The organism is Brevibacillus sp. HB1.2, assembly GCF_013332495.1.
In the GTDB taxonomy this organism is placed as follows: domain Bacteria; phylum Bacillota; class Bacilli; order Brevibacillales; family Brevibacillaceae; genus Brevibacillus; species Brevibacillus porteri.
In genome coordinates this window covers 344,315-459,657 of record NZ_JABMIU010000004.1, presented here as the reverse complement: position 1 = coordinate 459,657, position 115,343 = coordinate 344,315, and the positions used below count along the sequence as shown (strand labels likewise).

General features: G+C 47.2%; 100 protein-coding genes and 1 riboswitch (2 of these 101 running past the window's edge). Of the genes, 61 read left to right on the top strand and 39 right to left on the bottom strand.

Annotation, left to right across the window (positions count from 1 at the left end):
- Positions 1-37: the 5' portion of a hypothetical protein gene (locus tag HPY28_RS13610; protein WP_017249696.1), read on the bottom strand. It extends 524 nt beyond the left edge of the window; the window shows 37 of its 561 coding nt (coding positions 1-37); its start codon is at positions 35-37; the stop codon falls past the left edge of the window.
- A gap of 205 nt (positions 38-242) precedes the next feature.
- Between HPY28_RS13610 and HPY28_RS13605 the strand changes: the two genes are divergently transcribed.
- On the top strand, positions 243-1,019 hold the full coding sequence (locus tag HPY28_RS13605; RefSeq protein ID WP_017249697.1) for a DUF169 domain-containing protein: 777 nt from the start codon (positions 243-245) through the stop codon (positions 1,017-1,019).
- Here the strand turns inward: HPY28_RS13605 and HPY28_RS13600 are convergent.
- Both HPY28_RS13600 and HPY28_RS13595 read right to left on the bottom strand, forming a co-directional pair.
- A complete protein-coding gene (locus HPY28_RS13600; protein WP_173622571.1) occupies positions 1,016-1,537 on the bottom strand; it encodes a DinB family protein in 522 nt (173 codons plus the stop codon). The genes HPY28_RS13605 and HPY28_RS13600 overlap by 4 nt on opposite strands.
- 65 nt (positions 1,538-1,602) lie before the next feature.
- Positions 1,603-2,550 carry a helix-turn-helix transcriptional regulator gene (locus tag HPY28_RS13595; RefSeq protein ID WP_173622572.1) on the bottom strand — a complete coding sequence of 316 codons (948 nt, stop codon included), beginning with the start codon at positions 2,548-2,550 and terminating at the stop codon, positions 1,603-1,605.
- 136 nt (positions 2,551-2,686) lie between these two features.
- Here HPY28_RS13595 and HPY28_RS13590 point away from each other — a divergent pair, with 136 nt between their 5' ends.
- The 6 genes from HPY28_RS13590 (at position 2,687) to HPY28_RS13565 (ending at position 9,617) form a co-directional block, all read left to right on the top strand.
- The gene (locus HPY28_RS13590; protein ID WP_017249700.1) at positions 2,687-3,565 is read left to right on the top strand and encodes a D-Ala-D-Ala carboxypeptidase VanY; all 879 of its coding nucleotides are present in this window, start codon (positions 2,687-2,689) and stop codon (positions 3,563-3,565) included.
- 2 nt (positions 3,566-3,567) lie between these two features.
- The gene (vanG, locus tag HPY28_RS13585) at positions 3,568-4,620 is read left to right on the top strand and encodes a D-alanine--D-serine ligase VanG (RefSeq protein WP_173622573.1); all 1,053 of its coding nucleotides are present in this window, start codon (positions 3,568-3,570) and stop codon (positions 4,618-4,620) included.
- Positions 4,621-4,623: 3 nt separating this feature from the next.
- Entirely contained in the window at positions 4,624-5,421 is a 798-nt protein-coding gene (locus HPY28_RS13580) for a M15 family metallopeptidase (protein ID WP_173622574.1), read from the top strand.
- On the top strand, positions 5,408-7,561 hold the full coding sequence (gene vanT / locus HPY28_RS13575; protein ID WP_173622575.1) for a serine racemase VanT catalytic subunit: 2,154 nt from the start codon (positions 5,408-5,410) through the stop codon (positions 7,559-7,561). Before HPY28_RS13580 ends, vanT begins: the two co-directional genes overlap by 14 nt.
- 42 nt (positions 7,562-7,603) lie before the next feature.
- The gene (locus HPY28_RS13570; protein ID WP_173622576.1) at positions 7,604-8,695 is read left to right on the top strand and encodes a sensor histidine kinase; all 1,092 of its coding nucleotides are present in this window, start codon (positions 7,604-7,606) and stop codon (positions 8,693-8,695) included.
- Positions 8,696-8,969: 274 nt separating this feature from the next.
- Complete coding sequence (locus tag HPY28_RS13565) at positions 8,970-9,617, top strand: hypothetical protein (protein ID WP_173622577.1); 648 nt, start codon at positions 8,970-8,972, stop codon at positions 9,615-9,617.
- Between the two features lie 135 nt (positions 9,618-9,752).
- On the opposite strand, the gene HPY28_RS13560 is transcribed toward HPY28_RS13565, so the two are convergent.
- Complete coding sequence (locus HPY28_RS13560; protein ID WP_106834475.1) at positions 9,753-10,868, bottom strand: aminopeptidase; 1,116 nt, start codon at positions 10,866-10,868, stop codon at positions 9,753-9,755.
- A 96-nt stretch (positions 10,869-10,964) separates the two neighbouring features.
- The gene (locus tag HPY28_RS13555; RefSeq protein ID WP_174230742.1) at positions 10,965-12,164 is read right to left on the bottom strand and encodes an iron-containing alcohol dehydrogenase; all 1,200 of its coding nucleotides are present in this window, start codon (positions 12,162-12,164) and stop codon (positions 10,965-10,967) included.
- A gap of 291 nt (positions 12,165-12,455) precedes the next feature.
- On the opposite strand from HPY28_RS13555, the gene purC reads away from it, so the two are divergent.
- The 7 genes from purC to purN are packed head-to-tail and all read left to right on the top strand — an operon-like array spanning position 12,456 to position 19,413.
- Complete coding sequence (gene purC / locus HPY28_RS13550; RefSeq protein ID WP_173622579.1) at positions 12,456-13,175, top strand: phosphoribosylaminoimidazolesuccinocarboxamide synthase; 720 nt, start codon at positions 12,456-12,458, stop codon at positions 13,173-13,175.
- Positions 13,168-13,416, top strand: coding sequence for a phosphoribosylformylglycinamidine synthase subunit PurS (purS, locus tag HPY28_RS13545; protein ID WP_007717324.1), 249 nt, complete (start codon positions 13,168-13,170; stop codon positions 13,414-13,416). Before purC ends, purS begins: the two co-directional genes overlap by 8 nt.
- A 4-nt stretch (positions 13,417-13,420) precedes the next feature.
- Positions 13,421-14,113 carry a phosphoribosylformylglycinamidine synthase subunit PurQ gene (purQ, locus tag HPY28_RS13540; protein WP_017249709.1) on the top strand — a complete coding sequence of 231 codons (693 nt, stop codon included), beginning with the start codon at positions 13,421-13,423 and terminating at the stop codon, positions 14,111-14,113.
- Positions 14,094-16,337, top strand: a complete 2,244-nt coding sequence (purL, locus tag HPY28_RS13535) for a phosphoribosylformylglycinamidine synthase subunit PurL (RefSeq protein WP_174230741.1) — start codon at positions 14,094-14,096, stop codon at positions 16,335-16,337. Before purQ ends, purL begins: the two co-directional genes overlap by 20 nt.
- Positions 16,322-17,740: an amidophosphoribosyltransferase gene (gene purF, locus HPY28_RS13530; protein ID WP_017249711.1), complete on the top strand. Its 1,419-nt coding sequence runs from the start codon at positions 16,322-16,324 to the stop codon at positions 17,738-17,740. Before purL ends, purF begins: the two co-directional genes overlap by 16 nt.
- A 30-nt stretch (positions 17,741-17,770) precedes the next feature.
- Complete coding sequence (gene purM, locus HPY28_RS13525) at positions 17,771-18,811, top strand: phosphoribosylformylglycinamidine cyclo-ligase (protein WP_017249712.1); 1,041 nt, start codon at positions 17,771-17,773, stop codon at positions 18,809-18,811.
- Positions 18,805-19,413, top strand: a complete 609-nt coding sequence (gene purN / locus HPY28_RS13520; RefSeq protein ID WP_017249713.1) for a phosphoribosylglycinamide formyltransferase — start codon at positions 18,805-18,807, stop codon at positions 19,411-19,413. The genes purM and purN overlap by 7 nt, the downstream gene beginning before the upstream one ends.
- Before the next feature lie 60 nt (positions 19,414-19,473).
- Here the strand turns inward: purN and HPY28_RS13515 are convergent, their stop codons facing one another.
- A complete protein-coding gene (locus HPY28_RS13515) occupies positions 19,474-20,409 on the bottom strand; it encodes a magnesium transporter CorA family protein (protein ID WP_017249714.1) in 936 nt (311 codons plus the stop codon).
- Between the two features lie 293 nt (positions 20,410-20,702).
- Positions 20,703-20,871: riboswitch (M-box (ykoK) riboswitch) on the bottom strand.
- 119 nt (positions 20,872-20,990) lie between these two features.
- Positions 20,991-23,105: an EAL domain-containing protein gene (locus HPY28_RS13510; RefSeq protein WP_174230740.1), complete on the bottom strand. Its 2,115-nt coding sequence runs from the start codon at positions 23,103-23,105 to the stop codon at positions 20,991-20,993.
- A gap of 170 nt (positions 23,106-23,275) precedes the next feature.
- Between HPY28_RS13510 and HPY28_RS13505 the strand changes: the two genes are divergently transcribed.
- From HPY28_RS13505 to HPY28_RS13485, 5 genes are all read left to right on the top strand, one after another.
- Entirely contained in the window at positions 23,276-23,653 is a 378-nt protein-coding gene (locus tag HPY28_RS13505; RefSeq protein ID WP_174230739.1) for a hypothetical protein, read from the top strand.
- 181 nt (positions 23,654-23,834) lie between these two features.
- Positions 23,835-25,385 (top strand): bifunctional phosphoribosylaminoimidazolecarboxamide formyltransferase/IMP cyclohydrolase, encoded by a 1,551-nt coding sequence (purH, locus tag HPY28_RS13500; protein WP_017249717.1) that lies wholly within the window; start codon positions 23,835-23,837, stop codon positions 25,383-25,385.
- Positions 25,386-25,464: 79 nt separating this feature from the next.
- Complete coding sequence (purD, locus tag HPY28_RS13495) at positions 25,465-26,742, top strand: phosphoribosylamine--glycine ligase (RefSeq protein WP_017249718.1); 1,278 nt, start codon at positions 25,465-25,467, stop codon at positions 26,740-26,742.
- A gap of 297 nt (positions 26,743-27,039) precedes the next feature.
- Positions 27,040-28,023, top strand: a complete 984-nt coding sequence (locus HPY28_RS13490) for a hypothetical protein (protein ID WP_100169720.1) — start codon at positions 27,040-27,042, stop codon at positions 28,021-28,023.
- Positions 28,024-28,106: 83 nt separating this feature from the next.
- Complete coding sequence (locus tag HPY28_RS13485; protein WP_173622584.1) at positions 28,107-28,952, top strand: hypothetical protein; 846 nt, start codon at positions 28,107-28,109, stop codon at positions 28,950-28,952.
- An 83-nt stretch (positions 28,953-29,035) separates the two neighbouring features.
- Here HPY28_RS13485 and HPY28_RS13480 read toward each other — a convergent pair whose 3' ends face one another.
- The 4 genes from HPY28_RS13480 to HPY28_RS13470 all read right to left on the bottom strand — a co-directional run bounded on the left by HPY28_RS13480 (position 29,036) and on the right by HPY28_RS13470 (position 31,503).
- The gene (locus HPY28_RS13480) at positions 29,036-30,244 is read right to left on the bottom strand and encodes an MFS transporter (RefSeq protein ID WP_174230738.1); all 1,209 of its coding nucleotides are present in this window, start codon (positions 30,242-30,244) and stop codon (positions 29,036-29,038) included.
- 11 nt (positions 30,245-30,255) lie between these two features.
- Positions 30,256-30,639, bottom strand: coding sequence for a MarR family winged helix-turn-helix transcriptional regulator (locus HPY28_RS13475; protein WP_017249722.1), 384 nt, complete (start codon positions 30,637-30,639; stop codon positions 30,256-30,258).
- A gap of 171 nt (positions 30,640-30,810) precedes the next feature.
- The gene (locus HPY28_RS30720) at positions 30,811-30,945 is read right to left on the bottom strand and encodes an EYxxD motif small membrane protein (RefSeq protein ID WP_017249723.1); all 135 of its coding nucleotides are present in this window, start codon (positions 30,943-30,945) and stop codon (positions 30,811-30,813) included.
- Between the two features lie 18 nt (positions 30,946-30,963).
- Positions 30,964-31,503, bottom strand: a complete 540-nt coding sequence (locus HPY28_RS13470) for a YgaP family membrane protein (protein ID WP_173622586.1) — start codon at positions 31,501-31,503, stop codon at positions 30,964-30,966.
- 193 nt (positions 31,504-31,696) lie between these two features.
- Between HPY28_RS13470 and HPY28_RS13465 the strand changes: the two genes are divergently transcribed.
- The 7 genes from HPY28_RS13465 to pdxR all read left to right on the top strand — a co-directional run bounded on the left by HPY28_RS13465 (position 31,697) and on the right by pdxR (position 40,374).
- Positions 31,697-33,454 (top strand): adenine deaminase C-terminal domain-containing protein, encoded by a 1,758-nt coding sequence (locus HPY28_RS13465; RefSeq protein WP_174230769.1) that lies wholly within the window; start codon positions 31,697-31,699, stop codon positions 33,452-33,454.
- Positions 33,455-33,677: 223 nt separating this feature from the next.
- Entirely contained in the window at positions 33,678-34,913 is a 1,236-nt protein-coding gene (locus tag HPY28_RS13460; protein WP_017249726.1) for a branched-chain amino acid ABC transporter substrate-binding protein, read from the top strand.
- 61 nt (positions 34,914-34,974) lie between these two features.
- Complete coding sequence (locus HPY28_RS13455; RefSeq protein ID WP_017249727.1) at positions 34,975-36,021, top strand: branched-chain amino acid ABC transporter permease; 1,047 nt, start codon at positions 34,975-34,977, stop codon at positions 36,019-36,021.
- Between the two features lie 9 nt (positions 36,022-36,030).
- Positions 36,031-37,314 carry a branched-chain amino acid ABC transporter permease gene (locus HPY28_RS13450; RefSeq protein ID WP_106834489.1) on the top strand — a complete coding sequence of 428 codons (1,284 nt, stop codon included), beginning with the start codon at positions 36,031-36,033 and terminating at the stop codon, positions 37,312-37,314.
- 21 nt (positions 37,315-37,335) lie between these two features.
- Positions 37,336-38,112 (top strand): ABC transporter ATP-binding protein, encoded by a 777-nt coding sequence (locus HPY28_RS13445; protein WP_144617864.1) that lies wholly within the window; start codon positions 37,336-37,338, stop codon positions 38,110-38,112.
- Between the two features lie 14 nt (positions 38,113-38,126).
- Positions 38,127-38,834: an ABC transporter ATP-binding protein gene (locus HPY28_RS13440; RefSeq protein WP_069847329.1), complete on the top strand. Its 708-nt coding sequence runs from the start codon at positions 38,127-38,129 to the stop codon at positions 38,832-38,834.
- Positions 38,835-38,916: 82 nt separating this feature from the next.
- Entirely contained in the window at positions 38,917-40,374 is a 1,458-nt protein-coding gene (gene pdxR / locus HPY28_RS13435; RefSeq protein WP_174230737.1) for a MocR-like pyridoxine biosynthesis transcription factor PdxR, read from the top strand.
- Positions 40,375-40,492: 118 nt separating this feature from the next.
- Here pdxR and HPY28_RS13430 read toward each other — a convergent pair whose 3' ends face one another.
- Positions 40,493-41,029, bottom strand: a complete 537-nt coding sequence (locus tag HPY28_RS13430; protein WP_174230736.1) for a hypothetical protein — start codon at positions 41,027-41,029, stop codon at positions 40,493-40,495.
- 226 nt (positions 41,030-41,255) lie between these two features.
- Positions 41,256-42,017, bottom strand: coding sequence for an IclR family transcriptional regulator (locus HPY28_RS13425; protein WP_017249733.1), 762 nt, complete (start codon positions 42,015-42,017; stop codon positions 41,256-41,258).
- 201 nt (positions 42,018-42,218) lie between these two features.
- Here HPY28_RS13425 and HPY28_RS13420 point away from each other — a divergent pair, with 201 nt between their 5' ends.
- The 5 genes from HPY28_RS13420 to HPY28_RS13400 are packed head-to-tail and all read left to right on the top strand — an operon-like array spanning position 42,219 to position 47,232.
- Entirely contained in the window at positions 42,219-43,337 is a 1,119-nt protein-coding gene (locus HPY28_RS13420; RefSeq protein WP_017249734.1) for an ABC transporter substrate-binding protein, read from the top strand.
- Between the two features lie 8 nt (positions 43,338-43,345).
- A complete protein-coding gene (locus HPY28_RS13415) occupies positions 43,346-44,440 on the top strand; it encodes an ABC transporter ATP-binding protein (RefSeq protein ID WP_017249735.1) in 1,095 nt (364 codons plus the stop codon).
- Between the two features lie 3 nt (positions 44,441-44,443).
- Positions 44,444-45,286, top strand: a complete 843-nt coding sequence (locus tag HPY28_RS13410; RefSeq protein WP_069847320.1) for an ABC transporter permease — start codon at positions 44,444-44,446, stop codon at positions 45,284-45,286.
- Positions 45,283-46,083 carry an ABC transporter permease gene (locus HPY28_RS13405; protein WP_048031089.1) on the top strand — a complete coding sequence of 267 codons (801 nt, stop codon included), beginning with the start codon at positions 45,283-45,285 and terminating at the stop codon, positions 46,081-46,083. The genes HPY28_RS13410 and HPY28_RS13405 overlap by 4 nt, the downstream gene beginning before the upstream one ends.
- 12 nt (positions 46,084-46,095) lie before the next feature.
- Positions 46,096-47,232 carry a M20 family metallopeptidase gene (locus HPY28_RS13400; RefSeq protein ID WP_017249738.1) on the top strand — a complete coding sequence of 379 codons (1,137 nt, stop codon included), beginning with the start codon at positions 46,096-46,098 and terminating at the stop codon, positions 47,230-47,232.
- A gap of 85 nt (positions 47,233-47,317) precedes the next feature.
- On the opposite strand, the gene HPY28_RS13395 is transcribed toward HPY28_RS13400, so the two are convergent.
- From HPY28_RS13395 to HPY28_RS13360, 8 genes are all read right to left on the bottom strand, one after another.
- Positions 47,318-47,605: a hypothetical protein gene (locus tag HPY28_RS13395; RefSeq protein WP_174225125.1), complete on the bottom strand. Its 288-nt coding sequence runs from the start codon at positions 47,603-47,605 to the stop codon at positions 47,318-47,320.
- Positions 47,606-47,785: 180 nt separating this feature from the next.
- The gene (locus HPY28_RS13390; protein WP_017249740.1) at positions 47,786-48,139 is read right to left on the bottom strand and encodes a hypothetical protein; all 354 of its coding nucleotides are present in this window, start codon (positions 48,137-48,139) and stop codon (positions 47,786-47,788) included.
- Positions 48,140-48,225: 86 nt separating this feature from the next.
- Positions 48,226-50,718, bottom strand: coding sequence for a hyaluronate lyase N-terminal domain-containing protein (locus HPY28_RS13385; protein WP_174230735.1), 2,493 nt, complete (start codon positions 50,716-50,718; stop codon positions 48,226-48,228).
- A complete protein-coding gene (locus HPY28_RS13380; RefSeq protein ID WP_254613116.1) occupies positions 50,718-54,548 on the bottom strand; it encodes a discoidin domain-containing protein in 3,831 nt (1,276 codons plus the stop codon). The genes HPY28_RS13385 and HPY28_RS13380 overlap by 1 nt, the downstream gene beginning before the upstream one ends.
- Positions 54,549-54,551: 3 nt before the next feature.
- The gene (locus HPY28_RS13375; RefSeq protein WP_174230734.1) at positions 54,552-55,259 is read right to left on the bottom strand and encodes a hypothetical protein; all 708 of its coding nucleotides are present in this window, start codon (positions 55,257-55,259) and stop codon (positions 54,552-54,554) included.
- 197 nt (positions 55,260-55,456) lie between these two features.
- Positions 55,457-58,267 carry a discoidin domain-containing protein gene (locus tag HPY28_RS13370; protein ID WP_174230733.1) on the bottom strand — a complete coding sequence of 937 codons (2,811 nt, stop codon included), beginning with the start codon at positions 58,265-58,267 and terminating at the stop codon, positions 55,457-55,459.
- A 20-nt stretch (positions 58,268-58,287) separates the two neighbouring features.
- Positions 58,288-59,436 (bottom strand): beta-xylosidase family glycoside hydrolase, encoded by a 1,149-nt coding sequence (locus tag HPY28_RS13365; RefSeq protein ID WP_174230732.1) that lies wholly within the window; start codon positions 59,434-59,436, stop codon positions 58,288-58,290.
- Positions 59,437-59,448: 12 nt separating this feature from the next.
- Positions 59,449-63,387, bottom strand: coding sequence for a hypothetical protein (locus HPY28_RS13360; RefSeq protein ID WP_254613115.1), 3,939 nt, complete (start codon positions 63,385-63,387; stop codon positions 59,449-59,451).
- Between the two features lie 39 nt (positions 63,388-63,426).
- Here HPY28_RS13360 and HPY28_RS30475 point away from each other — a divergent pair, with 39 nt between their 5' ends.
- Positions 63,427-63,900: a hypothetical protein gene (locus HPY28_RS30475; RefSeq protein ID WP_254613114.1), complete on the top strand. Its 474-nt coding sequence runs from the start codon at positions 63,427-63,429 to the stop codon at positions 63,898-63,900.
- Between the two features lie 179 nt (positions 63,901-64,079).
- Here the strand turns inward: HPY28_RS30475 and HPY28_RS13355 are convergent, their stop codons facing one another.
- From HPY28_RS13355 to HPY28_RS13300, 12 genes are all read right to left on the bottom strand, one after another.
- A complete protein-coding gene (locus HPY28_RS13355; protein ID WP_371813471.1) occupies positions 64,080-67,337 on the bottom strand; it encodes a 3-keto-alpha-glucoside-1,2-lyase-like domain-containing protein in 3,258 nt (1,085 codons plus the stop codon).
- An 81-nt stretch (positions 67,338-67,418) separates the two neighbouring features.
- Positions 67,419-68,507 (bottom strand): hypothetical protein, encoded by a 1,089-nt coding sequence (locus HPY28_RS13350; RefSeq protein WP_174230729.1) that lies wholly within the window; start codon positions 68,505-68,507, stop codon positions 67,419-67,421.
- Between the two features lie 14 nt (positions 68,508-68,521).
- Positions 68,522-70,330, bottom strand: coding sequence for a hypothetical protein (locus HPY28_RS13345; protein WP_174230728.1), 1,809 nt, complete (start codon positions 70,328-70,330; stop codon positions 68,522-68,524).
- Between the two features lie 13 nt (positions 70,331-70,343).
- Entirely contained in the window at positions 70,344-70,763 is a 420-nt protein-coding gene (locus tag HPY28_RS13340) for a hypothetical protein (RefSeq protein WP_017249750.1), read from the bottom strand.
- 6 nt (positions 70,764-70,769) lie between these two features.
- A complete protein-coding gene (locus tag HPY28_RS13335; protein ID WP_017249751.1) occupies positions 70,770-71,189 on the bottom strand; it encodes a hypothetical protein in 420 nt (139 codons plus the stop codon).
- Entirely contained in the window at positions 71,189-74,224 is a 3,036-nt protein-coding gene (locus tag HPY28_RS13330) for a M23 family metallopeptidase (RefSeq protein ID WP_017249752.1), read from the bottom strand. Before HPY28_RS13330 ends, HPY28_RS13335 begins: the two co-directional genes overlap by 1 nt.
- A gap of 11 nt (positions 74,225-74,235) precedes the next feature.
- Positions 74,236-75,651 (bottom strand): hypothetical protein, encoded by a 1,416-nt coding sequence (locus tag HPY28_RS13325; protein WP_174230727.1) that lies wholly within the window; start codon positions 75,649-75,651, stop codon positions 74,236-74,238.
- Positions 75,652-75,700: 49 nt separating this feature from the next.
- Positions 75,701-76,312, bottom strand: coding sequence for an S-layer homology domain-containing protein (locus HPY28_RS13320; protein ID WP_017249754.1), 612 nt, complete (start codon positions 76,310-76,312; stop codon positions 75,701-75,703).
- 12 nt (positions 76,313-76,324) lie between these two features.
- Positions 76,325-79,582 carry a hypothetical protein gene (locus HPY28_RS13315; protein ID WP_174230726.1) on the bottom strand — a complete coding sequence of 1,086 codons (3,258 nt, stop codon included), beginning with the start codon at positions 79,580-79,582 and terminating at the stop codon, positions 76,325-76,327.
- Positions 79,583-79,970: 388 nt separating this feature from the next.
- Positions 79,971-80,375, bottom strand: a complete 405-nt coding sequence (locus tag HPY28_RS13310) for a hypothetical protein (protein ID WP_174230725.1) — start codon at positions 80,373-80,375, stop codon at positions 79,971-79,973.
- Positions 80,376-80,543: 168 nt separating this feature from the next.
- Positions 80,544-81,395, bottom strand: coding sequence for a hypothetical protein (locus HPY28_RS13305; RefSeq protein WP_017249758.1), 852 nt, complete (start codon positions 81,393-81,395; stop codon positions 80,544-80,546).
- A gap of 104 nt (positions 81,396-81,499) precedes the next feature.
- Positions 81,500-81,931, bottom strand: coding sequence for a hypothetical protein (locus HPY28_RS13300; protein WP_174224941.1), 432 nt, complete (start codon positions 81,929-81,931; stop codon positions 81,500-81,502).
- Between the two features lie 135 nt (positions 81,932-82,066).
- Here HPY28_RS13300 and HPY28_RS13295 point away from each other — a divergent pair, with 135 nt between their 5' ends.
- The 14 genes from HPY28_RS13295 (at position 82,067) to HPY28_RS13230 (ending at position 91,619) form a co-directional block, all read left to right on the top strand.
- Positions 82,067-82,321 (top strand): hypothetical protein, encoded by a 255-nt coding sequence (locus HPY28_RS13295; protein ID WP_173622602.1) that lies wholly within the window; start codon positions 82,067-82,069, stop codon positions 82,319-82,321.
- Between the two features lie 95 nt (positions 82,322-82,416).
- On the top strand, positions 82,417-82,677 hold the full coding sequence (locus HPY28_RS13290; RefSeq protein ID WP_017249761.1) for a hypothetical protein: 261 nt from the start codon (positions 82,417-82,419) through the stop codon (positions 82,675-82,677).
- Between the two features lie 91 nt (positions 82,678-82,768).
- The gene (locus HPY28_RS13285; RefSeq protein WP_017249762.1) at positions 82,769-82,936 is read left to right on the top strand and encodes a hypothetical protein; all 168 of its coding nucleotides are present in this window, start codon (positions 82,769-82,771) and stop codon (positions 82,934-82,936) included.
- Position 82,937: 1 nt separating this feature from the next.
- Positions 82,938-83,186 (top strand): hypothetical protein, encoded by a 249-nt coding sequence (locus HPY28_RS13280; RefSeq protein ID WP_017249763.1) that lies wholly within the window; start codon positions 82,938-82,940, stop codon positions 83,184-83,186.
- Between the two features lie 65 nt (positions 83,187-83,251).
- Positions 83,252-83,806 (top strand): sigma-70 family RNA polymerase sigma factor, encoded by a 555-nt coding sequence (locus HPY28_RS13275; RefSeq protein ID WP_017249764.1) that lies wholly within the window; start codon positions 83,252-83,254, stop codon positions 83,804-83,806.
- Positions 83,807-83,843: 37 nt separating this feature from the next.
- A complete protein-coding gene (locus HPY28_RS13270) occupies positions 83,844-84,263 on the top strand; it encodes a hypothetical protein (protein WP_174230724.1) in 420 nt (139 codons plus the stop codon).
- A 4-nt stretch (positions 84,264-84,267) separates the two neighbouring features.
- Entirely contained in the window at positions 84,268-84,843 is a 576-nt protein-coding gene (locus HPY28_RS13265) for a dTMP kinase (protein ID WP_174224944.1), read from the top strand.
- Entirely contained in the window at positions 84,837-85,418 is a 582-nt protein-coding gene (locus HPY28_RS30470) for a lytic transglycosylase domain-containing protein (RefSeq protein WP_174230723.1), read from the top strand. Before HPY28_RS13265 ends, HPY28_RS30470 begins: the two co-directional genes overlap by 7 nt.
- Before the next feature lie 22 nt (positions 85,419-85,440).
- Positions 85,441-86,247, top strand: coding sequence for a sigma-70 family RNA polymerase sigma factor (locus tag HPY28_RS13255; RefSeq protein ID WP_017249768.1), 807 nt, complete (start codon positions 85,441-85,443; stop codon positions 86,245-86,247).
- Positions 86,248-86,322: 75 nt separating this feature from the next.
- Positions 86,323-87,297 (top strand): aldo/keto reductase, encoded by a 975-nt coding sequence (locus tag HPY28_RS13250; protein WP_017249769.1) that lies wholly within the window; start codon positions 86,323-86,325, stop codon positions 87,295-87,297.
- Between the two features lie 135 nt (positions 87,298-87,432).
- Positions 87,433-88,932, top strand: a complete 1,500-nt coding sequence (locus tag HPY28_RS13245; protein ID WP_174230722.1) for a spore germination protein — start codon at positions 87,433-87,435, stop codon at positions 88,930-88,932.
- A 52-nt stretch (positions 88,933-88,984) separates the two neighbouring features.
- A complete protein-coding gene (locus tag HPY28_RS13240) occupies positions 88,985-90,187 on the top strand; it encodes a Ger(x)C family spore germination protein (protein ID WP_174230721.1) in 1,203 nt (400 codons plus the stop codon).
- A 69-nt stretch (positions 90,188-90,256) separates the two neighbouring features.
- A complete protein-coding gene (locus HPY28_RS13235; RefSeq protein WP_017249772.1) occupies positions 90,257-90,490 on the top strand; it encodes a hypothetical protein in 234 nt (77 codons plus the stop codon).
- 37 nt (positions 90,491-90,527) lie between these two features.
- Entirely contained in the window at positions 90,528-91,619 is a 1,092-nt protein-coding gene (locus tag HPY28_RS13230; RefSeq protein WP_174230720.1) for a GerAB/ArcD/ProY family transporter, read from the top strand.
- 46 nt (positions 91,620-91,665) lie between these two features.
- Here HPY28_RS13230 and HPY28_RS13225 read toward each other — a convergent pair whose 3' ends face one another.
- Positions 91,666-93,165 carry an IMP dehydrogenase gene (locus HPY28_RS13225; RefSeq protein ID WP_017249774.1) on the bottom strand — a complete coding sequence of 500 codons (1,500 nt, stop codon included), beginning with the start codon at positions 93,163-93,165 and terminating at the stop codon, positions 91,666-91,668.
- 117 nt (positions 93,166-93,282) lie between these two features.
- On the opposite strand from HPY28_RS13225, the gene HPY28_RS13220 reads away from it, so the two are divergent.
- The gene (locus HPY28_RS13220; protein ID WP_371813477.1) at positions 93,283-94,077 is read left to right on the top strand and encodes a GNAT family N-acetyltransferase; all 795 of its coding nucleotides are present in this window, start codon (positions 93,283-93,285) and stop codon (positions 94,075-94,077) included.
- A 33-nt stretch (positions 94,078-94,110) separates the two neighbouring features.
- On the opposite strand, the gene HPY28_RS13215 is transcribed toward HPY28_RS13220, so the two are convergent.
- On the bottom strand, positions 94,111-95,520 hold the full coding sequence (locus HPY28_RS13215) for a sensor histidine kinase (protein ID WP_017249776.1): 1,410 nt from the start codon (positions 95,518-95,520) through the stop codon (positions 94,111-94,113).
- Positions 95,517-96,218 (bottom strand): response regulator transcription factor, encoded by a 702-nt coding sequence (locus tag HPY28_RS13210; RefSeq protein ID WP_017249777.1) that lies wholly within the window; start codon positions 96,216-96,218, stop codon positions 95,517-95,519. Before HPY28_RS13210 ends, HPY28_RS13215 begins: the two co-directional genes overlap by 4 nt.
- A 176-nt stretch (positions 96,219-96,394) precedes the next feature.
- On the opposite strand from HPY28_RS13210, the gene HPY28_RS13205 reads away from it, so the two are divergent.
- From HPY28_RS13205 to pcrB, 3 genes are all read left to right on the top strand, one after another.
- Positions 96,395-97,450: a DUF3048 domain-containing protein gene (locus HPY28_RS13205; RefSeq protein ID WP_026043183.1), complete on the top strand. Its 1,056-nt coding sequence runs from the start codon at positions 96,395-96,397 to the stop codon at positions 97,448-97,450.
- Between the two features lie 119 nt (positions 97,451-97,569).
- A complete protein-coding gene (locus tag HPY28_RS13200; RefSeq protein ID WP_007717484.1) occupies positions 97,570-97,860 on the top strand; it encodes a YerC/YecD family TrpR-related protein in 291 nt (96 codons plus the stop codon).
- A gap of 17 nt (positions 97,861-97,877) precedes the next feature.
- The gene (gene pcrB / locus HPY28_RS13195; protein ID WP_017249779.1) at positions 97,878-98,573 is read left to right on the top strand and encodes a heptaprenylglyceryl phosphate synthase; all 696 of its coding nucleotides are present in this window, start codon (positions 97,878-97,880) and stop codon (positions 98,571-98,573) included.
- Between the two features lie 51 nt (positions 98,574-98,624).
- Here the strand turns inward: pcrB and HPY28_RS13190 are convergent, their stop codons facing one another.
- Both HPY28_RS13190 and HPY28_RS13185 read right to left on the bottom strand, forming a co-directional pair.
- Positions 98,625-100,325 carry a DUF4179 domain-containing protein gene (locus HPY28_RS13190; RefSeq protein ID WP_174224950.1) on the bottom strand — a complete coding sequence of 567 codons (1,701 nt, stop codon included), beginning with the start codon at positions 100,323-100,325 and terminating at the stop codon, positions 98,625-98,627.
- Complete coding sequence (locus HPY28_RS13185) at positions 100,322-100,879, bottom strand: RNA polymerase sigma factor (RefSeq protein ID WP_174224951.1); 558 nt, start codon at positions 100,877-100,879, stop codon at positions 100,322-100,324. Before HPY28_RS13185 ends, HPY28_RS13190 begins: the two co-directional genes overlap by 4 nt.
- A 500-nt stretch (positions 100,880-101,379) precedes the next feature.
- Here HPY28_RS13185 and HPY28_RS13180 point away from each other — a divergent pair, with 500 nt between their 5' ends.
- The 9 genes from HPY28_RS13180 (at position 101,380) to mglC (ending at position 112,607) form a co-directional block, all read left to right on the top strand.
- On the top strand, positions 101,380-102,534 hold the full coding sequence (locus HPY28_RS13180) for a HesA/MoeB/ThiF family protein (protein WP_017249782.1): 1,155 nt from the start codon (positions 101,380-101,382) through the stop codon (positions 102,532-102,534).
- Positions 102,535-102,570: 36 nt separating this feature from the next.
- Positions 102,571-103,809, top strand: a complete 1,239-nt coding sequence (locus tag HPY28_RS13175; protein WP_173622613.1) for a PqqD family protein — start codon at positions 102,571-102,573, stop codon at positions 103,807-103,809.
- Positions 103,810-103,884: 75 nt separating this feature from the next.
- On the top strand, positions 103,885-104,370 hold the full coding sequence (locus HPY28_RS13170; RefSeq protein WP_173622614.1) for a tetratricopeptide repeat protein: 486 nt from the start codon (positions 103,885-103,887) through the stop codon (positions 104,368-104,370).
- Between the two features lie 69 nt (positions 104,371-104,439).
- Positions 104,440-106,044 (top strand): response regulator, encoded by a 1,605-nt coding sequence (locus HPY28_RS13165; protein WP_174230718.1) that lies wholly within the window; start codon positions 104,440-104,442, stop codon positions 106,042-106,044.
- A 3-nt stretch (positions 106,045-106,047) separates the two neighbouring features.
- Positions 106,048-107,811: a cache domain-containing sensor histidine kinase gene (locus HPY28_RS13160; protein ID WP_174224953.1), complete on the top strand. Its 1,764-nt coding sequence runs from the start codon at positions 106,048-106,050 to the stop codon at positions 107,809-107,811.
- A complete protein-coding gene (locus tag HPY28_RS13155) occupies positions 107,808-108,794 on the top strand; it encodes a substrate-binding domain-containing protein (protein ID WP_174224954.1) in 987 nt (328 codons plus the stop codon). Before HPY28_RS13160 ends, HPY28_RS13155 begins: the two co-directional genes overlap by 4 nt.
- Positions 108,795-108,919: 125 nt before the next feature.
- Positions 108,920-109,966 (top strand): galactose ABC transporter substrate-binding protein, encoded by a 1,047-nt coding sequence (locus HPY28_RS13150; protein ID WP_174230717.1) that lies wholly within the window; start codon positions 108,920-108,922, stop codon positions 109,964-109,966.
- An 85-nt stretch (positions 109,967-110,051) separates the two neighbouring features.
- Positions 110,052-111,569, top strand: a complete 1,518-nt coding sequence (locus HPY28_RS13145) for a sugar ABC transporter ATP-binding protein (RefSeq protein WP_174224955.1) — start codon at positions 110,052-110,054, stop codon at positions 111,567-111,569.
- An 18-nt stretch (positions 111,570-111,587) separates the two neighbouring features.
- Positions 111,588-112,607 carry a galactose/methyl galactoside ABC transporter permease MglC gene (gene mglC / locus HPY28_RS13140; RefSeq protein ID WP_017249790.1) on the top strand — a complete coding sequence of 340 codons (1,020 nt, stop codon included), beginning with the start codon at positions 111,588-111,590 and terminating at the stop codon, positions 112,605-112,607.
- 52 nt (positions 112,608-112,659) lie between these two features.
- On the opposite strand, the gene HPY28_RS13135 is transcribed toward mglC, so the two are convergent.
- Complete coding sequence (locus HPY28_RS13135) at positions 112,660-113,709, bottom strand: DUF418 domain-containing protein (protein WP_174230716.1); 1,050 nt, start codon at positions 113,707-113,709, stop codon at positions 112,660-112,662.
- Between the two features lie 195 nt (positions 113,710-113,904).
- Between HPY28_RS13135 and HPY28_RS13130 the strand changes: the two genes are divergently transcribed.
- Together HPY28_RS13130 and pcrA are read left to right on the top strand one after the other, a co-directional pair.
- A complete protein-coding gene (locus HPY28_RS13130; RefSeq protein WP_174224957.1) occupies positions 113,905-114,705 on the top strand; it encodes a VanW family protein in 801 nt (266 codons plus the stop codon).
- Positions 114,706-114,806: 101 nt separating this feature from the next.
- Positions 114,807-115,343: the 5' end (the start) of a DNA helicase PcrA gene (gene pcrA / locus HPY28_RS13125; RefSeq protein ID WP_174230715.1), read on the top strand. Its footprint extends 1,809 nt past the window's final position; only the first 537 of its 2,346 coding nucleotides appear in the window; the start codon lies at positions 114,807-114,809; the stop codon falls past the right edge of the window.

Sequence of the window (115,343 nt, the reverse complement as noted above, 5' to 3'; positions counted from 1 at the left end):
CGAGAAGCGCCGTGCCCAGCCATGTGAACTTTTTCATTGTGAACCCTCCAGCCATCCCAAGTCATACGTGTAATCTTTTTTATCCTAACAGGGATTGTTTCGACTCCCTATCGATTAACCTTTCCATTACCTTACGATGTTGTAAGTTTTGAGAAAAATGTAGGGAATGACAGGACTTTGGGCAAAAAAGACGAAAAATTCGGAGTATGAGTGGTGTAAGTGAATACGAGGGGGCAAATGGAATGAACGCCATCGAGCTAAATCAAGCGCTTCAAATGTATGTGAGGACCGAGACCTTTCCTGTAGGAGTTAGCATCCGAAAAGAAGAAGCCGCTCTGCCGTCAAAGGCAAAGCGACCTGTTCGTGATCTGGGTTATCCGATTACCATTTGCCAAGCTGTCGGTTTTTCACGGCGTTATGGCTGGAGTATCGCGATGAATGGAGCCGATCTGTCCTGTCCGATCGCGCAGGTGGCTTTTGGCTATGAAGAGCAGCCTGCGTTTTATACAGAGGGGCATCTCGCCTGTGGGATGTATACAGATTCATTGGAAAATGGGGCGAAAAGCGAGCTGGATGTCCCGAAATTTTCAGCAGAAGAAAGCGGCTACTACGTATCATTTCCGCTGGAGCGGGCAGAGATCGAGCCAGATGTCGTCGTGATTTACGGCAATGCAGCACAAGTCATGCGATTGGTGGCGGGGATGCTGTACAAGCGTGGTGGATCGATTCCTTCCACCTTTTCCAGTCGGGCTGACTGTGCAGACATCGCAATCAAGCCGATCCAGACGGGACAGCCGCAAGTGATCGTACCGTGTTATGGAGACAGATTGTTTGCCCAGACACAGGATCACGAGATGGCCTTCAGCTTTCATTTTCGCGATGCCGCCGAGCTGGTGGAGGGATTAGTGGGAACGCAAAAAGGCGGAATCCGCTACCCGATCCCGTCCTTTTTGCGCTATCAGGCAGAGTTTCCGCCGACTTATCAGAAGCTTGCGGGGATGTTTGGAGAAAAAAATTAACCCTTCAGTCGGTTGAGCTGGAGTAGGTGATGGCGATAGTGCATTTCTACGACGGCAAACCATTCCTTTGCCGTCAGCGGACCGAAGGCTGGGTGAGCCACCGTGTGATGCGCAGGAATTTCGTCCAGAATCGGTTCCAGCTCTTTCATTTGTGTGAGTACGCTGATGAGTCCATCAATCAATTGCTCCTTGCTCTCTGGCTGTGCAGGTGTGTACTCCGGGGAGGCAGGGACTTTCACGCGAATAGGCGGCAAGGAGCCTTGAGCAAATATCGTCTGCCCGATCTCGGATTTTTCGGTACCTGCTTCTGTGACAGCAGGACCTCCTTGTCTACACTTCTCGATACTTCCCAGTTGAAAATACCGGGCAGATTGGATCAAGTGAAGGTACATTTGACCGATCGACCATTCCTCTTCACTTGGTTTTTGCAAGAGTTGTTCCATGGTGAAGCCTTCTAATTCATGCAGGTAGTGGTTTGTCACGTCTTCAAATTTGTTCACGATTTCCTTTGTATTCATGGGCGAATCAGCTCCTCTTGGTTTTCTTGTTTTTATCATAGTAGAAAGCTACTGACAGCAGTATGTCAGTAGCGTTCGAATAATTTTTTGGCTTCTTCTCGCATTCGGCTACGCAAGGATTCAGGCGTAAGAACAACCGCATCTGCCCCCAACCCAAGTACCCAAGACAATATTTCTTCGATTTTTCTGACGCGCAATCTGAGGAGAAAGCCGTCCGGATGCTCCGTAATCTCTTCTATATAAAAATAGCCCGATTCTTTTACCCGATCAGCGATAATTGCACTGATAACGATCTGCACCTCCAGGGACCGATCGTCGAGAGGCGTGTAATCATCAAAATGGAAATGGTCAGGGAGGATAAAGCGGTCTTCCAATACGATCAGGCCGCTCATGCGTGACAGGCGGAATCGACGAATATCCTGTCGCAGATCGCAATGAGCGAGAAGTATCCAAGAACCACGAACCAGCACCAGACCATATGGAGCAACGTCACGCACTGTCTCACGATCGTCATCATGCCCAGGTGTGCCCCTCCGATAGTGGAACCGTACCTTCCGCTCATTGATGATCGCATCGTGGAGGAGTTGTGCATGCGCCTTTTCCTGCTCGCGCAGATTGTTTGCTCTGGGGCTTATGAGGCGAAAGGTTGAACGGATACGTCTTGCTTGTTCACCTACATCCGTTGACAGGATTGCTTCTACTTTGCGCTGTACAGCTCTTGCACTATTGCCAAAGTTTTGGTCAAATACTTGCTCAACCATGTCTGCACCGATCAAGAGTGCAACGGCTTCTTCTACCGAAAAGCTGACGGGCGGCAGAAAATACCCTTCCATTAACGAATAGCCCTGCCCTGGTGCCCCAACGATGGGGACGCCTGCTTCGCTCAATGCCTGCATATCACGATAAATCGTCCGAACGCTCGTCTCGAAGGTCGCGGCCAAATCTTCTGCGCGCAACGTACCTTTGCGCTGCAGCTCCAGAACAATTGCCAACAAACGGTCTGTTTTGTTCATGCTCTGACCCCCTCTCTATCCAGCTAGCATCTTTATAAAAATGAATGGCCAACTTTAAAATTATTTTATATTTACCCTACTTTTTATTTTAACAGTTTTCCCTATCCTACATGTGTAAGTGAAGGAGGAACTGTAAATGAAAAAGAGGGTTTTTTGGCTTGTGATGCTTTTGCTGTTTGGATATATCGTGATTCAAAAAATAGCAGATGGACCACCTAATGTTGGGGGACACACTGAAACGTTGGGAGAGGCTACCGAGGTGGAGCACCAATCGATACAAATAACAAAAGATCAAATTTATCAAGGAGACCTTCTCTTGGTCAATAAAGAGTATCCGGTTCATGAGGCAGGGGTAAAAAACGATGTGGTTCGATTGTCTGAGAATGAAGAACTGTTACAAGGCTATCGTTTGCAAGATCAAAGAATCGAAGTGTCAGAGAGTGTAGCCAAAGAATTTTTGGAGATGATCAAAGCTGCGCAGCAAGATAACGTGAGCCACTTTATCCTGAACAGCGGTTATCGAGGCAAGGAAGAACAAGATCAGCTATATGCAGAAATGGGGCCAGCGTATGCGATGCCGAGCGGTTATAGCGAACATAATGTAGGCTCCGCGCTTGATATTGGATCGACGCAAATGAAAATGGAGCGCGCTCCTGAAGGCAAGTGGTTGGAAGATTATTCATGGAAATACGGTTTTATTTTGCGCTACCCAAAGGACAAGGTAGCCATTACAGGAACGGAATTCGAGCCTTGGCATTTCCGATATGTTGGCTTGCCGCATAGCGCGATCATGAAGCAGAATAACTTTTCGCTCGAGGAATACCTGGATTACCTAAAAGACGAAAGAAGCATCTCCGTGACAAACGATGGGAAGATCTATGAAATTAACTACTACCCTGTCGATCAAGAGATGACGCTCAAAGTACCGATTGCTCGCAACTATGAGATTTCGGGTGACAATATGGGCGGCGTGATTGTAACAAGCTACGTGAACAAAGAAAGAAGGAGTGAATGAGTATGAAGAAATTGACTGTAGCGATATTGTTTGGGGGATGTTCTTCGGAGTATGAAGTATCTCTTAAATCTACGAGTTCGGTGCTGGAGAGTTTGTGTCTGGAAAAGTATGAGGTGATTTTGCTAGGAATTACGAGGGAAGGGCAATGGCTGCGATATACCGGCAACATCGAAAGCATTCGGAATGACAGTTGGCATCAAAGTGAGAAGTGCGTGCCTGCCTTTCTCTCTCCTTGCAGACAGATGCGGGGAATTGTTACACAGGAGAACGGTGCCATGATGATCACGCAGGTTGATGTGGCGTTCCCAATTTTGCATGGCAAAAACGGAGAGGATGGAACGGTGCAAGGGCTGTTGGAGCTCGCCGGAATTCCGTTTGTCGGTTGTCAGACACTATCCTCTGCGATTTGTATGGACAAGGATATCGCTCACACGCTGGCGGCAAGCTCCGGTGTAAAAACACCAAGATCCGTTACCGTTTATCCAAATACTGATCTTGCCACTGTTCAATCTGCCACTGAAGCACTGGAATTCCCTTTGTATGTCAAACCTGCAAAGGCAGGGTCCTCCATTGGGATTACAAAGGCATACAACACGCAAGAATTGGTTTTCGGTATAGAAAACGCCCTTCTGCATGATGACAAAGTAGTCATCGAGGAAAACATCGTGGGATTTGAGGTCGGCTGTGCGGTACTAGGAAATCGTGAGATCCTTGTGGGAGAAGTGGATGAAATCGAGTTGCTCCAAGGCTTTTTCAATTATACGGAAAAGTACTCATTGGAGACTGCCCACATCCACGTCCCAGCAAGAATTGACGAAGAACTCGCTGCAAAAATCAAGCAAACAGCCACCCATCTCTATCAGGTTTTAGGTTGTCGTGGTTTTGCTCGCGTAGATATGTTTGTCACGCCAGACGGAGACATTGTGTTTAACGAAGTGAATACAATCCCCGGCTTTACCTCGAAAAGCAGATATCCAAGCATGCTGCGTGCAGCGGGAATTTCCTATAAAGAGCTTCTTGATACGTTGATTATGCTAGCGTTGGAGGAGGACTAATCGATGACACAACTTCACGTCTCTACGATTTCTTTGAACAGCGAAAATCTGCATCACGGCCATCTGATTCTGGTGAATCGCCAGTACCCGATCCGCTGGCAAACAGACGACAGTATTCTACTAAACCGCATGCGGCTGATTGATGGAACACACAACCATATTATGCTGGAAAACACGGCTGCGAAGATGCTTGCCAAGCTGCTGAAAGCCTGCAACGCACAGCAGACAATCGTGCCAGTCAGTGGCTTTCGCAGCAAGGCCGAACAAACGGATATCTATGATCAATCCTTGCTCGAAAATGGACAGGTGTTTACCAGTAAATTTGTAGCACGTCCGAATGAAAGTGAACATCAGACCGGGCTTGCGATTGATGTAGGGGAAAAGAAGGAAGAGATCGATTTTATTTGCCCTTCTTTTCCCGATCATGGCGTATGCCGAATGTTTCGCCAACGTGCCAGTCAATATGGGTTTATCAAACGCTACGACAAAGACAAGGAACAGCTGACAGGCATTTCGGATGAGCCGTGGCATTTTCGATATGTGGGCTATCCGCATGCCGTTTTAATGGAAAAGCTTCAGCTCTGTCTGGAAGAGTATATCGAGTATGTGAAAAACTACGAATTCCATCAGGAGCATTTGCTAGTGGATGAAGAGAGCATTGAAATCTACTATGTAAAAGCTACCGATACTGTTACGCACATCCCGGTTGTGGATGGTGAGAGATACGAAATATCGGGCAACAATGTGGATGGATTTATCATTACGGTGTTTCATCAGGAGGCACGTAATGAACGTGGGTAGTGAAAAGCAGTATGGTGGGCTGGATCAATTCCGAATCATCGCAGCGATCCTTGTCATCGCAATCCATACTTCTCCTCTGCTGTCCATAAGCGAATGGGCTGACTTTACACTGACACGAACAATAGCCAGGGTGGCGGTTCCGTTTTTCTTTATGTGCACAGGATTTTTCTTCTTGCAAAAGCTTGGCACAGATCGCAACAGAAATGCGTACTTGCTGAAGCCGTTTTTATGGAAAGTAGGAAAGCTATATTTGCTTTCGATTCTTCTCTATCTTCCAGTGAATGTGTACGCAGGCTATTTTACGGATCAATTGACCGTGTTTTCGGTGGTAAAAGACCTCCTTTTTAACGGGACCCTGTATCATCTGTGGTATTTCCCAGGCATCATGCTGGGGGTGTGTATCAGTACCTTTTTGTATACAAGACTATCCGCATGGAAAACGTTTTGGGTGACCATGCTGCTGTATGGCATCGGGCTGTTGGGAGACAGTTACTTTGGATTTGCCCAGATGAATCCGTATGTGGATAGTTTCTATCAAACGATGTTTACCCTGTTTGATTACACGCGGAACGGTATTTTTTTTGCCCCGGTTTTTGTAGTCATGGGAGGGATGATTGCCAATACTCGCAGACGGAAAAAGAAAAAGGTTGCACCGTATGCCATCGGGTTTGTTTTGTTCGGAAGCATGTTAGTTATAGAAGGCTTGCTTTTACACGCTTTTCAGCTGCAACGCCATGACAGTATGTATATTTTTTTGATACCGTGCATGTATTTTCTTTTTCAACTTCTGTTGTTCTGGAAAGGCAGAAATCGCCCAGCCTTACGAAAGCTGAGTCTGTATGTTTATGTCATTCATCCGCTATGTATTGTGCTCATTCGCGCGGCGGCCAAAGTAACGGGACTGACATGGCTACTTGTTGAAAACAGCTTGGTTCATTTTACGCTAGTCACGGTGCTGTCGTTTGTTTTTTCTGTGATGGCGATGAAGGTGATCCAGCGCTTTCGAGGTGAGAAATCGGATCAAACAGGACGGGCATGGGCGGATATCCATCTTCCTCATCTCCAACATAATGTCAGGGAAATCCAGCGGGTTCTCCCGAAGGATTGTGCGGTGATGGCAGTCGTGAAGGCGCAGGCATATGGTCACGGCGGGTGGCAAGTCGCGAGGTATTTAAACAAGCTCGGGATTGATCACTTTGCTGTTGCCACAATCGATGAAGGAATCGAGCTAAGAAAGAAGGGCGTAAAAGGGGAGATCCTGGTGCTTGGCTATACTGATGAGCAACGGATACACCAAATCGCCCGTTTCAGACTGACGCAAACCGTAGTAGATGACGAATATGCCCAAAAACTGAATAGCTACAACGTGAAAATCCCTGTTCATATCAAGATCGACACGGGAATGGGGAGACTCGGAGAATCTTGGGAACACACGGAAAAAATTGCGGCTATGTATCGCTATAAAAATTTGCAGGTATGCGGTACCTTTACGCATCTGAGTGTGGCTGACAGTTTGGAAGCTTCGGATATCGCATACACGAAAAATCAAATTGCTCGTTTCCAGAAAGTGATCGAGCAGTTGAAAGAAAAGGGAATCGATCCACAGAAGCTACACGTCCAAAGCAGTTACGGCGTGCTCAATTATGGGGAGCTGCAATACGATTATGCTCGGATTGGGATTGCTCTCTACGGAATGTTGAGCAAGCAGGGAGACACGGTAAAAACAAGCGTCGACCTACGTCCTGTGTTATCACTAAAAGCAAGAGTTGTGCAGGTGAAACAGTTGGAAAAAGGAGCCTCCGTGGGCTATGGCCGAGCTTACACAGCACAGCAAGACAGTAAGGTTGCCATCGTATCTATCGGGTATGCTGACGGGGTTCCACGTATGCTGTCTCAAGCGGGCGCTACCTGCTTGATCAGAGGAAAAAGGCGACCGATTATTGGCTTTGTCTGCATGGATCAACTCATTGTAGATATTACAGATATGGAAGAGGTGCAAAAAGGGGATGTGGTGACCTTTATCGGCAGAGATCAAGAAGAGGGGATCACTGCCGAGGAAATGGCCCTTCCATGTAAAACCATTACGAACGAGCTGGTTAGCCGTTTGGGAGAACGTGTCAAAAGAGTCTATCATGATTGAGCACTGGACGGAAGCGAGTAGAGGGAGTGGTTCATTTTTTCCATGATGAAGAGGAGATATAGCTTTCGTTCCAAAATGATTGAGCTTCTTGGGTTTGGCATGCTTTTGGCCGGTCTCGTAACCTATCTGCTCTATAAAGTGCTCCAGTTTTACTATCGGGCGGAGGTCAAGTACGAAGATCCGCTTGCCCTGGTTCGCCGTTACATCAAGGAAATGGGAGATATCAATTTCTTTTTGCTTGTTTTTGCTCCCATTGCGATCTTGTTGTTCTATCTCCTAACCAAACGGTATGTTGGCTATTTTCAGGAGATTTCCAAAGGCATTCATTATCTGGCAAATGGAGATTTTACGCACAATGTGCATATTTCTTCCCATGATGAGTTCGCAGATATCGCCAAGGATATCAATCTGGCAAGTGAAATGCTGCAAAAGGCGGTAGAAAGAGGAGACTTCGCGGAAAGCAGCAAGGATCAGCTTGTTTTGAATCTGGCACACGATTTACGCACACCACTGACATCCGTGCTGGGTTATTTAGATTTAGTTTTACGAGACGAGCAGATGCCACAAGAACAGATGCGGCATTATGCGACGATTGCTTTTACCAAGTCGCAACGATTGGAAAAGTTGATTGATGAGCTGTTCGAAATTACGAGAATGAATTACGGCATGGTCAACATCGAGCAAAAGGTCATTGATTTGAGTGAATTGCTGGTTCAGTTAAATGAAGAGATGTATCCTTCCTTTGAGAAAAATGAGCTGGTCGCACGGTGTACGATTGCTGCTCAATTAGTGATCGTGGGAGATGGAGAGCTGCTGGCGCGCGTATTTGAGAATATCCTGACCAATGCGATACGCTACGGGGGCGATGGCCATTTTATCGATTTGAACGCTTACCGGGAGGGTGATGAAGTAGTTGTTCAAATCATGAATTACGGTGACCAGATACCTGAAGAGGCGCTGCCGCATATTTTTGAAATGTTTTTTACGGGCGACAAAGCGCGAGCTCATCAAGGGGGAGGCACTGGACTCGGCTTGTTTATTGTAAAAAATATCGTTGAGAAGCATCGGGGAACGATTTCTGTTCAAAGTGATGTGATTCGAACGTGTTTTGAGGTGCGGTTGCCGTATGGATGAAATATGCCAAAGAACAACTCTCGTACCGAATTCTATTTCAAGCAATAGGTATATAAACTTCCAGCATAAATAAAAAATGGAGACGCTTCAAAGTCTCCATTTTTTTATTGCAGATATTATCTATCAACGACAAATGGAATTCCTCATTCATGGAGATCTAAATTCCGATTGGCGTGCGCAACTATTTACCGTATTTTGGTAGAATGTTCCTATAACTATACCGTGGGTTGACTCATTGTATGTCTTCGAAACAAATTAACTTTGGGGGTTAGTTATGAATAAATACACATGGACATTGATAGGTGCGGTAATTGTTGCTGGAATATCATTGGCTACTTGGGCTGGGGCCATTAACCAAGGGGATAAGGAAGCACTACATGCATATAAAAAGATGGAACAGGCACGTAACCAAGAGAACCAACCCTTAAGCAAATCGAGTAGTAATGTAACCCTGTCAGACTTTTCGATTCAGGGAGCTGTTTTACCAGAAGCGGATAAAATACGTAAATACAACGATACGAATATGCAAGGACTACTATCTTCAACGGATGAAAAACTTTCGTTCATTATGGAAGAGGATGAAGTAAAAGGTATCGTTATAGCAACAGATAAAGAGCCAATCATGGCTGGTGGTGAAAAAAGTGGCCCTGAATTGTTTGACCTTTACGAGAACATTAAAAATACACTCGAGAAAGATGTAAACATTACGTACGTTAGTTATTCAGGTGGGTTTATTTTCGTTGCAACTGATAGTGAAGGTGAGGAAAGCTTGTGGCTCGATCAACGTGCGTCTACATTCTTAGATCTTCCTTCGCACAAGCAACTCAAATCTGAAGAAGTTGTAGAAAAAATTCGAGAAGGTGCCGAATCGGTGAATGAAGAAAAGACAAACCAACTAGAAATGGGAAGTAAATCTGAATAAATGAAATGCATTTTACTTTGGAACAGCAATAGTGGCTGTTCCTTTTTGCGTATAAAACTAGCTGTCGGTTTTTCACAGAGATAGAAAATGGGCTAGGGAACCTCATTCCCTAACCCATTTTTTAATTCATTTCAATTAAATCAAATTCTCCGGGTTCAAGCCTTCCAGCTCTGGCAACACAAAGCGCCCGTCTTTTCTGATCAGCACATCGTCAAACCAGATTTCGCCGCCGCCGTATTCAGGGCGTTGGATTTGGACCAAGTCCCAGTGAATGGAGGAGCGGTTGCCGTTGTCTGCTACTGTGTAAGCATTTCCTGGCGTGAAGTGGAAGCTGCCCGCGATTTTCTCGTCAAACAGGATGTCCAGCATCGGGTGGAGGATGTGCGGGTTGAAGCCGATCGCGAATTCTCCGATATAGCGTGCGCCCTCGTCAGTGTCGAGGATGTCGTTCAATGCTTTTGTATTGGAGCTGGTCGCTTCCACGATTTTGCCTTCTTTGAAAGTGAACTGAACATCATTGAAGGTAATGCCGTTGTAGATCGATGCCGCGTTGTAGAAAATCGTTCCTTCAACGGAATCGCGCACAGGAGCGGTGTATACTTCGCCATCCGGGATATTGCGCTTGCCGTCACATTTGATGGCATTGATTCCTTTAATGGAGAAGCGCAGGTCTGTTTTTGGACCGACGATGCGTACACGATCGGTGCGCTCCATCAGCTCTTTCAACGGAGTCATGGCAGCGGACATTTTCGCGTAGTCCAGATTGCAGACGGAGAAGTAGAAGTCCTCAAAGCCCTCGAGACTCATTTTGGACAGCTGCGCCATCGACTTGTTCGGGTAGCGCAGTACAACCCAGCGTTTGTTCGGAACGCGCTCGTTCGTATGTACAGGTTGATACAGGACGCGAGCGTAAATGCCCATTTTGTCTTCCGGTACGTCGGCATACTCGTTGATGTTGTCGTAAGCGCGGATGGCGATGTAAGCGTCCATGTCTTTCATCCGGTCATACTCGTATTTTGCCATTAGGGCCATGTGTTCTTCGCTCGTGCCTTGATAGAGTGCACGCATGACTTCTTGATCTTTCAAGGTGACCAAAGGCAGAGCCCCAACTGCAAATGATTCACGCACAAGTGCACGAACGAGTTCAGGTTGCAGGCCTGTATTTTCGATCAGAACTTTTTCGCCTTTTTGCAAATGGAGCGAGTAACGGACGAGACGGCTTGCCAGTTCATTAATGCGTGGATCTGCCATAGGTGGTAACCTCCGTAGTAAAATAATTTTGATTAATGATTAATTTGTATTATTACACAACTAAACGAGGGCTCGCCAGTGTGTTTGATGCTTCGATTACAGGCAAGCCTCGTAGATCGCGATTACATCAGATTCATTCAATTTTCGTGAGCTAGGCAGATACCCGATTCCGCGTCCGCCGATGCGAACTGCTTCTTCAGCCATTTGTGCCAACGATTGTTGGGTCACGCCGAAGTCAGACAGACGTTCTGTGATTCCCATGCGCTCATACCAACGGCGAACGGCTTCAATCGTTGCTCGTGCTGCTTCGCCGTCGTCCTCCACGGTAACGCCAAAGCAATAACGTCCCATACGGGCTAGTCTCTCGGGACGGTCTTGCAAAATCACCTGTTCAAAATAAGGAAGGGACAGGATCGCCAGTCCCCGACCGTGAGCCATATCGTAGATTCCGCTCAGCGGATGTTCAACACCGTGCAACGGCATACCAGCACCACGACCACCAGCGGCGAATGGACTGATGCCCAGCGTGCTCGCCCACAAAAGGGTGGATCGTGCTTCTGCATGGTCTGGTTGCTGAATCGCTGTGATGGAGTGCTCGACGACGAGACGAATGAGTGTTTCGGAAATACCGTCCTGAACGTGGGTTCCTTCTGCGCTGATCAAATAGTTCTCAAACAGATGCGAAAAGATATCGGCGCAAGATTCCGCTGTGACACGAGCAGGAACGGTAAAGGTGATGGACGGGTCAAGAATGGCAATCTTCGGGTAAAGTGCTGGACCGTTGATCGAAGATTTTTCATGCGTGTCCCAATGAGTCAGGACGCTGATATGGTTTGCTTCCGAACCTGTAGCGGCTACTGTCGGGACGGTCATGATCGGCAGTGCTTCCTGAACGGGTACCAGCAATTGACCAGAGCCGCTCGGATTTCCTCGCATGTAATCGTAAATCGGGCGTCCGGAAACCGCTGCCGCCGCAATCGCTTTGGAGGCATCCATCACGGAGCCGCCACCGATAGCCAGGATGAAGTCACACAGATGCTCACGAGCAAGAGCAGCTCCAGCGTCAACCGTTGCCGTACGTGGATTCGGTTCGATTTTGTCAAAAACAAGATACGCCACCTGAGCTTCCTGCAATAGAGCCTTGGCGCGGTCCAAAAGTCCTGTACGTTTGGCCGCATTGCCGCCTGTGACGAGCAATGCTTTTTGGCCCATCGATTTTGCTTCTTGGCCCAAACGTTCCAGTTCGCCCATGCCAAAGTAAATTTTGGTAGGAAAAGACACTTCAAATGGAAACATCTGAAATTCCTTCTTTCACGTATTGGTTGTACCAACGACAAGTTTACCATAAACAAAAGAGAAGAGTCTGCTCCGTGGGCGGGCTCTATGTGCATATGAGGTAGTTTGAATAATGAGTTTGCGAATGTTAGTGAGGTTGAGAAGAAAAATATAGTGTAAATCCCGAACGTTTGTCGAAGTGTATTCCATCATTTTTCGTTGATAAATGCGTATGTTTGTGTTTTAATGTAGTTGAAACGTTCGTGAATTAACCGAAACTCAACCTTTTTGACTGGGAAGGTGACTCCTACGGTGGAAAAACAGGAACAACTCTACGAAGGTAAGGCAAAACGTATTTATCGGACATCTTTGCCTGATCAGTACTGGGTAGAGTACAAAGACGACGCAACAGCATTTAATGGAGAGAAACGGGCGCAAATCACTGGAAAAGGTGAGCTGAACAACCGCATTACGGCAATCTTTTTCACCATGCTGAAGGAGCGGGGCATCGACAACCATTTTGTCCGTCTGCTGTCCGCCACAGAGCAAGTTGTTCGCAAAGTGGAGATTATCCCTTTGGAGGTAGTCGTTCGCAATATCGCAGCAGGCTCATTGGCCAAGCGTCTTGGCATGGAAGAAGGAACTGTGCTTCCGCAGCCCGTTGTCGAGTTTTACTACAAGGATGACGCACTGGGAGATCCATTGGTGAATGCCTCCCATATCAAAGTGTTGGGGATTGCGAGTGAGAGTGACCAAGCGACATTGGAGCGCATGGGTCTTGCTGTAAACGAGGTCCTCGTGCCTTACCTGCGCGAGCGCAACATTACTTTGGTCGATTTCAAACTGGAATTCGGAAAAACAACGGACGGGGAGATTCTCCTCGCCGATGAAATATCCCCGGATACATGCCGTTTCTGGGATTCGGTAACAAATGAAAAGCTCGACAAAGACCGCTTCCGCCGCGATTTAGGCAATGTGGAGGAAGCTTACAAAGAAATGCTTACGAGACTAGGAGGAGACGTACATGTTTAAAGCTGTTGTTTATGTAACATTGCGCGAGAGTGTTTTGGACCCGCAAGGACACGCTGTAAAAGGTGCTCTGCACACCTTGGGTTTTGATGAAGTAAACAATGCGCGCATCGGGAAGTACATGGAGCTGGAATTGAACACTTCTGACCGTGCGCAAGCAGAAGAACGTGTACGTGAAATGTGCGAAAAGCTGCTGGCCAATACGGTGGTAGAAGACTATCGCTTTGATATCGTGGAGGGCTAAGGACATGCGAGTAGCCGTTATCGTCTTTCCAGGCTCGAACGCCGACATTGATTTGTTTAACGCAGTTGAAGATGTAATGGGAGTGCCAGTGGATTACGTATGGCATTCCGATACGGATCTTTCTAAATATGATGCGATTCTCTTGCCAGGCGGATTCTCTTATGGAGATTATCTGCGCTGTGGTGCAGTTGCTCGTTTTTCACCCGTCATGGAGCAAGTGGTGAAGGCAGCAGAAGAAGGCAAGCTGATCATGGGAATCTGCAACGGCTTCCAGATCCTGACCGAGGTCGGGCTGTTGCCAGGAGCACTCTTGCGCAACCGTTCACTGAAATTCCGTTGCAAGCTGTCCGAATTGCGTGTGGAAAACAACGATACCTCCTTTACCCGTGATTTCGCGGCAGGGGAAGTCATCCAAATTCCGATCGCACACGGCGAAGGAAACTACTATTGTGATGAAGAAACGCTGGCGAAGCTAAAAGCGAACAAGCAGATCGTTTTCCGCTATCATGGCGAGAATCCGAATGGCTCACTGGAAGATATCGCAGGCATTTGCAACGAACGTGGAAACGTACTTGGCATGATGCCTCACCCGGAGCGTGCCGTCCACTCATGGATGACTTCCGATGACGGACGCCGCATGTTTACTTCGATCCTGAAGACTTGGAGGGAGCAGAACAGTGTCACAACTCACGCATAAAGAACCGACAGCCGAACAAATTGCCGATCAAAAACTATACAAAGAAATCGGTCTGACTGACGAAGAATATCAGCGTGTCGTAGAAATTCTCGGCCGCAAGCCGAACTGGACCGAGACTGGTCTCTACAGTGTCATGTGGTCGGAGCACTGCTCCTACAAAAACTCCAAGCCTGTCCTGCGTCGTTTCCCGACAAAAGGACCTCGCGTTTTGCAAGGACCAGGGGAAGGTGCGGGTATTGTCGACATCGGTGACAATCAGGCGGTTGTTTTCAAAATCGAAAGCCATAACCACCCATCTGCGATCGAGCCGTACCAAGGGGCTGCGACTGGCGTGGGCGGTATTATCCGTGACGTATTCTCGATGGGCGCGCGTCCGATTGCGCTGCTCAACTCGCTTCGATTCGGGGAGCTCAAGTCTCCTCGTGTCAAATATTTGTTCGAAAACGTCGTTGCTGGTATCGCAGGCTACGGGAACTGCATCGGGATTCCGACTGTGGGTGGCGAAGTGAATTTCGACCCTACGTATGAAGGCAATCCGCTTGTCAACGCTATGTGCGTCGGCTTGATCGACCACGAAAAGATTCAAAAAGGGGTAGCGTCCGGTATCGGCAACCCTGTTATCTACGTTGGTTCCAGCACAGGGCGCGACGGTATTCACGGGGCGACTTTTGCGTCTGAGGAGCTCACGGAAGAGTCGGAGAAAAAACGCCCGGCGGTACAAGTCGGCGATCCATTCATGGAAAAGCTCCTGCTGGAAGCGTGCCTGGAGTTGATCGACACGGGTATCGTTGTCGGCATTCAGGACATGGGAGCGGCTGGTTTGACCAGCTCCAGCTCCGAGATGGCGTCCAAGGCGGGCAATGGTATCGAAATGAATCTGGACCTGGTGCCACAGCGTGAAGCTGGCATGTCTGCATACGAAATGATGCTGTCTGAATCGCAGGAGCGTATGCTCGTCGTTGTGGAAAAAGGCAAAGAGGCAGAAGCGATCGCGATTTTTGACAAATGGGGTCTGGCGTCCGCGGTAGTTGGAAAAGTAACGGCAGACAGCAAGCTGCGCCTATTGCATCAAGGTGAAGTAGTAGCCGAAGTGCCAGTAGACAGCTTGGCAGATGATGCGCCTGTTTACCATCGTCCAGCTGCGGTGCCAGCTTACTACGAAGCAAACGCGAATGTAGATGCAGTGGCTGCAATCAGTGAACCGAAAGATCTGAATGTTACGCTGAAAAGCTTGCTGGCTCAGCCAACAGTGGCGAATAAAGCGTGGGTATATGAGCAATATGATCACATCGTGCGTGCAAACACAGCTGTAAAGCCTGGTTCTGACGCTGCTGTTGTCATGGTGCGCGGTACTCGCAAGGCTCTTGCCATGAGTACGGATTGCAACGGTCGCTATGTATACCTCGATCCAAAAGTAGGCGGTGCCATTGCGGTTGCAGAATCTGCGCGCAACGTCGTCTGCTCCGGTGCAGAACCGCTGGCGATTACGGACTGCTTGAACTTCGGAAGCCCGGAAAAGCCTGAGGTGTTCTGGCAATTTGAAAAATCGTGCGAGGGCATGAGCGAAGCGTGCGTAGCACTCGATGCTCCGGTCATCGGCGGAAACGTATCCTTTTACAATGAGCGCAGCGGTGACGCGATCTATCCAACCCCAACGGTGGGAATGGTCGGCTTGATCACTGATGTTGACCATATTACGACGCAGGATTTCAAAAATGAAGGCGACGCGATCATCCTGTTGGGTGAGACCTTCGCTGAGTTGGGCGGTAGTGAGTATCAAAAGATGGCTACCGGCAGCATTTCCGGACGTCCTCCACAAATCGATCTGACCAAGGAAGCGGCAGTACAAAAGCTGGTTCTCACAGCGATTCGCCAAGGTCTGGTGAACTCCGCACACGATCTGTCCGAAGGCGGTCTGGGTGTTGCGCTGGCTGAATCTTGCTTCGGCAAAGGCTTCGGTGCGCAGGTGGCTCTTACGTCCGAGCTGCGTACTGACGTGCTCTTGTTCAGTGAATCTCAATCTCGCATCTTGCTCAGTGCTTCTGGGGAGAAAGCAGCGGCGATTCTCGCATTGGCAGGTGAACATGGCGTACCTGCTGAAAACATCGGTACGGTCGGCGGCAATCGTCTGGTAGTAAACGTGAACGGTACAGAAGCGATCAACGCTTCGACTCAAGAGGTGAAAGCAGCCTGGAAGGATGCGATTCCATGTTTGATCGGCTAATCTGGGACAAATTGAACGAAGAATGCGGCGTCTTTGGCATCTACAACCACAAAGAAGCATCCCAATTGACCTATCTGGGTCTGCACGCCCTTCAACATCGCGGTCAGGAGAGCGCAGGTATCTGCGCCTCCGACGGCGAGAAATGGTATAAGCACCGCGGAATGGGTCTTGTGTCAGAGGCTTTTGGCAAGGGCGATCTGGAGAAGTTCAGCGGTCATATCGCGATTGGTCATACCCGTTATACGACTGCTGGTTCGAGCAAGATTGAAAATGCCCAACCGCTCTTTTTCCGCTATGCGCAAGGCAGTATGGCTGTTGCCCACAACGGAAATCTCGTGAATGCCGCCGTGCTTAGAAAAGAGCTGGAAGCAAAAGGCTCCATTTTCCAGACGACCAGTGACACAGAAGTGATCGCACATCTAATCGCCCGCTCTGAGTGCAAGGATTTGCCGGGAGCGGTAAAGGACGCCCTGCAATACATTAAGGGAGCGTATGCCCTTCTCGTCATGAACGAGAATCAGCTCGTGATCGCCCTCGATCCGAATGGCTTGCGTCCGCTGTCATTGGGACGACTCGGAGATGCGATCACTGTCGCGTCCGAGACTTGTGCGTTCGATATCATTGGCGCCCAATATTGGCGTGACGTGCAACCGGGTGAGCTGATCGTCATCGACAAGGATGGCATTACCGAAAGCAAGTTTACCGAAACGACACAACGTTCGATTTGTACGTTTGAATACATTTATTTTGCCAGACCAGACAGTGACATCGACGGAATCAATGTCCACATGGCGCGCAAACGTCTGGGCAAGCAACTGGCATTGGAATCCGCGATTGATGCGGATGTCGTCACAGGTGTACCGGATTCGAGTATCTCTGCTGCTATCGGATTTGCGGAAGCGACAGGAATTCCGTACGAAATCGGCTTGATCAAAAACCGCTATGTCGGACGTACCTTCATTCAGCCGAGTCAGGAGCTGCGCGAGCGTGCTGTCTATCTCAAGCTGTCTGCGGTTCGCAAGGTAGTGGAAGGCAAGCGCGTAGTTATGATTGACGACTCCATTGTTCGTGGTACGACGAGTAATCGGATCGTTCGCATGCTGCGTGAGGCTGGCGCCAAAGAAGTGCATGTGCGTATCAGCTCTCCGCCTGTTATGAATTCTTGCTTTTATGGCATCGACACCTCGTCGCGTGAGGAACTGATTGCATCGACCAAATCCGTAGAGGAAATTCGTCAAATCATTGAGGCAGATTCGCTGTCGTTCTTGTCTGTTGAAGGAATGATCGATGCAATTGGCCGCACCGATTCGGCTCCTAATAGAGGACACTGCCTCGCATGCTTTAACGGAGAATATCCGACTGAGATTGAATTCGAAGAAGCGCTTCCTGCGCTCAAATGCTAATACAAGCACCTCTTGCTAGGGGGAGAAACGATGAGTGAAGCATATAAACAAGCTGGTGTAGACATCGATGCGGGCAACGAAGCCGTCGAACGCATGAAAAAGCACGTCAAACGAACATTCCGCCCGGAAGTTATGACGGATTTGGGCGGGTTCGGAGCGCTGTTTCGCCTGGATACCAAAAAATACGAGAAACCGATTCTCGTTTCTGGCACAGATGGAGTAGGAACCAAGCTGAAGCTCGCTTTTGCCATGGACAAACACGATACAATCGGCATCGATGCTGTCGCTATGTGTGTCAATGACGTAGTGGTTCAAGGGGCAGAGCCGCTCTTTTTCCTCGATTATCTGGCAGTAGATAAGGTCATTCCGGAAAAAATCGAAGCGATTGTCAAAGGGATCGCGGAAGGCTGCTCCCAGTCTGGCTGCTCGCTGATTGGTGGGGAGACTGCCGAGATGCCTGGCATGTACGCAGAAGGCGAATACGACATCGCAGGCTTCACCGTAGGTGTCGTGGACGAGAGCAAAATGATTACGGGAGCGTCCGTGGCGGCAGGCGATGTACTGATTGGTCTGGCTTCCAGCGGCGTGCACAGCAACGGTTTCTCGCTCGTTCGCAAGGTTCTTTTGGCAGACAAAGGCATGTCCCTGCATGATCATGTTGACGTATTAGGCAAAAAGCTCGGCGAAGAGCTGCTGACACCGACCCGCATTTACGTGAAGCAAGTGCTATCCGTTCTTGAGTCACATGAAGTGAAAGCTCTGGCACACATCACAGGCGGCGGCTTTACTGAAAACATTCCACGCGTGCTTCCAGAAGGAATGCAGGCTGTGATCAACGTTGGTTCCTGGCCGGTGCTGCCGATCTTCGAGCTGGTACAGGATGCAGGTAACATTTCATATCCGGATATGTACAAAACGTTCAACATGGGCGTTGGCATGATGCTTGTCGTGAAGCCAGAAGACGCAGTGAGTGTGATGGAAAAGCTGCAAGAGCTGGGAGAACAGGCGTATTTGATCGGACATATTCAAGCGGGAGAGCGCAAAGTCGTATACAACGGGGTGGAATGGTGAGAAAGCTGGCCATTTTCGCCTCAGGCAGCGGCTCCAACTTTGAAGCGATCGTGCAGGCTGTACAGGACGGCAAGCTCCCAGGTGTAGAAGTTGCCTTGCTCGTGTGCGACAAGCCTGGCGCCAAGGTTTTGGAACGGGCAGAGCGTTTAGGGATCGACACCTTTGTTTTTCAACCGAAGGAGTATGCAGACAAGGCTGCGTTTGAGCAGGAAATAGTGGCGCAGCTCCAAAAACGCGATATATCGCTGGTTGTGCTGGCAGGCTACATGCGGTTGGTGGGCGACACTCTTTTGTCTGACTACGAAGGAAAAATCATCAATTTGCATCCGTCGCTTTTGCCTGCTTTCCCAGGAAAAGACGCGATTGGTCAGGCACTCGCATACGGGGTAAAGATAACGGGGGTAACGGTACATCTGGTTGATGCCGGTCTGGATACAGGGCCGATCATTGCCCAGATTCCCGTAGCGGTGCAAGATGCAGATACGGCTGAGACTTTGGCGGCTCGTATCCATGCCGTGGAGCATGAGCTTTTGGTAAAGGTCATTGGCTATTTAGCAGAAGAGAGAGTGAAGCTGGAAGGAAGGCTTGTCCAGCTGACGTAAATCGAGAGATAAAGAAGAAACCGACATCCTTTTATGATGTCGGTTTTTTGGTCATCTGTTTTAGAAATACTTCTTTCTCCAAAACAGGAGGGCTGTTACGGACGTAATAGCAGTGGACATGACCATAATGATCGTGAATGCGTGCGGATGATCCTGTAAAGGAAGCGGGACGTTCATGCCATAAAAGGTGCCGATCACCATAGGTAAGGTGATGACGATGGTAATGGCGGTCAACAGCTTCACTACGCGATTCAGATTGTTGGAGATGACGGAGCCAAAGCCATTCATGATGTTCCCTAAAATGGCGGTATAGATTTCCGTCATTTTGATGGCCTGCTTGGTTTCGATTTTTACTTCTTCCAGCAGTTCCTTATCTTCTTCGTACATTTTCAAATAACTGCCGCTCCGAAGCAGGGAGATCAACAGACTGTTCGTTTCCAGGGACGTCGAAAAATAAACGAGGCTTTTCTGCAATTCTAGCAAGGTAAGCAGTTCATTGTTTTTCGTCGATTGTCGCAACGATTTTTCCATCGTTTCTGTCTGCTTGTTGATTTTTTTCAAGTAATGCAAATAATCATGCGAAGTATTCGATAAAATTTGCAGGACGAACCGGTTTCGCATGTGCGTGTGAAAGTTTTTCACTTTCCCTTTGACGAACTCATTCATGACAGCTGTTTCTACCAGGCAAACGGTTAAGATATAATCTTCCATCACCATAATTCCCAACGGAACCGTCGTATAGTGGTCCTTCGTCGCTTCCTTCGTGGAGATCGGAATGTCCACGTAGAGCTTCACGCGGTTTCCTTCCTTGTCGATCCGTCCGATTTCTTCGTCATCAAGGGCATCCTGCAAAAAATGAAGATCAATCGACAACTCCCTGACGACTTGTTGCTTTTCTTGCTCAGAAGGATCGGTCAGATGGATCCAGCAGCCTTTTTCAAATTGATGCAGTTCTTCTATTTTTCCCATGGTATTCGTTTTGTAAATGTTCAACATGGTTTTCTCATCCTTTCGCAAATAAGGATCGGAGGGATACGACCATGTTGCGCAAGCATGTCTACATAAAGTTACTTACATACACTCGTCCCATAAAAAGGGAGAATGTCAAATAAGGTATGGGGAACATGCCGCAGCGCCACAAGGCCGGAAAATTCTCCGTACACAATCTTGATTGCAGTTATTCATTCGGTACCTTGGACTACTGTCCATTAAAACGTTCCCCCCTTTCAAAATAAAAACCCTCTAGCGGGAATCTAGAGGGTTAGAAAAGTGCACAAAATAACACCACTTTTTCTCCCCCTACCAGAGCTTTGGCACTATACAACGTAAAGGAAACATTCCTTAGCCACCTTAAGAAAAGCCTTAGTTCGGCAGTTCCTGTTCTACCCATTGGCATCTTTCGATATTTCCGGGCAGTGGCCTATGTTTGTATAGGAGCCTCACCTAACGAGGATGAATGATTGACTTTGTCATCGTATTCCTGTCACCAATATTTGTCAATCATGTTTTCTCGTCCTACATGCATGTTATTCATGTCCTTTCATACGGTGTCGGCTTCTAACTATGACCGACTCACCCTATTTTGCTGCGAGGTTTGCCAACAACCACTCACATTCGGTTGCTGAAATAGGTTTGCTGAAAAAATATCCCTGGAAGGTGCTGCAGCCAAGTGAGCGTAAAAATTCCAGCTGCGCTTCTGTCTCCACGCCCTCGGCTACTAGAGAAAGACTCAAGCTATGTGCCATGGCAGCAATCGCGGACACGATGGACGTGTTGGTGGGCATGTTACGCATGAAAGACTGATCGATTTTCAAAGAGTTGATCGGGAGCGACTGCAAGCAACTTAACGAGCTATAGCCTGTCCCGAAATCATCGATGGAAATATGGATCCCCATGTCTTGAAGTGCCTGAAGACGCGGGATGACTGTATCGAGTCGATGCATGGCAATGCTCTCGGTAATTTCAAGCTCAAGGTAAGCAGGGGCGAGACCTGTCTTCTGCAACGTTTGCTGGACCATAGTCACCAGATGCTTGTCTTGCAACTGGCGCATGGACAAGTTCACGGCGAGACGTACAGGTGGCAAGCCTTGCTGCTGCCATTCCACGCATTGTTGGCAGGCCTTTTCCAGCACCCATTGACCGATTGGGATGATCAAGCCCGTTTCCTCGGCTAGGGGAATGAAATCAAGAGGGGACACAATTCCGTATGCAGGATGCTGCCAACGAATCAAGGCTTCCAGGCCGACAATCTTTTCATGATCGTACTGCGGCTGGTAATGTAGCTGAAACTCGTTGTGATCCAATGCGGTTCGAAGACCGGCTTCCAGCATCATTTTTTTGGCAAGAGCAATATTCAGTTCGGGGCAAAAAAACTGATAGTTGTTTCTGCCGTGTTCCTTGGCTTGGTACATCGCTGTGTCCGCATTTTTTATTAAGGTTTCAGCGTCAGTTCCATCTTGAGGGAAGAGACTGATGCCCATACTGGTAGTGACCACGAAGCTTTGGTTGCCCAAAAAGATCGGCGAGATGAGCTTTTGCATGAGCTTTTCAGCAAAATGCATCGCTTCATCGTGAGCCATTCCTGGCAGGATGATGGTAAATTCGTCCCCGCCTAGACGGCAAACGGTGTCATGAGGACCGACGCTGTCTCGCAAGCGCTCGGCAACTTGCGTAAGCAGATGATCCCCGGTGGAATGGCCGAGTGTATCGTTAATGTATTTGAAGCGATCCAAGTCCAGAAACAGGATCGCAAGCGGTTGTGCTTGGTGAGAGGCATGGAGTAGCGAATCTTCCAGCTTGCTTTGGAATAAGGAGCGATTGGGCAGACCTGTCAGTGTATCATGGTAGGCAAGGTAGTGAATCATTCTCTCGGTTTCTTTGCGCTTGGTAATATCTTTGGCAATGACAAAATAGCCGACATTGGTCTCGTTTACGACAATAGGGACGACGGTGGCGTTTAGCTCAATGCGCGTTCCATTTTTATGGAGCACAGACAGATCGTAATTATCGGATACGCCTTTTTGTGTATGACGTGACATGGAGAGGACGCGCTTGACGCCTTCTCTGTCCAGTAACTGTTGAAAGGACTGGTTGCGAAGATCGTTCAGGCTGTAACCAGTGACGACTTCAAACGCCGGATTCAGATTCAAGAACTTGCCTGCTAGATCCAGCCAGCACACGATGTCCGGGTTGTGCTCAAACAGTGATTTGTAGCGCTGCTCGCTAACCTCCAGCCGTTGCTCAGCCCATTTACGCTCCGTAATATCGTGTGTAACGATCAGGGCACCAACAGGTTCACCAGATGCTTGGGTGAGGAGCTTCCCATTGGCTACGAGAATCGAAACGGCTTTTCCACTCGGTTGTGTCCATAATTCCTGGCCATTGACGATTTCCCCGCGTAATACTCGAACAGACGGCAACTCCCCAAAAGCTACAGGAGTAATGCCGTCTGGATGATAAAAGGCAGAAGAGCCGTATGTTTGCTCGTGCAGATTTATCGGTTCGGACATGCCGAAGTGTTTGGCAGCTTTGTTGAAAAAAAGGACATTGCCGTCAAGCCCGTAAACAGTCACCCCTGCTTCCATATGCTCCAAGATCGGTTGTAAAAGGGTTTCATGTAGGGTAGAGGACGACAAGCCACCCAAAGAACCGTCAACAGGCGGAGAAAACAGAGAATTTCGAATAAAGTTCATATGGGCCCCCGGACTGTTGGATTTTGTTGGTATCATTTAAATGTTATATGAAATTAAAAATCATTGTCAATATTTGGACAGCGTTCCTTCCTCCGCGAATCATGACAAACCAAATCAACTCTTGTGACATACAGTAAGAGAGGGATATTCCCACAAAGGGAGGGGCCGACTTGAGCGGAGATTTTGTTTCGAACTTGCTCGATAAGCTAAGCCAAAAAACAGGGCGGCAATGGACGCTTAACGATATTATGAAGCTAGCGGAAAAAATGCCGAAGGGCGGAGCCAATGTAGATGCACTGCTCGATGAGTTGGGAAACATGGGATTCGAAGTGCCAGAGGAGACGAAAGAGCGCGTCAGGGATCGTGTAAAGGACGGCGAATCCATCTCTATGGAAGAGTTAGGGAACTTAATGCCCAAAGAAGTAAAGGCGAAGAGCCGCAAGTCGAAGAAGCCGATCAAGCCAATCAGGGCGAATGCCAAAAGCAAATCATTCTCACTGTCAGGTCGCATTAAAAAGCTATCAGGCAAAGGCAAGAAAAAACGATAACTTTATCAAAGCAAATGCAGGTGTATGCAGTCGCAAGTGCCGAACAGGCATGGGCGGCTGCGTTTGTTTTCCTGACGAAGTTGTTGATAATAGCGTACAATTATTTTATAATATATAAGTATTGTTCGTGTTTTGGTCAATAGTTACCCATGTTTTCACTAAAATTCAGGAGGTTCTATCCGTGAGTGTGAAAAAAGCGTTGATCAGCGTTTCTGACAAGACAGGATTGATTCCGTTTGCCCGTCGATTGGTAGCAGCCGGGGTACAGATCATTTCTACCGGGGGTACGGCTTCTCTCTTAAAAGCAGAGGGAGTTCCCGTCATTGGCATTTCTGAAGTGACTGGATTTCCAGAAATTCTGGACGGTCGCGTCAAAACGTTGCATCCCAATATCCACAGCGGCCTCTTGGCTGTAAGGGACAGTGAAGCACATGTGCAGCAACTAAAAGACCTTGGGATTGAAACCATTGATCTGGTTGTCGTGAACCTTTATCCTTTCAAGGAAACGATAGCGAAGCCAGACGTGACATATGAAGATGCCATTGAGAATATTGATATTGGTGGACCAACGATGCTGCGCTCTGCTGCGAAGAATCACGCGTTCGTCAGTGTCGTAGTCGATGCAGCCGATTACGAAAAAGTAGCAGAAGAAATTGAGGCAAATGGCGATACTACGCTAGAAACCCGTCGCAAGCTAGCTGCAAAAGTATTCCGTCATACGGCTGCCTATGATGCCTTGATCTCTCGCTATTTGAGTGAGCAGGTGGGCGAACTGTTGCCTGAGAGCTACACGGTGACTTACGAGAAAGCACAAGATTTGCGCTATGGGGAAAATCCACATCAACGTGCGGCATTTTACCGTGAGCCGTTATCGGATCAGTTGAGCATCGGGAATGCTAGTCAACTGCAAGGAAAAGAGCTTTCCTATAACAACATCAATGACGCAGATGCAGCGTTGGCGATTGTACGCGAATTCGCTGAACCTGCTGTCGTTGCGATCAAACACTCCAACCCTTGTGGAGTAGGGATCGGTACTGATATTCGCGCCGCTTACCAAAAAGCGTACGAAGCAGACCCTGTCTCTATTTTCGGTGGGATCGTAGCTGCAAACCGCTCGATTGACCGTGACACCGCACTCGCGATGAAAGAGATTTTCCTGGAAATTATCATTGCACCAGACTTCACCGAAGAGGCGTTGGCTGTTCTGGCTGAGAAAAAGAACCTGCGTCTCTTGCGTATTCCTGCGCTGAATGAACCAGCCAAAAAAGTGGACAATCTGTTCCGCGTGGCTCCTGTTGCAGGCGGGGCACTCATTCAAGACTTCGACTACAAGCAGCTCGAAGAAAGCGAGATTCAAGTGGTCACAGACCGTAAGCCTTCGGAAGAGGAGCTGGCACAGCTGAAATTCGCCTGGAAAGTCGTCAAGCACGTCAAATCGAATGCGATTCTCTTGGCAAAAGACAATATGACCATCGGCGTGGGTGCAGGTCAGATGAACCGCGTTGGGGCAGCGAAAATCGCCATCGAGCAAGCAGGTGCATTGGCAAGTGGCGCGGTTATGGCTTCGGATGCCTTTTTCCCGATGGGAGATACCGTGGAAGCGGCAGCCAAAGCAGGGATTACCGCTATCATCCAGCCAGGCGGCTCCATTCGCGACCAAGAATCGATTGATGCTTGCAACCGAGCGGGCATTACGATGATCTTTACCGGCACTCGTCATTTCAAGCACTAAAAGAGGCTATTTGGGAGTAACGTTCGCTTTTTTATCACGTACTTACGAGTGGATTACCTCTCACACAGGAGGAAATACGATGAAAATATTAGTGATCGGCGGTGGCGGTCGAGAACACACGATTGCCTGGAAGCTGTTGCAGAGCTCTAAAGTGACAAAGGTATACTGTGCGCCAGGAAATGGGGGCACTGCCCAAATCGCACAAAACGTGCCGATTGGCGTTTTCGATTTTGCTGCACTGGCTCAATTCGTCAAAGATGAGGGAATTGATCTGACAGTCGTTGGCCCGGAAGATCCTTTGCTGGCGGGGATTGTGGAATTTTTCCAGGAGCGCAATCTGCCGATCTATGGCCCGAACCAAAAAGCGGCAATGATCGAGGGCAGCAAGTCTTTTGCGAAAAATTTAATGAAACGCTACGAGATTCCGACGTCTGCCTATGAATCGTTCCTGGATTACGAATCCGCGAGTGCGTACGTGAGAGAGCAGGGAGCTCCTATCGTTGTCAAAGCGGACGGCTTGGCAGCGGGGAAAGGGGTCGTTGTCGCAGAAACAGTGGAGGAAGCGGAAGAGGCACTCCGTCAGATCATGCAGGAAAGTGTCTTTGGTGAAGCGGGAGCGCGCGTGGTCATTGAGGAGTGCATGTTCGGCGAAGAGCTGTCGCTGCTGTCTTTCGTCGATGGAGAGACAGTTAAGCCGATGATTACTTCTCAGGATCATAAGCGAATCTTCAATGATGACCGAGGCCCCAATACAGGCGGCATGGGAACATACGCCCCGGTACCGCAAATGTCTGCTGAGCTGGTAGACGAGATCGTCCAAACGATTGTCCAGCCGATGGCGTCAGGGATGGCCAAGGATGGGATTCCGTTCAAAGGCATTCTCTACACAGGTCTGATGATTACGGAGCAAGGCCCGAAAGTCGTGGAATTCAATGCGCGTTTTGGCGATCCAGAGACACAGGTGCTCTTGCCGTTGCTCGAAACAGATTTGCTCGATATTTTTGTCGGAACGATCAATGGTGAGCTTGATGCAGTTGATGTGACATGGCAAAAAGGAAGTGCTGTCTGTGTCGTCATGGCAGCCCCGGGTTATCCGGGAGAATATCCAAAGGGTGCGTTGATTCAGGGACTGGGTCAGGCAAACGAGGGAGCGACGGTGTTTCACGCAGGTACGAAGGCAACCGAGGAAGGCATCGTTACGAGCGGTGGCCGTGTGCTTGGCGTCGTGGCAACCGGAGCGGATTTGGCGCAAGCGCGTGAGACAGCGTATGCGAAGGTCCAGGGGATCTCGTTTGATGGGGCGCAGTACCGCACGGATATTGCGGCACGAGCGATGAAGTATCAGCAAAAGTCGTAACAGCAAAAGAAACTGTTCCTTAGTGGGAAATTCTACTAGGGAACAGTTTTTTTTGAAAGATAAGTGAGTTCACGTTAGCATTCACTTTTATTTATTCAAATCCTTGAATTAAATAACTTAATTTTCCAAAAGTTATAGAATCTATTTACCGAAGATAGTGAATGTAGTATAAATGTTTATGGTAATATATGTAATATTTACCAAAAATATTTATTGAAGGGGGCGGAAGGTTGATTGCTACAATATGTAGTATCAACTGAATTTATGTTTAAGAATCAAAGGTGGATAACGGTGTTTATGGTCATCGCATTGTTATTTGGAAATGCTAGTGGTATTTTTGCAAAAACGAGCGATGAGAATGACGGCTATATTCAGCGAAATGAAATTGAACAGTATATAAACATGTTGTCAGAAGAGGGTACAGATAATTCCAAAAAATTGAGTGCTGAGTTAGATAAGTACTTGGAAAATAACGAATATTACTTGTTCGAAGAAATTGCTTTAATTGTTGATGAGTATGCAGATAATACAACGCAGTCTGAGAACAACGATAATAATATGCCGGTAATAGATAAAGAAGCTTTACAGAGGGACTTTGAGCGAATAGATGCGCTTGCTAAAGAATATTATGATTACTATCAGATCCACAATGAATTCCCAGAAGAGGTGGAGATCAGAAGTATAACGACGAGCCACGCTCTAACAGTATTAGAAGATATAGGGATTAAAATAACTGAGAAACAGTTACTTAAACGCTTAGCAGCATTGGGGGTTATTGCTGCGATTGATGGCCCAATACCTGTTGGGGATTTTATAGCTCTTGTTACAGGAGCGGTAATAACAGGTGAATTTGTAGGCGATTATGTTGCAAACCAGGGTGCCCTTGCTAAGGAAATAGGGGAATATTTTGGCAGGTCCTTTATTAAATTTGTGACTAAAAGTGTTACAATGAGTGAAGAAGTTGAATATCAAATTAAAAAGAAAAAAGTAAAACATTTCAAGGCTTATTTAAACTCAGACGGTGGAATAATAATTTCTGAACCTTTAACTCTCAGTCAGGCTCAATTAGAAGCAAGAAGGGGAGGGGAAACCTTCAGTGTTAGCAAAAATTATGCAGAAAAAGTTGTAACACAGGAGAACTATAAATTTGAATACGAAGATCCCCATTATTTTGATAGGCATGGTAGATTGATGGTAGCTAATCTTCCTCATTTCCATTTAACAAAGAAGGTTAGTGGACAGTGGGTAAGATTAGACGGACATCATTTCTTCCCTTGGTAAAAATATAGGTTAACTGATTCGGCGTAACATTATTTTCTGTTACGCCCTTTCTTGATATGATTGCTGAAAAATAAGGAGATACCATGCGACTAAAGGTTGTTGACGTTGAAGCATTTTTTATAGTTGGTATTGAAGTGGATTGTTACTATGATCGGGACGAGTTCTTGCAAGCGCCAGATTCCAGATTGTGTGAAATTAATAATGTCGTCGACAGTCATTTATACTATGAAGTTTGGAATTCGATTTCGGAAAAGAAAATGATAGGTAGACGAGTAAGTATCATCACTCATGTTCCTGACGGGTGTGTCGTGGTGACCATTCCCACTGGTCCCTTTGCAATGATCCATAAGAGCCAAACCAATAATGAACACGATCTGTTTGCAATGACGAATTATGAGGATATCGAAAAGATTGAATTTAGAACTCTCATGCTAAAAGACGAGACGGCAACTGTTGTGCACATGTATCGTCCAGTTGAGTATAGAGAAGATGTATTGAACATTCGTAACATACCTGTCCTTTCTAAAGAAGTGTCAATCCAATTGAGAGAGCAATACATTCATACATTTTTTAACGTCAAGGGTGATTGTGTAAGGGAGTTTTTTTACAAACGGTACGTAAAACTAGACAAAGGCTATTTATGGGGATTTATCCAGGGAGACAGAACCACAGGGTTAACAGTTTCAGAAGCGATGGATTATCTTCATGACAAAGAAGAAGTATTATTTTTCTGGGATTCTGTTAGTTCGATTGGAAGAGACTTCACTCGAAATAAAGTATTCAGGCTGAGTACCAAGCGATTATTACAATCATACACCCGCTTTACTTTTGATCTGTATATCTTTGACTCTACATTGACCTGGACGATTATTTTTCATCATGAGCCGGATGCAGAAGGTTACAAATGTTGTTTGGTTACTAGTCCATAGGTGTTATAACGAAGTAGCTGTTCCCCATGAAGAAATTTGTTCATAGGGAGCAGCTTTTTTATGGGGAAAATAGGTTGTTTCAACTACACACCAACGTTTTCACTCGTCAGCGCCGCCTTTTTCGCCTTGGCAGCAGCCAGCTGCGAAAGGAAATAAACGATGAGGAACAACAGCAAGCACGCTGCCGACCAGCGGTACATGACAGAGTAGCTCGAATGTGTCGCAATGACACCGAGGAGCACAGAGCCGACCGCGATCCCCAGATCGATGGAATTAAAGAACAGTCCATTCGCCATGCCGCGTTGCTCAGGTGTGACGACCTTCACCATCCACGCCTGGATAGATGGCTGAATCATGCCATAGCCAAGCCCGTAGAAGGCAGCAGAGACGAGAAGCAAGGACTCTGTCGTTGTTAGGGACAGGAGCAAAAGGCTGACCCCGACGAAAATCGCACCAGGAGGCAGGACAGCAATGTGCCCTTTGCGATCATACAGCTTGCCGGAAAAAGGACGAATCAACACCATCGCCAGTGCATTCGTAAGGAAAAACCAGCCAACATTCTCAATGTGGGCTTCTTTTCCATACAAGGCCAAAAAGCTGAGAATCCCGCCATACGTAATGGATAGACAAAAATTCAATCCAGCTGGAAGCAGCAGCTTTTTATCATAGAACCGGCGAATGCCTGTGACGGAGGGCGTGTTTTCGGTCGACACAGGAAGTCGATTATACGCACGAATGAAATGCATCAACGGAAAAATAATAGCAACGAGTAGCACGAGAACCATGAGCATCCAGCCAAACCCAAACGAGTTCAACAGTCCAAGTCCAATCATCGGGCCGAGCGCCATAGCCAAGCTGGTCGATAAGCCGAAATACCCCATACCTTCGCCGATCCGTTTGGCAGGAATCACATTGGAGACAATCGTCGGAAAGGTCGTGCTGCCCATACCAAAGCCGATGCCTACCAAGATTCGCAACAGAAGAAAGAAAACAATGCTTCCCGCCCAATAATAGCCTGCGCTAAAAATCGCGACGAATCCAAGTGCTACTATCGCCAAGATCTTACTGTTTTTCGTTTTCAATGCTTCCCCAGTAAACACCCTTGCGACCACTGCTGAAAGTGAAAACAAGCTAATGACCAGGCTGACGACAAAATCATTGGCCTGATACGCTTCCTTCACATAGGCAGGGAATGTAGGGGTCTGCATTTGAACAGTGAGAAACAACATCAAATTACATACCGTTAACAGGACAAAATCTCTCGTCCACAGTCTCTCTCTACTCTCTCCCAATGCTGTCACTCCTAGTCTGTCGTTTTTCTATTGATGTTCTCGTTAATCTCCAGCAAGATTTCCCGCAAGAAGGCCAGCTTTTCAGGAGAGATCCCTTCCAAAATGTCTGCAACGGCATGAGCCTCTACGGGAATCGCCTGCTCAATCCATTCCCGTCCTTTCGGGGAAAGGGTAATGATGTAGGCACGGCGGTCTTGTTCGCTCAATGTCTTTTCGATAAAGCCTTTTTTGGCGAGTGTGTCTAAAATGCGTGTCATGGAAGGCTGATCCTTGGCCGAGCGCTGGGCCAGCTCTTTTTGATTGATGCCCTCTTCTTCTCGTAGCCGATACAGGACGGCAAACTGCTCCGTGGTCAAATCAAACTCTTTTAAAAAAAGAGAAACATAATGAATCATTCTCCGGTATGTATTTCCAACGAGAAATCCAACCGGTTCTTTTTGCCAATGATCGATCAGGGGAATGACCCTCTTTCGTTCAAAAATACTTGCAATGACAATTATATGTATAACAAGTAATTATGTAAATGGAAAAAACCGCCTGATGACAGGCGGTTGGTTGCTTCTCCTTTACTGACGATACCTTCCTTTTCTTCTCGACGTTCGAAAGAAGTAATATCCCATCACGCCGATGACGCCAATGATCATGGCAATGACAAAGAAGTTATGCGACATCCATTCATACATCTGGGAGCCGACAAGCATATGCAGTGCCTCCTCTCCTTATGTGTACGTGGGGTAGCGATTGCTGCTGTTGTTATTATCTTGGGAACGAAATGAAATGAACTCTCTTGCCGCCTTTTCGAGAAGTTGATCCTCGGGAGTAAGCTGCGCGTTTTGCTGATTGTCGATAGGTTGTTTTTCCTGGTTCGCTGATGATTGTGGGCTTGCAGAATACTGTATGTTTGCCTTATTCGTTGTCGCTGAAGTGTTGCTCGCATCATCTTGGCTATTGTTCGAGTCTTTGATGGGCGCAATATTCATGGAGCGCGTGAACTGATTGACCGCCATCTGCACGCCTTTCTTCTTGAGCTGATCCATCATGCCCTGCATGCCATTCCCTTTTGTCGTATTGATGCCCATCGCTGCGTACATCGGACAAAAGCGCGTAGCCCCTTCTGCTACTTTCATTGCTGAAAATGCCATGAGCAGCCATGGAGCATTGTATGGGCGACGACTCATTCTTCCGATGCCGTATGCCAAGCCTAACAGACCGCCAGTCATACGAATCATGGCATCCGTTCTACCTACGTTTTTATGCATGAGAGTTGTCCTCCTGTCGCAATGACTTCTAATCGATAGTCTGCGATGAAGGACGACAAGACACCCGTGGGAATTGTTACTACCATCACCAATCTTGCAGGGGAATGATTTATGGGCGGCGAAGCTGTAAAGAGCAATGAATGATCGTTCATTTTTTAAAAACATCGGCAGACCAGCAAGGAGAGAAGAAATGATGCGCGTACGAGCCATATCAGATCGTGATTACTTGAACATGATTCGCGTGAGCAGAGGTCAGGCACCGGCAAGCCTCTGGATAAAGGGTGCAAGAGTTCTCAATGTGTACACAAAAGAATGGCAAGAGCATCACGTCGTAGTGGCAGGAGAACGTATTGCTTATGTAGGAGAAAAAGAGCCATTGGTCGATGACCAGACCGTGATCATGGAGGCGGCTGGGCAGTATCTCGTGCCAGGATACATCGAGCCACACGCGCATCCGTTTCAATGGTATAACCCTTACACGTTGGCTGACTTTGCACTGCAAACGGGAACGACTGGAATGGTGTCGGACTCACTGATGCTCATGCATCTTCCTTTTTCGCAAACGGCAGCGATCATGGATTCACTGGCAGCTCATCCGGTGAAGCAATTTTTCTGGGGCAGACTCGATCCGCAGACAGGGAGGGCTCATCCGGCGTTCACTAAGGAAAGCTTGGCGCGAATGCTGGAGCATCCAAGAGTGATCCAGGGTGGGGAGTTGACGAATTGGGGCGGGGTTTTACAAGAGGATGAGACGCTGCTTTTTGGTTTGAAGCATGCGCGGGATTTAGGCAAAAGGATGGAAGGGCATCATCCGGGAGCTTCTTACGAGACCTTGAACATTGCCGCAGCAGCTGGCGTAACAGCTTGTCATGAAGCCATCCATGCAGCAGATTTGTTGTCGCGCATCCGTTTAGGCATGTATGCGACACTGCGCCATTCCTCCATTCGCCCTGATCTGCCGGAGCTGGTGAAAGGGTGGCTTGCGCTGGGGGTGCCGTGGTCATCACGGATGATGCTGACATCGGATGGAAGTACGCCGCCGATGCATCGTGACGGGTTCATGAATAGTACGATCCGTGTGGCCATCGAAGCGGGGATGCCGCCAGAGGAAGCATATGTCATGGCGACGTTGAACCCGGCTGTCTATTACGGGCTGGACGCTGAGGTCGGAGGAATTGCGCCAGGCCGAATCGCGGATATGCTGTTGTTGACTGCAAAGGATCAACCGACACCATCCATCGTGATTGCAAATGGACAACTGGCAGCAGAAAATGGAAACTTGCTTGTTCCAACGGTTCAGCCACAATGGGATGAAGCTTCGTTGCGATTGCAAGATCCCTTGGCGAAGAGAGCCAATCCAGAATGGTTCCGTCTACGGCCAGATGAAGACAGGAAGGCCCCAGTCTTGGAAATGCTGAATGCCGTTATCACGCGGTTGTCGCTAGAGGACATGCCCGTCGATAAGGATGGTTATGTAACTTTGCAGCATGATCCGCAGTTGGCGCTGATCGCGATCATCGATGCGACTGGCGGCAAGCGAACATTGGCAGTGCTTCGTGGCTTCGGTGAGCAGCTTGAAGGGCTGGCCAGCACCTATTCCGCGTCTGGCGATTGGATCGTAATCGGACGCAATCCCCAAGCGATGGCGCAAGCATTGGAGCGTATTCGTGAAATAAAAGGCGGAGTCGTCCTGATCGATGAAGGAAAAATGATATGCGAATGCCCATTGCCTCTTGCTGGAAAATACACGTCTGCGCCGATGGACGAAGTGATCAGCATGGGTGAAAATTTGGTAAATCAGCTCCGTGTCAAAGGCCATGTCCATCTCGATCCAATTTATTCAATTCTGTTTTTTACCGCTACTCACTTGCCATATGCGCGTCTGACGGCAGATGGCATTGTCGACATTAAGAGTGGGCAAATCGTCGTTCCGGCACTCCCTTTACCTTGAGGGAGTATTTTTTTGGGTTTTTTGTTTGTGCATCAATGATATATGTACATAAAAAATATTTTACTTCTTGTAAATTATCAGATTTATTTTAAAATAAAAGCAACCAAGCCTCATCTATCTTTATCCCCGAAGAGTCATCATTTTTGAAAGTCGCAACCTGGCTAACGAGGTAGATGGACTGGGTAACAAGAACAAAGAATGATAAAAGGGGGATTCATTCTGAATGAAAAAGCGTTCTTATGTCGGGGTTTTATCTGCGGTATTGGCTGCGAGTATGGCATTAACAGGTTGCGCAGGAAACAGTAATTCAAGCGGCGGAAGTAACGCAAGTGGGGGGCAAAGTCAATCAACTCCAGGCAACAGCGGTGGCGGAACGACAGAGGGTGGTCTCATCAAAATTGCCACACAATCCCCTCTGTCTGGGAGCAATTCCGCTGTCGGAGATGCGATTAAGACTGGCGCGGGTTACGCTCTCGAAAAGCGCAAGGAAGAGTTTAAAGCACTTGGCTTTGATCTCCAGCTTTTCCCTCAGGATGATCAAGGCGACCCGAAAATTGGGGTATCCAATGCGGAGATGCTTATCTCTGATCCCGATGTGTACGGTGTAGTTGGGCACTATAACACAGGTGTTGCGATTCCATCGTCTGTGAAGTACGAGGAAGGCAAGCTGACCATGGTATCCCCAGCCAATACAGGGGTGAAGCTCACGGAGGAAGGCAAGAAAACTGTCCATCGAATTTGTGCTCGCGATGACGCACAAGGACCAAAGGCTGCTCTTTATGCAAAAAATACACTTGGTGTAAAAACGGCCTATATTATCCATGATAAGACAGCATACGGCCAAGGTCTGAGCGATCAAGTGAAGATGCAATTCGAAAAGGACGGAGTCCAAATCCTTGGCTTTGAGGGCATTACTCAGGGCGAAAAGGACTACAGCGCGGTACTTAACCAGGTAACGGTGAAAAAACCGGACATCATCTTCTTCGGCGGTCTTTATCCAGAAGGTGGAATTATGGTCAAGCAAGCTCGTGAAAAAGGATTTAAGGGTTATTTTATGGGTGGCGACGGCTTGGATTCTTCTGATATGATAAAAATAGCCGGTGATGCTGTCGAAGGTGTAGTCTTTACGTCAGTAGCAGGGGACGTAACGCAAACCGAAGAGGGCAAGAAATGGGCTGAAGAGTACAAAAAAGCCACAAACAAGCCTCTGGAAACCTATTCCGTCTACGGTTTTGACTCCATGAACGTCATCCTCAATGGTGTTTTGGAAGCGACCAAAGCGAACGGAGGCAAAAAACCAACCCGCGAGCAAGTCCTCGATGCAGTACACAAAACCAAAGATTTTCAGGGTCAATTCACCAAGGTTACCTTTGATGAAAAAGGTGACAACACAAATGCAGATGTATTCATTTATAAGTTCGACAAGGACAAATCCATTTTCGTAGGCAAGGCCGAGTAATCACACCACACAACGCGCACACACTCCCATGCCTCATATCAGGATAGGGGGCTGCACGCCGGTGTTGGCCCCTTTTCCACGAGAAAACAAGTCCAGTCAACGGAATGGATGCAGAAAATTTGTACAAGTCTACAAGAGAAATGAGGGATGGGAAAGCATGATCAATATTTTGCCGCAGGTGTTGGTTGACGGATTGACACTTGGATTTATGTACGCAGTGGTGGCTTTAGGCTACACAATGGTTTACGGGATTTTGGAAATTATCAACTTTGCCCATGGAGACATTTTCATGGTCGGAGCCTTTATTGGTACAGAGGTATTATTGATCTCTGATGCGCTAGGGGCACTTGAAGGTATGAATCCATTTGTCGCACTTTTCATAACACTCATAATTGCCATGGTATTAACTGGTGCTTTGGGGGTAGGAATTGAGAGGATTGCCTATCGACCATTGCGCGGAGCACCTCGTCTTGTGCCGTTGATTTCGGCGATTGGCGTATCGTTTTTGCTGCAAGACCTCGTACGTTTTACAGAAGCACTGGCTCGTAATGAGTTTTATCTGAACAGTCCCGCTCTTTTTACAGGTTCGATTCCATTAGGAAGTATTGCTACGATTCCAACAAAAGGATTGATCGTAATTGTAATTGCGATCGTCATGATGATTGCGTTGACGTTATTTGTGAATAAAACAAAATGGGGAATCGCCATGCGCGCCGTCGCACAAGACCAGAGTACGGCTTCGCTGATGACCATAAATGTAAACAAAGTAATCATGCTTACGTTTTTGATTGGCTCCAGCCTGGGTGGCGCTACAGGTGTTCTGTTTGCGCAAAACTACGGGACGATCGATCCATATATCGGTTTTATTCTTGGATTAAAAGCATTTACAGCTGCCGTTCTCGGCGGGATTGGGAACCTGCGTGGTGCGATGATCGGTGGCGTACTCCTCGGTCTTCTGGAATCCCTGTCCGGTGCCTTTATGGGGCCGTTGACCAACGGAGCCTTTGGTGCAGAGTACAAAGACGTGTTCGCGTTCAGTATTTTAATTCTCGTGCTTCTCTTCAAGCCGGAAGGACTGTTTGGCGAAGCTGTAAAAGAGAAAGTGTAGGTGAAATAAATGGCAAATCTCGCTTGGAAATCGTTTAAAGGCATTCCGCTGGTATTCACGTTGATTTGGATTGTAGCTTTTTCTGCCGCGTTGTACCTTATGGATAAATCGGTCATTGCGTTTCTCGGTATTCTTTCTTCCATTGTGCTTGTCTATTACACCAATACCTCAAAGACGATCAAGATGGTGATTGGCGCTATCGTTCTCCTCCTGATCATTCCGTTGGTAGCCGGTGAAAACCGTTACTACATGGAGGTAGCATCACAGGTAGGCATTTACGTAGCGATGGCTTTGGGCCTGAATATCGTAGTAGGCTTTGCTGGTCTGCTTGACTTGGGTTACGTCGCGTTTTTTGCTGCTGGGGCTTATGCGTACGCGATTTTCTCGACTTCGCAAGCGAATGAGTTTATTGCAGGGAACCTGTTCCCGCTATCCGGTGAGTGGTTTTGGCCATTTCTCATAGTCGGCTTGATTGTGGCTGCTGTTTTCGGAATATTGCTAGGATTGCCAGTTCTCAGAGTAAAAGGAGATTACCTCGCGATCGTGACCTTGGGCTTCGGTGAAATCATTCGCATTGTTTTCAACAACCTGGATAAGCCCATCAACATCACCAACGGTCCGCAGGGAATCACGCCGATTCCGTCTCCAGAGTTGTTTGGGATCAAAATGGGGACGCCGTTTTACTTTTACTTCATCGTGTTGTTTGTGATTGCCTTTATCGTTTTGGCGAATATACGCTTTGAGCATTCTCGTTTGGGCCGTGCATGGATTGCGGTACGTGAGGATGAGCTGGCTGCCCAGTCTATGGGGATTTCCCTGTTGAATACCAAGCTGGCTGCATTTGCCTTGGGTGCTTCCTTCGCTGGTGTCGTCGGTGTTATCTTTGCGGCCAAGCAGACGTTTATCGATCCGACCTCCTTTACACTGATGGAATCGATCGGGATATTGGTCATGGTCATTCTGGGTGGTAGTGGCAGCATACCAGGGGTTGTGCTTGGTGCCGCTTTTGTCACAATCTTGCAGGTACAGCTGTTAAAAGAATTCTCCAACTTCCTGCACGGTCTGCAAAATGCGGGGATCATCAGTTTGCCTAACCAGCTGGACCCATCCAAGTTCCAGCGACTCATTTTCGGAATTATGCTCATTCTCGTTGCCTTGTATCGCCCTAACGGATTGATTCCGGCCAAACGGAAGAAAAACGATCTCGATGCGATCAAAAATAGCGAGTTTGGCAAAGAAAAGCTGGGGATTCTCGGTAAACTGTCCCAATTGGCTTCTGGAAAACAGTCATAGCGGACGAGGAGGGAAATGGGCATGGCATTGTTAGAGGCAAAAAATTTAACGAAGCGCTTTGGTGGCTTGGTAGCCAATCAAGACGTCTCGATTGGGATCGAAAAAGGTAGCATTACGGCTGTCATCGGACCAAATGGGGCTGGAAAAACGACTTTTTTCAATATGATTACCGGATTTTACGAGCCAGACGAGGGAGAAATCCTGCTGAACGGCAAAAGCATCAAGAAGCTTCGTCCTGATCAGATCGCGAGTCGCGGTATCACCCGTACTTTTCAAAACATTCGTCTGTTCAAAGAAATGACGGCATTGGAAAATGTCATGGTGGGTGTGCATAGCCGCTTATCGGCTGGAATTCTCGGAATCCTGTTCAATTCCAAACGGGTACGCCAAGAGGAAGAGCGGACGCGCGTCGAAGCTTATCAGCTCATGGAGTATGTCGGGATCTCACATATTGCCAATGAAGCAGCAGGGAGTCTGCCTTACGGGTTACAACGAAGATTGGAAATTGCTCGGGCGATGGCGACCAATCCGCAAATCATTTTGCTCGATGAACCGGCGGCAGGGATGAACCCTCGCGAGACGGTTGAGATGACGGATTTTATTCGTCGGCTGAAAAAAGAGCTCGATTTGACGATTATCTTGATCGAGCATGATATGAAGTTGGTCATGGGACTTAGCGAATACATTCACGTGCTGGATTACGGGAGAAAAATTGCAGAAGGAACACCCGAACAAATCCGCAATAACCCTAACGTCATTGAGGCCTATCTCGGAAAAAGTGCGTCGGACGTGTCGTAGAAGGAGGAAAATCGATGGCATTGCTAGAGCTGACTAACGTTCATACGTATTACGGCGGCATCCACGCATTAAAAGGATTGAGCATGACGGTAAACGAGGGCGAAGTGGTGACACTGATTGGTTCCAACGGGGCAGGTAAATCGACCACGTTGAAAACGATATGTGCGCAGACTCGTGCCAAAGAAGGAAAAGTTATCTTTAATGGCAAAGATATTACGCAGATGCGTACCCATGATATTGCCTTAGCAGGAATCGCCCACGTTCCGGAAGGTCGCCGCATTTTTCCTAAGCTGACCGTACGCGAGAATTTGGAGATGGGTGCCTTCAGTGTATCTGATAAAAAGGTGATCGAAGAAGGAATCGAGCGTGCCTTTGCTTACTTTCCACGGCTGAAGGAACGGGTAAATCAAAAAGGTGGCACGATGTCCGGGGGCGAGCAGCAAATGCTGGCGATTGCTCGTGGACTGATGATGAAGCCCAAAATTCTCATGCTCGATGAGCCGTCGATGGGATTGGCGCCGATTCTGGTGGAGCAGATTTTTGACATCGTTACGGAGCTGAACAAGGAAGGCATGACGATTCTCTTGGTCGAGCAAAATGCGAATCAGGCACTGTCTGTCGCGCATCGCGGTTATGTGATTCAGACAGGCGAAATTATTTTGAAAGACGACGCCCAGACATTATTGATGAATCCGCAGGTAAGAGAGGCGTATTTGGCGTAATATTGGTGTAATAGAAACGTGAGTACCGATGGGGATTTTTGTCTCCGTCGGTTTTTCATTTGGTCTGCGAGGAGGATGTAGCTTGCTAGATATTAGTCCCCGCTTTGTAGAAGGGAGCGAGCCTCTCTATCTACAGCTTTATCGCTATTTTTGTACAGAAATACAAGGGAGGCGCTTGATCTCCGGGACGCGTCTGCCCTCTGTTCGGGCGTTGAGCGGATTTTTGCATGTAAGTAAAACGACAGTCGAAAGCGCGTATCACCAGCTCATGGCAGAAGGCTATATCGAGAGTCGGGAGCGCAGCGGATTTTATGTGGTCGATGTGGACTGGGATGGGCCAATGCCTGTACCCACAGGGAAAGGTCAGCCACCAGTTAAAACGGTTCACGTCCAAACGCCTCCACCTACGACCTCACCAGTCCCGGTTCAATATGATTTTCATCAAGCACGCGTAGATGCCGAGCATTTTCCTTTTGACCGTTGGCGCAAGTACACCAACCAATGCATGCAGGAAGAAAACAAGCATGTACTCTACTACGGTGACCAACAAGGCGAGCCGCAGCTGCGGGAGGAGCTCGCACGCTATCTCGGACGTGCTCGAGGTGTACAAGCTACGCCGGAACAAATAGTGATCGGTGCGGGGACGCAAGTGATGATCAGCTTATTGGGGTTCTTATTCGGGACACGAGGACAGGCTGTTGCGATGGAAGAGCCGGGCTATCACGGTGTTCGTGCCGTGTTTTCTCATTTGGGCTATGATGTACGCCCGATCAGGCTGGTGGAGGATGGGATTGATGTGGAAGCGCTCAATGAGAGTGGAGCGCAGCTGGTTTATATCACTCCGTCTCATCAGGACCCGACTGGAATTGTCATGCCGTATGCCAAACGGCTAAAGCTGCTACACTGGGCGAATCAGACAGGGAGCTACATCATGGAGGATGACTACGATGGTGAGTTTCGCTATCATGGCAAGCCAATTCCTTCCCTTCAAGGGCTGGATACGCAGGGACGCGTCATTTATTTGGGGACGTTCTCCAAGGCGTTATTGCCGTCGATTCGGATGAGCTATATGGTTTTGCCACAAACTTTATTGGCGGTGTTTCAGGAGAAGTTGGCGGATTTTGACCAGTCGGCATCACGAATTCATCAGGAGACGCTGGCCTTGTTCATGAAAAATGGCGATTGGGAACGGCATATTCGCAAGATGCGGACGCTTTACCGCAAAAAGCATGGGGCTCTGCTTCAGTGCTTGCAGGAACACTTCGGGGCGTACATCCAGATCAAAGGTCAGGATGCCGGGCTGTCCGTAACGGTAGAAGTGAAAAGTGAGAGCACTCCGCAACAGTTGAAGCAAATTGCGGCTGCATCAGGCGTTCGTGTCTATCCAACCGCACATAAATGGGTTCATCCGCAGGAAAATGGACTTCCGGCTTTTCAGTTCGGCTTCGGGGGGCAGACCATCGAGGAGATTGAGGGTGGCGTTCGTCTGTTGAAACGTGCATGGGAGCCTTATTTGCACAAGGACATGGGCGAGGAATAGAACAGGGAGAATCGCGAATAGTGCGCTAATCGATTATAAAACGGCGATCAAACGATCCCGGTTTAACAAAAGAGAAAAAATGAAAAGCAGCATCCCAGAAAGGGAATGCTGCTAATAATTAAGGGACGTACTGTTCTGTAATTTTTGTGATGATTCCATTCGTTACTTCAATGTGGAATGGTAGATGATAAGGAATTCCCTTGGATAACATGAACTTTTTAAAAGTATCGGTGTTTACTGATTCATTCCAATTGAAATTGTCATCTTTTATAGAGTTGGTTTGAAGAGTAAAGGAAGCTTTTGGAGAAACTTCAAACGTTCTAATTTTAGGACTGTTATTACGAATGTAATAGGGCATTGGATAGTCCTCTTTTTCTAATGGATGATCTTGGCGATAAGCTTTTGCTCCTGCCTCACCGAAAAACCATTGAACATAGTCAAGCGAGACGATTAGTTTTCCATTTTTCACTTGTAGCGATTTCACATATGCCATTGATTTTTCAATGGTATTTCCGTGTTTGTCCTTGCTACTTGTTGGAACCATTACTTGGGGAGGAACAGGTGCAGCCGTTCCTTGGGGTGAACCTGCATGAGCGTCAGTACCAAACAATGTACAGAATATCAAAGAGGTAAGCAGCAAATATGTTTTTCTCATAACAGGGTGTCACTTCCTTTCTAATTACATGTAATACGATTCATAATTAGTAAGACGAAAAACGAATAAGACCGTTTCGCCTCAAGATGAAAAATTTTACATAATTTTTGTTGGTGATCTGCGCCATTACAATGGGCAAAACAAGCGAGTCAGCACAAAGAGAAACCTCCTGTCATCAGAGCAGACTGATGAACAGGAGGTTTTTTCATGGCAGTTCAAGCAGATTTCAAGACATTCGATACCCTAACTGAGCAGACATCGCACGTACTGTCGCTAGCGTTTCTTGTAAAATCTCGTCTTTTTTCGGCATCACGCGGTCAGAGGGACCGATGACACTGACGGATGCAGTTATGTGTCCAGTCGAATCAAAAATCGGGGCAGCGATTCCGGTCACCCCTGTATTACGTCGATTCGAGCTGATTTCATAACCTCTCTCACGGATCGTCACCAAGTCCTCTTTGATTTGCTCGACCGACGTGTACGAATGAGGCGTGTAGCTTTTCAGGGGATGTTCCTGCAATATCTCGTCCTGAAACTCCTCCGGCTGATAGGCGAGCAAAACCCTGGCGGCGGAGGTAGAGTAAAGGGGAAAACGCCGGAAGGATTCTACGGTAAACCGAACAGGGTGAAGTGAATCCTCTTTGGCTACATAAATCGCGTCCTTGGAATCTTGTACACATAAGACCGCCAATTCGTTTGTCCGTGAGACAAGCTGGTCTAAGAACGGTTTGGAAAAATCAACGATATCGTGATTCGTGAGCACCTTAGTGCCCAGCTCCAAAAGCGTGTAGCCAAGCGTATACTGCTTGGTTTTTTCATTTTGGCGGATAAAGCCTTCAGACTCCAGCGTGGACAGGAGCTTGTGAACGGCTCCCTTGGACAGCTGGAGCTTTTTGCTGAGCTCCGTTACCCCGAGTTCCTTTGGCGAATCGAGAAATATTTTTAACAGCCGACAGCCATTTCGAACAGAAGACAATACTTGGTCCATACAAACGTCTCCTTTGCTTACATTAGCCTTATTTTACGTGTAAGAAACAATGCTGACAATCTCGCAATTCGGGCAATGATGATGCTATTACGACTACCTTGAATAGTCTGTATCTTTATGCTAGTATAACATTATCGTTCTCTAATAGGAAACGCTGTTCTCTATTCGTGAACAAAACAGACAATCGGGGGTCGAACTTACATGAAGAAAAAGGCATTATCCGTCTTGTCCATTTTCGCTTTGACTGGTTCCTTGCTGGCTGGATGTGGCTCATCCGCACCACAAACATCTGCTCCTGCACCGGCTGCTGGCAACAATAGCGGCACCGAAGCACAAGCTCAGCTGGAAGACACTCTGGTAGTAGCAGGAAACGGCGCAACCGTTGAAAAGATGATGAAGGATGAAGTCTTCAAAAAGTTTAACGAGAAATATCCGAATGTAAAGCTGACCTATGTTTCCGGGGTATCTACGGACATCGTAGCGAAGGTTAAGGCACAGAAAAATGCTCCGCAAATCGACTTGACCATCGTTGAGGGCGGCGAGCAAGAGAAGGGTCGTCAAGAGGGCTTGTGGGAAACCGTATCTGCAACAGATATCCCGAACATGAAAAACGTACCGGAAGATTTGCATGTGACGGAGGATAGCGGTGTAGTCGTAAACTTTACGCCGATGGGGATTTCCTACAATGCGGACCTGGTAAAAGAAAAAGGCTTGCCTGTACCGAAGTCCTGGAATGATCTGGCGAAGCCGGAAGTGAAAGGCTACATCACGATGACAGACGTAGCGAGCAACTTCGGACGCTCTGCGATGATCATGCTGGCGTACGCAAATGGCGGGTCCGAGAAAAATATGGAACAGGGCTTCAAACAAATGGAAACGATTGCAGGATACATGCCGACCTTTGCAAAGAGTGCAGCACAGCTTCAGCAAAATCTGCAAAACAAGAGCGCAGCGTACACCACTTGGACAATGGCGCGTAGCTTGACCCAAAAAGAAGCAGGCGTACCATTGGAGTTCGTTTTCCCTGAAGAGGGCGGAAACATCGTACCGAACGTAGCTACGCTGGTAAAAGGTTCGAAGAGTCCAAAAGCCGCTAAAGCATTCGTCGATTTCCTTTTGACAGATGAAATTCAAACGATGTACGCAACGAAGCTGTACTACAATCCGGCAACATCCGTGAAGCTGCCAGACGATGTAGCGAAAACATTGGAATTCGATCGTACAAAGGTAGTCGACTTCGACTATAGCGTAGTGAGCAAGGAAACATCTGCTTGGTTGGATCGCTTTAACAAAGAAATCGCACCTAAAACAGGAAAGTAGGTATTCACGTGACCAAGGTGATTGACGTTGAACTGCGCGGCATCATGAAAAAATTTCAAAGCAATGTCGTGGTTCAAAACTTCAACCTGCAGGTGGAGCAAGGCGAATTCATCTCGTTTCTCGGCCCATCTGGTTGCGGTAAGACCACGACCTTGAATATGATTGCCGGTTTTTTGGACCCGGATGGCGGAGACCTCTTGATCAAGGGGCAGCGAATGAATGGCGTGCCTCCGTACAAACGGGAACTGGGAATGGTGTTTCAGACGTACTCGCTGTTCCCGCATATGACTGTGGCGGAAAACATCGCCTATGGCTTGAAATTACGCAAAGTGAGCAAGCAAGAGATGCAAGAGCGTGTGAATCGTGTACTTGGCCTGGTCAAGCTGCCAAACGTAGCAGACCGCTACCCGAAACAGCTCTCTGGCGGACAACGTCAGCGGATTGCGATTGCACGGGCGCTTGTTATTGAGCCGTCGCTCCTGCTTTTGGATGAGCCGCTCAGTAACTTGGATGCCAAACTTCGGGAAGAGCTGCGCGATGAGTTAAAGCGCTTACATCACGAAATCGGCGTTACGACTATTTTCGTTACACATGATCAAGAAGAGGCGCTCGCGCTCTCTGATCGCATCGTGGTTATGAATCACGGATTCGTGGAGCAAATCGGTACACCGTTGGAGATTTACAATCAGCCCGCATCTGAATTCGTACATACCTTCATCGGTAAGACGAACCGTTTGGAAGGGGAAGTCATCGGAATTGACGGGGATGTACTTACGCTGCGGACGACTGGTGGAATGCTCGTGAAGGCGGCAAAGCAACAGCGAACAGTGGCACTCCATGAAAAAGTGATCATTTTTATCCGACCAGAGAAAATCAAGCTGACCGATACAGCAGTCAGTGAGGAAGCGAATCGGGTAAAAGGACATTTGCAGCTTGCCTCCTTCCTGGGTTCGTACACAGAATGTGAGGTCAAGGTCGGGGAGCATACGCTTTCGGTAAAAGTCCAAATGACCGATAGTTCGGTGGACCGCCAAGAAGGTCAAACGGTTTACTGTCAATGGAACGCGGACGACGTACTGGTCATGCCCGCAGGAAGGGGATGACGGATGAGCAAGCGTCTCTCAGTTACATTGTTGACAGCACCTGCGATGATTTTGCTGCTTGGCGTATTCATCCTTCCGATGCTGATGATGCTTTTGCTCAGCTTTCAGGATGAGAATCAGGCGTTCTCTTTTCACAATTATTCATTATTTGTACAAGATCCGTACTACTTGGAGATTCTTTGGCGGACAATTCGCGTGAGTCTCTGGACGGTACTGGCGTGCCTCTTGCTTGGATTTCCTGTAGCGATGTACATGGCGCAGGCCACAGGGAAAATGCGTGGAATCGTCACGATGCTGATCCTGGCCCCTCACCTCATCAGTGTTGTTATTCGCAACTTCGGTTGGGTAGTGGTATTGGGGGAAAAAGGGTGGATCAATGAAACATTGATGAGTCTGGGGTTGATCGATCAACCATTGCGGCTATTGTACAACGAGCTGGGTATTGTGATCGGTCTGACGGATTCCTTTATTGCCTACATGGTTCTGGCGATTGCAACCAGCTTGTATGCCATCGATCCGTCCCTGAATAAGGCGGCATCGATTTTGGGGGCTTCCCGCGCACGTACGTTTTTCAGTGTGACATTGCCCTTGTGTTTGCCGGGGATGATTGCTGGTACGACACTGGTGTTCAGCTTGTCGATGAGTGCTTTTGTAACACCTGCCTTGATGGGTGGAACGTCCGTGAAGGTCATGCCTGTCATTGCCTATGAGCAAATCATGGCGACACTGAACTGGCCTTTGGGTGCGGCACTTGCCTTCCTGCTTCTGGGCAGCACGATTCTATTGGTGACTTTGTATACGAAGCTGATTGAAACCAAGCGGTATAAAGAGGTGTTTGCGTCATGAAAAAAATAAACGTACTCGGACTCATCACATTCTTTGTGCTTGTTTTGGTCAATCTGCCGTTTCTGGTCATCATCCCGAGCTCCTTTACCGCAGCAGGATATCTCGGATTTCCGCCGGAAGGGTTTTCGTGGCAGTGGTATGAAATGATTTTGGATCGACCGGAGTTCATCGATTCGCTGTGGTTCAGTCTTAAGCTAGCTACGGTAACGGCAATTTTGGCGACTCTCATAGGGACATTGGCTGCATTCGCGCTGTCCAAATACAAGTTTCGTGGGAGCGGCATCATCAACGCACTGATGCTTTCACCGCTTACCGTTCCTTCGCTCATTATCGGGATTTCCGCGCTGCTGTTTTTCACACGAATTGGTATCGCGGGGACGTTTACGGGGCTTTTGCTGGCGCACATGCTGATCTCGATTCCGTATGTCGTAAGGCTGGTGCTCACAGGGCTTAGCTCGTTCGATTATACGTTGGAAAAAGCGGGATACATGCTGGGGGCCCATCCGTTTCGGGTGTTCTGGGATATTACGTTGCCACTGTTGCGTCCGGCCATCGTGTCGGGGATGATCTTTTCGTTCTTGACGTCGTTTGACAATGTGACGGTTTCCTTATTCTTGGTGGCACCGGATACGACGACGCTGCCACTCGCGATTTTCACCTATATGCAGGAAACACTTGACCCGTTGGTGGCTTCGATCTCCTCGGTGGTCATCCTGCTGAGTCTGGTGTTCATCGTCTTGTTGGAAAAAGTGTACGGACTAGAGCGCCTGTTCGGACTCAATTCACAATCTCACTAAGGAAGAGGCACTATGTCAATCCACACTTATGTACAAGAGAATATGTCCCACTATCTACAGCTACTCGAAGAGGCCGTCAACATGGACTCGCCTTCTCGTGACAAACAGCTGGGCGACCGCATGGCGGGCTGGTTCGCTCTGCAGTTTCAACGGCTGACAGGGGGAGTAGCAGAGCTGATCCCGAATAAGACGTATGGCGATCAGGTGCGTTGTACGCTGGGCAACGGGGAAAAGCAAATCCTCATCATTGGCCATTACGATACCGTATGGCTAGAAGGAGAGGCAGCTCGCCGACCATTTGCGATCCGGGATGAGAAAGCGTACGGGCCGGGCGTATACGATATGAAAGCGGGCGTTTTGCAAGCCATGTTTGCGATGCGGGCATTGGTAAAGCTGGATCGCCTGCCTGCAGATAAAAAAATCGTGCTCCTATTAAACAGTGACGAGGAGATCGGCAGCCCGACTTCTCGACGACTTGTAGAAGAAGAAGCCGCGCGTTCGGTGGCGAGCTTTGTGTTGGAGCCACCAACCGAACCGAGCGGCGCACTCAAAACATGGCGGAAGGGAAGCGCCCATTTTACCGTGGCAGTCAGTGGTATTTCCTCACACGCTGGTGTCGATCATCAAAAAGGTGTCTCTGCTATTGAAGAGCTGGCGAGACAGGTGCAATTTCTGCATGCCCTGACCGATTACGAGAAAGGAACCACGGTCAATGTGGGCGTCATCAAGGGCGGGATTGGCTCCAATGTTGTAGCCGACTCGGCAGAAGCTGAAGTAGACGTGAGGTTTATCTCGATGGAAGAGGCATTACGTATTGAGAAGGTAATGAGTGAACTCACGCCAGTGCTCGCGGGAACAAACATCAGCGTAAAGGGAGGCATTCGCCGACCGCCAATGGAGCGTACCGAAGAGACAGGCAAATTATTTTCCCTTGCACAATCGATTAGCATCAATGAACTAGGGATGGCTTTGGAAGAATCGGGTACAGGTGGAGTAAGCGATGGCAACTTCGCTGCTGCTTGTGGAGTCCCGACACTGGATGGACTTGGTGTAAAAGGTGGCTACGCCCACTCACCGGATGAATGGATCGAACTGGGAGAAATATCGACGCGGGCTACTTTGTTGGCGCGGTTGATAGAGGAAGTATAGAGAAAAAAGAGAAGAAGCACCTGCCCTGATGCGAAAGAGATTGCATCGGAGCAGGTGCTTTTGTTTTTGTGTGAGGAAGAAGAGGTTATTGTTTCGAGGATGTATTCAGCTTTTTCACAAAGCTGTTGAGGTAGTTCGCTCCGCGGCTGGTGAGGATACCAGCCAGCACGGCAGAAACGTAGTAGCCGCTGCCTTCAAGACCAAAGGGGTTGACTTGAAAAGCGAGGGAGAGCGAAATGCCAATGAGGATAGAGAGGATGTAAGTGGAGCGATCTTTTAATAGGGGGAAGGCATTCTTTAAAATTTCGGTTACGGCTTCGATCAAGATCGCCATAAAAGTAAGCAAACTCAGGCTGTGAATGAACTGGTCCATGTCAATCAAAGGTTGTTCCTCCTTTTGTTAGTAAAGCGGGGCGTGTTTCGGGGAGTCAGAGGCGATCAAGGCTGATAAACAAACATCCAGCCGTCATTCATTGGGAAGGGAGTTAATTCGCGAGGCGAGATTTCGCCCCAAGGAAGGTAGGTGTCACCTTTGTGGTTAACGATGCAACATCTAGGAAATCCTCGCTTGCATGTACGTTTTGAGTTCGGTTTCTAGCTCTTTGACACGGTACTCCAGCTGTTGTCTTTCTACTACCAGCGTCGTGTATTTATCTCGCCACTCCTGCACGATGGTTTCAAGCTCCATGCAACGGTTGCGCCAAACGTGGAGTTCTTCCCGAAGCTTGTCCATTTCCTGACGAAGCTCCTGACGAATTTGCTGGTTTTCCTGCGAGATTTGCTGCCTGTCTGTAATCATCAACTCTTTCTTGTTGTTGTGGCGGGCAACCAGATAGGTGACGATTGCTGTCAGTACACTGGATACTACCAAAGGGAGAGTGGAAGAGTTGAGTAGTGTTTGGATCATCCGTTTATTCACCCGCTTTCTCTTGTGAGGTCTATATATAGAGTAGACAGTTTGGGAGATTTCTCACGGTGTTTTGAGTGAAAATGCTACCACAACTGCTTGATTTGGAAGTAAGAATAAGCGGGGAGGGCTTCGATGACGCCATTGGCAGAAAACGAGTAGCCGAAAAGCTCCACGTAGTCGCCAGGCTTTAGCTGGACGATGCTTGAACCGTTTAAACACCAGGCATGGTTGGAATAGGAGACGATGCTGCTGAGTACTTTATGGAGTTCACCGTTGATTCGGATTTCTAAATGCAGTCCGTTTGGTGAGGTGGTTGGGCTTTTGATTCGTGCTGAGCCAACAATTAAGTAGTCGCCGGGTGTCTTTGCGATAAAGCGATTTAGGTTTTTATCGAATTGTTGCAGTTCGTCGTGGATGGGTGTGTTGAAATTGATTTTGGTAAAGGTGTCGGGGGCGGTTAGGGCTTGGTCGGCGGACATAGTGACGGTTAAGTTTGTGGCTGTTTTTGCCGTAAAATTGGTAACGAGATTAGAGGAGACGATAGTGAAGCTCTGGATGACAGGACTATCGAAAACACCATCCGGAGAATGAATAACAGCTTTTACTCGCAGATCTGAGTTGATTGGATTCGGGAAGGTAACTTGATTACTGAGTGTTGCGGGAATCCAATTAAATCCCCCGTCATTGGTAATAAACCAACTGATTGTACCATGCTTCTGATCCTCTTCCGCTGTTAACACTGCATTAAGAATGGGAGATACAGCTGGCAGACGATTACTGACGAATTCTTGTGTGAGATTGCCTGATTCTCCACCGATTGTCAGGCTGAATTTAGTTATCTCTGGGGTCATGGTTACTGTTGGCGTTACAAGCTTCATCCTAAGGGTGATCGTATCGGTTGGGGATGAAAACTTTATCTCTTGACCATTTTGAGCAGGTAGCCACTGTGCCCCATGGTCTGGAGAAATTTCCATAGTGAATGACGAAGAGGTAGACACAAAATCGCTCCGCATCATTGTCAGATTTTTGCTGTAGGCGGTAGATGCGTAGACACAGCGAATTTTTTGATTGGAATCCTTATATACATAGGAGAGGCTGCCGTTAAAATTCGTCACGAGAGTCTCGTCATCGGCGATCTCTAAGGTGTCTTCATTTACTGATAAGGAGCAGATTTTTCCTGTTAATTGGGTATCGTAGGTGAAACGATAGGTGTTTCCGTCTTTGACTAAGCTGTTGATACGATCGGCAGTTCTGGGAAGTGCTTTTGCTTGGAGTAAGGTACCTGAGAGGGGAGCTATCGTGCAAACGTAAATAGAGCTAGGACTGGCACTTTGTACGGCGGCAATAATAATTCTACGTGTATCTGGGTCAAAATAAGTAGCTAGGGAGTCATTGAAGCGTTGTATAGTAAGTTGCTTTGGAGACTGTAAGAGAGATCCAGTAAGGCTTATTTTTGTGAGGAAGACTCCACTTATATATTGTGTATGATGTATGGATACAATTGCCTCTTGATCACTATCGTAAAAAAGGCTAAGGCTGGTCAAAAGACCATTACTGTTTGTTCCTGGTAGAAGAAATGCTGGTATCAAAGTATTCATTTCACTATCGAATTTGGCCATATAAAGGCCATAGTATCCATATGTCCAACCGAACCATATGTGATTATTTTTGTCTACACAAAGAGAGGTAGACTTATAGAATACTTCTCCACCACTTGTGGAATGGTGTAATACCCAGTCCTTATGGAAACTTCCGTCGCTATTAATACAGCCAAGGTAAAGGTGCCTATAGTAATTTTCTCTGCTTGTTGGTACACCGAGCCAAACTCGGTTGTTATAATCGACCACGAAACTTACATCAGGTATATAGACTCCATTAGTTGAAGCAGGATCAAAGTTAGGACTGAATGGAGTAGGAGATATTTTCTCAAAAGCAAGCGAGCCATCCGGGTTTTCAACTCGATAATAAACTCCCTCTGTTTTCAGGAAAGCGACATGCCATGTCCGATTCGTTCGATCTGTAAATGCAATTGGCTGGAAGTAGGAGCGAGTATCATCGTTGGTGAGACGTTCCGAGTGAGAAAATGCCATTGTTGAAGGAAGGACAGTATTGGCGTTTATCGTGACGGTATCGGAGCTTTTAACAGGAATAGGTTTGGTATAGAGGATCCCTTTCGAATTCCCGGGGGCAATTGATGCTTTCTGGTTCGAAGTATCGAACAAGATGTTAGTGGAATTGATGCTATCGTAGTTATTGGTATTTTCAAAGCTCTCTTGAAAAGAAGCCGTTTTGGCAACCCTGACTGCATTTGTCCGAACTGCTGCCGTAGTCTTATCAAAATCAATACGGGAGCGGTTGCTAAAATCTTCATGGTGCGTATAAGTAATGGTACTTCGCTGTTTTTCGATCGAATCTATCCGGTCTTTTAATGCTGGGTCAGCCCCGGCACTAGCGATCCCGGTACCAGTCCCAATAAATAGTTTATGAGTGTCTGTGGTAAAAAGAGGTTCCCCAGCTGGGGCGGAGGAAGGCAAATCATTTTCTTTTCCACGTTTGAATTTGATTGGTAGTGTCATTAAAAGGTACCTCCATCTACTTCTGTGAGGGTGGAGCCGCTGCCGCCGCCAGAGCCAACGTTGATTTTGTAGTCTCCATTTGACAGCAAGAGGACTCGGAGATTGGTATTTCGGTTATACCCGTATTTGTAATCGACCCCGGGCATCGCCATGTCCCAGGAATCTAGTAAGTCCACATTCATTGTAAGGGAGTCTAGACTTGTTTCATCAGTGGATGATGACTGTTCGAAGTAGAACGCGCATCGCAAGTTTCTAGATTGGCCAAGCTTCTCGTCCCATTCAGAGATGCTATTGAAATCGTCTATTGTCATTGCTTTTGCTTTGAAATCAATGGGGTTAGTAACATCAACAGTTGTCCATGAGCCATCCTTTTGTTTTGCTCCCCATGTTGCTCCACTGTCCGTACTTATTGCGACTCTTAAAACGCCTTTCTCTGTACCTGATAAGGTTAAAGCGTTGATTTTAGCTACGCCAAGAAAGCTAGTATCATTTTTCATTTTCACTATTCTTGGTATAGGGACTCCAGTGAGATGAGCGACTGTTGGCTCTCTCTTAGGTTTCGAAACAAGGATTTTGAGGGTGGATTTGTCTTTTAATTCCTTTAGGAATGGGGTGCATGCACTGAGATCAAGCATGCCTTTATTTAGAAACATTTCATCTGTGGGGGGAGTAGTACCAACGGTTTCCCAGCCGGAAGAAGTGTACGTTTTCACGTCTGAACCGTCTTGTACGAGGAATCTATTGTTTATTGACTCAATCAGGAGAACGGGACGGAAGCCTCGGCCAGGAGTTGTTAGATCTGTTGAACCAGATATCCAGTTTTTGAGACCGTTATAACCTCGAATCACGCGGGCCTTTGCATTCGATTGATCGGTTGTACTGGTCCATGAACCGTGATTTAAGTTATTCCAGATGCGATCATCGGTCATGTATCTATCCCATTCGTTGTCTTTATCTGTAGCGTTTACACCACCAGTCGGGAGACGAAAGGTGAAGGTACTGTCGTGTTTTCTTTCGGCCAGTTCTGCTTCGACAATTGCAATTTGCGTAGTACTGTAATTATTGTGGCTAGTTAAAACATTGAGTCTGTAATACTGATACGATTTATTATTGATAAACTCGTAGACAAACTTAGCGTCTTCGATATTAGGCACTGTCCCTAATGTTAATAATTCGTAGGTACTGTCATCATTTGAACCAAATAGTTGCCAATCTTTGATGGAATTATTGAGGTAGCCTGTCGATATTTTCATCCCAATCAATGAGAGATAATTGATTTTCTTTTGGCTACCAAAGTCTACCTTTATCCAATGACCTCCAACCGGAGCTTCTGTTCCATTCACGTACCAGATACTTCTTTCTTGGCCTAATACATTGTTGTCAAAAGCTTTCCAAGGCATATCATTGGCAGAATACGCACTTGCAGTTATAGTAACCCCATTAGTAGTTTGTCCAGTCATAGTCGGGACCAGGTCCTCAAGTATTTCTAATGGTAGCCCGCTTCCACTTGTAACACCAGCGGTATTCAAGGCATCCCAACTAATATTATTTTGGATGTTTCTATCCGCAAGAAGAACTTTCCGCCCCCGGTAGTCAGTGTCCACCATTATAAAGTAACCATCACCATTGGGACTTGCAGAAGAAGCTACAGGGATAAATTTACTTGTTTCCATACCTAAATCTGAAAATTTCCCCACAGTCCCGGATGTAGCAGAGTAATGGAACCGAACGCGCTTTCCTACCTCAAGGTCATTTACCTCAGCTACCTCGTCAGGATGAAGTAAGCGACCATTTGCATCAATGTCAATTGCATCAATATACCACCAGTAACCTTCAACAGTAGAAGAAATTTCAACAGAGTGCCTTTTTAGTTCAAGTCCTAATTTCTCGTACTGAAGAGTAGATCCCTGATTTTGACTTCCAATGGTGGCACTATAACTTTCTTGCACTCCGTTAATTACTACTTTTAAATTCGGATGGTAGCCACTGTTAGCCATTCCCAAAATTCTTAACCTAGTACCATAGAAATCAAATCTGACTTTATTTTCGCCAGTCCTCTCCGCATAGATCGCAGTTCCACCAGACGATGTATTGCTTGTTTGCACAACCCATGTACCGGAATAGGATAAGGCCTGATCATCTTGTTCGTATCTTTTCCACCCAAGCTCTGGTTCAGACAAACGTTGTCCAATATTTGCAATTAGGGATCCAGAGTCACCTATATCAATAGCATCGAGAGTTGCAAAGGTATTAGTTCCCAAATGAGTAATTTTAACAGTGTGTACCTTCTCTTGTAGACCTGTAATTTCATAAGCGAGTGTTTGAGGTGCTGATTTATTGTGATACCCTTTAAATACTTCGGGGAGCAGATCATCTACGACAATTTGCATGTCAGACCTGTTATTGTAACTGTTAACTAAAACTCTAAGTTCTGTACCATAAAACCTAAAAGAAACAGTATCACCAGCAACTGCACTTATCTTGTCATTTGTATTGTCACTCCAGCTTCCTTTATAGAGTAAGCGTGAATCAGTAAAATCGTACCTATTCCACCCTATGTCTGGTTTAAGAAGTGGAGAGCCGACTTCTCTTACTAACCAGCCTTTGTCATCAATTTCAATTCCATCAATATCAACATATCCTGTATCATTCGTTTTAATTTCAACAGTATGTTCTCCAAATGGCAGATTCAAATTTTCAAACCATATGGTAGAGAGTTGTTCTGTAGTTGAATGCATAGAGACCGTTTTCATCTCTCCATCAACAGTTACGGAAATATTTGTACTCCTATTGGGGTGATATAAGCCTAGTAATCTAATTTTTGTCCCATAAAACTTAAAAGAGGCACTTTGATTTACGGTATTTGCATGTCTGGTTTTTCCCTTGAAATACCTATAGTCTGTATAGTCACTCCATCCTGAGCTCCATTTAAATGCATCAATTTCATCATGAGTGTCATATCGAATCCAACCTGTATCTGGCTCGAGTAATTGATCTCCTACACCGGATATTAGATAACCTTTGTCATCTATATCAATAGCATCTAGAGTCGTGAACCCTCCTAAACTTATGTGTTCAATTTCAACGTTGTGGATGACATCTTCCAGATTTGATTTTTCATAGGATAGGTATTTTCCAATAGGACTACCATACATATCAACTGTTTCGGATATGCCATCTATAGTGATTTTCGTAGATTTTCGTTCTCTATTTGTATTTCTGTCCGATATCAGTCTAATTTTCGTTCCTTTAAATTGAAAAGTAACCTTATCTCCAAGAGTTGAGGTAGCTATGGCGCTTCCTCCACTGTGCGCTGCATTCGTTTCTGTATTCCAGTTTCCATGAAAATGAAATTGAGTAATGGAGTTTTCGTATCTTTTCCAACCTTTTTGAGGTGATTCCAATTGCCCAACTAGAAATCCTTGCGTATTTACTTCAATAGCATCAAATAGAAATAATTTCGTTCCCACAGTTTTTATTTGAACGGTATGGAGTCCGGCTTCCAGCCCCTCGAGATTGTAGACAAGTGCTGGAGCAACGGGAGAGCCTGTCGTATGCTCATTTATTGTTCCTCTGAGAACACCGTCAACATATACTTCAGTTGCTCTTGCACGATCGTTGAACATACCCCCAATAATACGTAACTGAGTCCCACTGAAACTAAAAGAAATGGTAGCATCACTTGTTGTAGTATAAGTAGATGTTCCACCAGAGTTCCATGAGCCAGTTTCTGTTTGCCAAGTCCCCGTGTATTTAACAAAGGAAGAAGTATGGTCATACCTGACCCAACCTTTTTCTGGAGTCAATAAACGTTCTCCTATTGTTGCCATCTTCTATACCTCCTTGTATTCAAATACTGGTCGGAAACCGATTGTGGAAAGCTTGTTTGTCGAAGTTGTGTAGCCTATGTCATTGGCAGGTGTAGCTTCATTAAACCCTCCACCTCTTAGTATGCGGTTGTAAGGTAAATTGGCTTGTACACTTCCACTAGCATCTTGAAGACCATTTGCTGGCGTATCTTGAGTTATTGACCATACTTCCTTCCAATGAAAAACATCATCTAGGGTTTTTCCTGGTTGGATCATATCCACTGGGAAATTCACAATGTATATATCCCATTCATTATGGAGAGGCCATGCGCCTTTATTTTTGTCAGTTAGGGAAAGATGTCCGTTTTCATCTGTATAAGCTACTCCGCCCGTTAGACAGCGGATCCATCCATTTAGATCACCTACTTTTGCTGCAAGCCCTTGAACTTGCTTGCCACTATTTAAAGTATCCCAGGAAACTGTATGATACCAAGCACGGTCACAAACCAGTAATCCCTTATCAATTTTAATAAAATAAAAAAAGTGGTTCAGGTGGCTGGCTGGTTTAGAGGTATCTGTATTGTAGAAGATGCCAGAAACAGGGCATTCTGGCTTTCCTCCATCGCCTATCTCATAATTGGCAGGCCCATTCCAGTTTGCCTTTATAAAATCGCCAATTTTCATATCTGCGATTTTATTCCGTAGTTGTCCTGTTGTAGCAGGTGTTGGCATTCCTCATCATTCCTCTCTGTATTTGTTAGCAGAACCTCTCCGTATCCGATTTCCAAATGATGTAGTAGTATTTCCATCATATTGTCGCTTTATGAGAGTATCTAAGAGACTTTGTTTGATTTCATTGATTGTAGTTTCCGTGTATCCTGCGGTATTTTCTCGGAAATTTGTAAAGACATGTTTAATTCACTTTCTATTTAAGTCACCCTAATTTTCTCAATACTCGAGTATTGGTTAACATTGAGAGTAAAAGAGTACACACTATTACCAGATGGAAGCATTGCATCTTCTGTCAATTCAATTGAGTAGTCGGTTTTAAGCCGTAATGTACCATCCAACTCCATATAATGGTCATGATCAAAGTTTGAGGCCTCGTTGGTAGAAAAGGATGCAATTTCGTGAGTGTAATTTTGTTCACCGGGGGCAAATTTCAGAACCTCAATAGGGGGTAATTTATAGTTAGAAGTGTAGGGGATGGTGATATTTACTTCTGAAGGAGAAACAGGAGATGCGATAACGCCATATTTCTCTACTTGGATCATTCCAGGTACGTTACCCCCTGAACTACCTCCTACCGTATCTGTATAGGTGGGGAGCGTGTCTTTGTCATACCAAATGCAACCAATGCTGTTGAGGACTGCTTTATCACTAAGGTTGGCTCGAATGACAAGAGAATTACCTGGTAGGAAAGTGCTTAAGTCCACCAACTGATTCAAAGGAAAACCAGTTGTGAACGTGGTTCCTCCATCGAATGACAAATCAATGCTGGCGTTACCCTCATACTCTGCATCCAATAAAAGATGGGTCGGGGCCTTTGCCAATGTGATCGGATTGGAAACCATGACGGGATTTTTATCAGATGCTTGCAGGATTTGTACCTCAGTGACGGTCATATATGAGCTTTTATTCCAGACAGTTACTTTGACTTCATTAATGAGATAGTCTAGCTCGATGGGGTAGTGCCATGAACCGTCACCATGTACTCCTTTATCTGTTTTAGAAGCGAGATTAATCCTTGGGGTAACTGCTTCCCATTTACCTGTTGATGGATTTTTGACAGAAATTTGATGATCGCAGTAATCGTGTCCGTTTTGTCCTAAACTACCATTCATCCAAAGAATGATTTTATATATTTCTACAGGTGTTCCCCATTTCATGAATAAGTCAGCATTTGTACTATTATGAAGCCAGTAATCGGTATATCCACCTGGTGTTGCAATAGCATTATCGTCTGCGATTTTTTCAACGGCATAGGTTGGGGAAGTACTATTTGATTTGTAAGGTCTAAAACCGGTGCTACTATTATACCAATCTCCAGTAGATGAAGCGGTTTGCACACCTAGATCCTTCCAGTTGAAAGGTACTCCAGCAGCTTTGATAAACTTTCCATTTCGTATTTGAAATGCTTCTGACTTAGATTCATCGACCCCAGATGAATTTACAAAAGCGTCTGCATACAAATTATGCCGAACCGACGCTCCCTGATTCGTACATTCCAAAGTGCGATAAGCATTACGCAAAATATTAGTAGCTGCCACGACGTCTACTAACGGTTTGGTACTGCTTTGATCCCGGCCTCCTCCTTCTTTACCTGGCATCTCAATAAGCATGCTATCGTCATACCAAGTAAATCCTAAAGATTTTAAACTGCCTGTTGCTGGAATGTTAGCTCGTAATTGGAGGTTTGTACCTTTTAGTGAAGAGGTATCGAGTAGCTTGTTTAAATCGATGTTGTTTACCCAAGTTGTTCCATCAAGGGTCAAGTCGAAGGTGACCGCGTCAGTATACTCCGCAGTCGTAATAATCTTGTTTGGAGAGCGCCCAACATTAACCGCTTTAGTTACGAGCGTAACCGCGTCAATAATTTCATAGAATTTAATCTCGTGCCAACCGGTATAAATTACTGGGTTTGCACTGCGATAACTGCGAAGCTTGGCCAAGCGGTAATAGCGGTATGCAGAGGTATTAGTAAAGCTGTGTTCTAACTCTGAACCTGTGTTTGCATGAGATCCTGCGTATAAATCTGTCCAGTTCGTATTGTCTTGTGAACCTTGCAGAGTAAACGTGGCTAGACCGTACTGTCCAGCTGAGATTCCAATAGCTCGTATTGCGAGCTTAGTAATTATTTTGGGGACGAAAAAGTCAATTTGCCACCAATGACCTTCTGCCGGAGGAGTCGCTCCATCTGAATAATAGGAATCAGTTAAAATTCCGTTGATCCCCATCCACCCAGGGTAACCAGATGTTTCACTAGACGAGGTTACGTGATAAGGGGAGGGTTCAGTTGGACTGGACATGATGATGTTTGTATCGTAAAGCCCGGGTAAGACAGCACCATTTATAATCCCAAAAGAAGACGACTTTTCGTTATCAATTCCTGAGGAATCGCTAAATACATCTACATACATGTTGTTTTGACGATAGGCCGATCTGTTATGTGTTTCCGCATCACGAAAGGTATTCAGTAAAATATTGATTGGGGTTTGTAAATCAAAGGAGCTGCTTGAGGCTCCTCCATTATTTCCCCCGCCACCCCCCGTACCAATCTTCCCCTGCATGTCATCCAACCGAGCTTTCAGACTAGGAAAAGTTCTTCCATCCCGATCTCGGCGTGCAGCGACCACCTCGGCGTTGGGGTTAGAGGAGACATCGCTTTGCAGCTTTAGAATGGCTTGGTCTTGCTGGGCGTTTTTTTGTTCGACTTGCGAAAGACGGAGATCTTGCGTCTGATTTTTCGCTTCTGCCGCACTGACCGTTGATGATAACGTATTTAGCCGCGTTTGAAAAGTAGAAACATCACTTTTCACGGCATCAAGCTGACGATCCTGTTCATCATCTTTGTCTTTTAGCTCACGGAATTTATCCTTTAAGCTCGGTTTATCTCCTCTGGCATCATCAAGCTCCTGGAGGTAGGAGTCGATTTCGGCATGGGTACGTTTTCCCTTGTTGGCCAACTCATTATGATCCAGGACGACTTCGGTGCCTGCTCGGGTGATTCTGACCGACATACGTTCAGCTCCTTTTTGATTTATTTGGTATAAATGGCGGACAAATTGAGACCGAAATGGACATGCGTCGTTTTATCTATAAGGGATGGATCGGTTTCTCGGGAAATCCGCGTCCAGAAAACTTGTTCATTTCCTGCCGCAGTATCTGGCAGGGTGAAGGAATCGCCCCACGTGCCGGGCACACCGTTTTTGTCTGTGGCGACATCTACAAGTCGCTTGTACTGATCGGTACCTGCATAGGAGGTGAGAACGCCTTGGATACCTGTAAAAGTTCCATGACGCATCGTATTTCGGGCGATCATTTTCACTTCTTTGTACTGGCCTTGGAGCATATGACCGAGAAATTCCTCTGTGTTGTCTTGCAGAGGGACCTCATTTCCTTCGCCATCGATAAAAAAGAGGGTGGGAGAAGGGGAAAAACTGTATTCGTCCCCACCCCACATTTCCATCTGGTCGCTGGAGCTAATGGTTGTCTTTCCATCTGCCTCAATAAAACGGAGGGAACCTGTAAAAGGAATGGGATGCTGAGTCAAATCAAATTGAATGGATGTTTGGCTTGTCCGACACGTTTTGGAGTCGACAACGGCTCCTGTGGAATCTAGCAGCTCCACGCGGGTGCCGGGGGAGAGGTTTGAGACAGTGAGAGTGGGGAGGGAGAAAACGCGGACGTGTTCCATGTCCAGATAGTCGTCTGTAGCGCTGCTGTTGAGAAACATACCGATTTTAGGAGCAAGGCGATTAAATTCCTCTGAACCGATGATATGCCAGATGGCTCCGTCCTCGGACCAATACGCGGTGTAGGTATTGTAGTCGCGTATTAATCGAAGCCAGGGGAAGGTTTTCGCAGTACCTTGCGATGCATCGTAATATTCTTCGACATGGAAAAAGTCGTTATGGTTTATGAAGACAGTTAATCCGCCGGTGTTTCCGGAAGCTTTCGGATTGTATGAATTTTTCATATCGAGGACAAATTGTTTTACGGGTGTCAGTGAATCTAAAAAGAGTTGAAGTGGCTCAGCTCCGCCTTTTAAACGGAGCGAGCCTGGTGCGTCAGATAGCGACCACCTTGAAGAATCATTTGGTGTCATGTTCCACTTGGAATCGAGGGTTAGAGAATCGAAAGAATCCTCGAAGAGAAACCCTGATTTACGCCGAGAAACTACACTCATAGAAGTACCTCCTTACGTAAATAGCCATATTCGTTTGCCAATCACACATGCCTCAGGGCGTTGTTTCCAGATCGCCAGCAAGCATTTGATCAGTGCTTCGACGCATTTGTCCCCGCTGCCGGGATCGCAGTAGGGGGTGACCCGTACGGCATCACATATCCAATTACTGAGTCTAATGAAGTCAATGTCACAATAATCCCAAACATCTTCGGTGCCGTTGGTCGTAAAGACCCATCTGTATGTGTGTTTACCCTTGGAGACAGGAAATACGGGTACTCCATGTTGGTTAGTATATGAGCCAGCAAGTGTACCATCTATAAAAAAATCTAGTCTGCTATTAAACGGAGCGGCTTTAAGACTCCAGTTTTCGGTAGCGTTGAACGAGCGCACCCGAAAAAGAGAAAAGTACTTTTTTCCTGTCCAAGTGCTTATCTGACCACGTTGTTCCGTTTTTATTTCGACTTTTACTTTGGAATTTCGTTGTTTTACTAGATTTGAAAAAGAGAAGCTGTAAAAGTCTGAAACTGCTAAAGTGTTGGATTGAAGTAAATGATCATTTTCGTCATACATGTTCACATGTAATTTACTTCCATTACATCCTCCCATCCAAATAGGTACATTTGCCGTTGTTTTAAAGGCATAAACAAAGGCGCTTGAAGGTTTGAGCGGGAACTTATCTTGAAATGTATATTGACCATTACTTATACGTGCTTCAACATCGCAGTCAGAATCAAATTTGATTTTTATCGAATAGTTTTTCCCTTCTAAACTATCATTTTTTATACGTGCACGTATTGTCTGGATATCATCAAAGTCGTTGTAATTTCTTTCTGATATTAGCTGATTATCATCATCATCATCATATATTCTGACCCTTACACGAGCGTCACGGCACGGTTTCTTTTTTCCTTCACGAATTGCAATAGTATCAATCCAACACCAAGAATCATCAGGGATAATTTCGTCAAAAGAAGGAGGTGTATTAGGTTCATAGGGGGACTTATTTTTGGGGTAGATGTTATTTAATTTGTCTAAAGAATAGTCTTCCCAGGTCTCTATCATGTTTCCGTTACTGACAATAAACATCCCACCATCGTCATATTTGCCTCCGCGATTGCTTTCACCCTTAAAGAGGCGGTATTGGACAGAATACGTTTTACCTTGAGGAACATCAACTGTAATAGTGTGTTCGACACTTTCTTTACCTTCTGTATAATAGGGTTTTCTTGAAATAGTCTTTCCGTCAAATCTACGCATAACGAATACTTCGACTGCTGTATTATCATATTCCTCTGTTAACTTATGAGGCTTATTAGAAGTTATTTTTAAATCTTTGATCGCCATGTAGAAAGGCCAGTTATTTTTACCGAGTCCGGAATCTTCTCTATAAATATCATAAAATCTGAATTCAATAGCATAGGTACCTCGATCTTTAATGTACAGAGGATTCATCTTATATGGTTTGGAACTTCGCCAATCTTTTATTTCAAGAGGATTTTGAATCGAACCGATATTATCTTTTTTAGTAAGCTGACCTAATGATTGTGAGGTTATTAATTTCCCTTCCTCAAATTTTCCTAAGTGACCCCATCCTTCCATACGTCTGACATAGGTTTGTTTCCCGCCACTTGAATTATTTTGTCCATTATCAAGTTCGTAAGCATAGTATTGATAATCAAAATTAATGGTTATTTTTTCATCACCAACACTTTTAAAGATGACATACCAAGCAGTAGGTACAGAACCCGCACTGTCTTTATACGGTGCTACCTGTTGTGAAGTAATAACGTAAGTAGAATTGTAATGAATTGGGGTTTTTATTTTTGCATTTTTATGTGGGCTAAACTGCCATGTTACAGGAACATTATAGGAGTCTTGAACAACTGTACCTTTCCCAGCTAAAATCTTAAGCGTTTCCGTATATTTCGCTGTTCCAACGGAAGATGCACAGATTGCTCTGTATACACTCTGCTTATCCTTTGAAATAGCATGGCCAATTGGGGTAGAACCTTCAGAATAAATTCTGCCAGAACGTGAATATAGGTATGCCTTTCGAGGAGTATTTATATAGTGCTCGTGAGCAGTTGGTTCTGAGTAATCTATTGATATTGTCTGACTTCCTTTAGGATAGCTTTCCTCGCCAGCTACTACAGGATCTGGTCTTGTAGGCGGTTTATAATCTCGATCAGGAACTTTCACCTTATCGTGATCCTCAAATTGCCACTTTAACGTTTGCTTGCCAGAAGGAAGCGGAACAATAACAGTTGTCCCCAAAGGATCGGAGGTGCTTTCTCTACCCGACCAGATTAGCGTTCCATTACGATACAGCTTTAGCTTCTCATACTTTGAAAAAGAACCACCATACTCAAATTTTACGTATCCATCTTCGGCTAAATCGATGTCCTCAACATATAATCGATTTGTTGTCCCATCTTTATTTTCAACCTTAAGCACACCGTCACCACCATGACCAGGGCCATTGTAGCGGGTTACAATATCTTCCCATTCCCAGTGGTCTTCCACCCGGATTTCTTTAGCGTAATGATCTTGGGAGTTAAAGTCTTCAGAAAAGATCTCGGTATATTCATTTTCATGAGCAGATTCATCCACCAAGCTTCTTAATGCTAAGTCCTCTGTAAGTTCAAAAGTAGTACCGGGATTTAGGTGGATCTTGTAGACATTTTCATCTTCATCGTTGTCCGTATAGCTAGAGTCACCATCCGTCCGCCAATCACGGTCTACTTCGATATAGCTCCCCATCGGTGTGCGGTGTTTTCCCCGAGAGGAACCATATGAAAATTCCCCCGTGTATTCATCTTCTAGAGGTTCTTCCGTGGAAGTATCATGAATTCGGAAGGTAACAGTATTGGTTCCTTGGGAAAGGGGTACTCGTACGTTTTTCGCAGATTCATTTTCAAGGGAGCTAAGAACTTCTTCTCCATTAACGATCACAGAAAAGGTTTCAGATGGACGCAGTTTGTGAAAAAAGCTAAACTCCATCCAGCCATCAGCTTCTAAATGTATGACTCGTGTGACATCTCCAGTTCCTGTTACGATGGGGTCCTCCATGTGGAACCCTGTGCCCACACCTCCAATTGTTTTCCAGGTCCATTTATTTTCACCAGAAAGTGAGAAGCCATCTGGTTCTCTCAAATAAGTAGAGCGTTCTTCATAATGGTCAATCTCTAGTGGAGGGCAAATCATTTGAATGTCACCAGTCAAATCTACTGTGCAATCGTCTCCGACAGTTACCATATAAGTAACAACTGCATTGTCTTCTTCTGTAGATGATTGTCTTCCATCCAAAGACCACTGCCAGCCATGTGTAGAATGAACTGTACTCCCCTTTTTACCGGAGCCAGATTGGTTGTTGGATGTAAAAGTGTCGTCGAAAAACATAAGAGACTCTTCTGTATAAGGGAGGTCATTCGTGCCCATTTGGTATTCGAAGCTAAAATCCCCTGCACAGTCGCTATCCATTTCTCGTTGGACTCTTCTCGAGCTTGTTCCAACGATTCCTGAGAAAAAGGTGGACATTTTACTCGAATCGGAATAGGTTAACCATTCCCAGCCAGGAATGTTATAAGCCGCATCCCCCAATGTATCCACATCCGGCGGCGTCTGCTCATCCAGACTCTGCACCACCTCAACACACTCCACATCTTTAACATAAACGGCATTCTGCCCAAACCGCCGATCACTCATCCGACGCACAAACCAGTCAAACTTGTACGTCTGCCCTGGCTTGACGTTAAATTTCGCCTCCTGCCAGCTGCTGTTCTGATTCCATTCCCCACCGACCTGATTGTTGTTAATAAAAAACAGCAACCCATCGCCAGGAGAGGTGCTAGCCATGTACTTGAAACGAATGAAGCCTTGCTTTTTAAAGCGCCATTGAAAAGTCACCTTGCTGGAGTTACCGTGCTTGAGCGTGGTCACATCCAGCTTCATGATATTCTCGTTCCCTGTCATCTCATTGGAGCCGATAGAGTGAACCATCTTCCATTCCTGATCTTCTGTCGAGGATACGTAACGGAAAAGGCCGTGAAACTTGTCCGACAGTGGGAGAGTCCGCATATCGAAGGTCAGGACTTCTTTATCGATGGCATCGTAATGATTGAGGTAGTAGCCGCTGAAGTGATGATAGTATGGAGCCGGGCAGACTGGCAGCGAAACATTTTGGTGGGTTCCATCTGGCTGTTCGGCGTTTTTCAGGATTTTGTAAATGCAATCTCGTACCATGAGCAAGGCGCGCTGGTAGTCGTTTTTTTGCGGATCGATTTGCTGATTGACCCACCATTCCAGACGACGGTACATGTTCCACAGCGCTTCGCGGCAACGAACCTTGGCGTACCAGTTTTTGTCCCGAACAAATTGCTCCATCATCTGATCGATCATGCTTTCGAGAGAGTCGAGATTGACCGTTTGCCAACGACCAATCTGACCCTTGCCGGGATCACCTAGCAGTGGATTCTGATATCCAGCGTAACGATCCTCTGCGCGAGGACGATTGGGGCTGTCCGGATTGTCCGGATGATTCGGGTGGAATGCGCCCTCTACCAATGAGGAGCGCATTTTTCCGAATGTGACGTTGCCCACTGATTTAGAAAAAATGCCAAACGTATGACCCAAAATGATCACCTCTAATCGGTAAAGTCGTATTGCAGGTTATGATCTACCCAGACGCGGATGCGGTTACCCGTTACCCAAACACGCAGCGTATACCATTTCTCTTTTTCCCAGGCAAACGGGTTCATCGGGGTAGAGTACATGGTTGAGCTGCCATTCTCTACTTTAAAAAGCTGCATGGGTCGCGGCATTCCGCTGGCGCTTCCATCACTGACGACGAACATCCAGTAGTTCTGGTCGTTGTGATATTTGAACACGATACCAGCGCTGTCTCCATCTGCGGGCTCATCGACTTTGAAATCGACCTCAAACTGATAGTCTGTATAGGTAAAGTCATTTCGAATGTAGCCGCTCATGCCACTGGAGCCTTTTGTGTGGGTAAATGTGCCTTGGTCGCGATTATGCTCCCATGTACCAGAACCAAAACGAGTCCAGTTGTCTTGCCCCATCGCGAGTGCGTTCCTATCTGTCGTCCATGGGTAGTACGCATTGAATGGATCGTGGGGATCGTATGCTTCTGGAACAGAAAAACCACCTGACCAATGCTCGGGATCGTGTTCAGCTTCGAGTACATCGTTGGAGTAGTCGTAGACCAAACCTTGTCCTATTTCTTCTATACGATCTGCCCAGGCATTCTTGTAGTCGCGGACCGAAATCAATGGTTGTTCGATATAACCTTTTCCGCGATCCAATTGGCCAGCGAAGTATTCCAGGATGACGGCATCTGCGAGTTCTTTTTTACCCATGATTTGGGTGAGAAGTGAGGTAGCACGCTCTTGGTTGTTGGCTATCCAATCCGCGTTCATAACAGCTTGATCTGGTTGCTTGTAGCTGAGGATGGATTCGATCAAATGAGCTGCTGCTTCCGGTTGATAGGCAATTAGTTGCTCATGCAATACCGTTTGTTCCAACGCGAGCTTGGCATACTTTCGCCATTCATCGTCTTGCAGTTCTCCATCGCGGGCGCTTTTTTCTGCCACATCGTATAAATCGACGAGGTAACTGGCTCGTTCATGCGGGGAGGTAGCGAAGAGATAGCCGCTGCACAATTCCGTGATTCTGCTGCGCAGCAGTGCGGTGACCGGCAATTCGTCAAGATCGCTGGCGTGAGCGGATTTACGGGCAGTATGCTCGTCAAACAAAACGGACGGATCGGGTTCCATGTAACCAAAAGGATGCTCAATTTGCAGCTCGGCTGGACGGAATACATCTTCGCCAACGAGTGTTTCTGCTATAGATGCAGGAGCCGCTTCTAATTGGCTTGCGATCCCTTCTTCTGCGACCGTGGAAGAGAGTAAAACTTCCCGTTTCCATAAAACTCTGTCCTCTTCAAGATGCGAGATAACCTCGTTCGGGCGGGTGGACTCCCATGTCTCAAAGGAAAGAATCCCTGCCTTTTCTTGCAACGTCTTACTGAAGATGACTTCGGATTCGATCAATGCCTGAACCCGCGTACGCACACCCTCCAAAAATTCTTCATCCACATAAGCCTCGAAAGTCTTGTTGGTCAGTGCCCATTCCATGAGTGCTTCCAAAATGCTTTGACCGTCTGTAAGGCGGGAGGCAAAAATCATGTCGTCCATCAGGTGGGAAGGAAATTCTTTAGAGGCGAGGATATCCTCCAAAAGATGAGCGGGCAGTAACCGTAAGATGGTCGCGAAGACCATATCTTCAGCCAGGAGACTTGGGCGTACATTTTCCAAGAGGGCGAAAATGTCATCCTCATCCTGATAAAAAGATGGCTTAGGTGCTTTGCCCCCGCTAAGATCGATGGCGCGTTCCTTTTCCCAAAGATGAGTAGCATGTGTGAGCTGGCGATCTGCGCGAACGTCATCCCTGATAATCGAAGTGGGGCGAGAAAGATGTTTCTTTCCAAGTTCGAAGTGCTGGGGAATCCAGAGCTTACTGGCTTTTTCGCGCTGAGAATGGATGAGAGGATTGGGGATAAACAGTTGAGGACTGTTGCGTCGAAAAGCTTGTTCGAGATAGCTCAGGATCGATGCGTCTGTTTGAATCGAACGTGTGCCAGTAAGTTGTGACATGAAAATAGCTAAGTCCGAAGCTGCGTCTCGATTACCGATTGTATATTGTGTCATGAGTGTGCCTGGTGATTGATAGGGACGAAAAGCATGGAGTTGAGAGCTAATGATGAACAAATCATCTTGGTACGGACGGAAAGCTGTTGGTGAAAAGGAATCAAGGGAGAGAAGGCGCGTGAAATCGCGATAACCCCAGTCGTGCTTCTGTAAAATAGAACCACCTTGGTGTATGGTTCGGAAGCCTGTGGAAGCCGTATGGATAGCTAAATCTTGCGTAGCGATCCTGCTTGCACGGTGAAGGAAGTGCAGCAAGGAGTCATACTGACGGGCTTTGAGATAAGCCCAGTCAATGTCGCGAAGTACCTTCGTCGACTTTGTTTTAATCCGGTGAAAGGCTTGCACGAAGTGTCGGGTCATCTGGAAGGCAAATTGACGTTCGCCAATGGAACGGGACCAATCCGTAAACATGGCATGTTTATTGTCGCGGATGGATAGGGGAATAGCGTTTTCAACAGTGAGGTTGTGAGCAATCGATCTAGTCGCGTATTCTCTTTCTAACTGCAAAAAGAGCAACGCCCAAAACTTCCGCTCAGCTAAGCTTCTTTCCGTGTTGACGAATAAATCAAACGTGGAAGTACGCTCTCCCGTGAACCATTCATCTATCTTTTTCCCGGCGAATCGCTCAGTCCGTGTTGCCTTGTAATGATCTTTCATAAGATCAGCTTCTGCGGAAAAGGTACGGTTCGCTCCAGCTGGTGGCAAATCAATATACAGCTCATCCTTATTTACGCGCACGGACATTTGGGCTGGATTGAGCTTTGCCATTCCTGCTGTTTTGATCCGATCTGATAAATGAACGCGACGAATAACTTGTAATGGCTGCTTGATGATCCGGTCAGCATCCAAGGCATCGTCCTGAAACAAGCTTTCTTTAAGCGGCGAGCGATCGGATACCACGACCAGTTCCATGGGATTGGCCATGCTGGTATCATTTCGGATCATATCCTGCAAAGAGTCTTGAAGATCAGCAGCAAATGATTTCCGATTCGCGAGCAAATAATCCAGCATGACCATACTGGCACTTTGTCCGTAGGGAATATAGACGAAGGAATACTTACGGGAGGGCGAAGTCGTGAAAGTTACTTTTCCTATATAGTTGCGAATAGAAGCGTAGTGGTCTGCAAGTCTGAATTGATAGGCTGCTAGAGAAGAAATCCCGGTCAAATGGTTCACCTCCCAAAAAGAAGGGGGAACACCAGAGATGCGTTCTAGTTTCCCCCTTTTGCTAGCTATACGGTTTTAGAGGGACTTCTTTTAGTAGCGAACTTCCTTCAGGAATGCGACCCCCATTTTTACGTTGGCGGAGTAGTTCATGAAATTCTGCTCGGTATTGTGGTCGAAATAGCGGTAAACTTCCTGTTTGTGTTTCTTAGTCGTGTCGCTCGGATCGACATCAATGATCAATTCATCCAAGTGGAGAATGTTGTTTTTCGAAACAGCAATGCATGCATCCAAGCTGCCGCGGTATCCATCATATCCGTGCACGACATAAATCGGGCTCAAATGGTAACGGCGTGTCCAAGCAGATGCGTTAAAGCCTTGAGGCTCTAAAAGAAGTCCGGTGTCGCCGAGCTTGCTATCGGAATATGCCTTGCCCGGCTGTGGAGCTTGGGTAATGAAGGCAGGGTAGTGCTTTTGGAAGCGAATGCCCGATTTTGTCGCCAGCATTTGCAAGGTGTTGTTGCCAAAAGAAGTGTATTGACCATAATCGTGTGGGGCGATCGGAGCAGCAGGCTCAGTAGCGACAGCTCCGGCTGTCAGCATGATGTTTCCAACTACGTCATCCATGTTGTACTTGAATGGCTTGAGTGCGCCTACGTACAGGAAGCTCTTACGATAATCTTCAAAGTGAACAGCCGGATCACCAACAGCTACGAGTGAAAGGCGATTGTTCATCACATTCATGTACAGGTAGACAGGTTTATCAATCGTACGATCTGTCGGTTTGCCATTCACGACGAATTTCTCGTCAGCCCATTCGAAATTGACTGGATGTCCTTCTGTCGCGAAGGTTTTGGCTGTGGAATTGTAGTCTGCCAATACTTGAACCGTCAAGGAGCTGTGTTCCTTTGGGGTGGTGAAGCCTGGATTGACGAATTTGACATAAAAATCTTTGGACACGTTGTTGATGTTGGAGCTACCCTTTAGGACCAGCTCGGAGGTTTTGCCAGAAGCGGTATCTTTTTTGGTGAGATCGGTCATGACTGTCCAGGTTGATTTTTCTTGTGTCTCTCCGGCAGCTGGGTTAAAGGTATAGTTAGTAAGTTGTTCGAATTCAGATTTAATCGTATCCAGAAGCTCTTTAGAAGTGGTGATTTTTTCAATGTATTTAAAATTGGCCATGTGAAATTCCTCCTTTAATATACTTCTTTTAAGATGGCGATGGTGCAATCCGTAGGGTTGGGGGAGTACTTGAAGAAGTTGACAGGGGTATTGATTCGGAAGAACTTGTATACCTCTGTCCAAGTTCCGGCAGCGGGGTTTTTCGGATCTTTTAGTTCCTCTGTATCTACGACGAGCTCGTCCTTGTTGATCAGATTATGGTCCTCGATTGCTACGACACTGTCGAGGTAGCCCCGATAGCCTTCGAACTGGTGTACCAGATAGATCGGTGATGCATGATATTTCTTCGTCCATTTCGAGCTTTGGAAGCCGTTTGCTTCGAGTACCATCTTGGACAGCTCAGGAGGGAGCGTGCCCACTCCATCGTATTTGGGGAGCTGAGTAATGAAGGCGGGGTAGTACGCCTGGAAGTAGACGGAGCTTCGGGTTTGCAGCATGGAGAAGGAGTACATGCCGTTGGAGGTATAGCGTCCCCAGCCCGAATAGTTAGGATTGGTGTCCTGCTTGATGTCGGCTGGAAGGAAGCCTGATTTTTCCTTTGTCAAATCACCCATGCCGACAGTAATTCCAAAATTACCTTTGTGGTCATAGTCAGCAAAAGGAATGGTTTTTCCGATATAAGCAAAGCTGCTGTAGTAGGCATCCATATCAGGTGAAGGGTCACCCTCAATTACGATTGCTACACGATCATTACTGATGGAGAGATTGTATTCGACCCAGTAGTCTGGGCGACGCTTCTTGTTTGGTACCCAGGAGACGACAGAGTCGGCACCATAGAAAAAGTGGGAGGAAGGGCTTTTGATTTCTACTTTGTCATCGTAATCGAGTGCCCATGCTTCGTGAGGTGGAGTGTATTTGTCGGTATCATCGGGATCATTCCATTTGTTGTACTGGAGTTCAGCCTGTTTTTGATCGATGACGACAGGTACTTTACCGGGAATAACGTTACTATTATCGCAGGCTAGTAGGTAGGTATCGGCAGAGTTTCCAACCGGATTTTTGCCTGTGAAGCCTTTGCCATACGACACATCCAAGTAGTTGTATTGCTGGATAGGATGCTTCAGCATGACGAAATAATCGTTAGGCGTTTGGCCCGAAGGTACGTCAGGAACGGCTTTTAGGACGACAGTGCGGTCGTAGTGATGGACGGGGTTGGCAATGTATTTGACCATTCCGAATTTGTATAGTGGGGCACTAACGTAAGTGGTGTAACCTCCCGAATAATAGGTAGTCCATTTCGTTTTTGAAAGTAGGTCGTTCCAATCGGAAGGCAATTGTGTCATGATCTTGTACTCGTTCCATTCGACACCGGGTGTAAAAGTAACCCCATCAAGCTCGTATTTACCTTGAAGGAGTACATAGCATTTCTTACCGACAGTGTTAGTAGGATCAGCATCATCGATATTAACCACCAGTAGTCCTGGAACAGAAAGAGTCATATCGTTGCCTTCAGCATCCTTATAGACAAATTCCTTCACCTGGATTTTTTTACCGGACCTTGTATTGGTATTGTTGAGAGTTTCATAGACATAACCATCTTCATCAACGAGCGGAATTCCTGAATTTGAGGCTCTCAACTCCCGCACATCCGGCAACACATAAACCGGATAACTCTTCCCATCCGTATGCTTGTACGTCCCTTGCGTATCCGCAACAGTCGTCTTCTTAAACGTAACCCACTTGTCTTCATTAACTTCAAACACCTTTTCCCATCGGTTCTTCGTATCCGGGATTTTTGCGTTGACGATTTCATCAGCCAGCTTGTTGATGAGCAAATCGGCTGTGACCTCGCCCTCGATCCAAGCTACTTGTTTACTAGGCATTCATACGCCTCCTTTACAGTTTCTTGCGTAAAAATTTCACATTGTACCAAACTTTCTTTTCCGTACCTGAAATGTTGTGAAAGTCAAAGCGGATCTGCGCATTTGGCTTCAACGGATAGACGATCCCAAAGCTATTTCCCATCGAGACGGACTCCGGAAGCTCTTTGGTATAAATCGTTTCACAGACCTTCACGCCGTCCAGACTCAGCTCCCAGTAATCGCCGACGCAATAATTATTGGTAGCAAACGCCACAGATAAAAATTCTGTCGGATAGGGAAGGGCATAGGTATCGGAAAAGACTTGCTTGGACGCGGTCACATCAATCATGCGTCCGCGAATGAAGGGCTCGGTAAATTTGGAAAAGTGTGGGTAGGGGAGCTCTCGTACCTTGTCGATTACGCCCCCGCCCGAATAAGCAACGGAGAAGCCCACTAGTACTCACCTCTCTTTCTCTATACGAAGGACATCGGTGCCAGTTAAGAGGCCCCTCGTATCATAGAGTAGACGGATCAGGTAAGATCCTACCGTTTTTCCGTCAGGTGCGTATCCCGCAGTGGTTACTGAGGTCAAGCGCCAAAGAGAATAGTACTCCCAGTCTGGATGGAGCTGATCGACTTCAAGGGGGAAGGTGGTAGTGTCAGTAGAGCCAAACGTGAGGGAGATGTCCAGCATGTAGCCAGACTCGTAGAATAGCTTGGCACCCGTGACCTTTTCCGGATCGAGAGGATGCTCTCGGATCAGACGAACAGAGGGTTCCTCTGCGAACGGGTCTGCCGCGACTGTCGTAGTACGGTGCACTTCATCACGGATCAGATCGAGGATCGGGTAAATTAAATAATCATTGGCAATCCCGGCCATTACACAATCGCCCCCTCGTTGTTGCTCCAAAATAAATCGAGGATTTGCATATAGCCGTTCTGCGCATCAAACATCGTGCGGATTCCTTTGATGGTATACGCTTCGCGGGTGGTTGTATTGGAGTCGATAATGTAAATGCGATCGAGGACATCCAAGGCAGGGTTGCCGGGAATGGAAATTTGCAGCGTACGGCACAAGCGTTTCAAATCAAAAAACGTTCGCTGGGCAGCCAGCCTCTTCAGCTCGTCGGTTTTGGCAAAAGGAACGGATCTAACGCCTGTACGTACCTCGCCCTTCAGCTCCATCAAAATTTCCGTGTCTACGAAATGACCAACCTTATTTTCTTCATCCAAAATGACAAGATGGCTTTTGCCACGTGAAAAATCGATGGTCTTATGAATCGTGATCAAATTGTCATGCTCTGTAAAAGTAGCCACAATCGGCCGATTCATATCAATCTCTTCCAGGCGATACGTACCGTAACGGTCGCAATAGGAACGGAAAGGCGTCTCTTTCATAATTTCCGCGATGGCTTCTCCGACTTTGTATTGATACGATTCGAATTTGCGTCCGGGTGGCTCAACAAAAGGATTTTTCCAACCTTTTGGGGTCAAAGTGGATTCGGGATCGACTTCAACGAATTCGCCTTCTTTATCCGGTACAGCTTTGAAAACTTTGCCTGTCGCCTGCGTCACGTGGGTATAGCTCGTCTCTTGTACAATGGCATAGGGGTAGAAAATGTCTTGCGGATTACTGCGCCAGCCGTACATTCCTGCATAAGCGATCAAGTCTTGTACGATGGCGGATTTGAGGTAGGCAGCTTTGGCAGTTGGTTCGGTTGGGACAGGTGCGGTACTCTCCCACTCTGGAATCGCATCAAACTCCGTGCTTGAGCGGAATTTTTGATAGATTTGCCACACGCTGTTATACCAGTTCGTATCGCTCGCCCATTGATAAGCGCCCTTGTCGCCTCCTTGCCAAAAATATTTGACATCGTCGACAGATTGAAAGCGCCAGCCTTTGCTCGCCATGGCTTCCCGATAGCGGACGGCTCCGCGATAGAGCTGTCGTTCGAGCCCTTGGTATTGCGGGTCACATTTTTCTCCGGTATAGCATCCATATCCGAGAATGAAGTCTCCTGGAGGAAGACCTTTCCCCAGCGTCCCCATTTTGGTTTCGTGCTCTGCAATGGCTAGCAGAAATTTATAATCGAGCTCTGGGCCCTGCTGCTTGGCCTGCTTTTTGGCTATCGAGATGATTTTGTCCCGGCGAGCCATTGAGGAAAAAACGTTAGTATCATGTGCGGCAGAATGCCCGACGTCTGAGGGATACTGCTTGTCTTCGGTAATGACCTTGTTCAAAATCTTCTTGTACATATCGCGGCAGTAAATGGTCATGGTCGATTCCTCGCCATTCAGATCGAGCTTGTCGATCAGCCCTGTAAATACCCGCATCAAATTCAGACCATAACCCATGTAGATCCGGACAGGAGTATTTTCGGAGAGAACACCGACATGGAATCCATTCACAAAATAAGACCAAGGCGTTTCCTTGTAGGTTTCGGGAAAGTAAAACGGATTATAGTCCGGACTGTAGTAGCCGCCAGGGTTTGAGATTGTGATGCGTGCCTCACATGATTCCATTTCATATTGGTCGTCCATTTCGATGTGGTTAATATTGTCGAGGGTAAGGGTGTCCATATAGACGAACTTTCCGACCTGGAGCGATACTTTTCGCGGCTGACCAGGCATGAAGGTGCTCGTAATTTCCCTTTCCTCAAAAAACTCCTGCTGCACAGTCGGGTCCACTTTGTCTTTGTTCCCGTAGAGATCAGGTCGCCCTTGCAATTCCTTGATCTGAATGTATTGGAGGGAAAAACGATTGACCTGTTTCCCGTTCCAGAACAGCTCGATACGGATTTCCATTTCTCCATTGGGAAAGGGGATATCACGAATCTCTACGTTTTCTGTCCCGGAGAATTTGATGACCTTGACTTGCATTTTTCCATTGAAAAAAACGCGCAGCTCGCCGGCACCTTCACCGAAGTTGGTAGAGAATCCCATGCTAAAAATGCCGGGGTGAACGGAGGTCAGCTTGAGATTCATACCTGTCGTAACGGTAGGGGATGGGAAGACGGTCTTGTACCCTTTGGGATCAAAGGTAAAGGTGAGGTTGCTATGCTCAGTCGAGCTTCTCTCGATCATGGATAGTTTTTTGGTCAGCTCGTCTACTTTGTAGACAGATTTTGTGTGCCACGTATTATTGGTAAACCGTTCGTCAAAAAGAGTTGCTCCTGGCGTTCCAACATAGGTGGCATCGGTTGTGACTCCTGCGCCGTTATTGGAAGAGGCAGCGAACAGATGCTTCGAGCCATTCATATAAGGAAACGGATCGATGACGGCTTGTCCGTTCCAGACTTCAAAGTGCAGATGAGCTCCTCTTCCTTTGGAGCGGGGGGAATTGGGATCGTCATAGGTGCCCATGTTCGTAACACCTGCAGAGCGGACGTCTCCTGTATTGCCGCTTTTTCCGATAATAGTGCCTTGCGTGACATAATCCCCTGTTTTGACGTGGATTTCGCTCATATGGGCGTAACGGGTCCACATGCCATCCGCATGCTGAATTTCTACGCGAAAGCCAAAGCTCGTATATTTTTCAGACACGGTCACTTTTTTTACTTGGCCAGCCCAGGCAGCTTTGATAGGCGTACCGACCGGACAAGCAATATCGATCCCTTGGTGCTTGCGATTGTCGCCCATATAGGCGGTAATATCTCGGATGCTTTTGCCCTCGACAGGAAAGACAAAGGGAATCTTGGAGAGAGCAGTTCCCCCGTCCCCTGAACCATCTTGAATGATGGTGCGGGTCAATGTTTTCTCTTCCCGCCGATCACTCATAATGAAATCGAGTTCTTCGGTACGGCCCGGCACGAAGATGAGTCGATCTATCTCGACACGGCACGCGGGCTTCGATAATTCTCCTAGTTTGAGTCTTTCGGAGAGAATTCTGCGCAGCTCATTGGACATCGTTTGCATGAAAGCACCTCCTATTTAAACCGTTCCAGGGACCATTTTCGAAAGCGATTCAAAAAAGAGACGGCCTGTGCCCGGGTGAGCAACGAGTAAGGCATGAACCATTTTTCTTTCTCTTCCGCATTGGATGACGATACCTCGTACATATGGTTAACGACAGCTGCTCCATCGGCGAAATTGTTGATCGAAATGCCTTCGACCAGGTAATCACCGTTGCCAAATCGCTCGTCTTCCATAGAAAGGACGGATGGTGCCCACCATGAAGGCTTGCTGCCCGTCATCCCGCCGTTTAGCGCAATTTTTTCCCCGGTGTTGCTGTTGTACATATACTTTTCGCGCCCGACATCTTCAAAGCGGGTGCTCGTCTCTTTGACATAGAGGAAATGAACGTTTTTGCCCGCCTCAAGCGGCATGTTGAACAGTACCGTATGATCATCAAATTCTTGATAGTCGGAACTATTCACCACTTTTCCATCTACTTTGACGGCAAGCAGCTTTTTACCCGCGGGATAGGTACCGTTTAGGCGGAAAACACGTTGCCCTTCGTATGCCGTGTGGGATTCATCTAGCCGCTGTGTGGGGGGCTGTGAATCCGTAAAGCGTTGGTAAAAAGAGCGCCGAAGCCGGTCAATGAGCAGAAAAGCCTCTGCCCGATTAATGTAGGCGTTGGGAAAGAAGCGATCATTTCTCCAAACGCCAGGGCTTTTCACCGAAAAATATCCGCCTCGCATAAACAGAGCGCCGCTTTCGTAGCTGTTGTAGATGAAGCGCAACTGTACGCCGTTTAGATTGTAGGGAAGATAAATCGTGGCTCCGGGAGCAGGGCTAACCATGTAGACGTCTTGCTTGAGTCCGATATATTTTTTGGCGAGCTCTTGGGCAGGTGTCGATTTCCATTCTTCTTCAGGCACATCAATTCGCTTAAAGGAGCGTCCATATGCGTACAAATACTCATTGAATTGGCGACTGAACGGATTGTAGAAATAGGTGTCTCCGTTATCGAGGCGTTTGTTCGGGTAAGCAAAGGAAGAGGAATTGGGGGGAATCGGTTTGCCAAAACGGTCCAAGGCAGGCTTGCCGAAGCTGGAAAAAGCGACAATCGAGTTGGCAGAAGGAGCGTAATACAGCTCGATGTCCGTTTTGTTCGGGTCTGTTTGATTCGGCCGAATTTCTTTGAAAAGGGTTTGCGTGCCGTCAATATAGACAAAGAGAGGGTTATCTGCACTCGGTGTCAATTTGGCAGTGAGTGTAAATACCTTTTGCCCAGTGGAACCCTTCTGTTCCTCATACAAGTAAGGAGCATTGCTTTCAAAGGAGCCATAAGCAATCCCTTGAATGAACGGTTCTCCGTCAGCCATCAAATAATTGCTGGCCTCCATTACTTCATTAAAAAACCAGTCTTTTTCATTCACATCAGCCCAGCTGATCATTTTCATCACCTCCTATATAGAGTAGACAGAAACGTTTTAACTGCCTCAGCTATTCCCGGATCATCCGTTCTACCAGTCGCCTTGTCCGATTTAAAAAGGCAATAAATTCGGCGCGTGTCACAAAATCATTGGGGCGGAAGTAAATGACAGGCTTCCCATCTCGGGTAATAACCGTGATGAGCCCGAGATCGGCCATTTCCTCAATGTTTTTCTGTGCCCAATGTCCCTCAATATCTTGAAACCGAAAGCGTGATTCGCGCTCAATTGAGTCTTTTTTGATGAGGATCAGATCGACGGTTACGCTGTAGCGCCGTCCTGCCTCAAGGACTTGGGGGGTAATAGATTCTGCGCTTCCGAGAAAAATGCTTCCCTTTTCATCGTAAAATTTGTGGGTCCAGCCTGCGTAGCTCAAGTATTGGTTATACGATTCCTTGTCTGGAAAAAGTAAGGTCAATGAACACTGGTAGCTGCTAAAACCGGAGTGGTGGATGTGCGAGGGAGCGTTAATGATTTTGATTTCGCGCAAAGAAGGCTGGGGGCTTGGCGGAGAATAGGGCTCGATGAGTCGGGCGTTTACTTCGATAAACTCAAAGCCAGTATCAAGGAACAGCTTTTTTTTGTAGCGCTGATTAGCAGTGCCAAAGGCGTATTGTTGGGTCATCGTTGTACCTCCTTACAATCTCGTGTAGCTCGTGGCGATGCCGGAGCGGACTTGTTGGCTTAATTCGGTGGAAAGGCTTGCTTGTGTACTGCGAACGGCTTCGCTGACGGTCGAGCCGATGCGCTGTAGGTCAGCTTCCGTTCCGCTCATTTTGTCGATCGTAATGTTCACATTACTGCCGCCGCCATAGGTAAAGTCGTAGGTGCTGTGTGTTCCATTGGCCGTTTGCATGCCCCAGTAGGTCAGTGGCTGCAAGCCGTCGGGCATGTTGAAGGTTCCTTTGGTGGGCTGCTTGGACATGTGCAGAGATACGAGATTGTCGTATTTGGCTTTTTCGAGGCCTTTTTTTAAGTTCTCGATGTCTTTCTTGAATGTCTCATTCATTTGGTTCCCGGACAAAAGGCGATCCAATTCAGAACTCGTCGCTTCGAAAGTCTCATTGATACTGCGTAAATATTCTTCATCAAGCTTCTTTACTACTTCAGAATTTGCGCTGTGGCCTGCCAAGATTGCTTTGTTTCTGTCGATCGAATATTGAAGTTCTTTACTTTCCAGCTCAGAGCTCAGCTTGTCCTTCACGGAATTAATTTTTGTGCCGGAGGTATGGTTGTTTTTATCGAGGCTATTTTGTGCGATAGAAGCCTTTATATCAGCGATTACTGAGTCTACTACGTCAGAGGCAGCTGTACCCTTAGGGATTTTAGCGAATACTTCTTCGAAAAAGGCTAAGTGTTCATTCCGTTTCGTATTAATACCACTGTAGTAATCATCATAAGCTTTCAGCATTTCTGGAGAATCATCGGATTTACCTTGATTTTTAAGAGTAGCCTGCGTTCTCTCTAATTCGGATCTTAACTTGCCTTCCTCTAGAGAGAGGCTTTCCAGGTGATGACCAACCACTTCTTTGCCAAGGTCGAGTGTTTTGACCTCTTCCCATGAAGTAATTGGAGTATTGTCCAGCTTGGAGCCGCTGTCATCGATATCTATAAGCATTGAGTTCTTGTCTTTTTCTTCTTTATTTTTGTACGCAGCTTTATATTTATCGAATTCGAGTTGAGATTCCTTGCTGTCTGGCTGGAAGGTTTTATTTAACTCTTCTTTGAGTTCTTTGCCATCATATTTGTAAGCAGCTTCGAAAGCGTTATAGTAATCGCCAAATGAAGGAGTAGTGCCACCCATTAAGTTGATCAAACCATCTGAAATACCTGTAATGGCGGTATCTACAAAAAAAAGATGCTTTAAACCAGGAGGCATTTTGTCAATATTCGTGATTTTGCCCACGAGGCCTTTTTGATTTTCCAACACTCTGCTTTGTTGCTGGGTATCGGACATAAACATAGGTTGCAGCCAATCTGTGTTTAAACCATCCAAAAATTCTGCCGCTGTCATGGCAACGCGTGCGAGAGCAAAACCTTTTAGCAATGTCCCGGCTTTTTTTAATCCTTTTCGCCATAGTGGTTCGCTTGGGCCTGGATTATTATTGGGAGGCGTTGGATCTCTGTCTGCGCTCCCTCTCGTTGGGATATCCGGCGTGGAGCTTGACTCATCCTTATCGTCCGCCGTATCGTCCGATTCTTTCTTGTCCTCCTTCTTTTTGAGCTTTTCCCGTATCTTCGTCTTGAGATCACCTGAGAACTCCTCAAAAAGGAGAGCAGCAGCAACAGGGGCGAGTTTGCTAGACGTGGAGGATGAACTGCTGGCGGCTGGAGCTGAGGAAGCAGCCTGAGGACCCGCTACGGTACTCGGAGGTTTGGGTACAGCCGTGGACAGTGCTTCTGTCAATTCCTTCAAGGCTTCCCGTGTTTTCTGGAGCTGTTTTTCCTGCTGTTTTAAGTCACTGGTCATGTTCTGGATTTGCTCATCAGTAGCAACGGACGTATCAGATAGAGCACGCAGTCTCTCGTCCAGCGAGGAGACGGAAGGAATCAAGGTGGTAATCGTGTTTTGCAATCCACCGAATGCGCGCTGGACCAAAAGGATTCGGCTGGTGAGCAAATGTGCCTGACGCTCTACATCGCGCATCTTCAGCCAGAGCAGATGCAACTGTTTCAGCAGCTTTTTCTCTTCTGCAATCAGTGCTTTTAACAATTTGTCATTGTACGGATACAGCTCTTGTACCCTTTTCTGTTCCAATCTGTTGCGAATCAATCGAGTGCGGCTAGCCTGATAGGAAGACAGATTTTGCAATTGCCAGGATTGGATCTCCAGTGCTTCTTGCGTAAAGGGTGAAGAGGATTGACCAAGCAGGGCGGTAACACGCTCTTGTCTTCGCTGCTCACTTCCTTCATGAAGATTGCGCTGAGCTTTGACGTAGGCAGCTTTTCCTCCGTATTGATCCGCAGCATTTTTCAACAGGCGCACAGCGAGCGATAATTGGCTCTGGCTTTCTCTCATGCGCTGAAGCAAGTGGACCAAAAGCGTGGGAAAGCTACCGGGCTGATTTTTAAAAAGATCGAATGCTTCAAGGGATGCTGCTTGCCAGATGGATTGCATCTGGGTTTGGGGAGCAAGAGGGTCATCTGGTAATAGAGCTGCTTTCTCCCGAATATCAGCTACAGTTACATGCGGGTCATTGGATTGGCGAGAAGACGTATAGTAAGCTCTGGTTACTTCTTCAAGGCTGACGGCATGTGTTAGCGCGATATCCCGCAGGTCTTGTTTGACTCCCGATCGCAAGTATTCGCGCAAACCAAGTGCTTCTTCTTCCACTTGTTTTTGATCCGTCGTTCGTCCAGAAACACGTGCCTGCGCCAAATCCATCATGTTTGTGTCTTTGAACAAAAAATTACGCTCTGCCTTCTTAATCATACGGTTCAAAGATTTCGCTGACTCCCAATTTTCGATATCCATCGAGGTGATCAGCGTGTGAAGGCCGTTACTCATCATGTTTCGTAACATATCTACGGCAGCTTCTTCCCATGCTTGTGAATGGCGGGTGCTTCTTGTGCCGTAGGACTTTTCCGTTCTTTTAACAGGAGCATCAGGAAAAGTAGCAAAGCGGAACGGAGAAATGACTTCTCCTGTACTTACGGATAGCCGGGAAGTAGGAGCAGCATGGGAAACGGGCTGAGACTCGTACTTACGAGAAAAGCTGAGCGGCTTCGACTCAATGTCGCGTATCATCTGGCGCAATTCATACAGTTGTTGATGCATTGCTTGAAAAAATGGGGTAGCTTGTTGGGCACGAAATGGAGATGCCGACTGCTCTACAGAACTCCGTGCAGCATTCGTTACAGAGCGGAGGGCATCGGTCAAGCGTTGAGTTTCCATGAATATCACCTTCCTCAAAAGAAAAATCCCGTTCTGGTCTTAGAATAGACAGAAACGGGTTATAGACCACCTAACACTTTGCCAAGTACGGCAATATCGTCTTCGGAAATTTCCTGATAGTCTTGCGAGCTAGATGCATGGGGAGAGCTGTCGACCGAATTCGTTCCCTTTCTTCTCAGGAAAGGAAAACCCATGCGTGTCTCTACCTCAAATTGAATGTATTTATTCACTCTCTTCATTAACTCTGCTACTTGGGGAAGGGTGTACTCCCAAATATCCCATTTTTTCAAACCACAGTCTTTATGGAGATGAAAAAATAGATCGCCCCAATCAAGTGGCTCACCAGATTCCATATCGCGAATCGCGGAACTGTCACCCTCGCCACTCTCTACTTTTTTAAGCCGTTTAGACCAATGAGAATGTTAATAAGCTTTTTGGCCGTCTCCAAATCACAATGTTCATCCAAGTACTCGCGAGTGACCATAGGGTAGCTGCGAAAGCCTAGAAGTAGGATATCGAATAAATCTTCTTCCTTGTTTTCATAGGGGAGAAAATTTAGGATAATCGCGTCGATATGGACGGTTCCCAGCTTTTTCATCAGGATGCGGGCGTCTTTTAAGGTCACAGGCGGAATCCGGTAGGTTTTGCCGTCACGCAGCATGATTTCACTATCATCTTCAAAGAAAATAGCTTCTACCAGATCAGCCTCCTGCTGTTTTTTGATACGCTCTACAGCTTCCAGGTTCATCATCTCTGCGTGTTTTTTTTCCAGATCTTCTTGGTGGTTTAGCATGGAAAAATCCCTCCTTGTACTATCCGAGAAATCATCAGTAAAATTTATCCACTTGCTGAATGTGATTTCGTTCGCTATGATTCGTTGTAAGTTATTCCCTTTTTAAAAGAGCAAGGCAAGAGCGAAGAGCATGATGCTCTCCACTCAGCCTGCTTAACCTCGAAAGATTTACACTTTTTTGTTAGATACGAAGCGTTTCACACTGCCTAGCTTGCCATCTGCTCGCTCTGGATCGATAACGGACAAGGAAATAGCGGAAGTGCTGGCTGTGGAGCGTGCCGCATCGATCGAGAAGCTGCCTTTTGCCATGCAGGAGAACAGCTCTGTTTCAATACCTGCATAGGTTCCGTCCTTTTGCAGGAAAGAGCCGTGATGGACGACATGAACAGGGAATGGCACTTCATCCATCAAAATATCGACTACATCTACGATTTCTGTTCGCTGATAGTTGAAGACCACATCTTCATTGAGCAGGGCAGGCGAGAAGATGAGACGAGCTTTATCTTCACTGCCATCTTTGAAAGTATCCACCATGAATTCGTCAGCTTTTGGAGCAGCAGACGTGCTCAAGCTAACTTGTTTCAAAAGACGATTGCTATTTTTCAGACGAACAGCAAATCCGCCGCCGTTGAAGAGGGTACCGCCAAAGTCAACTTCACAAACACCAGCGTCGCCAGTGGATGCAGATCGATCCAGGCTGCCAGCTTTGATTGCTTTCTGCTCACCCAGCACATACACATAGTCGCTCTTTTGCTCTTGCAGCTTGGAGCCCATCATGAGCTCAAGTGCGGCCAGATCAAATTTGGCATCCGTTGCGGTAATCTCAATGCTTTTCGATTTAACGAGAGTATCAATGGCGAAGAGTCCATCGCCGCCGAAGATATCCTCCATTTCAACATTCATGTCAATTTTCAAGTCCTGCATATTACCAAGCGTAATGACTTCGACGCCATTTCCATCCTTGGAAGCGCGTTTGGCAAGAAATTGACCGACACCTTTGATAATCATTTTTTTAGACAATGAAAGTCACTCCTTCAAGATAGGGGATTTGGGTGCTGTTGCTGAATCGTGTGGAAAGGGAACCTCGATCAGCTTGTCATAGGATAGACGGGGTTTTGAAATGTCTAACAAACTTGCAAAGTAAACTTCGTGATCAGTGTGAAGCAGTACGCAGAGGAATGACCCATATCCGTTTCCTGCTGGGAAACGACATACGTGTCCAAACCTTCTATTCCATTCATCGATAAGCTTTTGCCGTCTAAGAGATGGAAAAGATGGTTCGCGATTTGATGCGCCAGCTCGATATCACCAGGAGTGATCACATCGAATCGGAAGAAGCTGGTGAGAAGGAGGGGATTAACGGTGTCGCGCTTTCCGGAAGTTGCGTAGAAGGAAAGGAGAGGCTTCGCAACATCAGATAGCACGGCGAGCTTTCTTCGCTTGATAATCTGCTTGGATAGGGAGGCCTTGTCGTCTGGAGCAATGCCGAGTAATGCGAGCACCTGACTATCCGTAGACAGTAATTCATAGAGATGATGATAGAGGTCGACAACCACGAATGATTCACCCCCTTTTGCTGAGAATTTTTGGAACAAAATGTGCTCCTTCTACGTTCATAGGTTAGACAGATGGGGAAGATGTCTCCCTTGAAATACATATTCGATCGTAAATAAAGCCAGGAGGTCATAACATTGCGAAGTGATAGGATACAAATCATCATTCAACAGACTAAGGAAAAAGTTTCTACGAAAGCGATCGAAGATCATGAAGCCGTTGTTGGGATTATGGCGATGGCCAAGAACTACACACTGAATGAAGAAAGTGTGCGTACAATCATTTACGAGGTTTTTGATGGAGATAAGGAACGAATGGCAAAGGCATTGACAGTAGCCAGCCATTTGATTGATGAAAGTTTGATTCAAAAAATAATCTCAGATGTAAAGTAAGCTCGTAAAAAAGCGGGCTTTTTCTTTTTGTAGAGAGAAAACTCATTCGAAACTGTCTATTCTATCTCAAACGAGAAAGAAGTGAGGGGATAAGAATGAGAGATTCCAAAAAAGCTGTATTGTATGTCGTGATTATTTCTGCATTAGCTGAATTTCTGCTAGGAGAGGATATCGATCGCGAAGGCTGGGAGGAGCTTAGTGACGCGTTTGGCATGGTGGGAATGGATCTGAACGAGGTTTTCACAGAAAACGATTCCTTGCTGTTTGGATTTCAAAAAGTTTGTCAGGAATTTGGAAAGATGAATATAACAGAGGAAATGATAGAGGAATTATATGTAGAGGACCAGCTGGAATAAACGGCTGGTTTTTTTTATTTTCAAAATCCGCTTAATTCACCTCAAATCGCTTCGTATAGATTCGACAAGAGGCAAAAGGAGGGGAGAAACCATGTTATATCAGATTAGTTTTTCGGCAGATGGAGAGCAGGTGCAGGTCATGAAATATACGTCGACCCAAGACACCCCGATAGCCGTTTTGGAAGAGTTCTTTCGCGAGCATGTTCAAGTGAACCCAGAGTCCTTAAAAGGAATCGGGATCGTCAGGATCGGTGGGTAGCATGGCCTGTCACGGATGTGATTATGAAAAAGTCTGCCAGAAGAAAATGACAGTCAATGACATCGTGATGTCAGCAAAGGAACAAGATGTCGTGCCGATGACTTGTCGTTGTGTGGTTCATGACATTTGCCGCGATTGCCAATGGTACATCAAGCGTCAGTGCGCCTCATGGAAGATTTTGAATGGAAAAGTATTCACGGCTGGTACCTTGCAAACTTGTCCGAAAAAAATTTTGAAAACTGGTTGCTAAAACCCTCCTCAAATTACCTAGTGTGATAGAGCCACTGTGAATAGGAGCATGAGGAGGGGAGAAGTATGAAAGATCAACTTCACCAAATGGACGAGTTATTTTTCGAAGGGAAAGTCGATGATTTTTTGCAGAAGGCAAAAGAAAACTGTGAAGCCAAGCTGACCGGGATGACGTTTGCTGGAATGACCCATGATGATGTCGTTCAGGAGGTTCTCTTAAAGGTGTATCGCACGATGAAGGATTACGACCAGGAAAAAGCCAGAGTGACTACCTTTGTCGATCATGTGATTACCAATAAAATTCGTGACTGCTTGCGGAAAGCCGGCACGCAAAAAAACCTGACAAACAGTAATGCAGTTCTTGTCTCTGGTGGAGATGAGAATGAAGAGGAAACGATGATCAGCCGTATTGCTGCTCCGAGTGAGGAGTTTCGATATGAGGAAGTAGAGATGATGATCGACATCATGGAGTATATGAAGCTGTCCACGCGAGACAAGCTGATTCTCCAAATGAGAAGTGAAGGCTACTACCATGAGGAAATTGGTCAGAAATTCAACATCAGCAAGGAAAGAGTGTGTCAAATCATCAAGGCGATTTTGAAGCAGTACGGTGAGCTGTAGACATACACAAATAATCGATGAAAAGGAATGATCCAGCATGGCAGTTTTGTTGAAAAAGATGAATGAGGAATTGACCGAGGAGCTCTCCCACCAGGTCATTGGAAAATATGTACACGTTCCGACCAATATGCATACAACACCTACAGCCGAGGGTGGAGAAGAAGAGGTCAATATTTGGTTCGGCGGTTGCGTAGCGGGCATTGAAAAAGCAGTCATTGCCTTCGATTACGAAAAGCAGGAGTTTCGTGAGGAGCCATTGACCTACACAAACTTTTTACTGACCGACGGTATGGGATACACGGTGAACCTACTCCAATCCGAGATATATGAGATTACAAAGGAAGAATTCGAGCAAATGCTAGCAGACTATCTGGCTACTCAGGCTGCTGAGCTTGAAGCAGAGAAAAAGCTTCGTGAAGCAGCAGAGGAAATCTCGACAAATGAGGAGACGATCTAGTGCCATGAGACAGCCCATGATTGTCGCTTTCGAAGGAATTGACGCCAATGAGAAGGAAGCCCAAGCGGCGTTGCTAGAAGAAAATTTGAGAGGCCTCGGATATAAAGTGAAAAGAGTAACGTTTCCGCGTTTAGATACCCCAATCGGAGCGGTCATTGGCATGTGGCTTCGCTGCGAAATTGAACTGGATGAGAAAGCGGTAGGAAAGCTATTTGAAGCGGATTTTCTGGACTATCAACGAGAGATGGCGCGGATTTCGAAGGAGAACGTCGACTTCATCATCATTGATCATTACGAACTGTCCAATTATTACTACTTCTATATGAAGGATACTCCTCTTTCCTGGTATGCCACGATGAGTGATTTGACGAAGCGGCCCGATGCAACCTTTTTTCTGCGAACGGAAGTAGATGCGAATAATGCCATGTTGCTAAAGGTGCAGGAAGCCTATCTTTCCCTTGCCCATGCTTCGCGCCGATCGGTACATACACTGGATACGGCAATCGGGGTGGAAAGTATGCAGAAAAACATTCTGCAAGCAGTCCATCAGCTACATCTGAAAAAGCGAGTTACGTGCTAACAAAGCTAATCGGCATTGTTGCCGCAGTGTTCATTCCCGCAAATGTTGTAGGGCCAGCCGTGGAAAAGGGGCTGTTGGAAATTCATTCTGTGGTGAAAATGGCCAGGGACACAGATAGGCAGTTGCGTACAAAAAGGGAGCTTGCAAACGTAATCACACAGGTTGCACCGAGACTGGATATTGCTACAGTCGAGCTTTATACAGAAACAATTTTTGTATTATCCAAGCAATACGAAATAGATCCGGTTTTGATCATGGCGATGATCTGGCAGGAAAGCCGTTTTCAGCACGACGCGATCTCTGGCAAGGGCGCTAGAGGACTATTACAAATCATGCCGCGTACAGGAAGCGGGCTGGGAGTTCATCCTGATGACTTGTTTGATCCCGTGACCAATCTACAAACAGGTATCAAGTATTTGGATCTCTTGCAAAAGAAATATGGAAACCTTCGTTTAAGCATCATCGCCTATAACCAAGGCGAGGGAAATGTCGACCGAAATCGTTATCACGATGGCTACTATACAAAAGTCATGACCCATTACCAAAAAATGAACGGCTTATTAAGAGAATCATGAAGATAGGCTGGGAGGAGGTATTATGAGTGAGCATGCCATGTTCGTAAAACAAAGAGTTGGCAAGGATAAAGAACAATACTCCTTGTATAACATGGAGAATATTCGCCGCTGCAAGGAAGACAGTGAGTATCTGGGTGAAGTGATACTCGCAAATGAAGATCTCATTTGGCATTCTGTGCACAAATATATCGGAAAGCCAGAGACATTAGTGAAGCAATATTGCTTGGAAAAAGCGGATATCTTGCAATTGGGGAGAATGGGAATCATCAAGGCCATCAAAGCATTTGATATAGCAAGAGGCGTGAAGTTTTCGTCCTTTGCCGTCATCACAATTGTGAGGGAGATCAACTGCTTTTTTCGAGATAGCGGACATATTGTACGGCCGACTAGAACGGCAACAACGATTCTCCAACAGATAAGTAAAATAGAAGCAGACCTGGGATATCTCCCTACAATGGAAGAACTGTCCGAACTGTTGGGGGAATCTGTGGAACAGATCAAAAAAGCGCTGGATGTCGGGAGACCTGTGAAGTATTTACAGGAGCCACACCTGAAGGCATCCGCTTCGGGCAATGAAGCTGCCACCGCTATGGATGTCTTGAAGGACGAAGGACGAGACGTGGAAGAATATGTGTTGGACAAGCTATATGTTGCTGCAATGCTTGCGCAACTGCAAAATCAAATCTCATCAAAAGAATGGCAAGTCCTGCAATTAAGGATGGCAGGCTATAATCAGACACAAACAGCAGATTTTTTAAAGGTATCCCAAATGTGTGTATCAAGAACCATGAAAAAAATTCAGAATATTTCGAAAAATAAACTTTCCTAATCTTATTTTTCAATCCCCACCCAAATAGGAGATAATGGAAGAGCACTCCTATTATGAAAAGAGGTCGATCACAATATGAAATACTACCGACTCGGTGGCAGTGGATTGAAGGTATCAGCATTGGGATTAGGCACGAACTCATTTGGAGGGCGTGCGGATGAGCAAACGTCTGTAAACATCATTCATACCGCAATCGAAAGCGGGATTACTTTTATTGATACGGCAAATATTTACACGCAAACAGAATCGGAGCGAATCATCGGGCTGGCGCTAGAAGGAAAGCGGCACGAGGTCGTTTTGGCGACGAAGGCTGGTCTGGTAAAAGGCGAAGGACCGAATCAGAGAGGCTCATCGCGTTACCACCTGATGCTGGAGCTGGAGAACAGCTTGAAGCGTTTACGCACCGATTATGTGGACTTATATCAAATTCATACGTTTGATCCAGAGACGCCTTTGGAAGAAACACTCCGCGCACTAGATGACATGGTTCGATCTGGGAAAGTGCGTTACATCGGGGCTTCTAACTATGCGGCTTGGGAATTGATGAAGGCAATTGGCATCAGTCAGCGGGAAGGGCTGAATCGTTACGTATCGACGCAGGTCAGCTACTCGCTGGCAGATCGGACACCGGAGCGTGAACTCGTACCGCTTTGTCTTGACCAGGGGGTGGGGATCATTCCGTACTTCCCGCTTGCTGGCGGCATTTTAACAGGCAAATATACCTCCGCAGAACAGGCCCCAGCTGGTTCGCGGGCGGACAAGGAGCCGCGATTCGTGCGGTTGCTGAGTGAAGACAAGCTGGAGTTTGGACGCAAAATCAGTCAGGTAGCGGCGGAGGTTGGTGTATCCTCCAGTGTGCTGTCCTTAGCTTGGCTCATGCACAAGCCGGCTGTCTCTTCGGTGATCGTGGGCGCGACCCGTGTAGAACAGCTAACGGATAATTTGCAAAGTGCAGCTTTGACGCTGGATGCAGCGACCTTGGCAGAGCTGGATCGATTGAGTGACACGTACCGAAACGGGGAACCATTTGCCGTATATCGTTTGCCGTAACAATGATGACAGTTGTCGAATAATATGACCAGTCCCGAAGCCTCCTAGAATAGGGGGCTTTTTTGTGTTCAGCATAGACCCCAGAGCCATGAGGGATAGTAAACATATCCCGAACTGGAAAAAGAGTGATTTGAAATGATCCATACAGAAAAACAAGCTGCGCCCTTCCTTTACTCGTTGGACGAAAATCTGGAAAAGGTGAAGCGAGAGCTCGGCAACAGCACGGATCTTGTGACGCGCCAAGTGCGTTTGGAGGCTGTCGATCAGATGCAGGTGGGGATTTTATACACCGAGGGTCTGGTCGACAAAAATATGATTAGCGGCTTCATGGAGTCTCTCATGCTTCATGCCAGGAAAGAGGACTTCCCCGTAGAAGCCAATCCGTTGATGCTGATGAAGGACTTCTTGCTCACGATCGGTGGAGTGGAAGAGGTCTATGACTTTGACCATTTGTATGATGCGATATTGACGGGGGATACCGTTATTTTGGTAGATGGGTATTCGTATGGCTTTATTGCAAATACGAAGCAGTGGGAAGATCGTGGTGTTCAGGAGACTTCCGTACAAACGGTGGTTCGGGGTTCCAGAGAAGCGTTTTCGGAAAACCTCCGGACCAATACGGCTTTGGTGCGCCGGCGGATCAATAATCGCAATCTTTGGTTGGAGACCATGCAGATTGGGGACATGACACAGACCAAAGTCGCCATGATGTATATAAAAAGAGTCGTGCAGGAAAGCGTAGTGACAGAAGTCCGAGAACGCTTGGGGCAAATCACGATCGACGGTATTTTGGAGAGCGGAAACATCGAAGAAATGATTCAGGATCATACCTTTACGCCGTTTCCGACCATTTACAATACAGAGCGCCCCGACTCGGTGGCAGCCGGGCTGTTGGAAGGGCGCGTCGCCATTCTGGTGGACGGTACGCCTATTGTTTTGTTGGTACCAGCTGTCTTTGTCCAATTCTTTCAGTCCTCCGAGGACTACTACATGCGTGCGGATTTTGGGATTCTGCGTATTTTGCGCCTTATCTCTTTCTTTATCGCTTTGCTCGCGCCATCCCTGTATGTCGCCGTTACGACCTTCCATCAGGAAATGCTACAGACGAATCTGATCATGAGCATTGCAGCCCAACGTGAAGGCGTGCCCTTCCCAGCAGCAATTGAGGCGCTGTTGATGGAGTTTACCTTTGAAATGCTGCGAGAGGCGGGGGTACGAATGCCGAGGGCGGTGGGGTCAGCTATTTCCATCGTGGGAGCACTCGTGTTGGGGGAAGCTGCCGTGCAGGCAGGGCTTGTTTCACCCGCTACCGTCATCGTCGTTTCCATTACAGCGATCACCAGCTTTGTCTTCCCTTCCTTTTCTATGTCCATTCCGATCCGGATGTTGCGGTTCGGGGTGATCGCACTCGCCGCCAGCTTTGGTCTGATCGGCGTATTTGTGGGGATGATTGCTTTGTGCATTCACCTGTGCACCCTGCGTTCGTTTGGTGTCCCCTATATGGCTCCGCTTGCACCAGTGAATCTATCCGATCAAAAGGATACGCTGATTCGGCTGCCAATCTGGATGATGCATACGCGTCCCCATTTTTTGCGCCAGAAAAACAGCGTCAGAGAACGAAAAAGTAAAATATAGCGCAAGTATCGTGCCGATGTGATGATAAATCGATAGCCGAGGTGGAGAAGGCATGAATCGAAAAGGAGTGTTCCTCCTGGCCCTGGCTCTTCTCGTTTTATTGACAGGCTGCTGGAACCGCAGGGAATTAAATGATTTGGCAATCGTCATGGGAACGGGTATCGACAAGATTGATGGAGAGTATGTGATATCCGCCCAAATCGTCAATCCGGGAGGGGTAGCGTCAAAGGAGAGTGGGGGGATGAGCCAATCAGCTGTTGCGACTTACAGCATGCGGGCATCGAGCATTTTTGAGGGAATCCGGAAAATGACAACGGTAACGCCGAGAAGGCTGTACTTTTCCCATATCCAGGTGCTGGTTTTGGGGGAGCAGATAGCAAAAGAAGGGACAAAGGAAGTGCTGGATTTGTTATTTCGCGATCATGAGGTCCGGCCCGATTTTTATGTCATTCTGGCCAAGGACGCGACAGCACTACAAATTCTTAGCATGATCGACCCCCTGGAAAAAATCCCGGCGACGAAGCTCTATAAAAGCTTGGAAACGGCAGAGCGTGCTTGGGGATCAATTGTCTCCATTCAATTGGATGAATTTATTGCGGATTTGCTACGGGAAGGGATCGAGCCAGTGTTGGTAGGCGTTAATCTGAAAGGGAAGGTACATACGGGGACTTCTAGTGGTACTTCCCAAAAAGAAAGCCAGTCAACGCTGCTAAGGTATCACGAAATCGGTGTCTTCAAAGAAGACAAGCTACTGGGGTGGTTTAACGAAGAGGAAAGCATCGGATTCAGCTACATCACGGACAGAGTGGACAGTACAGTAGAAGAAATTCCTTGTACCAAAAACAATAAAATTGTCATTGAGATCATCCGAAACAAAACAACTGTGAAAGGCAAGGTGGAAAAAGGAAAACCACAAGTAGAGGTGAGCATTTCCGCAGAAGGCAATGTGGGCGAGGTGGCGTGCCGTATCGATTTGTCCGATTCCAAAACCATATACAAATTGGAAGCTGACGTAGAAAAGCAGATCAGAAACAAAATCGTAAGCGCCATCCATAAAGCACAAAAGCAATACCGATCAGATGTTTTTGGATTTGGGCAGTCGATCTACCAAAATGACCCCAAAGGGTGGGAAAAGGTGAAAGAGGATTGGGATTCTCAATTCTCCAACCTGAAAGTGAAAATCAAAACAGACGTGAAGCTCAGGCGGACAGGAAAAGTGGGCAATTCGTTTATTCCTTTCATGAAAAAGGAGTAGAGCATAACTTTTTCCATCCATGGAAATGGTAAAAGTAATCCTGCAAAAAAAGTAGGTGCACTGCACAGCATGTGGACCATCATGTTGATTTTGCTGATCAGCCTATTCATTGCCCTCTTTGAAGTGCCTTATCTGAGAAAGAACGCGATGAAAAGGGAAATGCTGGTTTTTTTCATATTGCTAGTAGTTGCGACGGGGCTTGGCATAGCGGAATCGCTTGAGGCGAATATTCCGAACCCGTTGGACTGGATCACATTTGTCTATAAACCATTCAGCGACTTCATTTTGGGAACTGTGGAATGAAGCAGTAGCCAGTAGCGAGGCGGGGGAGCGAGAGGAATTGTTAGACAACGGCCATATTAGCGCAAGGCAATTCATGATACTCGTGGCGCTTTTTGGGATTGGTGATGCGATTTTGTACGTACCATCCCTTACTGCTACCGCTGCCAAACAAGATGCCTGGATCTCCGCCCTCATCGGGTGGGGGGAAGGCTTTCTTTTAACCTATCTGTATGTTTCGCTGAGTATGCGGTATCCGAACAAGTCGATCTTTCAGTACAGCGCGGAAATATTGGGGAAGTGGCTGGGGAAAGCGGTGGCTGTGTTGTTCATCAGCTATTTTTTCATCGACGCTTCGCTCATGCTGATGGAGATTGGCGATTTTGTCACGACGCAGATTATGCAGGAGACCCCCATTGAAATTATTCTTGTCCTTTTTCTGGTGATCATCGTCATGGGGGTCCGCAGTGGAGCAGAAGCCTTATCTCGAGTGAGTGAGCTGTTGTTTCCGTATTTTCTGTTGCTTTTTTTTATCTTGATCGCATTTATTTCCCCCCAGATCAAAATAGAAAATGTGAAGCCTGTGCTTGCGCATGGATTTGCTCCTGTTTTCGGGGGGAACTTCAGGTACGTGGGTTATTTGCTGGAAACGGTCATTCTGATCGTGATGTTTCCCTTGGTCAAACGGCCAGCGCGTGCGGCCAAAGCTTATATCTTGGGCATCCTTTTTGCGAATTTCTTCCTGACGATGATTACCGCAGTGGCTATCTTGGTCTTGGGTGCCGATATTACCGTACTGCTCGCTTACCCAAGCTACACACTTGCGCAAAAAATCAGTATCGGCAATTTTTTTGAGCGAATCGAAGTGTTGATGGCCGTCATCTGGTTTATTACGCTCTTTGTCAAAATTACGATTTGCTATTATGCGACGAACATTGGAATCGCATATACACTGGGGCTGCGGGATTACCGCCATTTGACACTTCCGCTGGGGATGATCATGATCGTAGTGGCATTGACGACGATGCCTAACCGCCCGTATTTTGACTCTTTCGTTTCGGACATTTGGATGCCTTATTCCTTGACGTACGGTTTGTTCTTGCCCGTTCTCTTACTGAGTGTGGGGGCCCTAAGAAAAAAACCAGTCTGCTAGCATTGTGAGCCGCAGACTGTTTTTTTGTGATTACGCGTCGATTGTATTACTCAGCAGCCATGCTGCTTTCTTTCAAGATAACGTCATGTGCGCCGCCTTCTACCAAGCTAGTAGCAGAGATGACGGTGATTCGCGCTTTTTGCTGAAGCTCTGAGATGGAGAGCGACCCGCAATTGCACATGGTCGATTTGATTTTGCTCAAGGTACGGTCTATGTTTTCGCGCAGGGTGCCCGCGTATGGAACATAGGAGTCTACGCCTTCCTCAAAGACGAGACTGCTTTTGCCGCCAGTGTCATAGCGTTGCCAGTTGCGAGCGCGGTTGGAGCCTTCTCCCCAGTATTCTTTCACGAAGTTGTTGCCGATCTTCACTTTTTTGGTCGGGCTTTCGTCGAAGCGAGCGAAGTAACGTCCCAGCATGACAAAGTCTGCACCCATAGCCAAAGCCAGTGTCACGTGGTAGTCATGTACGATTCCGCCGTCGGAGCAGAGCGGAACGTAAATGCCTGTTTCCTTGAAGTACTCGTCGCGAGCTGCTGCCACTTCAATGAGGGAGGAGGCTTGACCGCGTCCGATTCCTTTTTGTTCGCGGGTAATGCAGATGGAGCCGCCGCCAATTCCTACTTTTATGAAATCTGCGCCCGATTCCACGAGGTAGCGGAAGCCTTCCTTATCGACGACGTTACCTGCACCGATCGGAACATTGAAGTTTTCTTTTACATATTGAACCGTCTCGCGCTGCCATTCGCTGAAGCCGTCGGAAGAGTCGATGACCAGAATATCAACGCCTGCTTCCACCAATGCAGGGACGCGCTCCTTGTAGTCCTTTGTATTGATACCGGCACCTACGATATAGCTCTTGTTCGCGTCCAAGAGGGACAGCGGATTGTTTTTGCGGGAATCGTAGTCCTTGCGGAAAACGAGGAAGTCGAGGTTTTGATTTTCGTCTACGATTGGCAAGCAGTTGAGCTTGTGCTCCCAGATCAGGTCGTTGGCTTCGGAGAGCGAGATGCCAGATTTGCCATAGATCAGCTTCGAGAATGGTGTCATGATGTCGCTGACGAGCTTGTCCTGAGAGTCGCGGCTGATGCGATAATCGCGACCCGTTACGATTCCGAGCAGCTTGCCTTTTGCCGTACCATCTTCCGTGATGGCAACGGTGGAGTGGCCTGACGCCTCTTTCAATTCCAAAATGTCTTTCAGCGTATGGCTTGGTGTCAGGTTGGAGCGGCTCACGACGAAACCAGCCTTGTAGCCTTTTGCTTTGCGAACCATGGTTGCCTGGCTCTCGATAGACTGGGAGCCAAAAATAAACGAAATACCGCCACATCTAGCCAATGCGACCGCCATATGATGGTCGGAAACTGCTTGCATGACTGCGGATGAGAACGGTATGTTTAGTGAGATGGCAGGCTTTTCACCTTTTTTATACTTGGTAATCGGAGTGGATAAGTCCACATTGTTCGGATTGCATTCTTTTGTGGTGAGATTTGGCAACAACAAAAACTCATTAAACGTCCGAGATGGTTCTGTGTAATAATAAGCCACGATTCTCTCCTCCTAGGTGATGTTGGTTTCCATTTTTTGAACTGCCTCTTTAATAGAGAAATTTTTACCATGTTAACCGCGAAGTACGACAACGTCAATAGGGAATCGGTAGAAGGAGTGATTTCTTTGCTAAAATTGCGAACAGGTCATGAACAACGCCAGCTTTTGGAACAAATTTCGTTAGAAGATTCGTATATTTTATACGGGAATATGTACTTGCGAACGGATCGGAGCGTCGTCGTAACGGACAGCGTCCAAGGAGAAGTAACCGCCATCGGGTCTTACTTAAAAGGGATGCCGTTTCACGCATTTTCTCTCCATGTGGTCGAGGGGGAGGAAAATTACGAGGTGGAACCGATGCTCTCCTATATGAAAGAAGTGCTAGATGGAAGCCTGCCAGATGGACAAAAGGGCGTGATTGCACTCGCAGAGCCTTGTCTGACGCGCGTACAGATTCCGAATATACTCGCCACACGTACCATGCGGTTGATGAAACTAGCAGATCCAGAACGGCTTTTACCTGTGGGAGAATCACGAATACTGGAGTTATCTGAAGCACAGATCGTGGAGAATATGGCGGCAGAGCTCGGGATGATTAGTTTTCGGGCGGAGGAAGTAGCAGAAATGCCACACATCGCGCTCTTTTCGGAAGGAGGAGAGCCAATGGCCGTAGCCGGCTTTCATGTCTATGACGAAGCCTACGTCGAAATCGGGAACATTGGCACATCTGTCCATCATCGGCAAAAGGGGTTGGGTACGCAAATCAGTTCAGATATTTCCCGGATTGGCTTGGAGAAGTCTGATCATGTTTATTTGGTTGTCTTTGCAGATAATCCCCCGGCGATACACGTGTATGAGAAGCTCGGTTTTATCACGGTATCTTCCTACGCTTTTATTGAATTTCTCCTTTAGAATAGAAAAAGAGAGGACAAGTGTCCCCTCCTATCAGTTCAATCGGCCTTTAAATTCAACGGGTACGATCATCGTAAAGCAAGGTCCATCTGGATCGTTGCGGGCATCGATCGTCCCTTTATGTGCTTCCAAGACGGCACGGGCAATCGCGAGTCCAAGCCCATGCTTGCCCGACTTTCCTTTGCGGAAACGCTGGAACAAATTCGGCAGCAGCGCCTCCTCAATGGGTGGCCCATCATTGGAAATCGCGACGACGACGCTTTTTCCCGCGTGTCTCCCTGTGATGGTAAGTCGGCTTTTGGCGTAGCGCAGTTGATTTTCCATGATATTCACGAAAGCAGTGCTCAATTGCTCGCCGTCTCCCTCCACGATCAAGTCGGCTGCCAGATTTAACTCCCACTCGATTTGCGGGTTGAGCACGGAAAGACGCTGCTTCAACAGGTGCATCATCTCTGACAGGTCGACGCGGTCGACTTGCATCATTTGAGAGACAGACTCGATCTTCGTGATATACAAGAGCTGTCCGACGACCTTTTCGAGGCGCTTGCTCTCCTCCATGATGATGGCAAGCCCTTTTTCAGCCTGTGGGCCCTGAAAGACGCCTTCGATGAGGCCTTGCGTGTATCCTTGAATCGCCATGATTGGTGTTTTGAGCTCATGGGAAATATTTTGGACAAAATGTTGCTGAGACTCGTCGTATTCCTTCAGTTGGTTTTTCATCATATCGAAAGAGCGGGCGAGCTGTCCGATCTCATCTCCGCGATCCATCGTAAGCGGGATATCGAACTGACGACGAGCGATTTTTTTACACAGCTCTTCAAGTGTGCGCAGCGGTCTGCTCAAATACCCGCTAAACCACACGGCCAACAACCAGCTTACGAGCAGCAGCAGACCAAATATGAACAAAAACTGACGTGTCAAAATCGAGTTGATCTGGTTGAGCTCCTGTTCCTTGGAGAACAGCACCATGTAGTAGGGGAAGCCGTGGTAATCCATTTTTTTGCTGACGAACAAATAGCTCTCGGCTCCTCGGTCCAGCGAACCATGCTGGAGCTTGTTGCTTGGATACGAGGCGGCTTGTCGGAACAACTCCTTGGCATCCTCGTAGGGAATGCGGCCATTGCTTCGGCTGCCCAGCTCTCGTCCGTTCTCAGCATAGACGATCATATCAAATGAGTACTCATAACGTTGGAGCAAGAGCTGTAAAAAGTAAGGGGCCGCAGCCGGAACAGGCAGCAGCTCATTATGCTCGTTGAAGGAGATATGTTGTGATAATGTGTAAAACTCTTCTTCCAAGAGCGTGTAAGTGTTGGATACCAGATACTGTTTGACAGCCAGTGGATACCCGATGCCAAGGCCAACCCCGAGGACGCTTGTCAGGATCATGAACAAAATGAGGATTTGCCTGGAAATCGGCAGGTTTTTCAGTCGGAATTTGCTCATATACGTGTCATTCGGTAGCCGAAGCCATAGACCGTCTCCAATGGAAACTTGGGCATTTTTTTGCGGATGCGCTTCACCAAGTCATCGACAGCCCTGTCTGAGCCGATGTAGTCTTCCCCCCAGATGGAGGTCAGAATCTGCTCGCGATTCAAGGCCAAGCCTTGATTGTGCAAAAGGTAGACGATGAGCTCGAATTCTTTTGTGGTTAAATCAATGAGTTCGTCGCCTTCTTTTACTTGTCTGCCTTTTTCTGAGATCATATAAGGATCAACCGTTACCCAATCTTGGAAAGTTTGGGTAGAGGAAGCAGTGGCACCAGGCTTTTCATAGGTGCGTTGTAGCAGCTTTTTCGCACGGATGACCAGTTCGCGTGGTAGAAAAGGCTTCGCCAAGTAGTCATCGCTGCCTAGTTCCAGTCCGATGATTTTATCGACATCTTGATCGCGAGCGGAGATGAAGATGATCGGGACATTTGATTTTTCACGAATGAGACGCAAGAGCTCATAGCCGTCGATGTCGGGCATCATGATGTCCAATATCCACAAATGTGGTTGTGTATCTTCATCAAGTAACGGCAAGACGTCCTTGCCACTAGAAAACGCTTTCACCTGCAATCCGGCACTTTGCAAATACGATTGCAGCAACTCCAACAGGTTTGTTTCATCGTCCACCAGATAGACGAGGTAGGGGGTATTCATAGATTGTGGCCTCGCTTTGCATCTGTTTTTCATTATTGTAGCATAGCCAAAAACAAGATGTGTGGCACGGGCGTATGAGAATCGTGGAAAACGTGTGGAAGCAGGATTCCCCTGTATCCTTCTGGAAAAAGAAACAGGGAAAAAAAGACAACGAGAGATGGAAAGGAGCGATTCATATGAAACGAACAGTCAAATCGTCTCTCATGGTACTAGCCTTCATGCTCTTAACAACGGCCTGCGCTCAAAAGCCGGTGGACACCCAACCTAGTCCGCAGATACCCGATCCGATTGTGCAAACGCCACCGGAAACGAATCAGCCCGTCGAGTATGCGTATAAGGCACCAATGACAGGACTTGGCAGTCACGAAAACCTGGGGAGCAAACGTCCGATCATGGTAATGATCAACAACGCGCCGCCCGCCCGTCCACAAACAGGCGTCAACAAAGCGGATATGATTTATGAGGTATTGTCAGAAGGGGAAATGACCCGCTTTCTTGCGATATTCCAAAGCCAAAAACCAGAAGTAATTGGACCTGTCCGCAGTATCCGTCCTTATTTTATCCAGATTGGGAACGGCTTTGATGCGGTCCTCGTGCACGCAGGAGGCAGTCCGGATGCGCTGGAAACCTTGGCGAGAAAAGACTACAGCCATCTGGATGAAATTCCGAACGGTCAATACTTTTGGCGAGAAAAATTCCGGAAAATGCCACATAACCTGTACACCAAGCCAGAGCTCTTGGAAAAAGCGATGCAGGATAAAGGGATGCGTCAAACGGCAGAGGTGCCTCACTTCACTTTCCTGAAGGAGGACGCTGAGATCAAGGAAGGCGAGCCTGCAACACAGGTAGATCTGACCTTCCACTCATTGAATAAAGCTGCTTTTACCTATGATGCCGAGCAAAAGAAATACATGCGCTTTACGGCAGGCAAGCCGCATTTGGACTTGAGCGACAAGAAACAGTTGTCCACGAGCAATCTGTTGGTCATCTCCGCCAAACACCGCGTGCTGGATAAAGAAGGGCGTCTATCGGTCGATGTAATCGGGCCGGGGGACGGTTATTTATTCCAGCAAGGAAAAGCACGCAAGGTCAAATGGAAGCGCAGCAATGGTGTCATCCGTGCCTATGAGGACGCGGCTTTGACGCAAGAGGCACCGCTTTTGCCAGGAAATACATGGGTGGCGATATTGTCGACCTCACCGGGTCTGTCGAAGTCGCTCAAGTTCCAGTAAGGATTAGGGCTTGCGGATGAAGGCGGTTTCTTCTAAGATAATTGTTAAAGCTTTAGTGCTTAAAAATTGTACAGTGAGAAACCGTTCGAAAGACGGACTATATAACAGAGGTGACAGACATGCAATTGGAAAAATTAAAAGGAAAAGGGCTCGAACAGTTGTTTGAAGCTGTTCTTTCCCTGGAAACGATGGAAGAGTGCTATCAATTTTTTGACGATTTGTGCACGGTGAACGAAATGCAGTCGCTCGCACAGCGCCTGGAAGTAGCGAGAATGCTCCGCAAAGGCTTTACTTACAATCAGATTGAAGCAGAGACCGGCGCAAGTACGGCGACTATTTCCCGTGTCAAACGCTGTTTGAACTATGGAAATGACGGATACCAGATGGCGCTTGAGCGGATCGGAAAATAGCTAGGAGGCAGGCAACGTTGATTGACTATCGTGGCTGGCGCCATACATTTAAACTAGACCCGGATAAAACAATCGATGACGAGGCCTTGGAGGCGATTTGCGAGTCCGGAACAGATGCGATCATTGTAGGCGGCACGTACGGTGTGACCTATGACAATACGCTCGAATTGATGTCGCGATTGCGACGTTACGCAGTACCGGCTGTCCTGGAGATTTCCTCGCTGGATGCAGTTGTGCCGGGATTTGATTCGTACTTGATCCCGCTCGTACTGAACGCTGGCGATCCAGACTGGATTTTTGCTCCGCATGTATCGGGGCTTCAAGCGTTTGGCGCTTATATTCATTGGGATGAGATCATTACAGAAGGATATATTATCGCCAATCCAGATGCGGGCGTAGCACATCTGACGAAAGCACGTCCGATTGCGGATGCCTCGCAGGCCAAAGCGTACGCACAGGTAGCGACGAACATATGTCGTTTGCCGATTGTCTATATGGAGTACAGCGGTACATACGGCGATCCGGCAATCGTGAAGGCTACCAAAGCAGGCGCGGGCGAAGCCCACCTCTTTTATGGTGGCGGGATTCGCAACCCGGAGCAAGCGGCAGAGATGGCTGCGATTGCAGATACGGTTGTCGTAGGGAATGTTATCTATGACGATCTAGCTGCTGCATTAGCTACTGTGAAGGCCGTTAAGAGAACAAGCAACTAAAAAACCACCTCCCCAACTTATGATTGGGCGAGGTGGTTTTTCATGTCTGCTTTAGTTTTTCAAGGGAAGGGTTGCGCTCCAGTCGACATCTTTGTTTTCTTTCAATTGTTCTTTAATGACAATCGTCAGTTCTTTCGGGATCACTTTCAGATCTTTCACCAAATCGAGTGGACCGCTCAAGACAATATTGCCTTTTGCATCTCTTGTTAGTGAGCCTTTGAAATAGCCAGTGTATTTATTGCCATTTTCATCTACTGCTGCAAATTTATCTACGTCCGCAACACCTGGTGCCAAGGTTGCATCCAGTTGCATCGTTGCACTCATTCTCTTCTCGTTCCTAATCGTTTCTTCTTTTACAGTAAAATTCGAGAAGGTGAACACGTTTCCATCATGCTCTGTCGTGACAGACTTGTTTTTCAGAGTATCAATGGACAGCTTTTGCTCAAAGTCTGCGGAAGTTGTTTGATAGGTCGCTGCGACTCTAAAGGTCAGGTCTTTATCTGTTGGCAAGGAGTGAAATGTGAGAAAGTTAACGATTTTGCCTGTAGGTGTGTCATCGACAATACGGACATCGTAGTTTCTGGCTACATTTTTGTAATATGGCTGTGGGTACCTCTCCTTGTTCCCTCTGTCCATTTCGCTCCATTTCGCAAGCACCACTCCCGTATCATCCACAATTTCATAGGTAAGATTCTGAGAGGTATCCTCTGCCAAGGTGCTCTCGATGACGAGTTCCATCTGGCCTGGTGTCACCATGACTTGTTTGAGATCAATCAATTCGCCATTTGGAGCGGTGTATTGTTTATGGATGGGAACAATTTTTGTGTCTTTTTTCGCTTTGGAAATGTCAACTGGAAAGGTAACCTTCCATTTTCCGTCAAGGTCTTCGACGTCCTTGATCACAAGTTCGATGTTCAATTCATCTGGAATCTCGCTCGTATCACTAAAAAAGGTTTGGATGGGACGGCTGAGCATAATGAGCTCGCTCTGTCCTTTTACTGAGATCAAATCATTATGCCCGTTTTGAAATTCCTGATCGTAATTTGTATACGTCTTGCCATCCTTATCTGTTATTTTCAATTCATAGGTTGGAACATCGTCCTGCAAAACACGAGAGAACAGATCCTCAATTGGTTTTCCATTCTGATCCTTGATGGTAAAAAGAATTCGGACATCCCTTGAGTCCGCCATGACTTCTTTTACTTCAAGGGTCATTCCATTATCGACAGCTTTCAGATCAACTTTTTGGTTATAGCCTTCTTGAAGGCCACGTTGGATGAGGAGGTTTGTGGAGGCTAGTGTTTCAAAAAGGCTGCTCTCTTGCGTCTGCTTCAGCTGAGGTTTGATGGTAGATGCATACAAACCATGTACATAAGTTGCAAAAGAAGGGGAGGTAAGTGTTCCAAAATAGACGACTGCTGCTATTCCTGCTACGGCGATCGTTGCTTTTTTCACGATATCCAGACTCCTTTTTTTCCAATTGATTTTTTTTTGTGATTTTTGTCTCTCTGATCGTTTCAGAACGTGTATAGGGTAAGGGGGAAGGTTCGCCATGATGCTATGAATGACAACTTCGGACGGCTCGTCTGTCGCCAGTGAGTCTTCCGGATCTTCCAGCTCATCCAGCTCCTGCTTCAACTTACGCTGGCAATGACGGCACTCTTCCAAATGGGCGGACATGTCCTTGGCTTCTTCTGGCTCCAGAAGGTCGTATAGATACAAAGCAATTTGTCCTTTATCTAAGCATTTCATAGATGAAAGTCCCCCCCTTGCCCTGCATGCCCGATTGCTTCCCTGAGCTTGTCTTTCCCACGAGACAGGCGCGTCCGCACAGTACTCGACGGAATGGACAGTCGATGGCTGATTTCCTCACAACTCAATGATTCGAAGTAGCGCATTTCGAGGACGATCCGATACTTTTCTTCGACGGACATCATCCTTTGACGCAACAGGCGCTGACCCTCCTTATTCAGTAAGGCAACCTCCGGCGTATGGCTATCCACTGGTTCTATCTCTTCGCTTGCGGTGAGCCGCTGCTTTCGCTTGCGTTTGCGCAGCTCGTCCAGACAGTGGTTGGCTGCTATCCGGTATAACCATGCAGAAAAATCGTAGTTTGTTTTATATTCTGGTAAATGGTAATACGTCTTGATGAAAATTTCCTGCACGATATCTTGTGCATCCGGTGTATGTCCCAGCATTTTACGAAGAATGGAACTTACTTTTCCGTGGTATCTGGAAATGATCTCGGAGTAGGAGTCTTTGTTTCCTTTCAAGACCCGCCCGATGATCACTTGATCTTCCTCCATTTGTGCTCCCCCTAAGCAAAAAAGGCTCGCTGCGCAGCTTCTCCTTTTTTGATCAAACAAAAATGACTTTGGTTACATTTCCCTATTACATCCTATTACTACGAATCCCCAAATAAAAGTGTCCCAAAATCAGGGGTATTTTCCAAAAAGAATGAAAAACATTTCCCTGAAAGAAGGAATTTTGAGAATATTCATAGAAAATGGAAGGAAAATCCTATTGCATACGAAATAAATAGTCGAATATTACCAAAATATATAATTTTTTGCTAATATTTGTAGATTTATGTAAATTTATGAAATATAATGAACTTGTCTTAATTTTCGATCATAGAGAGGAGGAACTATCCATGAAAATCCAAGCGAAAAAAGTTGAAAGCGTTCGCACTACTGCAGTAGCAGCTTAATTCTCTTAAGAAGAGGGGGAATAGCACACGAGCTATTCCCTTTTTTTATCTAAAATGAGCCGGGTTAGCGAACCCCATTATTGGGAGGTGTTTTGTATGGAACGTCGTCCTTTATTTAAACCAGTACATCCCGTTTATGAAGTGACAGAGCAAATGATCCGCTTGGGAGAAGCTCCTGGCTATACCTTCGAATTGGAAGACGAGAACGGGTCCATCCGCAAGATGATCAGACTGATGGATGGCACTCGTACTATCGGTGAAATACATACATTATTGGTTGTGGATTACCCCGAAATTACGTATGAAGAAATATCGGAAGCAGTGGAATCACTGAGTGGATTGGGCTTCCTGATGGATCAGGCGAAGGAAGAGGCTTCCGCTCTGACTTCAGAACAAAAGGAAAGATATAAAGCGAATATCCGCTACTTCTCCTTGTTTACCGATCTCAATCAAAGTCCAAGCGAGCTACAGGAGCAAGTAAGTAGAAAAAAAGTGACGATCCTGGGAATGGGTGCCTTTGGCTCTACACTACTGGTCAATCTGGTAGGAGCGGGAATCCAGCATATCAAGCTCGTGGATTTTGATAGAGTAGAGCTCAGCAATTTGAACAGACAAATGGTCTTTAACGAGCATGATATTGGTCGCCTGAAGGTGGAAGCGGCACGTGATTTCATCGGAAGGCTTCATTCTGAGGTATTGATTGAAACGGAGACGCTGCAAATCAAGTCAGGCGAAGACGTGGAGCGGGTTATTGCCGGAAGTGACCTCGTGATGCTCGCAGCCGATCAGCCCTTTTTCTTTTTGCAGAGATGGGTGAATCATGCCTGCACCAAGCTGCAAATCCCGTTCATTGCCGGGGGATTCAACCTGATCGAAGGACAGTTCTTCATGGTAGAACCGGGCAAGACAGGCTGTATCGACTGCATGCATTTGCATCGTTCTACACAGATCGAGGACTATCCGCAGTTGATCCAAAGGCTGCTCGATACCAACTTTATTCTGCCTACCGCCACCATTGCCCCCAACACCATGATGATTACGGGAATGATGGCTTCCGATGCAATCAGGTATTTGACAGGAATCGCTCCGGTACAATCGGCAGGCAAATTTATCATTTTTGATTTCAACACGTTGGAAAAGAGCGTGTTTTTTGAGTGGGAGCGAAATGAAGCCGAATGCCCAACTTGCGGGGGCGGCAGCGGAACGGAGCCGATTTTTCATATCAAGAGAAATGAAGTGCTCGCAAAGTAAGGAGTCGTTCCTGTAAGAGAGGAAGGTGTCGGTCAAGTGAACATCTCAGGAGAGAGCATTCTCAAGATGCACCCGCTTGCGCGTCGGGCGGAAAACGAGGAAGAGATCCTCATTGGACGAACGGATATCAGCAATTTCATTGTGCTTCCGGCCATTGGTGTCGAGATCATCGATATGCTGGATGAAGGGAAGAGCATCAATGAAGTCGCGACGATCATGGAAGAACAGTTGGGCGAACCGGTGGATGTGCTTGACTTTGCGCAGGATTTAATTGCTTCCTATCAATTTGTGTACATGGCAGATGGAGAAGTTGTCAACGAGCCAGTACCGGTAGTAGATCATTTCTCTTGGATCAAGCAGGAGACGGGTCAGTTTTTCTTTAATCGTGTTGCCTTTGGATTATACGGTCTCTTATTTGTCACAGGTCTTTTGATTTGTGTGTTTACGGGCAAGTATATTCCGGTCTATTCCGATATTTTTGTTTCTTCTTCCGTGACGGTTTCGGTTGTGGTTTCTTTCGTGGCCACTTGGGTTTTTCTCTTTTTCCATGAGATGGCCCACTTAATGGCGGCCCGATCATTGGGAATCGGCAGTCGTATTGGTCTGGGGCATCGACTTGTTTTTGCTGTAGCAGAGACGAATATGTCCAATATTGTTCTCGTGGAGCCACAGCGCAGATACAGGGCGTTTTTGGCGGGAATGTCCTGGGATGCGATGTTTATGGGAATCGGTGTCATTCTGTTGTTTGCCAATGATCAAGGCTGGCTGACGCTTGTGCCTTTCATGGAAGCATTCATTCGTATGCTGAATGTGATCCTGCTCATGGCTTTGGCCTTTCAGTTCATGGTTTTCATGCAGACGGATTTGTATTACGTGCTGGCAACCAAGTTCCATTGCTCCAATTTGATGGTGAATACACGTCTGTTTCTAAAAGGGAAATTCCGTTCCTTGAGGCAGGATGAGCAGGAGGAATGGGAGTACGTAGCCGACCATGAGAAAAGAGTTATCCGCTGGTATAGCTGGGTCTACTTGATTGGATCGGTGTGGGGAATCTGGTTCTTTGTCCAGTATCAACTGCGCATGGCGGTCGATTTTATCTGGATCATCGGCGACGACATGAAGAACGCTCCGCTTCACTCGTGGGAGTTTTGGGACGGCATTCTGTTGATCCTGTTGGTTCTGGTTCCGTTTCTCATTTTGGGCTGGTCGTGGATGAGAGCGTACCGACAACGGAGAAGCGAAAGAGAGCGGGCAAAATCTTTGCAGGGCACATAAATTACGTCTTCACCTTGCCAAGTTGCCCTGTTACGCTAGGGGGAAGAGAGATACTCAGGCAAAGGAAGTGCTCACATGAACCCGATGATCCAAAATATCATTCAACTGCGAAAAGAAGGGCATCTGGACGAAGCGATCCAGCTTGCCCTTCAGCTCGTCAGCCAATCCCCGACTGATCCTGTCGCCCATTATCAATGTGCGTGGTGCCACGACGCAGCTGGATTGGAGAAGGAAGCCGTTCCCTTTTACGAAAAAGCGATTGAGCTTGGACTGTCTGTCGATGACGACCTGCAAGGGGCATTACTGGGTCTGGGCAGTACGTATCGCGTGCTGGGACTATACGAGCAGGCAGCAGCTACGCTCGCGAAGGGGATGCAACAGTTTCCCGAGGACCGTTCCTTTCCGATTTTTCTTTCCATGGCCTATTACAATCTCGGGAAGCACCACGAAGCCATGAATCTCCTCCTGAAAAACCTCGCAGAAACCTCAAGCGATCCTACGATTTTGGCCTATCATAAAGCGATTCTGTTCTATGCAGATGATCTGAATATGACGTGGTAGCGCCATAACCTTCCATTGGCAGGAAAACAGTCGCCTCCCGTTGTACAAATACAACAGCGGGAGGTGCCTATGTATAAGCTGATATTGGTAGATGACGAAGAAGATGTGAGAGAAGGGGTTAGCCAAGAAATTGACTGGCATAGCCACGGATACGAGGTGGTTGCCAAAGCAGAGAACGGCAGAGAGGCATTGGAGCTGGTTGAGAGACTGCGACCGGACGTCGTCGTAACCGACATCAAGATGCCCTTTATGAACGGACTTCAGCTGGCGGAGTCCATCGGGCGCGAGTATCCTGCCATTCGCATCATTATCCTGACTGGGTTTGATGAGTTCGAGTATGCACAAAAGGCCGTGAAGCTACAAATTGATGAATATGTGCTCAAGCCGTTTTCTGCGAGTGAGCTGATGGAAGCGCTGGACAAGGTCAAGAGACGGATGGACGAAGAGGCGGCTCATCGGGAAAACGTTCAGCTTTTGCGCGATAGCTATCGAAAAAGCTTGCCGGTTTTGCGGGAGGTTTTTTTATCATCTTTGCTGAGTCGTCAGCTAGTCCAGCACGATGTTTTTTCAAAAGCCTGCGAATACGGGATAGAGCTCAGGAGTCCCGAATATCTCGTGGCTGTCATCTGTGTCGACCAGCCCAAGCAGGAGGAGCAGCAGCTGTTTCTTTTTGCTGTGAAAAATATTGCAGAAGAGCAGCTGAACGCAGGCAAACAGGAGGGCATTGTGTTTCTCCATGAAGATCAGGTTGTGCTGCTCATGCAAACAATGGCAGACGACACGCAGCGAATTGAAGTGCGAACACAAAACATCGCAGATGAAATCAGGCGAACGATTGAAAAATATATGAGCATCACGGTAACCATCGGAATCGGCAACGTCGTGACAGATGTAGCAGCACTCCCTTACTCGTATGAGGACGCCAGGCAGGCACTCGACTACAAAAGCATCCTTGGCTGCAACAGGATGATCGTGATCAATGACGTGGAAAAGCAAGCGAGTGAGCAGATACGACTCGATGAGAGAAGGGAGCATGAATTTGTTCGGTGTATCAAAATGGGGACGAGTGCGGAGCTTCGGACCGTAATCGATGAAATGTTTGATCAAATAGCGGGTGTACCCATATCGATTGACGATTATCGAATTTTTTTGTTGGAGATTATGACGACGATTTTGAAGACGGCTCATCGAGCTGAGGTCGATATGGATCAGTTGTTTGGTGGGCAATACCACCTGTTGCAGGTCATGACGACTTTTACTGGTATGGAGGACGCACGCGTACAGATTACAGAAATTTGTGAGCGCATCATGGCAAGTATCGCAAGCGGACGGCAAACGACGTACAGAAGATTGATCACCCAGGCATTGGACTACACCCACAAGCATTACCATTCTCCCGACATATCCATCCACAAGGTGTGCGATCATCTGCACATTAGCCTCGGTTATTTTAGCGGTATTTTCAAGAAAGAGACGAAAACCACCTTTGTGTCCTATCTCCTGTCATTGCGCATGGAAAAAGCCAAGGAGCTTTTGCGGACGACCGATTTGAAGTCCTTTGAAGTCGCGGAGAAAGTAGGATATACCGATCCCAATTACTTTAGTTTCAGCTTTCGCAAGTATGCAGGCATGTCCGCTAAAGAGTACCGAAGTCAGAGCGAGCAGGAAGGTTAACCGATGAAAAGATTGCTCGCGGTGATCAAGGTCAAAAGGATTCAATTTATCATTACCACTTCTTTTACACTCGTGACGGTACTCGTCATGCTGTTTGTCGGAGTAATGCTGTACGGAAAATTTGCGCAGACAGCTGAGCAAAATGCCTATCTGCACACGCAGCAAATCCTGGAGCAGGTGAAATACAATCTGGACAGCTATTTGAATGGGATGACGCAAATTTTCGAACTCGTCGATGATAAGATCAGAAGAAGCAAGGGACTCACGGCAGACAAGCTGAGTGAACAGCTGGAGACAATCGTAGAAACGAGAAAGGACATCGTCTCCATCGCGGTTTTTACACGTGACGGAACGTTATTGGCCACAACTCCTTCCAAAGTACTGAGGAGAAACACTCGTTTGACCGAACAGAGCTGGTTCCAAAAGGCGATCGAGGACCCGACGAACCTGTCCTTTTCGCTCCCGCATATCCAGAACTTGTTTAAAGGGGAGTACACCTGGGTCGTCTCGATGAGTCGGGAAATTCTTCTCCACGGACCTGACGGAGAAATTCCGGCTGTACTTTTAGTCGATGTGAATTTCAAAGAGATCGATGACCTGTGCCAAAGAGTGGGCTTGGGGAAAAAGGGGTACGTCTACATCATCGATTTGGTTGGGAACATTGTCTACCATCCGCAGCAGCAGTTGATTTACGCCGGATTGAAAAATGAAAACCGTTCCTTGCCGCTGAAGCATTCCTACGGCAGCTATGTAGAAGAGACACAGGACGAAACGCGCTTGATTACCATCAAAACGATCGATCAGCTAGGCTGGAAAATCATTGGGGTGTCCTACATGGACGAGATTGTGACGACCAAAAAAGAAATCAGTCGCTTCATTTTTTGGCTGCTCATCTTTGTAATTGTCATTGTGCTGTTCGTGCTGCACTATCTCTCTGCGAAAATATCACGACCGATCAAGCTGCTGGAGCGATCCATGGAAAAGGTGGAGCAAGGAGACTTTTCAGAGAGTGAACCGATCCGGGGAAGCCATGAGGTCGAGCAGCTTTCCTTGCGTTTTCATCTGATGGTCGCGAAGGTCAGGGAATTGATGCACCAGATCATTTGGGAACAGGAAGCCAAACGAAAAAGCGAGCTGGAGGTGCTACAGGCACAGATCAATCCGCATTTTCTGTACAACACGTTGAACTCTGTGGTCAGAATGGTCGGCAACGGAAAAAACGAGGATGTCATCACCACGATTACTTCGTTGTCAAAGCTGTTTCGGATTAGCCTGAGCAGAGGCAAGAACATTATTACGGTGCGAGAAGAGCTGGAGCATGCGCGACATTATCTCATTATTCAAAAAATGAGGTACAAGCAAAAATTTGAGTACGAGATCGTGGTCGAGGATGAAGGTGAGGTGCTCAACTGTCTGACGCTGAAGTTACTGCTCCAGCCGATTGTGGAAAACGCCATCTACCACGGAATTGAGCATTTGGCTGATCCGGGCAGGATTCGTATATTGGCAGCACTCATCGACGGTAAGGTGTTACTCCAGGTAAGCGACAATGGCTTGGGCATGTCCCCTGATGTTCTTGCACAAGTAAAAGCTGGCTTTTACAAAAGCGAAGAAGGCTCGGGCGTTGGGATTCAAAACGTGCAAGAGCGCATCCGCTTGACCTTCGGCGAAGAGTACGGTTTGGAAATCGCGAGCGAACAGGAAGAGGGGACCGTTGTGCGTGTATGGATTCCGCGCCAACTTGCAGAGGAGCGAGATCGTTTATGAGGACAGCAGCGGTGAAACGATTTAGCGTATACGGACTGTTCTTTTTGGTAGCGGTGACGCTTTTCTACTCGTGCAGTGCTCCGCTTACGAATGGGGAAGTAGACAAGAAAAAGACAGTGGCGCTGATCGTCCGTATGAAGCACGGCGATTATTGGCGAACGGTCAAGCTCGGAGCGGAGATGGCTGCCAAGGAATATGAGCGAAACCTGAATTTTTACGCGCCGGACTATGAGGAGGATGCCCACAGGCAAATGGAACTGGTGCAGCAGGCAATTGCTGATGGCTCCGAGACAATCGTGGTGGCACCTAGTGACGAACAAGTCTTGCGAGAAGCCATCAAGCTGACAAGAGAGCGGGCCATCCCGATCCTTGTACTCGACACAGTCGGAAATGATTCAGCCGTCAAAAGCTACATTGGGACGGATAACTACGATATGGGCATGAAGGCATTCGAAAAAATGGTATTCCTGATCGAAAAAAAGGGACAAATCGCATTGCTCGGCACAGATCGGGTAAAGGCCAATGCCAAACAAAGAGAACAGGGCGTCCTCGATTTGCTCCCACGGGAAACGCAGGTTGAACTGGTGGCCAACGAAAATGTTCCCTTGGATAAAAAGCAGATCGGTGACTGGACGCGCGAACTGATCCGTAAGCATCCGCAGTTGAAAGGGGTGATTGCACTCGATGCCAGTACTGCGATCGGTGTGGCCGAGGAAATGGAAAACAGTGGACTGCGGGACAAAGTCAAAATCGTAGCAATCGACAGTCCGCCGGAAGTACTGGAGTATTTGCAGGAAGGAATCATTTCCGCGACGATCATCCAGAAGCCGCTATCGATGGGATATCTCGGGGTCAAGTACGCAGTCGAAGCGAGCAACGGTGAAGCCGTGCCCAGTCTGGTCGACACCGGAACAAAAGTAATCGATCGGGAGAATATGTTCTGGTCGGAGAATCAAAAGCTCCTTTTCCCCTTCGTTAAATAGGCCCCCGAAAAACAGATGAGAATTTTGATAGAAATGCGCAGGATTTTCGATGGAACACATTTGGGAAAACGCTTACATTTGGTGTATATCAGATGTAAACATAGGGGATAAAGGGGGATTATCGAATGAGAAAGCTGATTGCCACTACATTGGTGGCCGCTGTTACACTCTCGGTGGTTGGATGCTCACAATCAGGCGGTTCGCAGCCGGCAGCGTCGGGGGGAGGATCGGCTCCTGCGGGGAATCCCAAAATCGGAGTCGCCATCTACAAGTTCGATGATACGTTCATGACAGGAGTGCGCAATGCGATTTCTAAGGCCGCGGAGGGCAAAGCGGAAGTGGACATTGTAGACAGCCAAAATGCCCAGCCTACGCAAAATGACAAAGTGGATTTGTTCATTAACAAAAAGGTAAACGCCCTCGCCATCAATCCGGTGGATCGCACAGCTGCTGGTGTCCTTATCGACAAGGCGAAGCAAGCCAATATTCCTGTCGTCTTCTTTAACCGTGAGCCGATGCCAGAGGATATGCAGAAGTGGGATAAGGTCTATTACGTGGGAGCAAAAGCGGAGGAATCCGGCACGATTTCTGGGCAGCTGATCGTCGATTACTGGAAGGCAAACCCGGAAGCAGATAAAAACAAGGATGGCGTCCTCCAATACGTCATGTTAAAAGGTGAGCCAGGGCATCAGGATGCTGAGCTGCGGACGAAGTTTTCGGTGAAGGCGATTGAAGATGCAGGGATTAAAGTAGAGAAGGTCGCGGAAGATACAGCCATGTGGGATCGCGTAAAAGGGCAGGAAAAGATGGCAGCCTTCCTCGCAGCATCCGGTGACAAGATCGAAGCTGTTCTTGCCAACAACGACGATATGGCACTAGGGGCGATCGAAGCGCTGAAGGCATCCGGCTATTTTGCGAATGGCAAGTATATGCCCGTTGTTGGCGTGGATGCCACAGCGCCTGCACTGAAGGAGCTGGAGGCAGGAACCTTGCTCGGAACGGTCCTCAACGATGCGAATAACCAAGGAAAAGCCACCCTTAGTATCGCTGCGTCTTTGGCAATGGGCGAAACGCCAACGAAAGATTCCACAGGCTTTGACATTACGGATGGCAAGTACGTGTGGGTGCCCTACAAAAAAATCACCAAGGAAAACATGAACGACGCGAAATAAAAAAGCAGGAGAGTCGGTGAAGAGACGAATCCGACTCTCCTGTTTCGGTGATGGGGATGATTTTTGCAAAAAGGAGGGCATTCGCATGGACCAACATGCGTTTTTGTTGGAAATGAACCACATTCATAAAGAATTTCCAGGGGTCAAGGCACTCGATGATGTCACGCTAAAAGTCCGTCCCGGCACAGTCCATGCACTGATGGGAGAGAATGGAGCAGGCAAATCGACCCTGATGAAGTGTCTCTTCGGAATTTATCGGCCAGATGCGGGAGAAATCGTGTTAAACAATGAGCAGGTGACGATGAGCAGCTCAAAGGACGCGCTGGCACATGGCATCTCCATGATTCATCAAGAGCTGCATCCGGTGCCCTTTCGCAATGTCATGGAAAACATATGGCTAGGACGTTTTCCGGTCAAAAGAATCGGTCCTTTTCCGTTTGTGGATGAGAAAAAAATGCTTTCGGATACAGAGAAGCTGTTTGCTGATCTGGGAATGGACCTGAATCCGCACGCTGTAGTCCGTGACTTGTCTGTATCCAAGGTACAGTCGCTTGAAATTGCCAAAGCTGTCTCCTACCAATCCAAAGTGATTATTATGGACGAACCGACGTCTTCCTTGACGGGAAACGAGGTGGAGCAGTTATTTGCGATCATCCGCGAACTGAAGAGCAGAGGTGTCGCCATCATCTATATTTCACACAAGATGGAAGAAATTTTACGGATTGCGGATGACGTGACGATCATGCGCGATGGCAAGCTCATTGGAACATGGCGGGCGACCGAGCTGACGACAGACCTGATCATCTCCAGAATGGTCGGACGGGACCTGACGCAGCGTTTCCCGAGTCGATCCAATACGCCAAGGGAACCGATTTTGAAGGTAGAGGGACTGACCTCACCATTCCCCCAGTCATTTCAGCACGTGTCGTTTGAATTACGCAAAGGCGAAATCTTGGGCATAGGCGGCCTCGTGGGCGCACAACGAACAGAGCTGATTGAGGCATTGTTTGGACTACGCGCGGTGTCAGCAGGAAAAGTGTCGATCAACGGTCAGGAGGTACGGATCAAATCACCGAAGGATGCGAAGAAGTACAAAATGGCGCTCTTGACGGAGGAGCGGCGCGTCACCGGCATCATTCCTGTCTTATCGATTTTGGAAAATACGGTCATTGCGAATTTGTCCAGTTACCAAACCCCTTTTCTGCTCCTCAATGAGCGCAAGTGTAGAGCCGATGTCAGCCGCAGCATCGAGATGCTCCGCGTTAAGACTCCCTCTATGAAAGCACTGATCAAAAACCTGTCAGGAGGCAATCAGCAAAAGGTTCTGCTGGCGCGGTGGCTTTTGACTGATCCGGATATTTTATTGCTGGACGAACCTACGCGTGGGGTCGATGTCGGCGCCAAATACGAAATTTATACAATCATCGCGGAGCTGGCGAGTCAGGGAAAAGGCATCATCATGATTTCCTCGGAAATGCCGGAGCTGCTTGGAATGTCAGATCGGATCATGGTCATGTGCGAGGGGAGGCTCTCGGGGTTTTTGTCTGGCCCAGCGGCAACTGAAGAAGAGATCATGCGGCTGGCTACCAAACATCTTGCATGAGAAAGGAGGGGAAGAGGTATGTCTCAGTTGTCTGCTAAACAGGTGCAAGGCTTTGTTACGCAAAACGCCATCTATATCGTTCTGGTTTTGTTAATAGCGGGAATAGCGATTTACGATCCCAATTTTCTTTCCATTACAACGCTTCGGGATATTTTGATGCAATCCTCAACTCGCGCCATTATTGCCTTGGGTGCTGCGTTTGTTCTCATCACAGGAGGAACGGATCTCTCAGCGGGGCGAGTGGTTGGATTGACGGCTGTCATCTCCGCCTCGATGCTGCAAAGCCAAGATTATCCGCGGAGGTTTTTCCCGGATTTACCCGATTTGCCGTTGCTTATCCCCATTCTCATTGCAATTGCTGCGGGCTTGCTGGTTGGTCTGATCAATGGCATCATTGTGTCTCGTTTTAGTGTGCCCCCTTTTATCGCCACGTTGGGCATGATGGTCATTGTATACGGATTCAACTCCATCTATTTTGATATGGAGCCCAATCAATCGCAGCCAATTGCTGGACTGCGCAGTGACTTCAATCAGCTTGGGACAGGGTACATCGGCCCGAGTGGCCCGTATTCGATTCCGTATATCGTTATCATTGCGATCATGGTTGCGTTCATCGTCTGGGTGATTTTCAATAAAACACGGCTTGGAAAAAACATGTACGCCATCGGAGGCAACATGCAGGCCGCAACTGTTTCCGGGATCAACGTCGCTTTTAACCTCATGATTATTTATGCCATTGCTGGTGCCCTGTATGGACTCGGAGGCGTTCTGGAGTCAGCCAGAACAGGTGGCGCGACGAACAACTACGGCAACATGTACGAGCTGGACGCCATTGCAGCCTGTGTGGTAGGTGGAGTCTCGACGTCTGGCGGAATTGGTACCGTTCCAGGTGTGCTTGCGGGTGTCCTTATTTTTGGCGTCATCAACTACGGACTTACGTTTATCGGAGTCAACCCGTATTGGCAGCTCATCATCAAAGGGCTCATCATTGTGGCAGCCGTTGCTTTTGACATTCGCAAATACTTGGCGAAAAAATAGAAAGAGACCCCGGATCAGCTGTCAGGCAGCTTTTTCTGGGGTCTTTGCTTGTTTATTTTCGCAGTGGTGTGATTTTCATATACGTAAATAATCGCCATACCCACTCAAGTGGCCCCATGCGGAAGACAGCCAGCCAGCGTACACTAAATACCATTTGGACCACGTAGATACCGAGGCAGATCAGTGTCGTTTGCAAGTAGCCCAGATTGCCGAACCAATCGAACAAATAGCTTCCCACAAGGATCAATACGGTTTGTCCGACGTAGTTTGTCAAAGCCATGCGACCGTAGCTGGTTAGCGGAGACAAGAGCGTTTGGACGGTTTTGTTTTGCAAGAGCCGAATCAGGGTCGTTGTGTAGAAGGCAGCCATGACAAGACCTGTGGAGGTCAAGGCAATCGTGTAGTTCATCAAATGCTGTAGGGTTTCTTCTGACATGGTATCGTCTACAACCAGATTCGCTCCACCCATTGCTGGATCAGCAGGAGTCAGCCGGTATTGGATAAACAAGCCGATTAACGAAAGGATGAAGGTCACGCCCTGCACTTTTTTAATCACAGGCAAAAATCTCGGAATGTCCTGAAAGACCCCGTACTGCCCAACAGCGAGTCCCAAAATAAACAACGGAAGCACCAAAAGCGGCTTGAAGCCGGTAGCGCAGACAGCTATAGACAGAATAAGGCCGATGACCAGATTGGTTTTCGCCTTCAAACGATAAAAAGGCAGTAATATGAAGCCGAAGATGGCGTAGATGAAGAGCGCTTCGCCAGGGTGAAACATTTTATGCACAAAGCCAAGAGCGAGCAGCGCAATCAAACGCCGAATGAACAAAACGGTACTATTGGCCCCTTTTGCTTTTGCACGACTGATGAAAATATAGAAGCCCACGCCAAACAAGAAGGAAAAGATCACGAAGAAGCGAGATTCCACAAAGAAATTGAAAAACTGGAACAGCCAGTGGTCCACACTTCCTATCTCAGGTGTTTGTGCATACAGCAATGCCACGATGTTGACGAGGAGAATGCCCATTAAGGCGAAGCCCCGTACGGTATCTACTGTATCAATTCGTTGGTTCATGGTAGGTGCGTTTTCTTTCAATCCCATCACTTCCTTCTCTCGTTGTTAGTCGTCCGATCGCGCACTTTTCCTATCCTAGCTCATCCGGAGATGGAGGAGAAATGGCATATGCTTACGTCTCGCTTACAAAAGTGTAAGAAGTGAGGGGCTCTCCCGTATTCGACCGCAACTTCATCCCAAATTCTTGCGTCTATTGTAATAATCAGGAAGTCGGGGTGCGCAATGAAACCGATCGCACGGGGAAAGTGGCGTCTGGCAGCAGGCATGGCCTATTTTCGTTGGAAAAGGTATGTACAATGGACATTTGGTCAAACGAGGTTCGCTCATGAGAAAAGAAGCGAATGGTTGCGTTATGTCCATTATTCTCATCAAACGATTTTGTTACGCCCATTGCAGAACGTGGAAATGTGGATGCAGCACAACAAAGTGATCAATTTGCGTCTGGCGATTGCACGACTGAACGGATTGCTTATCCATCCCGGAGAAACCTTTTCGTACTGGAAACAGATTGGCAAGCCGACCCGTAGCAAAGGCTATGTAGAGGGCATGCTGCTCTCACAGGGACGCGTCACAGCTGGAGTTGGCGGAGGGCTTTGTCAGCTCTCCAATTTGCTGTACTGGATGACCCTGCATACGCCGTTGACAGTGACGGAACGACATCGTCATAGCTACGATGTTTTTCCCGATTCGAATCGGACACAGCCGTTCGGAAGTGGGGCAACTTGTTTCTATAACTATCTGGATTTGCAAATCGCCAACCGGACGACTCAGCCCTTTCAACTGCATGTCTATCTGACCGATACACATTTGGTAGGGGAGTGGCGTTCAGACATGCCACCGACACGGACGTATGTCATTATCGAGAAAGAACATGAGATCCATCCTTCGATTTGGGGAGGGTATGAACGGAAGAATGAATTGTATCGTGATGTTTATTCGCTGGAAGGAGAATGGGTGGAGCAAGAATGGCTGACGCAGAATCGGGCTTATTTGATGTACGAGCCATTGCTGCCGAAAGGATGATGTTTCCTGTTCGGGATACGAACTGGAACTCCACTGCGATCTGTGCGAAAATAGGAACATATGCTTTCGTCTAGGGAACGTGGAAAGGTGGATTTATACATATGTCTTTTGCAGATCGTATCACAGCAGGGCTGAACCCGGAGCAGCGGGAAGCAGTCCTTACAACAGAAGGCCCCGTCTTGATTTTGGCCGGTGCGGGTAGCGGCAAGACCAAGGTACTGACACAGCGTATCGCATACTTGATCAGTGCCAAACAGGTAGCACCTTGGAGCATTTTGGCGATCACCTTCACCAACAAAGCAGCACGGGAGATGCAAAACCGTGTGGCTGCCATTATTGGCGGAGCGGCAGCGCAGGATGCATGGCTGTCGACATTTCACTCCTTGTGTGTGCGGATTTTGCGCAGGGATATCGACCGACTCGGCATCAATCGTAGCTTTTCCATTTTGGATGCTGGTGATCAGCTGTCTGTCGTCAAGCAATGTTTAAAAGAATTGAACATCGATCCGAAGCAGTATGAGCCGCGTTCGATTTTGGCAGCGATCAGTGGAGCGAAAAACGAGCTGACCGATCCAGAAACCTATACGCGTCTTGCAGGCGATCCATTTGCACAAGTGGCAGCAAAGGTTTACACGGCT

What these genes read in the sequence shown, in the direction of transcription:
- HPY28_RS13465 (WP_174230769.1), top strand. Translation starts at nt 31,697, where the DNA reads ATGCGCGTACGAGCCATATCAGATCGTGATTACTTGAACATGATTCGC.
- purD (WP_017249718.1), top strand. Translation starts at nt 25,465, where the DNA reads ATGAAAATATTAGTGATCGGCGGTGGCGGTCGAGAACACACGATTGCC.
- purN (WP_017249713.1), top strand. Translation starts at nt 18,805, where the DNA reads ATGGTGAGAAAGCTGGCCATTTTCGCCTCAGGCAGCGGCTCCAACTTT.
- HPY28_RS13330 (WP_017249752.1), bottom strand. Translation starts at nt 74,224, where the DNA reads ATGCAAACGATGTCCAATGAGCTGCGCAGAATTCTCTCCGAAAGACTC.
- HPY28_RS13580 (WP_173622574.1), top strand. Translation starts at nt 4,624, where the DNA reads ATGACACAACTTCACGTCTCTACGATTTCTTTGAACAGCGAAAATCTG.
- HPY28_RS13590 (WP_017249700.1), top strand. Translation starts at nt 2,687, where the DNA reads ATGAAAAAGAGGGTTTTTTGGCTTGTGATGCTTTTGCTGTTTGGATAT.
- HPY28_RS13450 (WP_106834489.1), top strand. Translation starts at nt 36,031, where the DNA reads ATGGCAAATCTCGCTTGGAAATCGTTTAAAGGCATTCCGCTGGTATTC.
- HPY28_RS13515 (WP_017249714.1), bottom strand. Translation starts at nt 20,409, where the DNA reads ATGTTGAACATTTACAAAACGAATACCATGGGAAAAATAGAAGAACTG.
- HPY28_RS13570 (WP_173622576.1), top strand. Translation starts at nt 7,604, where the DNA reads ATGATGAAGAGGAGATATAGCTTTCGTTCCAAAATGATTGAGCTTCTT.
- HPY28_RS13160 (WP_174224953.1), top strand. Translation starts at nt 106,048, where the DNA reads ATGAAAAGATTGCTCGCGGTGATCAAGGTCAAAAGGATTCAATTTATC.
- HPY28_RS13210 (WP_017249777.1), bottom strand. Translation starts at nt 96,218, where the DNA reads ATGAATACCCCCTACCTCGTCTATCTGGTGGACGATGAAACAAACCTG.
- mglC (WP_017249790.1), top strand. Translation starts at nt 111,588, where the DNA reads ATGTCTCAGTTGTCTGCTAAACAGGTGCAAGGCTTTGTTACGCAAAAC.
- purQ (WP_017249709.1), top strand. Translation starts at nt 13,421, where the DNA reads ATGCGAGTAGCCGTTATCGTCTTTCCAGGCTCGAACGCCGACATTGAT.
- HPY28_RS13410 (WP_069847320.1), top strand. Translation starts at nt 44,444, where the DNA reads ATGAGCAAGCGTCTCTCAGTTACATTGTTGACAGCACCTGCGATGATT.
- HPY28_RS13285 (WP_017249762.1), top strand. Translation starts at nt 82,769, where the DNA reads ATGTTATATCAGATTAGTTTTTCGGCAGATGGAGAGCAGGTGCAGGTC.
- purS (WP_007717324.1), top strand. Translation starts at nt 13,168, where the DNA reads ATGTTTAAAGCTGTTGTTTATGTAACATTGCGCGAGAGTGTTTTGGAC.
- HPY28_RS13240 (WP_174230721.1), top strand. Translation starts at nt 88,985, where the DNA reads ATGAATCGAAAAGGAGTGTTCCTCCTGGCCCTGGCTCTTCTCGTTTTA.
- HPY28_RS13400 (WP_017249738.1), top strand. Translation starts at nt 46,096, where the DNA reads ATGTCAATCCACACTTATGTACAAGAGAATATGTCCCACTATCTACAG.
- HPY28_RS13185 (WP_174224951.1), bottom strand. Translation starts at nt 100,879, where the DNA reads ATGGAGGAAGATCAAGTGATCATCGGGCGGGTCTTGAAAGGAAACAAA.
- HPY28_RS13270 (WP_174230724.1), top strand. Translation starts at nt 83,844, where the DNA reads ATGGCAGTTTTGTTGAAAAAGATGAATGAGGAATTGACCGAGGAGCTC.
- HPY28_RS13485 (WP_173622584.1), top strand. Translation starts at nt 28,107, where the DNA reads ATGCGACTAAAGGTTGTTGACGTTGAAGCATTTTTTATAGTTGGTATT.
- HPY28_RS13250 (WP_017249769.1), top strand. Translation starts at nt 86,323, where the DNA reads ATGAAATACTACCGACTCGGTGGCAGTGGATTGAAGGTATCAGCATTG.
- vanG (WP_173622573.1), top strand. Translation starts at nt 3,568, where the DNA reads ATGAAGAAATTGACTGTAGCGATATTGTTTGGGGGATGTTCTTCGGAG.
- HPY28_RS13335 (WP_017249751.1), bottom strand. Translation starts at nt 71,189, where the DNA reads ATGGCCGGGATTGCCAATGATTATTTAATTTACCCGATCCTCGATCTG.
- HPY28_RS13215 (WP_017249776.1), bottom strand. Translation starts at nt 95,520, where the DNA reads ATGAGCAAATTCCGACTGAAAAACCTGCCGATTTCCAGGCAAATCCTC.
- HPY28_RS13130 (WP_174224957.1), top strand. Translation starts at nt 113,905, where the DNA reads ATGAAACCGATCGCACGGGGAAAGTGGCGTCTGGCAGCAGGCATGGCC.
- HPY28_RS30720 (WP_017249723.1), bottom strand. Translation starts at nt 30,945, where the DNA reads ATGCTTGTCGGCTCCCAGATGTATGAATGGATGTCGCATAACTTCTTT.
- HPY28_RS13280 (WP_017249763.1), top strand. Translation starts at nt 82,938, where the DNA reads ATGGCCTGTCACGGATGTGATTATGAAAAAGTCTGCCAGAAGAAAATG.
- HPY28_RS13135 (WP_174230716.1), bottom strand. Translation starts at nt 113,709, where the DNA reads ATGGGATTGAAAGAAAACGCACCTACCATGAACCAACGAATTGATACA.
- HPY28_RS13365 (WP_174230732.1), bottom strand. Translation starts at nt 59,436, where the DNA reads ATGAGTGTAGTTTCTCGGCGTAAATCAGGGTTTCTCTTCGAGGATTCT.
- HPY28_RS13190 (WP_174224950.1), bottom strand. Translation starts at nt 100,325, where the DNA reads ATGAAATGCTTAGATAAAGGACAAATTGCTTTGTATCTATACGACCTT.
- HPY28_RS13170 (WP_173622614.1), top strand. Translation starts at nt 103,885, where the DNA reads ATGAACCCGATGATCCAAAATATCATTCAACTGCGAAAAGAAGGGCAT.
- vanT (WP_173622575.1), top strand. Translation starts at nt 5,408, where the DNA reads ATGAACGTGGGTAGTGAAAAGCAGTATGGTGGGCTGGATCAATTCCGA.
- HPY28_RS13180 (WP_017249782.1), top strand. Translation starts at nt 101,380, where the DNA reads ATGGAACGTCGTCCTTTATTTAAACCAGTACATCCCGTTTATGAAGTG.
- HPY28_RS13510 (WP_174230740.1), bottom strand. Translation starts at nt 23,105, where the DNA reads ATGAACTTTATTCGAAATTCTCTGTTTTCTCCGCCTGTTGACGGTTCT.
- HPY28_RS13350 (WP_174230729.1), bottom strand. Translation starts at nt 68,507, where the DNA reads ATGGCCAATTTTAAATACATTGAAAAAATCACCACTTCTAAAGAGCTT.
- HPY28_RS13165 (WP_174230718.1), top strand. Translation starts at nt 104,440, where the DNA reads ATGTATAAGCTGATATTGGTAGATGACGAAGAAGATGTGAGAGAAGGG.
- HPY28_RS13605 (WP_017249697.1), top strand. Translation starts at nt 243, where the DNA reads ATGAACGCCATCGAGCTAAATCAAGCGCTTCAAATGTATGTGAGGACC.
- HPY28_RS13345 (WP_174230728.1), bottom strand. Translation starts at nt 70,330, where the DNA reads ATGCCTAGTAAACAAGTAGCTTGGATCGAGGGCGAGGTCACAGCCGAT.
- HPY28_RS13325 (WP_174230727.1), bottom strand. Translation starts at nt 75,651, where the DNA reads ATGATCAGCTGGGCTGATGTGAATGAAAAAGACTGGTTTTTTAATGAA.
- HPY28_RS13315 (WP_174230726.1), bottom strand. Translation starts at nt 79,582, where the DNA reads ATGGAAACTCAACGCTTGACCGATGCCCTCCGCTCTGTAACGAATGCT.
- purM (WP_017249712.1), top strand. Translation starts at nt 17,771, where the DNA reads ATGAGTGAAGCATATAAACAAGCTGGTGTAGACATCGATGCGGGCAAC.
- HPY28_RS13200 (WP_007717484.1), top strand. Translation starts at nt 97,570, where the DNA reads ATGCAATTGGAAAAATTAAAAGGAAAAGGGCTCGAACAGTTGTTTGAA.
- HPY28_RS13555 (WP_174230742.1), bottom strand. Translation starts at nt 12,164, where the DNA reads ATGTTTCCATTTGAAGTGTCTTTTCCTACCAAAATTTACTTTGGCATG.
- HPY28_RS13145 (WP_174224955.1), top strand. Translation starts at nt 110,052, where the DNA reads ATGGACCAACATGCGTTTTTGTTGGAAATGAACCACATTCATAAAGAA.
- HPY28_RS13430 (WP_174230736.1), bottom strand. Translation starts at nt 41,029, where the DNA reads ATGAGAAAAACATATTTGCTGCTTACCTCTTTGATATTCTGTACATTG.
- HPY28_RS13235 (WP_017249772.1), top strand. Translation starts at nt 90,257, where the DNA reads ATGTGGACCATCATGTTGATTTTGCTGATCAGCCTATTCATTGCCCTC.
- HPY28_RS13595 (WP_173622572.1), bottom strand. Translation starts at nt 2,550, where the DNA reads ATGAACAAAACAGACCGTTTGTTGGCAATTGTTCTGGAGCTGCAGCGC.
- HPY28_RS13360 (WP_254613115.1), bottom strand. Translation starts at nt 63,387, where the DNA reads ATGAAGCTGGATGTGACCACGCTCAAGCACGGTAACTCCAGCAAGGTG.
- HPY28_RS13380 (WP_254613116.1), bottom strand. Translation starts at nt 54,548, where the DNA reads ATGGCAACAATAGGAGAACGTTTATTGACTCCAGAAAAAGGTTGGGTC.
- HPY28_RS13440 (WP_069847329.1), top strand. Translation starts at nt 38,127, where the DNA reads ATGGCATTGCTAGAGCTGACTAACGTTCATACGTATTACGGCGGCATC.
- HPY28_RS13375 (WP_174230734.1), bottom strand. Translation starts at nt 55,259, where the DNA reads ATGCCAACACCTGCTACAACAGGACAACTACGGAATAAAATCGCAGAT.
- purF (WP_017249711.1), top strand. Translation starts at nt 16,322, where the DNA reads ATGTTTGATCGGCTAATCTGGGACAAATTGAACGAAGAATGCGGCGTC.
- HPY28_RS13290 (WP_017249761.1), top strand. Translation starts at nt 82,417, where the DNA reads ATGAGAGATTCCAAAAAAGCTGTATTGTATGTCGTGATTATTTCTGCA.
- HPY28_RS13205 (WP_026043183.1), top strand. Translation starts at nt 96,395, where the DNA reads ATGAAACGAACAGTCAAATCGTCTCTCATGGTACTAGCCTTCATGCTC.
- HPY28_RS13420 (WP_017249734.1), top strand. Translation starts at nt 42,219, where the DNA reads ATGAAGAAAAAGGCATTATCCGTCTTGTCCATTTTCGCTTTGACTGGT.
- HPY28_RS13475 (WP_017249722.1), bottom strand. Translation starts at nt 30,639, where the DNA reads ATGATTCATTATGTTTCTCTTTTTTTAAAAGAGTTTGATTTGACCACG.
- HPY28_RS13425 (WP_017249733.1), bottom strand. Translation starts at nt 42,017, where the DNA reads ATGGACCAAGTATTGTCTTCTGTTCGAAATGGCTGTCGGCTGTTAAAA.
- HPY28_RS13445 (WP_144617864.1), top strand. Translation starts at nt 37,336, where the DNA reads ATGGCATTGTTAGAGGCAAAAAATTTAACGAAGCGCTTTGGTGGCTTG.
- HPY28_RS13600 (WP_173622571.1), bottom strand. Translation starts at nt 1,537, where the DNA reads ATGAATACAAAGGAAATCGTGAACAAATTTGAAGACGTGACAAACCAC.
- HPY28_RS13490 (WP_100169720.1), top strand. Translation starts at nt 27,040, where the DNA reads ATGGTCATCGCATTGTTATTTGGAAATGCTAGTGGTATTTTTGCAAAA.
- HPY28_RS13405 (WP_048031089.1), top strand. Translation starts at nt 45,283, where the DNA reads ATGAAAAAAATAAACGTACTCGGACTCATCACATTCTTTGTGCTTGTT.
- HPY28_RS13275 (WP_017249764.1), top strand. Translation starts at nt 83,252, where the DNA reads ATGAAAGATCAACTTCACCAAATGGACGAGTTATTTTTCGAAGGGAAA.
- HPY28_RS13320 (WP_017249754.1), bottom strand. Translation starts at nt 76,312, where the DNA reads ATGACCCAACAATACGCCTTTGGCACTGCTAATCAGCGCTACAAAAAA.
- HPY28_RS13385 (WP_174230735.1), bottom strand. Translation starts at nt 50,718, where the DNA reads ATGACACTACCAATCAAATTCAAACGTGGAAAAGAAAATGATTTGCCT.
- HPY28_RS13310 (WP_174230725.1), bottom strand. Translation starts at nt 80,375, where the DNA reads ATGCTAAACCACCAAGAAGATCTGGAAAAAAAACACGCAGAGATGATG.
- HPY28_RS13155 (WP_174224954.1), top strand. Translation starts at nt 107,808, where the DNA reads ATGAGGACAGCAGCGGTGAAACGATTTAGCGTATACGGACTGTTCTTT.
- HPY28_RS13395 (WP_174225125.1), bottom strand. Translation starts at nt 47,605, where the DNA reads ATGGACCAGTTCATTCACAGCCTGAGTTTGCTTACTTTTATGGCGATC.
- HPY28_RS13565 (WP_173622577.1), top strand. Translation starts at nt 8,970, where the DNA reads ATGAATAAATACACATGGACATTGATAGGTGCGGTAATTGTTGCTGGA.
- HPY28_RS13255 (WP_017249768.1), top strand. Translation starts at nt 85,441, where the DNA reads ATGAGTGAGCATGCCATGTTCGTAAAACAAAGAGTTGGCAAGGATAAA.
- HPY28_RS13150 (WP_174230717.1), top strand. Translation starts at nt 108,920, where the DNA reads ATGAGAAAGCTGATTGCCACTACATTGGTGGCCGCTGTTACACTCTCG.
- HPY28_RS13370 (WP_174230733.1), bottom strand. Translation starts at nt 58,267, where the DNA reads ATGTCGGTCAGAATCACCCGAGCAGGCACCGAAGTCGTCCTGGATCAT.
- HPY28_RS13470 (WP_173622586.1), bottom strand. Translation starts at nt 31,503, where the DNA reads ATGCATAAAAACGTAGGTAGAACGGATGCCATGATTCGTATGACTGGC.
- HPY28_RS13245 (WP_174230722.1), top strand. Translation starts at nt 87,433, where the DNA reads ATGATCCATACAGAAAAACAAGCTGCGCCCTTCCTTTACTCGTTGGAC.
- HPY28_RS13560 (WP_106834475.1), bottom strand. Translation starts at nt 10,868, where the DNA reads ATGGCAGATCCACGCATTAATGAACTGGCAAGCCGTCTCGTCCGTTAC.
- HPY28_RS13390 (WP_017249740.1), bottom strand. Translation starts at nt 48,139, where the DNA reads ATGATCCAAACACTACTCAACTCTTCCACTCTCCCTTTGGTAGTATCC.
- HPY28_RS13265 (WP_174224944.1), top strand. Translation starts at nt 84,268, where the DNA reads ATGAGACAGCCCATGATTGTCGCTTTCGAAGGAATTGACGCCAATGAG.
- HPY28_RS13460 (WP_017249726.1), top strand. Translation starts at nt 33,678, where the DNA reads ATGAAAAAGCGTTCTTATGTCGGGGTTTTATCTGCGGTATTGGCTGCG.